General features: G+C 69.4%; 69 protein-coding genes, 2 tRNA genes and 3 pseudogenes (1 of these 74 only partly in view). 44 read left to right on the forward strand and 30 right to left on the reverse strand.

Annotation, left to right across the window (positions count from 1 at the left end; translation table 11 throughout):
• The 4 genes and pseudogenes from D581_RS0117775 to D581_RS1000000139785 form a co-directional block, all read left to right on the forward strand.
• On the forward strand, positions 1-409 hold the 3' end of the coding sequence (locus D581_RS0117775; RefSeq protein ID WP_018958564.1) for a peptidoglycan-binding protein. The gene continues 881 nt to the left of window position 1, outside the view; the window shows 409 of its 1,290 coding nt (coding positions 882-1,290); its start codon lies off the left edge, out of view; its stop codon occupies positions 407-409.
• A 29-nt stretch (positions 410-438) separates the two neighbouring features.
• Positions 439-2,514, forward strand: coding sequence for an SPFH domain-containing protein (locus tag D581_RS0117780; RefSeq protein WP_018958565.1), 2,076 nt, complete (start codon positions 439-441; stop codon positions 2,512-2,514).
• Positions 2,515-2,751: 237 nt separating this feature from the next.
• Positions 2,752-3,342 carry a lytic polysaccharide monooxygenase auxiliary activity family 9 protein gene (locus D581_RS0117785; protein WP_026290621.1) on the forward strand — a complete coding sequence of 197 codons (591 nt, stop codon included), beginning with the start codon at positions 2,752-2,754 and terminating at the stop codon, positions 3,340-3,342.
• 26 nt (positions 3,343-3,368) lie between these two features.
• Positions 3,369-3,911: pseudogene (locus tag D581_RS1000000139785) on the forward strand (AMP-binding protein); the annotation flags it as partial.
• 123 nt (positions 3,912-4,034) lie between these two features.
• Here D581_RS1000000139785 and D581_RS0117795 read toward each other — a convergent pair.
• From D581_RS0117795 to ehuB, 7 genes are all read right to left on the reverse strand, one after another.
• Positions 4,035-4,108: transfer RNA gene (locus D581_RS0117795), tRNA-Lys, on the reverse strand.
• Positions 4,109-4,208: 100 nt separating this feature from the next.
• Positions 4,209-4,784: a hypothetical protein gene (locus D581_RS0117800; RefSeq protein WP_026290623.1), complete on the reverse strand. Its 576-nt coding sequence runs from the start codon at positions 4,782-4,784 to the stop codon at positions 4,209-4,211.
• An 89-nt stretch (positions 4,785-4,873) separates the two neighbouring features.
• The gene (locus tag D581_RS0117805) at positions 4,874-5,632 is read right to left on the reverse strand and encodes an IclR family transcriptional regulator (RefSeq protein WP_018958569.1); all 759 of its coding nucleotides are present in this window, start codon (positions 5,630-5,632) and stop codon (positions 4,874-4,876) included.
• A gap of 167 nt (positions 5,633-5,799) precedes the next feature.
• Positions 5,800-6,657 carry an ectoine/hydroxyectoine ABC transporter ATP-binding protein EhuA gene (ehuA, locus tag D581_RS0117810; protein ID WP_018958570.1) on the reverse strand — a complete coding sequence of 286 codons (858 nt, stop codon included), beginning with the start codon at positions 6,655-6,657 and terminating at the stop codon, positions 5,800-5,802.
• Complete coding sequence (gene ehuD, locus D581_RS0117815) at positions 6,647-7,288, reverse strand: ectoine/hydroxyectoine ABC transporter permease subunit EhuD (protein ID WP_018958571.1); 642 nt, start codon at positions 7,286-7,288, stop codon at positions 6,647-6,649. Before ehuD ends, ehuA begins: the two co-directional genes overlap by 11 nt.
• Positions 7,285-8,016, reverse strand: a complete 732-nt coding sequence (ehuC, locus tag D581_RS0117820; RefSeq protein ID WP_018958572.1) for an ectoine/hydroxyectoine ABC transporter permease subunit EhuC — start codon at positions 8,014-8,016, stop codon at positions 7,285-7,287. The genes ehuD and ehuC overlap by 4 nt, the downstream gene beginning before the upstream one ends.
• Positions 8,017-8,034: 18 nt before the next feature.
• The gene (ehuB, locus tag D581_RS0117825; protein WP_018958573.1) at positions 8,035-8,937 is read right to left on the reverse strand and encodes an ectoine/hydroxyectoine ABC transporter substrate-binding protein EhuB; all 903 of its coding nucleotides are present in this window, start codon (positions 8,935-8,937) and stop codon (positions 8,035-8,037) included.
• Positions 8,938-9,160: 223 nt separating this feature from the next.
• Between ehuB and D581_RS0117830 the strand changes: the two genes are divergently transcribed.
• Positions 9,161-9,628 (forward strand): hypothetical protein, encoded by a 468-nt coding sequence (locus D581_RS0117830; protein ID WP_018958574.1) that lies wholly within the window; start codon positions 9,161-9,163, stop codon positions 9,626-9,628.
• On the opposite strand, the gene D581_RS0117835 is transcribed toward D581_RS0117830, so the two are convergent.
• On the reverse strand, positions 9,600-10,655 hold the full coding sequence (locus D581_RS0117835; protein ID WP_018958575.1) for a D-2-hydroxyacid dehydrogenase: 1,056 nt from the start codon (positions 10,653-10,655) through the stop codon (positions 9,600-9,602). The two genes, D581_RS0117830 and D581_RS0117835, sit on opposite strands and share 29 nt — an antisense overlap.
• Before the next feature lie 281 nt (positions 10,656-10,936).
• Here D581_RS0117835 and D581_RS0117840 point away from each other — a divergent pair, with 281 nt between their 5' ends.
• The gene (locus D581_RS0117840) at positions 10,937-11,701 is read left to right on the forward strand and encodes an aspartate racemase/maleate isomerase family protein (RefSeq protein WP_018958576.1); all 765 of its coding nucleotides are present in this window, start codon (positions 10,937-10,939) and stop codon (positions 11,699-11,701) included.
• Between the two features lie 137 nt (positions 11,702-11,838).
• Complete coding sequence (locus D581_RS0117845) at positions 11,839-13,005, forward strand: LLM class flavin-dependent oxidoreductase (RefSeq protein ID WP_018958577.1); 1,167 nt, start codon at positions 11,839-11,841, stop codon at positions 13,003-13,005.
• Positions 13,006-13,068: 63 nt separating this feature from the next.
• Here the strand turns inward: D581_RS0117845 and D581_RS0117850 are convergent, their stop codons facing one another.
• Positions 13,069-15,129, reverse strand: a complete 2,061-nt coding sequence (locus D581_RS0117850) for an EAL domain-containing protein (RefSeq protein ID WP_026290624.1) — start codon at positions 15,127-15,129, stop codon at positions 13,069-13,071.
• A 398-nt stretch (positions 15,130-15,527) separates the two neighbouring features.
• On the opposite strand from D581_RS0117850, the gene D581_RS0117855 reads away from it, so the two are divergent.
• The gene (locus D581_RS0117855; RefSeq protein WP_018958579.1) at positions 15,528-16,817 is read left to right on the forward strand and encodes a M6 family metalloprotease domain-containing protein; all 1,290 of its coding nucleotides are present in this window, start codon (positions 15,528-15,530) and stop codon (positions 16,815-16,817) included.
• A gap of 42 nt (positions 16,818-16,859) precedes the next feature.
• On the opposite strand, the gene D581_RS0117860 is transcribed toward D581_RS0117855, so the two are convergent.
• The 7 genes from D581_RS0117860 to D581_RS0117890 all read right to left on the reverse strand — a co-directional run bounded on the left by D581_RS0117860 (position 16,860) and on the right by D581_RS0117890 (position 23,504).
• Positions 16,860-16,933: transfer RNA gene (locus D581_RS0117860), tRNA-Lys, on the reverse strand.
• The gene (locus D581_RS1000000139130; RefSeq protein ID WP_026290625.1) at positions 16,924-17,619 is read right to left on the reverse strand and encodes a bifunctional DNA primase/polymerase; all 696 of its coding nucleotides are present in this window, start codon (positions 17,617-17,619) and stop codon (positions 16,924-16,926) included. The genes D581_RS0117860 and D581_RS1000000139130 overlap by 10 nt, the downstream gene beginning before the upstream one ends.
• A 237-nt stretch (positions 17,620-17,856) precedes the next feature.
• Positions 17,857-18,198: a hypothetical protein gene (locus D581_RS0117870; protein WP_018958580.1), complete on the reverse strand. Its 342-nt coding sequence runs from the start codon at positions 18,196-18,198 to the stop codon at positions 17,857-17,859.
• Between the two features lie 178 nt (positions 18,199-18,376).
• Positions 18,377-19,711 carry an AAA domain-containing protein gene (locus D581_RS0117875; RefSeq protein WP_026290626.1) on the reverse strand — a complete coding sequence of 445 codons (1,335 nt, stop codon included), beginning with the start codon at positions 19,709-19,711 and terminating at the stop codon, positions 18,377-18,379.
• Positions 19,712-19,739: 28 nt separating this feature from the next.
• Positions 19,740-21,359 carry a hypothetical protein gene (locus D581_RS0117880; RefSeq protein WP_018958582.1) on the reverse strand — a complete coding sequence of 540 codons (1,620 nt, stop codon included), beginning with the start codon at positions 21,357-21,359 and terminating at the stop codon, positions 19,740-19,742.
• Entirely contained in the window at positions 21,350-22,384 is a 1,035-nt protein-coding gene (locus tag D581_RS0117885) for a hypothetical protein (protein WP_018958583.1), read from the reverse strand. The genes D581_RS0117880 and D581_RS0117885 overlap by 10 nt, the downstream gene beginning before the upstream one ends.
• A 106-nt stretch (positions 22,385-22,490) precedes the next feature.
• Positions 22,491-23,504: a phosphatase PAP2 family protein gene (locus D581_RS0117890; protein ID WP_018958584.1), complete on the reverse strand. Its 1,014-nt coding sequence runs from the start codon at positions 23,502-23,504 to the stop codon at positions 22,491-22,493.
• Between the two features lie 245 nt (positions 23,505-23,749).
• Here D581_RS0117890 and D581_RS0117895 point away from each other — a divergent pair, with 245 nt between their 5' ends.
• Positions 23,750-24,346 carry a histidine phosphatase family protein gene (locus tag D581_RS0117895; RefSeq protein WP_018958585.1) on the forward strand — a complete coding sequence of 199 codons (597 nt, stop codon included), beginning with the start codon at positions 23,750-23,752 and terminating at the stop codon, positions 24,344-24,346.
• A gap of 368 nt (positions 24,347-24,714) precedes the next feature.
• Here the strand turns inward: D581_RS0117895 and D581_RS0117900 are convergent, their stop codons facing one another.
• Complete coding sequence (locus D581_RS0117900; protein WP_018958586.1) at positions 24,715-26,175, reverse strand: NsdA family TPR-like regulatory protein; 1,461 nt, start codon at positions 26,173-26,175, stop codon at positions 24,715-24,717.
• 294 nt (positions 26,176-26,469) lie between these two features.
• Here D581_RS0117900 and D581_RS0117905 point away from each other — a divergent pair, with 294 nt between their 5' ends.
• Together D581_RS0117905 and D581_RS0117910 are read left to right on the forward strand one after the other, a co-directional pair.
• The gene (locus tag D581_RS0117905) at positions 26,470-26,838 is read left to right on the forward strand and encodes a hypothetical protein (RefSeq protein ID WP_018958587.1); all 369 of its coding nucleotides are present in this window, start codon (positions 26,470-26,472) and stop codon (positions 26,836-26,838) included.
• 76 nt (positions 26,839-26,914) lie between these two features.
• Positions 26,915-27,898: a spermidine synthase gene (locus tag D581_RS0117910; protein ID WP_018958588.1), complete on the forward strand. Its 984-nt coding sequence runs from the start codon at positions 26,915-26,917 to the stop codon at positions 27,896-27,898.
• A gap of 21 nt (positions 27,899-27,919) precedes the next feature.
• On the opposite strand, the gene D581_RS0117915 is transcribed toward D581_RS0117910, so the two are convergent.
• The gene (locus D581_RS0117915; protein ID WP_026290628.1) at positions 27,920-28,480 is read right to left on the reverse strand and encodes a hypothetical protein; all 561 of its coding nucleotides are present in this window, start codon (positions 28,478-28,480) and stop codon (positions 27,920-27,922) included.
• Between the two features lie 131 nt (positions 28,481-28,611).
• Here D581_RS0117915 and D581_RS0117920 point away from each other — a divergent pair, with 131 nt between their 5' ends.
• Together D581_RS0117920 and D581_RS0117925 are read left to right on the forward strand one after the other, a co-directional pair.
• On the forward strand, positions 28,612-29,376 hold the full coding sequence (locus D581_RS0117920) for a response regulator transcription factor (protein ID WP_018958590.1): 765 nt from the start codon (positions 28,612-28,614) through the stop codon (positions 29,374-29,376).
• Complete coding sequence (locus D581_RS0117925; RefSeq protein ID WP_018958591.1) at positions 29,373-30,806, forward strand: HAMP domain-containing sensor histidine kinase; 1,434 nt, start codon at positions 29,373-29,375, stop codon at positions 30,804-30,806. The genes D581_RS0117920 and D581_RS0117925 overlap by 4 nt, the downstream gene beginning before the upstream one ends.
• A 278-nt stretch (positions 30,807-31,084) precedes the next feature.
• On the opposite strand, the gene D581_RS0117930 is transcribed toward D581_RS0117925, so the two are convergent.
• The 3 genes from D581_RS0117930 to aspT (D581_RS0117940) are packed head-to-tail and all read right to left on the reverse strand — an operon-like array spanning position 31,085 to position 36,139.
• Positions 31,085-32,737, reverse strand: coding sequence for a bifunctional aspartate transaminase/aspartate 4-decarboxylase (locus D581_RS0117930; protein WP_018958592.1), 1,653 nt, complete (start codon positions 32,735-32,737; stop codon positions 31,085-31,087).
• A gap of 20 nt (positions 32,738-32,757) precedes the next feature.
• Positions 32,758-34,461, reverse strand: a complete 1,704-nt coding sequence (gene aspT / locus D581_RS0117935) for an aspartate-alanine antiporter (RefSeq protein WP_018958593.1) — start codon at positions 34,459-34,461, stop codon at positions 32,758-32,760.
• Between the two features lies 1 nt (position 34,462).
• Positions 34,463-36,139, reverse strand: coding sequence for an aspartate-alanine antiporter (gene aspT / locus D581_RS0117940; protein ID WP_018958594.1), 1,677 nt, complete (start codon positions 36,137-36,139; stop codon positions 34,463-34,465).
• Positions 36,140-36,446: 307 nt separating this feature from the next.
• Here aspT (D581_RS0117940) and D581_RS0117945 point away from each other — a divergent pair, with 307 nt between their 5' ends.
• From D581_RS0117945 to D581_RS0117975, 7 genes are all read left to right on the forward strand, one after another.
• On the forward strand, positions 36,447-37,769 hold the full coding sequence (locus D581_RS0117945) for an ABC transporter substrate-binding protein (protein WP_026290630.1): 1,323 nt from the start codon (positions 36,447-36,449) through the stop codon (positions 37,767-37,769).
• A gap of 164 nt (positions 37,770-37,933) precedes the next feature.
• A complete protein-coding gene (locus tag D581_RS0117950) occupies positions 37,934-38,932 on the forward strand; it encodes a carbohydrate ABC transporter permease (protein WP_026290631.1) in 999 nt (332 codons plus the stop codon).
• A gap of 14 nt (positions 38,933-38,946) precedes the next feature.
• On the forward strand, positions 38,947-39,867 hold the full coding sequence (locus D581_RS0117955) for a carbohydrate ABC transporter permease (protein WP_018958597.1): 921 nt from the start codon (positions 38,947-38,949) through the stop codon (positions 39,865-39,867).
• Between the two features lie 66 nt (positions 39,868-39,933).
• The gene (locus D581_RS0117960) at positions 39,934-41,403 is read left to right on the forward strand and encodes a GH1 family beta-glucosidase (protein ID WP_018958598.1); all 1,470 of its coding nucleotides are present in this window, start codon (positions 39,934-39,936) and stop codon (positions 41,401-41,403) included.
• Between the two features lie 168 nt (positions 41,404-41,571).
• Complete coding sequence (locus D581_RS0117965; RefSeq protein WP_026290632.1) at positions 41,572-42,609, forward strand: LacI family DNA-binding transcriptional regulator; 1,038 nt, start codon at positions 41,572-41,574, stop codon at positions 42,607-42,609.
• A gap of 210 nt (positions 42,610-42,819) precedes the next feature.
• Complete coding sequence (locus D581_RS0117970) at positions 42,820-44,955, forward strand: TerD family protein (RefSeq protein ID WP_199787811.1); 2,136 nt, start codon at positions 42,820-42,822, stop codon at positions 44,953-44,955.
• Positions 44,956-45,127: 172 nt separating this feature from the next.
• Entirely contained in the window at positions 45,128-45,718 is a 591-nt protein-coding gene (locus tag D581_RS0117975; protein ID WP_018958601.1) for a lytic polysaccharide monooxygenase, read from the forward strand.
• A gap of 679 nt (positions 45,719-46,397) precedes the next feature.
• Here the strand turns inward: D581_RS0117975 and D581_RS1000000142145 are convergent.
• Positions 46,398-46,586: pseudogene (locus D581_RS1000000142145) on the reverse strand (hypothetical protein); the annotation flags it as partial.
• A 788-nt stretch (positions 46,587-47,374) separates the two neighbouring features.
• On the opposite strand from D581_RS1000000142145, the gene D581_RS1000000139135 reads away from it, so the two are divergent.
• The 17 genes from D581_RS1000000139135 (at position 47,375) to D581_RS0118060 (ending at position 85,440) form a co-directional block, all read left to right on the forward strand.
• Positions 47,375-48,223, forward strand: a complete 849-nt coding sequence (locus tag D581_RS1000000139135; protein ID WP_026290633.1) for a metallophosphoesterase family protein — start codon at positions 47,375-47,377, stop codon at positions 48,221-48,223.
• Positions 48,220-48,879 (forward strand): 4'-phosphopantetheinyl transferase superfamily protein, encoded by a 660-nt coding sequence (locus tag D581_RS0117985; protein WP_018958604.1) that lies wholly within the window; start codon positions 48,220-48,222, stop codon positions 48,877-48,879. Before D581_RS1000000139135 ends, D581_RS0117985 begins: the two co-directional genes overlap by 4 nt.
• A gap of 217 nt (positions 48,880-49,096) precedes the next feature.
• A complete protein-coding gene (locus D581_RS1000000141315) occupies positions 49,097-49,729 on the forward strand; it encodes a helix-turn-helix domain-containing protein (RefSeq protein ID WP_018958605.1) in 633 nt (210 codons plus the stop codon).
• Between the two features lie 79 nt (positions 49,730-49,808).
• Positions 49,809-52,895 (forward strand): non-ribosomal peptide synthetase, encoded by a 3,087-nt coding sequence (locus D581_RS0117995; protein WP_158688610.1) that lies wholly within the window; start codon positions 49,809-49,811, stop codon positions 52,893-52,895.
• Positions 52,896-53,251: 356 nt separating this feature from the next.
• The gene (locus D581_RS1000000139005; RefSeq protein ID WP_158688611.1) at positions 53,252-60,016 is read left to right on the forward strand and encodes a type I polyketide synthase; all 6,765 of its coding nucleotides are present in this window, start codon (positions 53,252-53,254) and stop codon (positions 60,014-60,016) included.
• A 95-nt stretch (positions 60,017-60,111) separates the two neighbouring features.
• On the forward strand, positions 60,112-60,324 hold the full coding sequence (locus D581_RS0118005) for an MbtH family protein (RefSeq protein ID WP_018958608.1): 213 nt from the start codon (positions 60,112-60,114) through the stop codon (positions 60,322-60,324).
• Positions 60,321-61,076, forward strand: coding sequence for a thioesterase II family protein (locus D581_RS01000000137400; RefSeq protein ID WP_018958609.1), 756 nt, complete (start codon positions 60,321-60,323; stop codon positions 61,074-61,076). Before D581_RS0118005 ends, D581_RS01000000137400 begins: the two co-directional genes overlap by 4 nt.
• 118 nt (positions 61,077-61,194) lie before the next feature.
• Positions 61,195-64,716, forward strand: coding sequence for a non-ribosomal peptide synthetase (locus tag D581_RS0118015; RefSeq protein WP_018958610.1), 3,522 nt, complete (start codon positions 61,195-61,197; stop codon positions 64,714-64,716).
• Between the two features lie 53 nt (positions 64,717-64,769).
• Complete coding sequence (locus D581_RS0118020) at positions 64,770-66,632, forward strand: CocE/NonD family hydrolase (protein WP_158688612.1); 1,863 nt, start codon at positions 64,770-64,772, stop codon at positions 66,630-66,632.
• A 42-nt stretch (positions 66,633-66,674) separates the two neighbouring features.
• Positions 66,675-67,448: a hypothetical protein gene (locus D581_RS0118025; protein WP_158688613.1), complete on the forward strand. Its 774-nt coding sequence runs from the start codon at positions 66,675-66,677 to the stop codon at positions 67,446-67,448.
• A 2-nt stretch (positions 67,449-67,450) separates the two neighbouring features.
• Positions 67,451-70,663 carry a non-ribosomal peptide synthetase gene (locus D581_RS0118030; RefSeq protein WP_018958613.1) on the forward strand — a complete coding sequence of 1,071 codons (3,213 nt, stop codon included), beginning with the start codon at positions 67,451-67,453 and terminating at the stop codon, positions 70,661-70,663.
• The gene (locus D581_RS01000000137405; RefSeq protein WP_078625869.1) at positions 70,656-75,239 is read left to right on the forward strand and encodes a type I polyketide synthase; all 4,584 of its coding nucleotides are present in this window, start codon (positions 70,656-70,658) and stop codon (positions 75,237-75,239) included. The genes D581_RS0118030 and D581_RS01000000137405 overlap by 8 nt, the downstream gene beginning before the upstream one ends.
• A gap of 91 nt (positions 75,240-75,330) precedes the next feature.
• Entirely contained in the window at positions 75,331-76,176 is an 846-nt protein-coding gene (locus tag D581_RS0118040; protein ID WP_078625873.1) for a 3-hydroxyacyl-CoA dehydrogenase NAD-binding domain-containing protein, read from the forward strand.
• 28 nt (positions 76,177-76,204) lie between these two features.
• Positions 76,205-76,456 carry an acyl carrier protein gene (locus D581_RS0118045; protein WP_018958616.1) on the forward strand — a complete coding sequence of 84 codons (252 nt, stop codon included), beginning with the start codon at positions 76,205-76,207 and terminating at the stop codon, positions 76,454-76,456.
• Between the two features lie 98 nt (positions 76,457-76,554).
• Positions 76,555-77,760, forward strand: coding sequence for a class-II aminoacyl-tRNA synthetase family protein (locus D581_RS0118050; protein ID WP_158688614.1), 1,206 nt, complete (start codon positions 76,555-76,557; stop codon positions 77,758-77,760).
• A 1-nt stretch (position 77,761) separates the two neighbouring features.
• Positions 77,762-80,911, forward strand: a complete 3,150-nt coding sequence (locus D581_RS1000000139010; protein WP_018958618.1) for a condensation domain-containing protein — start codon at positions 77,762-77,764, stop codon at positions 80,909-80,911.
• Positions 80,912-80,916: 5 nt separating this feature from the next.
• Positions 80,917-85,440, forward strand: a complete 4,524-nt coding sequence (locus D581_RS0118060) for a non-ribosomal peptide synthetase (protein WP_018958619.1) — start codon at positions 80,917-80,919, stop codon at positions 85,438-85,440.
• A gap of 256 nt (positions 85,441-85,696) precedes the next feature.
• On the opposite strand, the gene D581_RS0118065 is transcribed toward D581_RS0118060, so the two are convergent.
• From D581_RS0118065 to panD, 7 genes and pseudogenes are all read right to left on the reverse strand, one after another.
• Complete coding sequence (locus tag D581_RS0118065; RefSeq protein WP_051114597.1) at positions 85,697-86,305, reverse strand: hypothetical protein; 609 nt, start codon at positions 86,303-86,305, stop codon at positions 85,697-85,699.
• 46 nt (positions 86,306-86,351) lie between these two features.
• A complete protein-coding gene (locus D581_RS0118070; RefSeq protein ID WP_486585848.1) occupies positions 86,352-89,417 on the reverse strand; it encodes an SDR family NAD(P)-dependent oxidoreductase in 3,066 nt (1,021 codons plus the stop codon).
• A gap of 117 nt (positions 89,418-89,534) precedes the next feature.
• Positions 89,535-91,013, reverse strand: a pseudogene (locus D581_RS1000000142150) (type I polyketide synthase); the annotation flags it as partial.
• A gap of 94 nt (positions 91,014-91,107) precedes the next feature.
• A complete protein-coding gene (locus D581_RS01000000137415; RefSeq protein WP_018958622.1) occupies positions 91,108-92,271 on the reverse strand; it encodes a pyridoxal-phosphate dependent enzyme in 1,164 nt (387 codons plus the stop codon).
• Positions 92,272-92,389: 118 nt separating this feature from the next.
• Positions 92,390-94,150: an ABC transporter ATP-binding protein gene (locus D581_RS0118080; RefSeq protein ID WP_018958623.1), complete on the reverse strand. Its 1,761-nt coding sequence runs from the start codon at positions 94,148-94,150 to the stop codon at positions 92,390-92,392.
• Positions 94,147-95,763 carry an ABC transporter transmembrane domain-containing protein gene (locus D581_RS0118085; RefSeq protein WP_018958624.1) on the reverse strand — a complete coding sequence of 539 codons (1,617 nt, stop codon included), beginning with the start codon at positions 95,761-95,763 and terminating at the stop codon, positions 94,147-94,149. The genes D581_RS0118080 and D581_RS0118085 overlap by 4 nt, the downstream gene beginning before the upstream one ends.
• 1,289 nt (positions 95,764-97,052) lie before the next feature.
• Entirely contained in the window at positions 97,053-97,469 is a 417-nt protein-coding gene (gene panD, locus D581_RS0118095; protein ID WP_018958626.1) for an aspartate 1-decarboxylase, read from the reverse strand.
• Positions 97,470-98,029: 560 nt separating this feature from the next.
• Here panD and D581_RS0118100 point away from each other — a divergent pair.
• From D581_RS0118100 to D581_RS0118130, 7 genes are all read left to right on the forward strand, one after another.
• The gene (locus D581_RS0118100; RefSeq protein WP_018958627.1) at positions 98,030-98,734 is read left to right on the forward strand and encodes an alpha/beta fold hydrolase; all 705 of its coding nucleotides are present in this window, start codon (positions 98,030-98,032) and stop codon (positions 98,732-98,734) included.
• Positions 98,735-98,765: 31 nt separating this feature from the next.
• Entirely contained in the window at positions 98,766-100,805 is a 2,040-nt protein-coding gene (locus tag D581_RS0118105) for a condensation domain-containing protein (protein ID WP_020679214.1), read from the forward strand.
• 1,101 nt (positions 100,806-101,906) lie between these two features.
• Positions 101,907-103,046, forward strand: a complete 1,140-nt coding sequence (locus D581_RS0118110; protein WP_403908662.1) for a cytochrome P450 — start codon at positions 101,907-101,909, stop codon at positions 103,044-103,046.
• A gap of 68 nt (positions 103,047-103,114) precedes the next feature.
• The gene (locus tag D581_RS0118115; RefSeq protein ID WP_018958629.1) at positions 103,115-104,842 is read left to right on the forward strand and encodes a non-ribosomal peptide synthetase; all 1,728 of its coding nucleotides are present in this window, start codon (positions 103,115-103,117) and stop codon (positions 104,840-104,842) included.
• 2 nt (positions 104,843-104,844) lie between these two features.
• Complete coding sequence (locus D581_RS0118120; RefSeq protein ID WP_018958630.1) at positions 104,845-106,251, forward strand: amino acid adenylation domain-containing protein; 1,407 nt, start codon at positions 104,845-104,847, stop codon at positions 106,249-106,251.
• 15 nt (positions 106,252-106,266) lie between these two features.
• The gene (locus tag D581_RS01000000137420) at positions 106,267-107,277 is read left to right on the forward strand and encodes an alpha/beta fold hydrolase (RefSeq protein ID WP_078625870.1); all 1,011 of its coding nucleotides are present in this window, start codon (positions 106,267-106,269) and stop codon (positions 107,275-107,277) included.
• Positions 107,274-108,437 carry an acyl-CoA dehydrogenase family protein gene (locus tag D581_RS0118130; protein WP_018958632.1) on the forward strand — a complete coding sequence of 388 codons (1,164 nt, stop codon included), beginning with the start codon at positions 107,274-107,276 and terminating at the stop codon, positions 108,435-108,437. The genes D581_RS01000000137420 and D581_RS0118130 overlap by 4 nt, the downstream gene beginning before the upstream one ends.
• Before the next feature lie 631 nt (positions 108,438-109,068).
• Here the strand turns inward: D581_RS0118130 and D581_RS0118140 are convergent.
• Positions 109,069-109,340 (reverse strand): transposase (locus tag D581_RS0118140; RefSeq protein ID WP_018958634.1); only part of this gene is annotated, 272 nt, incomplete at its 5' end.

Below are 109,340 nucleotides of genomic sequence, written 5' to 3' on the forward strand. Positions count from 1 at the left end.
GCCCGTGTGGAGTGCGGCCGACCGGCGGGCGACCCAGGCGTTCCAGCGGGCGCAGGGCTGGCGGGGCGAGGAGGCGGACGGCCTCCCGGGGCCGCACACCTGGCGCCTGCTGGCCACCGGCGGCGGACGGGACATTCCGGCCCCCGGCGCGGGCGGCAGCCCGAATACAGCCGTCGCGTTCCCCGGGCGCGGCTATTTCAAGCCGGGTCAGTCCAACAGCCATGTCGACCGGCTCGGCGAACAGTTGGTGAAGAAGGGATACGGCAAGCACTACGTGTCGGGCCCCGACCCGCGCTGGACCGAGGCCGACCGCCGCAACGTCGAGGCGTTCCAGCGGGCCCAGGGCTGGCGTGGCGGGGCGGCCGACGGCTATCCGGGGCCGGAGACCTGGCGCCGGCTCTTCGCGTGACGGACGTGACGGAAAGGAAGCGGTAACCGGTGACCCCCAACGACGACCAGACTCCCCGGACCAGCCTCACCCCCCACCCCCTGGACGGCCAACTCCCGCCGTCCCTCTTCGCCCCACCGGGCGAGGGCTCCCCGCCCCCGCTCTTCGGCCCGGCCGTCGACCAGGCCCTTCCGCCGGAGGCCGACCCTCCGCCGCCCCTGGACGCCGGGCCGCCGCCTCCGCTGTCCGGCCGCGCGGGCGGGGACTCCCGGTCACCGGCGGGAGAGCTTCCGCGGCCCCTGGACGCCGGGCCGCCGTCTCCGCTGTCCGACCGCGCGGGCGGGGGCGCTGTCCCGTCGGCCGGTGGCAGCGCCCCGCTGTCGGAGGGCGGCAGCGTCCTGCCGACGGACGGCGAGCTTCCGCCGCCGTCGGGGGGCGGCGGTGTTCTTCCGGCGGGCGAAAGGCTTCCGCCACCGCTCTTCCGCCCCACCGGGGAGAAGTCCCCGCCGCCGGAAACGGACAAGACCCCGCCCACGCCGCCCCGGACGGCCGCGGAACCCCCGAGCGTGAGCCTGCACCTCGGCCCGGCCCCGGACGGCCCGACCCCGGCCACCACCCCGGACCGCCCCACCCCCGCGCCCCCCGTGCCGCTCGACGGGAACCTCTATCTCAAGCCCGTCCGGCGTTTGAGGACGGAACCCTCGGCGGAGTGGACCCCGCACCCCTCCTACGGGGCCGAGCCCGAGGGCGGAAAGAGGCTCACCGGGACGGGCCCGGTCGGACGCGGGGCCCAGGACGCCCCCGTCAGGGGACCCGTGGACGACCCGGGGCCCGACACCGAGCTGGACCTCGTCCTGGACCTGGCCTCCGGCGACCGGGCCGCCTCCGCCACGTTCTCCGTGCCCGTATCCCTTCCGGTGCCCGCGCCCCCGACCGCCGCCGCGACCCCCGTCCCCGCCGCGGCGACTCCCTCGTACCCCGGCCGCCGCCACTCCGTCATCGCCAACGAGACCACCGCCTCCATCCCCGTACACCTCCTCTTCCGCGACGACCAGGAGCGGCCGGCCGAGTCGCGCGAGCCGGGCGCCGCGGCGGCGCTGCCCGCGGCCGTCGTCCGCCGCCCCGCCACCGGCGACCGCTCGCCCGCCACCCTGCGGCCCCCCGTGCCGCGTTCGTCGCAGACGCGGGTCCAGCCGTCGACCCGGCCCGCTCCGGTCGCCGACCCCCGCCTCGCCGAACGGCCCGGCCCCGCCCTGCCCGGCTCCGCCGCCCTCCTCGTCGGCGCGGCCGGAATCGCCGGCGGACTGGCCGTCCTGTGGTGGCGCGGCGCGCTGCCCGCCGCCTGGCAGACGGCCGTCGGTCTCGCCCCCCGGGCCGACCTCGGGATCGGCTTCGGCGCCTGGGTCCTGCTCGCCGTTCTCACCACCGTGGTGCTCCTCGCGCTCGGCGGGCTCGGCCGGGGCCGGGTCGGGTACGCGTGGGTGCTGACGCTCTTCGGCGACTACCGGGGCAGCGTCCGGCGCACCGGCCTCGTCTGGGTCTCACCCCTGCTGCTGCGCCGCCGCGTCGACGTACGGCTGCGGCACTGGCGCAGCGAACCGCTGCCCGCCGTCGACGCGAACGGCACCGCGTTGCGCGTGGTCGTCCTCGTGGTGTGGCGGATCGAGGACACGGTCCGGGCCGTCCTCGGCATCGAGGACCACGAGGCGTACCTGAGCGCGCAGGTCGAGGCCGCGATGGCCCGGGTCCTCTCCCAGCTGCCCGCCGACGCGTTCCACGAGGACGCCCCGAGCCTGCGCGACGCGGAGGCGGTCGGCGACGCCCTGACCCGGATGCTGAAGGCGGACTGCGAACCCGTGGGCGTCGAGATCTACTCGGCGCAGCCGACCGGCATCGAGTACGCCCCCGAGGTCGCGGCGGCGATGCAGCGGCGGCGGATCGCCGCGATCGACTCGAAGCACCGGGACAGCGTGCTCACGTCCGTGGTGGACGCGGTCGACGACACCGTCAACCGGCTCACCACGCGCGGCATCGTCGACCTCGACGACTACGAACGCAAGGCGCTTGTCAAGGACTTGACCGTCGCCTTCTATACCGGTCGTAGCGGGGGAGGAGACGGGGCCTGAGGGCGCGGGGAGGGCCGCGCGAGGTCGGAGAGGGTCGGGGCGGCGGTCGGGGGCAGTTCGTCGACCCGCTGGAATATGACCCTCATTGGTCTGGACATGTTCACGTCGCGTCAATAATCTAAGACTTGGTCTAGACCGCAGTACCTCGCATGCACAGCACCACGTACACGCACCAAGCGCGCAGCAGTCGAGCAATGCTCATGGAACCTCCCCCACGTTCTAGAGGAGCGACAGCCCATGCGGAAAAAGGCAAGCGCGGCCGTGATCGGTCTGGCGATAGCGGGCGTCTCGGTGCTCGCGACCACGAGCGCCAGCAGCCACGGCTACACGGACTCCCCGATCAGCCGTCAGAAACTCTGTGCCAACGGCACGGTGACCGGCTGCGGCAACATCCAGTGGGAGCCGCAGAGCGTCGAGGGGCTCAAGGGCTTCCCGGCGGCAGGACCGGCGGACGGCAAGATCTGCGCCGGTGGCAACGGGCAGTTCGCCCAGCTCGACGACCCGCGTGGCGGCAACTGGCCCGCCACCCAGGTCACCGGCGGACAGGGCTACAGCTTCCGCTGGCAGTTCACCGCCCGCCACTCCACCAGCGACTTCCGCTACTACATCACCAAGGACGGCTGGGACTCCACCAAGCCGCTCACCCGGGCCGCGCTCGAATCGCAGCCCTTCATGACCGTGCCGTACGGCAACAAGCAGCCGCCGTCCACCCTGACCCACCAGGGCACGATCCCCACGCAGAAGAACGGCAAGCACATCATTCTCGCCGTCTGGAACGTCGCGGACACCCCCAACGCGTTCTACGCCTGCTCCGACGTCAAGTTCTGACGCTCCTTCAGTTACCGTGCGGCGCCATGAGAGGTACCGGCACCGTCGCGGAGCTCGTACGACGTCAATGGGGTGACCACCGGCCCGCCCTGAAGCACGGCCCCACCGTGCTCAGTCATCACCAGGTGGTCGAGGGCGCCGCCGCACGGGCGGCGCTCCTCGCGGACCTTCTTCCGTGAGGCGGTGAGCCGCACCTCGGCTTGCTGCTGGACAACACCCCCGAGTTCCCGTTGTGGCTCAGCGCGGCGGCCCTGGCCGGGGCCGCCGTCGCGGGGATCAACCCGACCCGGCGCGGCCCCGAGCCGGCCCGCGACATCCTGCACACCGAAGCTCCGGTCCTGATCGCCGAGCGCGCCCACCTGCCGCTTCTCGACGGCCTGGAGCTGATCTGCACCCAGGGCCGGCTCGCGGGAGCCGGCGCGTTCCTCGCCGGACACTTCGGGGTGCGGCCGGACGACGTCCACTACATCCGCATGCCGATGTTCCACGGCAACGCGGTCCTCGCCGACTGGCCCCCCGCCCTCGCCGCCGGAGCCGCGACAGCGCTGCGCCCCCGCCTCTCCGCCGCGCCGCTCGACGCCCGAGGGCCTGGAGGCCCCGCTCGCCCGCTACGCCGAGCCCGCCAGACCACTCTGACCAGGGAGAAAGCACAGTGGGCGGCCTCCGTGAAGGAGGCCGCCCACTGGGTGTCGTGCGCCGTCAGGGACTCGAACCCCGGACCCGCTGATTAAGAGTCAGCTGCTCTAACCAACTGAGCTAACGGCGCCTGCTGACTCGAAAATAATACCCGGTCCGGATGAGTGCTGATGACACCCCTCGTCGCCCCGCCCTCCGAGGCCCCGGGAGAGGCCGCCGCCCCGCGCCCCCTACGCCGTCCCCCGGGCGGCGACCGCGTCCGGGACCAGCGGACCGATCCAGGCGGCGAAGGCGTCCCCCAGCTCGGCCCCGGCCGTACGGACGACCGCGTTCGGGTCCTCGGCGGCCTCCAGGCCGAAGTGCTCGCGCAGCCAGGCCCGGAACGCGGGGTTCCGGGGGCAGGGGTCGTACCCGCCCTCCTCGCCCCCGCCCTCCTCCTCGTCCCCGCCCTCCTCCTCGCGCTCGTCGTAGTAGTCCACGTCGTCCCAGCCGCACATCGGGGACCAGCCGGAGGCGAGGACGCGCAGCAGCTCGGGCAGATCACGGGCGACGACATGGACGCCTCCCTCGTCCCCCAGGAGGAGCACGGGCAGCGTGGCGAGGTCGGCCCGGTCGTCCAGCAGCCAGATCGCGTACGTCGAGCCGGAGCCGGTGGCCTGGGCGAAGGGGCGGATCCGGTCGGAGAGCCGCGGGTAGCCACCGTCGTCCTCGCCGAAGGCGATCAGCTCGAAGCCGGGCGCGAAGGAGTCGTCGACGCCGTCCTCGAACTCCTTGAGGAGGTTCAGCGCGGGAATCGGTGCGTACATGGCGGTGACGCTACCGCCCGTGAGCACCGCCCCCGGCCAGTACGGCGCGCACCGGTCCGGCCACTACGGCGCGCCCCGGCCCCCGGCCGCTACAGCGCCAGCGACAGCAGAACCGGCGCCGCCCGGCGGCTGAGGATGTCGGCCGCCTCCCGCAGCCGGTGCGCGTCCTCGATCGGCAGGGACAGCGCGAGGCAGCCCGCGGCGGAGCCGGCCGTCAGCGGCACGGCCGCGCAGACGGTGCCCACCGCGTACTCCTGGAGATCCAGCACCGGGACCGTGGCGGACTGGGCGTCCAACTGGGAGAAGAGGATCTTCTCGTTGGTGATCGTCCGGGAGGTGAGCCGGGCGGTCCGGTGGCGGGAGAGGTGGTCGCGCCGCCCGTCGTGGTCGAGCTGGGACAGCAGGCACTTGCCGACCGCGCTGGCGTGCGCGGAGGAGCGGAAGTCCACCCACTCGTTGACCGCCGGTGTCAGCGGCCCGTCCGCGACCTGGGTCACGCTGACCTCGCCGTCGACATACCGGCTGAGATAGACCGCGGCGCCGACGGAGTCGCGCAGCTCGGCCAGGACGTGCTGGAGGCGGTCCTCCAGGGCCTGGCGGCGGGCCGCCCCGGAGCCGAGCAGCAGCAGCGAGGCGCCGATGACGTACGCCCCGTCGCTGATCTGCTCCACGTAACCCTCGCGGCGCAGGGTGAGGAGCAGGGAGGCGAGGTGGCCGATGGGCAGCCCCGTCTCGCGGGAGATCTGGGCATCGGTCACGCCGGTGCCGTGCTGGGAAACCGTTTCGAGCACGCGCAGGGCGTACTGCACCGAGTGGAACGGCGCGGTCGGCTCGGGCTTCAACGCCACGGTGCCCCCCTACCAGGTTGTGACCGCAAGCTTTCGCCCCACGATAGCCGCCGGAACCCCCGTACGGGGCGGCAGTTGACGAGTCAGTGGGTGCGCCCCGGAGCTGTCAGCTGGGGCGCACCCGTCTGGCATATGCCACCGTCATGGGCGGAGTCTCAACCGCGAGGTCACAGCACCGCGTTGAGGAACTCGCGCGTACGTTCGTGTGACGGATCGGAGAAGATTTTTTCCGGGGATCCGGCCTCCACGACCCGTCCCGCGTCGAACATCAGCACCTTCTCCGAGACGTCCCGGGCGAAGTTCATCTCGTGCGTCACGCAGAGCATGGTGATGTCGGTGTTCCGGGCGATGTCCCCCAGCAGCTCCAGCACGCCCGCCACCAGCTCCGGGTCGAGCGCCGACGTCACCTCGTCCAGGAGCAGGATCTCCGGCTCCATGGCCAGGGCGCGGGCGATGGCGACCCGCTGCTGCTGGCCGCCGGAGAGCTGCGAGGGGTGGGCGTCGACCTTGGCGGAGAGGCCGACCAGGTCGAGCAGCTCCCGGGCCCGGGCCTCGGCCTCCTCGCGGCTCTTGCCGAGCACGCTGACCGGGGCCTCGGTGATGTTCTCGATCACCTTCATGTTCGGGAAGAGGTTGAACTGCTGGAAGACCATCCCGATCTTCTTCCGGGACTCGCGCAGCTGCTTCTCGCCCGCGGGCTTCAGCGAACCGTCCGGGGCCCGTACGTGGGTCAGCGGCGAGCCGTTGACCCAGATCACCCCGTCGCTGACCTTCTCCAGCGTCATCAGCAGCCGCAGGATCGTGGTCTTGCCCGAGCCGCTGGGCCCGATCAGGGTGACGTGCTCACCGCGGTCCACGGTGAAGTCCAGTTCGTCCAGGACGACATGGTCGCCGTAGCGCTTCACCACCTTGTCGAACCGCACCAGCGGCTCACCCGTGCGCGCGGCGGCCGGGGCGGCGTCCTCGGGAGCTGCGGCCGGCCCCGGCGACTCCGGCTTCTTCAGGGGGAGGGGTTCAGTGGCCAAGGCGCTTCTCCAGCTTTCTCATCAACAGCGACGTGGGGTAGCTCGCGACCAGGAAGATCAGGCCGGCGAGGGTGAACACCTCGGTGTACGCGAACTGTTCGGCCCCGTACTTCCGGGCCTCGAAGACCATCTCCTGCACCGTGATCACGGCGAGGAACGGCGTCTCCTTGAACATCGAGATCGCGTAGTTCCCGAGCGCGGGCAGCACGTTGCGCACCGCCTGCGGCAGGATCACGGCCTGCCAGGTGCGCCGGGGCGACAGCGACAGCGCGCGGCACGCCTCCCACTGACCCTTCGGCACCCCGTCGATCCCGGCCCGGTAGACCTCGGAGGTGTACGCGGCGTAGTGGACGCCCAGCACGGTGATGCCGATGTACAGCGGCTCCACGGTGTTGAACAGGGCGGCCGCCCCCACCAGTTGGACCAGCAGCGGGGTGGAGCGGACGAACTCCGTGACGAGCCGCACCGGGACCGTCACGAACTTGCTGGGCGCGCGCCCTGCCATCGCGACGACCAGTCCCAGCACGGCCGCCACCAGGGTGCCGAGCACCGTGGCGAGCAGCGTGACCTTGAACCCCTCCAGGAGGAGGGGCAGGGACTCCCCGACGGCGTTCCAGTCGAAGCCGTTCACCGGGTACCTCCCACGGTGGTCGTGGACGCGCTGCGGCTCTTGAACAGGCTCTTCGCGCCGGTGTCCAGACCGAGCCGCCGCTTGGCGCTCCGCTCCAGCAGATTCATCAGCATCGTCAGCGCGTACGCCAGGACGAAGTAGGCGGCCAGCAGGGTCAGATAGGCGGTGAGGGTCTCACCGGTACGGTCGCGCAGCTGCTGGATCACCGTCATCAGATCGGCGGCGGAGATCAGCCACAGCAGCGGGGTCGCCTTCAGCAGCTGGATCAGCAGGTTGGTGAAGCTCGGGATCATCTGCACCCAGGCCTGCGGCAGGATCACCTTCCACAGCCGCCTGGACGGGCTCAGGTTGAGCGCGATCGCCGCCTCGTACTGCCCGCGCGGTACGGAGTTGATCGCGCCCCGCACCACTTCGGCGCCGTAGGCACCGAAGTTGAGGCCGAACGCGACCACGCCGCAGACGACCGGGGTCAGTTCGTAGCCGGTCAGCAGCGGCATCGCGTAGTAGAGCCAGAACAGCTGGATGTAGAGCGAGGTGCCGCGGAAGAACTCCACGACCACCCGGGAGACTCCCCGGGCAAGGAGCAGCCGGCTGCCCGCCATCAGCCCGAGCGCGAAGGCCAGCACCCCGGCCAGCAGCGCGCCCAGGACCGTGGCCTGGAGCGTCACCCACAGGCCCGAGCGGACCCGGGGGAACTCCTCGACGAGGAGGGAGAAGAAGTCACTCATGCGTGCGCGTCCGCCCCGTCAGCCCTTGCACAGATCCGCGGTCTTCAGGTCGGCGGGCGGGATCTCCGTCTCCCCGAACCCGTACGGCTCCAGCAGCTGCACATAGCGGGAGCGGTCCGACACGATCTTCTTCAGCTCGCGGTTGAAGGAGTCCCGCAGGTCCTCGTTGCCCTTGCGGAACACCGCGCCGCCGGGGGAGAACTGCTCCTTGCCGTCCAGCTGCGGCACGAACGCCTCGGTGACCTCGGTGTCCGGGTTGGTCTTCGCCAGCCAGCGGAGCGAGATGCCGGTGAGCATGAAGGCGTCGACCCGGCCGCCCTTGACGGCGTCGGCCCCGTCCTGAGGCTTCTGCAGCGTCTTGATCTTGTCCTCGGCGATGCCGGCGCCCTTGGCGTAACTGCCCTCCACCGCACCCGACATCACGCCGACGGTGATCCCCGCCTCCTTCGCGGAGGCCAGATCGGTGATCTTCTTCGGGTTGCCCTTCTTCACCATCAGGGCGGTCGGCGAGATGAACTCCGGCTCGGAGAAAATCGCGTTGCCGCAGCGCTCCGGGGTGATGGCCATGCCCGCGCTGACCACGTCGTACTTCCCGGCCTGGAGTCCGGGGATCAGCCCGTCCCACTCGGAGAGCGTCGGCTTCAGCTCGTCCACCCCGAGCGCCTTGAAGATCTCCCGGTGCAGCGTCGGGGCCTCGCCCTTGAGCTCCTTGCCCTCCAGGTACCCGTACGGGGCCTCGTTGGCGTAGGCCACCCGTACGAAGCCCTGCTTGCGGAGCTTGTCCAGGGCGCCCTCGCCCGTCGCGGAGCCGGAGTCGGTCTTGCTGCACGCGGTGAGGAGGCCGGGAACGACGAGGAGGCCGCCCACGGCCGCCGATCCGTTGAGAAAACCCCGGCGGGACAGGTTCGGGAATTCAGCCATGGTTCGCAATCTCCTGGAGGTCGAACAGTCCGGACAGAGTGACCCCCTGCCCGATCCCGTACGTCTATGCAGGAAGCCGGAGGCATGTAACCCAACAGTGGCCGGAAGGTGACCTTCCCGTGCCCGAAGGAGGCGGAGCGCGACCGGGAGTGTGCGGGGCGTGTTCCCCCGTCACGCGGGAATCATGACTTCGCATCAGCCACTTCTGTGATCAGCTGTCGCCATGGTTGCCATGTGGACAAGCGTCGTAGCGGTCGGGGGCACGCTCATGGGTGCCGTGATCACGCATCTCTTCCAGCGCCTCGCGGCCACGCGCAGTGAGCGGTTCGCGCGGTCGGAGGCGCTCCGGCAGGAGCGCACCGCCACCTACAGCTCGTTCGCCGCGGCGGTGGAGGACTATCGCCACGGTCAGGCGGGCCGCTGGTACCGCATGCGGCAGAGCCATGTGGCAGAGGCCTTCATCGAGGCGCGCGACGAGGCCCATCGCCTGCGGACGGCCACCCGACAGGTGCTGTACCGGGTCAAACTGCTCACCGACGACCAAGAAGTGATCCTCGCCGCCGAACAGGCCTACCAGAGCGCACGGGACGTGTCGACCGCTCAGGACCAGGCCGAGCACGACGCGTTGGACGCCGGGGCGAGGCAGGCGATCGAGGAGTTCGTCACCCGGGCCGCGCCCCTGACCCGTTGACGCGTGGGCCGGAGGCGTCGGGTAGGTCCGAGGCGTCGGGCGGGTCTGACGCGTCGGGCGGGTCCGGGGCGTCGGGCAGGTCCGGGGAGGGGACGTAACCGCGGTCCTTGTCGACCGTGTTCGGCAACGGTTCGCCCCGTGACCACCGCTCGTACATCGCCACGAACTGCTCGCCCAGCCGGTCCCGCCAGCCCGCGGTGTTCCCGCCCAGGGCCGGTGTCAGGACGAGCCCCGAGGCGTCCCACAACGGGCTCCCGGGGGCCGGTGTCTCCTCCTGGAAGGTGCTGAGCGCCGCCCCCGCGAGCCAGCGGCGGTTCAGCGCGTCCACCAGGTCGGCCTCGACCACCGTCGCCGCGCGCCCCGCGCCGATGAACCGCGCCGACGGCTGGAGCAGCCCGAAGAACCGGCTGTCGAACATCCCGCGCGTCGACTCCGTGAGCGGGACCGCCGCGACCACCCAGTCCGCCCGCGCCGCCAGCCGGTCCAGGTCCGCCACCCCGTGGATCGTGCGCCGGGCCGTCCGCCCCACCAGCGCCACCGTGAGCCCCAGGCCGTACAGCAGCCGGGTGACCTCCCGGCCGATCGGTCCCGCGCCCACGACCAGCGCCCGCGAACCGGCGACCCGCTGCCCCTCCCGCTCGTGCGGGCGCCGCTGCCGCCGGCACTCCAGGACGCCGGGGAGATCCGTGGCGAAGGCCAGCACCAGACCCGCCACGCACTCCGCGACCGGCCGCTCGAAGACGCCCCGCGCGTTGGTGAGGACCGTGTCGGACGCCGCCAGCTCCGGGCAGAGCACCCGGTCCACGCCCGCGCTCGCCGTGTGCACCCAGCGCGGCCGGGCCCCCGGTCCGGGCCAGGCCCGCCGCACCGCGTCGGACGCCAGGTCCCACACGAGCAGGACATCGGCGGCCGGGAGCAGCCCGGCGAGCGAGGAGGCGTCCGCGTGCCGCACGTCCACCCGGCCGGTCAGCCGGCCGAGCCGCGGGGAGGGTGCGGCGTCGAGGACGAGCAGGACGGGATCCGGCATCGCTGGTCGGCCCTCCGTGACGGAACGGACGTACGGGATCCGCCCACGCTCGCAGCAGGCTCCCCCGCCGTCAACGAGGCCCGGCCGCGCACCCCGGTGCTCGCCCGGGGGAATCGGCCGCGCGCCCCGGTGCTCGCCCGGGGGAATACTGGGAAGACGTCGGGGCACGAGTGACCGGTCGCGCGGTCACGGCCGCCGGAGCGTCCGGAGGGGCCCGCAGCGACCCCCTGGCGGGACCGCCGCACAGTGCGGCGAGCCGTCGACGTACGGGAAGGGTGGACATGACGACCGTAGGACTTCTCTACCCGGGCCACGCCGCCGAGGACGACTACCCACGGACCGAGATCCTGCTCGACACCGACATCCGGCTGCCCCTGTTCTCCACCGAAACGGGGGAGGACGCCTACCGTGCCGACGCGCTGCGCGAGCAGGGCGCCCCCGCCCGGATCGCCGAGGGCGTCGAGGAACTGCGTCTCGCCGGGGCCGAGGCGCTGCTGTGGGCCTCCAGTGCCGGCAGCTTCGGGCAGGGCTGGGAGGGCGCCCACGAGCAGATCGCCACCCTCGCCCGGAGCGCGGGCCTGCCCGCCTCCAGCACCTCGATCGGCTTCGTCCACGCGCTGCGCGAGCTGGGCGCCGGCCGGGTCGCCGTCGCCGCCTCCTACCCCGAGGACGTCACCGGGCTCTTCGCGGAGTTCCTGGCGTCGGCGGGCGTCGAGGTGGTGGCCGCGGCGTCCGGCGGGGCCGCGTCCTCGGCCGAGGCCGGGTCCTGGGTCCCGGAGCGGGTGAAGGGGCTGGCGCGGGAGGCCGACCACCCGGACGCCGAGGTGGTGCTGATCCCGGACACCTCCCTGCACACCGCCGCGTACGTCCCCGAGCTGGAGGAACTGCTCGGCAAGCCCGTGCTCACGGCGAACCAGGTCACGGTGTGGGAGGGGCTGCGCCTCACCGACCGCCGGACGTGGGCCCCCTTGCTCGGCACCCTGTTCGCCACCCGTGCGCCGGTGCTGAGGTCGCTGGAGCCGAAGGGCATCGAGGTACGGGAGTAACCCGGCGTCCGGTCGTCCGGTCGTCCGGCAGCCGGGACGCGGCGCCCGGGTGATGTGCGGGAATAAGCGGAGCCATCCTCCTGTTGTACCTCTCCGATACCCAGCCGTACGACAGCAGTACCGGGAGAGGCCCACACGTGGACGAGATCCGAGGCGACGAGACCCGCAGCGACACGAGGGGTGACGCGACCGGGGGCGCGAGCGGCGGTCCGGCAGACGCCGACGGGATCCGGGGCGCCGCAGCCGGAACGGCCGCCGTTCCGCTGTCCGTCCTCGATCTCGTCACCGTCGGGCACGGCCGTACGGCGACCCAGGCCCTGCGCACCAGCGTGGACATCGCGAAGCTCACCGAGAGCCGCGGCTTCCACCGCTTCTGGGTCGCCGAACACCACTCCATGCCCGGGGTCGCCTCGTCCTCCCCGGCCGTGATCCTGGCGCACGTCGCCGCCCACACCGAGCGCATCCGGCTCGGCTCCGGCGGGGTGATGCTGCCCAACCACGCGCCACTGGTGATCGCCGAGCAGTTCGGCACCCTGGAGGCGATGGCCCCGGGCCGGATCGACCTCGGCCTCGGCCGGGCCCCGGGCACGGACGGCGCGACGGCGGCGGCCCTGCGCCGCAGCGACCGGCTCAACGAGGGGGCCGATGATTTTCCGCAGCAGCTCATGGAGCTGATCCGGTTCCTGGACGACGACTTCCCCGACGGGCACCCCTACGCCCGGATCCACGCCGTGCCCGGCCCGGTCCAGGCGACCGCCCCCGGCGGGGTGCAGTCCGCCCACCGGCCGCCGGTCTGGCTCCTGGGCTCCTCCGGCTTCAGCGCGCGGCTGGCCGGCACGCTGGGGCTGCCGTTCGCCTTCGCGCACCACTTCTCGGCGCAGAACACCATTCCCGCGCTCGACCTGTACCGCGAGTCCTTCCGGCCCTCCGCCGTGCTGGACGCCCCGTACGCCGCGATCGGGGTCTCGGCGCTGGCCGCCGACGACGAGCGCGAGGCCCGCCGCCAGGTGCTGACCGGCGCCCTGTCCATGGTCCGGCTGCGCACCGGCCGGCCGGGGCTGATTCCCAGCCCCGAGGAGGCGGAGGCGTACGACTTCTCCCCGATGGAGCGGGAGTTCGTCGACGGCTGGCTGGCCAACGTGATCCAGGGGACCGCCGACGAGGTCCGCGGTGGCCTCGACGACCTGGCCAAGCGGACCGGCGCCGACGAGCTGATGATCACCGCCAACGCGCACGGCGGCGAGGCCCGGCTGCGCAGCTACGACCTGATCGCGGACGCGTACGGCCTGCCGACCGCTCCGTAGGCCGTGCCGGGTCCCGGCCGGTGGGCGTCAGCCTTCAAGTTGCCGGAGCCCGGCCGGTCACGCTCAGCCCTCCAGCGGCCGGGACCCGATCAGCCCGGCGATCTGCTCCGGCGCCACGGCCCGCGAGTACAGCCACCCCTGCCCGGTGTCGCAGCCGATCCGCCGCAGCCGCTCCGCCTGCCCGGCCGTCTCCACGCACTCCGCGGTGACGGTCAGGCCCAGGCGGTGCGCCAGCTGCACCATGGCCTCCACGATCGTCTCGTCGGCGGGGCTCGGATGCGTACCGTCCTCGTACCGGAAGCCCTTCACGAACGCCCCGTCCAGCTTCAGCACGGAGACGGGCAGCCGGCTGAGGTAGGCGAGGTTCGAATAGCCCGTGCCGAAGTCGTCGATGGCGATCCGCACGCCCATGTCGCTCAGCGCCTGGAGCGCCCGCAGCGGACGGCCGCCCGAACCCATCACCGCCGACTCGGTCAGCTCCAGCTGGAGCAGCCCCGGGGCCAGCCCGGTCTCGGCCAGGATCCGGTCCACGTCGGCGACGAGGTCGGAGTCCCAGACCTGCCGTACGGCGACGTTGACGCTGATGAAGAGCGGCGGCTCGTCCGGGTGGTCGAGCTGCCAGCGCCGCGCCTGCCGGCACGCGGTGCGCAGCACCCACCGGCCGAGCTGGACGATCGATCCGTCCTCCTCGGCGATCTGGACGAACCGATTCGGCGGCAGGACACCGAACTGCGGATGGTTCCAGCGCACCAGCGCCTCGACGCCGCGCAGCACCCCGTCCGCCATCCCGACCAGCGGCTGGTACTCCAGCGTGAACTCGCCGCGCTCCACGGCGGGCCGGAGCGTGGAGGAGAGGGACTGCCGGGTCATGCGGTGGGCGTTGCGCTCGGGGTCGAACAGGGTCCAGCGGGCCTTGCCGTCCGCCTTCGCCCAGTACAGCGTGGTGTCGGCGGCCTGCATCAGACCGGTGGGCGAGGTGCCCGCAGCGGTCCGTTCGACCACCCCGATCGACGCGGAGACCGAAAGCCGCTGTCCGGCGAGGTCGAACGGCTGCTGGAGCGCCGCCAGGACCGAACGGGCCAGGTCGGCGAGTTCCTCCGTGCCCGCCGAGTCCTCGACCAGGATCGCGAACTCGTCGCCGCCCAGGCGTGCCACCAGCCGGCTGCCGCCGGGATGGCGTGAGGCGTCGTTCTCGGCGCAGTCGGTGAGCCGCGCGGCGACCGCGGCCAGCAGCCGGTCCCCGGTCCGGTGCCCCAGGGTGTCGTTGATCGCCTTGAAGCCGTCCAGGTCCAGGTAGCAGAGCCCGATCCGGGCGTGCTGGCGCGGCGGCAGGGAGTCGTCCTGGTACGGCGGGGTCTCCAGCGCCGAGGCGAGGCGCTCGAAGAACAGCGTCCGGTTGGGCAGCCGGGTCACCGGGTCGTGCATCTGAAGGTGACGCAGCCGCTCCTGGAGCTCGCGCCGGTCGCTGACGTCCGCGATGGTCAGCAGGACCCGGGCCGGCTCCGCCGCCGACGTTCCGGTCATCGGTACGACGGTGATCTCGGCCCACAGGGAGCGCCCGTCGGGGTGCTTGAGGCGGCGGGTGCAGCGGAACCGGGAGCGGCGGCCCAGCAGGACCTCGCGGTAGGCGTGCCAGGTGCGGTCGTCGGACGCGAGGTCGAGCAGCTCGCTCGCCTGCCGCCCGGCGAGGACCGCCGCCGCGGCGCCCAGGAGCCCGCCGAGCGCCTCGTTGGCCCGCACGACGTGGCCCCGGCCGTCGACGACGCCCATGGGGAGCGTGGCGGCGTTGAAGGCGGCCCGGTAGTCGCGCAGTTCGGAGGCGGTGGGACCGCCGTCGGCGGGGGGCGGGGTCCCGGCGCCCGGATCCCAGGGCGCCGGGTCCGTGACCGCCGGCTCTGTGACCGCCGGCTCCGTGACCGCCGGCTCCGTGACCGCCGGGGGTGAGTCGGCTGGTCCCGTGACCGGCGGGGCCGAGACCGTTGGGTCCGTGACCGCTGGCTTCGTGATCGGTGGGTCCATGACCGTAGGGTCCATCGCCGTCGTGTGACGCTCCGTGACCGGCGCGGGGGGCACGCCGGAGGCCGTGCCTGCCGGGGCGCTCGGCCCTTCGGAGGTTCCGCTCACCGCTCGCTCCCGCTGTGAAGGTCGTCGTGAACTGGTGGGGTCGGACTGGCCACCGAGTGGCGGTCCCGTGAACGGGCCCGTTCCACGCGGGAAAGCGTGGTGAAGCATAGAGGGTGCCGCGTCGGCCCTTCCAGCTCACCATCCGGTCCGCGCCATCGCACGCGTCCGCGAGGTGACGGGAGCCGACGTTCCGCTTTGCCCGATCCTGATCATTTCTGTGTAGATCTGTTTCATCCGGTGGCTCGAATGGTCGGCGGTGACGTTCCGTGAAGGTGTGGGTGGCGATTCTGTTCCGCTCTGTCCCGCTGAACCCGTGTGGGGCAGCACAACAGGGCGTGGCGTGGTGAAGCGGCACAGGGTGGACGGGATGGACCGTGTTTCCCCACCCGGAGGTCGATGTGCCGTGCCGTCGCGGACCCGGGGGAGCGGAACGGCCGCCACTGCGCAGTCTGGCCGCCGCCGCCACCTCCCTCCTGGCGCTCGCCGCCACGTCCCTCGTCGCGGGCCCCGCCGCGGCCGCCATGGAGGACGCCACCCCCTGCGCCCTGCCCCGGACGGCGGCGCACCACTCGCTCGGCCTGGACACCTGGAACGCGGCGTACCCGCGCCCCGACCGGGGACTTGACGCGGTCATGATTTTCCTGTCCTTCCCGGACTCCGATCCCACCCTCACCCCCGAGTCGCTCACCGCCGACCACTTCCCCGCCACGACCCGCTTCTTCGAGCGCGCCAGTTATGGCCGGTTCACCCTGCGCCCCCATCCGCGGCGGAACTGGACGCAGATGCCGCGCGACTCCACCTGGTACGGCATAGAGCGTGACTGGAACGCCGAGCGGCGGACCGCCTACCTGCGCGACGCCATCGACGCCGCCGACCCGGACGTGGACTTCTCCCGGTACGACGTCGTCTACCTGGTGGCCGACCCGGACGCCCCCGGCGTCGACTCCGACGCCACCAAGGTCGTCAACTTCGACCGGCCGCTGCGCGCCGACGACAGCGACATCCGGCGCGTCGTCACCGTCTTCGAACAGCACCCGCCCGACCGCAACGTCCTCGCCCACGAGACCGGACACGTCTTCGACCTCGCCGACCTCTACCACCGGCCCACCGACGGCAAGGGCGACTGGGACACCCACGTCGGCGACTGGGACGTCATGGGCAGCCAGTTCGGCCTCGCCCCGGACCTGTTCGGCTGGCACAAGTGGAAGCTCGGCTGGCTCGGCGGACGCCAGGTCGTCTGCGTACAGGGCTCGGCCGACCTCACCCTCGAACCGGTCGCCGCCGCCCCGGTCCCCGGCGGGTCGATCGGGACCCGGCTCGCCGTCGTCCGCACCGGTGCCGACAGTGTCCTGGCCATCGAGGCCCGCAGCGCCACCGGGAACGACCGGGACACCTGCGCCGAGGGCATCCTGATCTACCGCGTCCGCAGCGAGACGGCCTCCGGCGGCGGGCCCGTCGAGGTGATCGACGCCCACCCGGACACCGGGGCCTGCTGGGACCGCTCGGTCTACCCGCCGCTGGCCGATGCCCCGCTCGCCGTCGGGGAGACCTTCACCGTGCCGGGCGACGACACCCGCGTCGAGGTCGCCGACCGCACCCCGTCCGGCTCCTGGACGGTCCGGATCACCACCGGCGTCCGGAACGGCCCTGCGGAGAGCTCCGGGGAGGACCTCGCCGCCCACGGGTGAACGAAGAAACCCCCCGCTTCCGCGGGGGGCTTCTTCCGTCTGTGCGCCGTCAGGGACTCGAACCCCGGACCCGCTGATTAAGAGTCAGCTGCTCTAACCAACTGAGCTAACGGCGCCTGGTGACGTCGTAGACATTAGCACCCTGATCCGCCCGAGGAAAAATCGAATGCGCGGCACTCGGGGACGACGCGGACCGGCTCACCCGCACACACGCCCAGAGCAGCACATCGGGGCCCGGGAGCCATGGACTGCGGGTGTCGGGGGCGACCACCCAACGCGGCCCGCCCTCGGACGACGCGCAGGTCAGCGGGGGTACGGTCACGGCGTCGCCGGTGCCGTGACAGAGCAGGGGCGGCACCGTGCCGCGCTGCTTCCCGGAGTCTCCGGCGCCCCCGGAACCTCTGGTTCCCCACTCCTCCCAGGCGAGCAGCGAGGGCAGCCGCTGGGCCGTTCCGGGGGCGGCGAACAGCAGCATCCGGCCCCGGTGCGTGGCGACCGGGCCGGAGCCGGGCCCCTCGGCCCAGAGCTGCTCCAGCATCCGCCGCCCGAACAGCGCCGGCACGTTGACGATGTCGAAAGCGGAACCGCAGGGGAGCACGCCGGGAGCCTTGGGGCGCTCCTCCCAGTGGGCGAGCGTGCTGCGCGGATAGGGGGCGGCCCCCGCCAGCCAGGCGGCGCCGGCCGCCGTGACCTGTGCGGCCTGGGGGCCGGACTGGTCCCGCAGCAGGGCGAAGATGTCGACGCCGTGGTGCGGGGCGGCACCGGCTTGCAGGGTCGTTTCGTCTTTCAGCCATGCGCTCATGAAGCAAGGTCTACCGGGAGTGACGGAAAGGATTCCGAGAGTTGCCGGAAACCGGGACAGGACGGGAGGGGGAGGGGTATCTTGCCCGCCGGAATATGCCACGGGACCTGACCCCCGGCCTGGCGTACCGACATCTGCCCCCCCGGGCCCCACTTGTCCCACTGGCCCCACCTGTCCCACGGGCCCCGTCCACCCCACTTGTCCCACCTGTCCCACGGGTCACGTGGGCCACGTGGGTCAGGCTCTGGGCGCGTCCAGCAGGGAGCGGCCGAACTCGATCATCTTCTTCGCGTAGTCCTCGGTCCACTCCGCGCGCTCCGCCACGTCCGCCGCGGTCAGCCGGTCGAACCGGCGCGGGTCGGCGAGCTGGGCCGCCGCCATCGCCTGGAACTCCACCGACCGGTCCGTCGCCGCCCGGAAGGCCTGCGTCAGCTCGGTCGCACGGGCCAACAGCTCACGGGGGTCCTCCATCGACTCCAGGTCGAAGAAGTGCTCCGGATCCGCCGTGGCCTGAGACGGCTCGAAAAGCAGCGGCGCGGGGCGCAGCCGCTGCCGTTCGTTCCGCTCGGACTGTGTCATGTGGTGTTCCTCCCTCGGACGACCTGATGACCGGAGGATCCGGACGGCCACCCTCCATTGTCCAACCCCGCGCAAGGGGGCCGGGGCGTACGGCGGGGGCGCGGGGGAGCGCCTCCCACGTGGGGCGGCAGGGCCGAGACGGGCACCGGGCCCAGGGCGGCCGGCACACGTCCCCGGCTCAGGGCCGCCACCGGACCCGTCGTTCCGAGAGGTGGGCCAGCACCGCGTGGTTCGCCTCCCAGCCGTCGGGGAACTTCACCGTGACGCCCAGCTGGACCGGCTCCGTGGACGGGTGCTCGTCCAACAGGTCCGCCACCCCCTCCCGGCACACCACGATGCAGGCATGCCGGTGCCGCGAGGCCAGCACGCACAGGCGGCCCGTCTCCAGGTGGAACGCGGTCGCGTCGGGACGCCCCGACAGCGGGTGCAGCACCACCGTGACGTCGAACTCGCGGCCCTGGAGCCGGTTGGCCGTGTCCACCGCCACCCCCGTGACGCCCAGCTCCGCGAGGGCCGCCCGCACCGCCGCCGCCTGGTCCCGGTGGGCCGTGCCGACCGCCACCCGGTTCGCCGTCACCGGCACCGGACCCTCGGCCCGCTCGCTCGTCGCGACCCCGCCCCGGTCCAGCAGCCGCCGGACCACCAGCGCCACCGCCCGTACCGCCTCGGGATCGGTGCGCGGGGTGTGCCGGGCGGGCAGCTCCAGCAGCCCCCACCCGGACTCCGCCGCCTCGTCCAGCACCCGGTCGGGCCCCGAACCGTCCGACGCCACCCCGAAGGAGAGCTTCCGGTCCCCGTGGTCCGTACCGCTGCGGAACGGCGTGTACGGGTAGAACGCGTCCGACACCAGCGGGGCCGCCGACGCGGGGAGCCGCCACGACACCGGCAGCCGGTGCTGCGGCAGCTCCGGATTGTGCGCGAGCAGCGTGGACACCGCGCTCGCGGACGGGTCGTAGCTCAGTCCCGCCCACTGGTCGGCGCCGACGATCGAGAACGGGTCCAGCTGGCCCGGGTCCCCGACGAACAGCGCCCGCTCGAACAGCCCGGCCACGGCCAGCAGCGCGTCGGAACGCATCTGGTACGCCTCGTCGACGATCGCGTGCCCCCACGGCTCCACGTTCTTCACGTGCGCCCACTTGGCGGCCGTCGAGATCACCACGTCGAGCCCGGCCAGATCCGCCGCCTTCGCCGACTTCCGTACGTTCTCCAGCCCGTCCAGGACCTTGTCGTACGGGTCGGAGTCGCTGCTGTGGAGCCGGCCCACCGGCAGCTCCGGATCCTTCTCCGCGAGCCGCACCACCAGGTCGTCGACCTGGGCGTTGGTCTGCGCGATCACCATCAGCGGATGCCCGGCGGCGGCCAGCTCCAGGGCCGCCCGGACCACCAGCGTCGACTTCCCGGCGCCGGGGGGCGAGTCCACGACGATGCCCCGGGCGCTGCCGCGGAGGGTGTCGTCGAGGATCGCGCCGGTCGCGCGTGCCGCCTCCGCGCCCGGGTCGAAGACGGTCGTCATCACAGCAGGCCCTCACAGACGGCGGTCGTCACAGCAGATCCTCCGGGGTCACGGGGTCGGGGCGCTCCGCACGCGTCGCGGCGTCCGCGCCCGGCGGGCCGCCGTGGGTCCACGGCGTCTCCTCCGGGTCGGGCAGCTTCGGACCGCCGCGCTGGTCGTGCTCGAACAGGGTCCAGGCGATCCGCTCGCCGGGCTCCGGCACCGAACCGGGCGCGGGCTCCTTGCCCCGGCCCATCCGGTCCAGGATCCGCAGCACCAGCGGGACCTCGCCGTCGTCGGCCGGGGGCCCGTCCGCGTACCGCACGAACTCCGCCGTCTGCGGCTTGCCCTCCAGCGAGCGGTAGACCTTCGTCCGCTCGGCCAGGTGCGGACGCTCGTCCGTGCGGACGGTGACCAGCGGGCGCGGGGAGGGCCGCTTGGACTCGGTGTACGCCATCTCCACCTCGGACACCGTGGCGATGAACGCCTCGCCCGCCAGCCGCCGCCCCGCCAGCACCAGCGGATCGTCCAGCGCCTCCTGCGCCTCCAGCTGGGCCTGGGCGGTCTCCCGGGAGGCCAGCTTCTGGGCCGCCGTCACCGCGTCGTCGCGGCGTGGCTGCGGCGGCTCGCCCGAACGCACCCGGTCCCGGTGCGCGGTGAACGACCACCGGTCCCGGGTCCAGCGGTCCTCGGCCCGGGACCCCTCGGGCAGCTTCCGCAGCAGGTCGAGACCACGCCAGACCGCGTCCCAGGTCGGCAGCATGACCCGCGCCAGCAGCGAGCGGATCTCCCGCTCGGCGGCGCTCAGCTCACCCAGGCGGGCATCGGCGGCGAGCCCGTCCTCGGCCGACGCGAGCGCCGTCCGCGCCCGGTCGTACCGCTCGATCGCCGGGGCGAGGAGGCGGTTGTCGAAGTCCGGGTCGGTGGCCGGACCCGCCGGCGGGCACAGCAACTGGCCCTCCCCGTCCCGGGCCAGCTCGGCCCGGAGCGCGGCCTCGGCCCCCGAGGAGCCGGCCGGCGGGTCGATCCAGGCCAGCAGCGCGCCCAGGTGCTGGTCCTCCAGGCTGCTCTGCCCGGTCGCCCAGTGTCGGTTCAGCAGATCCGTGACGGCGGGCAGCAGTGCGGAGCCGGGCACCCGGGCCCGCTCCCCGTAGTGCGTCAGCCAGCGGCCGAGGAGCGGCACCCGCGCCGGGGCCGGGTACGGGGTGTCCGGATCGTCCTCGGCGGTGCGGCGGAACCGCATGGACCGGCCCAGCAGCCGGACGAACTCGACGCCTGCCCGGCTCGGCACGATCAACTGCGCCGCGTCGGTGCACAGCTCGACCTCGACCTTGGTCTTCTTGCCGGTCGCCGGGTCCGTCTCGTTGCGCTCGGCGGGCTCGACGACATCCGCGTACGCCTCGATGTGCGGCAGGACGGCCTCGGCCAGCTCGGCCAGGAACGCGAACCGCAGGTCCCGGTCGCGGGGCTGGGCGACGGCCAGCAGCCGGGGCGCCTCCCGGTCCGTGCCGACCAGCGCCCCGAGCGGGGCCCCGGCCTCACCGGCGGTGGTCAGCGGCACCAGCACGAGGGGCCGGTCGGTGAGATGGCGGTGCCGGACGGTCGCCAGCGGCTGGGCGCGGCCGGTGTCGACGGCCTCCAACCGGGCCAGGGTGGTGATCAGCGACATGCGGCCGCACCCTCCGGCGCCTCGTCACGCGGGACGGAGCCGTCGTCCAGCGTCCCGGCGCGTGCGGCGGAGGCGCTCTCCAGTGCCTCGGCGCGCAGGGCGGCGGCCCGGCGCAGCGCGGCGACCGTCGGATCGTCGGGGTCGCCCTCCTTGCCCGCCGCGGCGGCCAGCACCCCGGCCACCGTGGTCAGCCCGCCCAGCTCACCGCGCACGCTGCGGCCCAGCGTCTCCACGGCCCCCTCGGCCCGGGACCTGGCCCGGCAGTGGAAGGCCAGCTCGCAGGCGGCCAGGCACTCAGGGGCGTAGGCCGGGGGCACCGCCGCCACGGCGGCGTCCAGCTCCTCGGGCGGGCACGCCGGATCGAACGTCGTCCCCTCCGGCAGCCCCGCCGCGATGTCCTCGACGCGCGTCAGCCGGGTCAGCTGCCGGCGGGTCACGGCGCGCTGCTTGCGTACGTCCACGACGGAGGCGGTCGGCAGGTTCGAGAAGTCCTTGGGGCAGACCAGCAGCACCCGGTGCCCGACCTCCGCACCCTCGGTGACCGCCGCGACCCGCTCCAGCGCCAGCACGTACACCGCGGCCTGCCGGGCGGCGGCGCCGACCTTCGACGGGTCGGCCGAGGCGTCGATCATGGGAAACGACTTGATCTCGACCACCGTCCACCGGCCGTCGGGGTGCACCACGACCGCGTCGGGCTCCAGATAGGCGGGGGAGCCCGCCACCTCCAGGGCCAGCATCGGGTGGTCCAGCAGCGCCCAGCCGCCCGCCGCCGTGGCCTCGCGCAGCGCGAGCGCGGTGCGCGCGGCACGGCCCTCGGGACCTGCGGCGCTCAGATCGGGGGTGGCGGCTTCCCCGGCCGGGGCCTCGGCCCCGCCGCCGAGCCGTTCGTACAGCAGGCGCAGCAGCTCCGCCCCGCCGTCGGCCTTGACCTTCGCCTCGAACGCGTTGCCCCGCATGAAGGCGAACTGGGACTGCCCGAAGGGGGCGGGGGAGCCGAGCGCGGTGGCCAGCACGCCCTTGTCCACCCCGGCGCCGTCGAGCAGGGCCCGCCGCTTGCAGCCGGGGTTGGCGGCGAGGGCGGCCAGGGCTCTCGCGTCGAGCGGGTGCGGTTGGACGGACGGGCCGCGCAGCTCAGCGAGCCGCTGCCGGAGCGTCGTCGCTCGCGGCCGCGTCGGCGTCGTCGCCGGCTGTCGTGCCGCTGACTGCCGTGCCGGGGGGATCTGCGGAGGTGGTCCGCTGGCCGGGGATTCGCTCACCCGGGGAAGTCTTGCATCCGGTACTGACATTCGGGGGCACGCCCGCGGATACGGGGCCGGCGGCGGTGCTCCGGCCGCCCCCGCCGCCGCCCGCGAACAGGACGGCGGCCGGCCCGGTGAACCGCGCCGCGCCCCACGCCTTGAACCGGTCGGCGATCCGCATGACGGGCCTGACCAGCAGGGCTCCGACGCCCATCACCGCGGCGCCCGCGACGGCGTCCAGGAAGTAGTGGTTGGCGGTGCCCATCACGATGACCGTGGTGATCAGCGGATAGACGACGCCCGCCGCCCGCAGGAGGGGATGGCGGCCGTGCCGCCACAGCAGGATCCCGCACCAGAGGGCCCACCCGACGTGCAGGCTGGGCATCGCCGCGTACTGGTTGGTCATCCCGCTCAGCCCGCGCGGGGCGCTCGCCCCCTCGCCCCACCAGCCGTACGCGCTGTACTGCGCCATCGTGTCGACGAAGCCGTGGCTCGCGTCCAGCAGCCGGGGCGGGCACGTCGGCATCAGCGTGAAGCCGACCAGCCCCAGCAGCGTGGAGTTCATCAGCCAGACCCGGGCCGCCCGGTACGCGGCCGACCTGCGCCGGAAGATCCATATGAGGACGGCCGGGGTGACCAGGTAGTGCAGGGACGCATAGGCGAAGTCGGCGGGTATCCCGAGCGACGGGGTGCTGGTGAAGAGACGGTTCAGCGGGTGCTCGGCGTTGAGGTACAGCGCCTGTTCCAGCCGCAGGATCGCCAGGCCGTGGTCGACCGCCGTCGACACGTCGCCGCGCACCAGGAGCCGGCCCACCGAGTACAGCGCGTACACCACCGCGATCAGTGGCAGCTCCGTCCACCAGCGGGGCCGATGACCGGTCGCGGGCGGCGCGGTGGCGTGCGGCATCCGGTAGCTCTCCCCATGTTCATGCGGCCGACGACGAACGTTCAACCGTACGGCGGCACCGTGCCGCCGTCTCCCCCGGGGGTCCCCTTCCGGACGTCCCGTACGCAGCGGCCCCGCCCTGGTTCGAACTCCCGGCCGGGGCGCTGCGCAGGATGGGACGCCCGCACGGCCCGGGAGGTTGCCTGCCGGGCCGGTACGGGATGATGGAAGGGCCCGACAGCACCAACGTTCCAGGGAGAGCCTTCATGGCATCGCGCATCCTGCTCGCCCGGCACGGCCAGACCCAGTGGTCGGTCCGGGGCAACCACACCGGCAGGACGGACATCCCGCTCCTGGACGACGGGCGTGAGGGCGCGAAGCTCCTCGGCGAGCGGCTGCACCGGGAGCCCTGGGCGGGGCTGCCCGGCGTCGAGGTCCGCACCAGCCCGCTCGTCCGGGCCGCCGAGACCTGCCGGCTCGCCGGGTTCGGGGAGCGGGCCGAGCCGTGGGACGCGCTGATGGAATGGGACTACGGGGCGTACGAGGGCCTGACGCCGGCCCAGATCAAGGCGGACCGGCCCGACTGGCTGATCTGGCGCGACGGGGTCCCGGACGGGGAGTCCGTCGCCGACGTCACCGCCCGCGCGGACGAGATCGTCGCCTGGGCCCGTTCGGCGGACCGGGACGTCCTGGTCTTCGCCCACGGGCACATCCTGCGGGCGCTGGGCGCGCGATGGCTGGGCGAGGACCTGTCCTTCGGCGCCCGCATCCGCCTCGACCCGACGTCGCTGTCGGTCCTGGGCTGGGCGTACGGCCTGCCGGCCGTGGAACGCTGGAACGACACGGGCCACCTGGACCGCTGACGCCCCACCCGGGCCACCTGGACCGCTGACGCCCTACCCGGGCCCACCCGACCCTGCCCGAGCCCACCCAAGCCCGTCCGGCGATTGAGGACGGAACCCTTCGTCCGGTGGGCGGGATCTTCACGGGTCCCGTGGCGCGGGAGGCCCTGATCAGCACCCTGGAACGTGCTGATCGGTTCCGTCCTCAAACGCCGGACGGGCTGGGTTTCGCACCCTGGAACGTGCTGATCGGTTCCGTCCTCAAGCGCCGGACGGGCTGGGTTTCGCACCCCGGGAGGGTTGCGCACCCCGGAACGCGCCGAGGTGGCCGCGGACAGGCCAAGCGGGGCCCGGCGGGGCGGGCTTGACCGAGACGGGCCGAGGGGTCGCTACCGGCCGGGGTGGCCGCCGCCCGCGCCGGGCAGGGTGCCGGGCGCGCCCGGGGGCGACTCCTGGTGGCGGGTCAGGAAGGCGGCCACCGGGCCCGCCCCGGCCCGCGGCTCCAGCACCCGCGCCGCCCCCGCCAACATCCCCCGGATCCGGGAGGACTGGACCCGGGTCAGCAGGTCCAGCACCTGGTGCCCCGTCGCCGCCGCCTCGTCCACCCGCCCCGCCCGGGCCAGGTCACCCGTGAGCTGGGCCCGGTACAGCGCCAGGTTCCGGGTGAAGTGCGCGTCCTGGAGCGTCGTCGCCCGCCGCCCGTGCCGCGCGGCACGGGACCAGTCGCCCAGCGCCGACCAGCACTGCGCCTCCAGCAGCTCCAGCTCCGCCTCCCGGAAGAAGCTCATCCACTCCGGATCGCCCGTCGTCGGCCCCCGGTCGAACGCCGCACGGGCCCGCCCGATCGCCCGGTCGCACCCCGTCCGGTCCCCGAGCCCCGCCCGGCCCCCCGCCTCCCGCAGCGCGAGCAGGGCAAGCAGTCGGGGCGACCCCAGCGTGCGGGCGGCCCGCTGGCCGGCCTCCGCCGCCCGTACCGCCTCCCGGGGCCGCCCCGCGTCCCGGGCCAGGAACGACGTGTTGCAGAACGCGTGCGCCTCAAGTCCCGCGTCCCCGGCCAGCCGCGCCGTGGCCAGCGCCTCCGCGTAGTGCGAGCGGGCGTCGTCGAAGCGGCCCGAGTCGTGGGCCAGCCAGCCCACCGAGATGGCCAGCTCGCCCGCGCCCGCGTGCAGCCGGTCCGAGGTGGCGCGCCGTGCGGTGGTCCCGGCGTCCAGCAGCTCGTACGCCGCGCGCAGCGGCTGGGCCGCCCGCCGGTAGAGCCCGTCCGCGCCGTGCCGGTCGTCCAGCAGCCGGATCTGCCGTACGGCCTTCTCGACGGCGTTCACCTCCGCCTCGCCGACCCGGCGCTGCGCGGGCAGAGAGACCCGGGCGGCGGAGGCGGGCGCCCCGCCGAGACCCAGGGAAGCGGCCGCCACCGTGGTGGTGCCGCTCGTCATGAACACGCGACGCAGCACGTCGCTCTCCTCGGGGATGTCGTCGGTTTCGGTGTCGCGGTGGAGAAGGGTGGGGCCGGAAGGGAGAGAGGAAGAGGAAGAGCCCGAAGCCACCGCCTCCGTCGCGGGCGGCGGTTCGGACACGACCCGGGCGCCCCGCCCCCGTACGCTCTCGCGGGCCGAGAACCCCAGGTCGGCCAGGGACGCCCCCGGGAACATGTGCAGGAACACGCGTTCGTAGGCGTAGTTGGGGCAGCGGATCTCCCCGGACTCCACGCGCCCGATGTAGCGGGCGTCGCACGCGACCTGCTCCCCGATCTCCCGGGCCGCTCTGCGGACGGCCGCCGCGAACTCCCCGGCGGACCGCTGCCCGCGCAGCTGACGGAAGGCGAGGTTGGGAACTGCCGCTGTCGCCGCCATGGCCGGCCCCTCTCTGGTGCGGCCGGGGCCCGTGGATCCCGATGCCCCGGCGGAGCAAGAACGTACCTGCTGTGACGGGACGCACACGCAGCGTTTCGTTACGAAAGGGGCATACCGCCCCCGATCTGCCATGAACTGCCACCCTTTGCGGCGGTGTGGGCCCGTAGCCCTTGACGCGCCGGGGGCGTTGGTCCATGTGGAGACGGAGCGTGGCTCCGTTCGGCGATGAGAGGAGGGGTTCCCTTGTTGCATCTCGGCAGGGAGACCGGCTCACGGACGACCTCGACGAAACCGATGGCCCCGGCGCAGGGGGACCAGTCCTTGGACCTCGTCACGGTCCCCGCCCGGCAGGGGCTGGAGGCCGTCGACATCCTCCGCCGCGGACGGGACCAGGAGCCCGTCGGCCCGGTCCTGCACGACGGTGCCTGCGACACCCTCGGATTCCTCGTTCCGCCGGGCACCGCCGACGCCTGGGACGTACCGGGCAGCGCCTGTACGCGGACCGACGGCCGTGGGCTGCGCATCCCCGCCGAGCCGCCCGGCCCCGGCTCCGGCTGGCTGCTCCCGCCCGCCGAGGACGCCCCGGTCACCGATCCGGCCGTGCTCCGCGCCGCCCTCGACCAGGCCGCCCGGCTGATCGAGGCGGCCGACAACTGCTGCTGAGCTCATAATGGCCGGACGGGCGGAACACCTCCGCGCGGCCGGCGACCCGGGCCCCCATCAGCAAGGACCAGCGAACGTGGCACGTCGAGGAGCGCCGGCCCACGGCAAGGACAAGGCCGCGGGCAAGGCCAAGGCAGCCGGCCGGAACAAGGCCGCGGGCAAGGGCGGAGCCGACGGTGCGAAGGGGCGTCAGGGCGGCGGCCGGGGATCCGGCCGGGCCGAGCGGGAGCCGGTCTCCCGGCAGGTCGGCGGCGGACTCGCCGAGCTCATACCCGACCGGGAACGCCCGGCCGCCTGGACGCTCCTGATCGACGGCGCCCCGCAGTCCCACGTGGACCTCGACGACCCCGGGCACCTCTCGTTCGCCTACCAGCGCCGCCTCGGCCACGTCATCGACCTCGCCGCACCCCCGCTCCAGCCGCTGCACGTCCTGCATCTGGGCGGCGGCGCCTTCACCCTCGCCCGGTACACCGCCGCGACCCGCCCCCGCTCGACCCAGCAGATCGTCGAGCTCGACGCGCCCCTCGTCCAGCTCGTCCGCGACCGCCTCCCGCTGGACCCCCAGGCCCGGGTCCGGGTCCGGGCCGCCGACGCCCGCGAGGGGCTCGGCAGGTTCCCGGACGGCTGGGCCGACCTGGTCATCGCGGACGTGTTCAGCGGCGCCCGTACCCCCGCGCACCTGACCTCCGTCGCATTCCTCGCGGAGGTGCGCCGGGTCCTGAAGCCCGAAGGGCGGTACGCCGCCAACCTCGCCGACGGCCCTCCGCTCGCCCATCTGCGCGGCCAGGTCGCCACCGCCGCCGCCGTCTTCCCCGAACTGGCGCTGGCCGCCGACCCGGTGGTGTGGCGGGGCCGCCGTTTCGGCAACGCGGTCCTGCTCGCCTCGGCCGTGGCGCTCCCGGTCGCGGAGTTCACCCGGCGGGTGGCGAGCGACCCGCACCCCGGCCGCGTCGAACACGGCCGCGCGCTCACCGACTTCACCGGCGGCGCGGCCGTCGTCACCGACGCGGCGGCCAAACCGTCGCCCGCGCCGCCGCCGTCCGTCTTCGAGAACCCGTGACGGCACCTGGGGCGACCCTGATCACGGTTCGACGACCTGCACCGTCGGCGGAGCCCCGTTCCAGGTGCAGAACACCGAGTACGTCGTCCCGTCCTTCCCGCCCCCGTCGCTGAAGTCCACCCGGATCCACGCGTCGTTCGTCCACACCTGCATCGACCAGCCCGGCTCCGGCGTCGCCGAGACGAGCTTCGCCGAGCGCCTGCCGAGCTCGAACACCACCCGGCCGCCGTCGGTGCGATAGCTCTTCACCTCGCCCGAGGTCGCGGGCGCGGGCGGCTTCGCCGGGGTGGCCGACGGCGTACGGGAGGGGCGCGGGGCCGACGGCGAGGGGCTCGCCCCGGCGGTGCGCGAGGAGGCGGAGGGGGAGGGGGAGGGGGAGGTCCGGTGCGTCGAGGAGACCAGCGGCTCCCCGGTGCTCTGCCCGATGCGCTGAGGCGGCCCCGAACCCACGGAGACCGGCACGGCCCGGGGCGGGTCGTAGGCCGTCCCGGTCATGACCGTGTGCACGCCCCACCAGGAGAGCGTGACCGCCGCGCCGGTGGCGAGCGTCCACGCCAGCGCGTGTACGAGTCCTCGTTGCATCGGCACATCCTGCACCACCCGGCCCGCCTCGCCGGCCCCGGAGGTCGTGAACAACCGCTCTTCTCCGGCCTTTGCGGAGGATTCCGACGGGACCGGGACCGGGCCCGTCGGCATGGCGTACGGTGCCGCCCATGGCAAGTGTGCTCGTGGTCGAGGACGACCAGTTCGTACGTTCCGCCCTCATCCGGCACCTCAGTGAGGCCTCCCACACGGTACGGAGCGTGGGCACCGCGCTCGAAGCGCTGCGCGAGGTCGCGCACTTCCGCTTCGACGTGGTCATCCTCGACCTCGGGCTGCCCGACCTGGACGGCGCCGAGGCGCTGAAGATGCTGCGGTCCATCACTGATGTGCCCGTGATCATCGCCACCGCCCGGGACGACGAGAGCGAGATCGTCCGGCTGCTCAACGACGGCGCCGACGACTACCTGACGAAGCCGTTCTCCGTGGAGCACCTCTCCGCCCGCATGGCCGCCGTGCTGCGCCGCTCGCGCGCCGCCGGCGGTGAGGTGGCGCCGCCCAGGGTCATCCGCGTCGGCGGGCTCTCCATCGACCCGCTGCGCCGCACCGCCGAGCTGGACGAGGCCGAACTCGACCTGACCCGCCGCGAATTCGACCTGCTCACCTTCCTCGCCGGACGGCCCGGTGTGGTCGTCGCCCGCAAGGAGCTGCTGGCCGAGGTCTGGCAGCAGTCCTACGGCGACGACCAGACCATCGACGTCCATCTGTCCTGGCTGCGCCGCAAGCTCGGCGAGACCGCCGCCCGGCCGCGCTATCTGCACACGCTGCGCGGCGTCGGCGTGAAGCTCCAGCCGCCGGCCGATGCCCCGGCCGGTGCCAGGACCGACGCCCCGGCCGGTACTCCGGTCGACACGCCGTTCACGGAGCCGCCCGCATGAGATGGGCCCTGGTCAAGGTCTGCCTCGCGGTCACCGCCATGGTCGTCATCGCCTTCGCCGTGCCGCTCGGACTCGTCATCCGGGAGATGGCCAGCGACCGGGCGTTCTCCGACGCCGAACGCCAGGCCGCGATGATCGCCCCGACGCTCTCCATCACCACCGACCGCGAGGAGCTGACCCGGGCCGTCCTGTCCACCGAACCGGGCGACCGGGGACGCCTCGCCGTCCATGTCCCCGCCGAGGGAGGGACCTTGGACATCGGCACCCGGCGTGCCACCCCCAAGGACGTGGCGACCGTGCGCAAGGCCGGGCGCGCCTCCATCACCGAGGTCACCGGCGGCTTCGCGCTCCTCCAGCCGACCGCGCTGGGCACCGGGGACATCGCCGTCGTCGAGGTGTTCGTCCCCGAGGGCGAGGTCTCCCACGGGGTCGCCACCGCGTGGCTGACGCTGGCGGGCGTCGGCGTCGCGCTGATCGTCGGCTCGGTCGCGGTCGCCGACCGGCTCGGCGTACGGATGGTGCAGCCCGCCCAGCACCTCGCGAGCGCCGCCCAGGACCTGGGGGAGGGCCGCCTGGGCACCCGGGTCCCCGAGGACGGCCCCACCGAACTACGTTCAGCCGCGATCGCGTTCAACTCCATGGCCGACCAGGTCGTCCAGCTCCTGGCCAACGAGCGCGAGCTGGCCGCCGATCTCTCGCACCGGCTGCGCACCCCGCTCACCGTGCTCCGGCTGAACGCCGCGTCCCTCGGCGAGGGGCCGGCGGCCGAACAGACCCGGGCGGCGGTCCAGCAGTTGGAGCGCGAGGTCGACACGATCATCCGGACGGCCCGCGAGCAGCGCCCGCAGTCCCCGGGCGGGCAGGCGGGGGCGGGCTGCGACGCCTCCGAGGTGATCCGTGAACGCATGGGCTTCTGGTCGGCGCTCGCGGAGGACGAGGGCCGCGAGGTGCGCCTCGCGGGAGTCGACCGTACGGTACGCATCCCCGTGGCCCGCCCCGAACTGGCCGCAGCCCTGGACGCGTTGCTCGGCAACGTCTTCCGCCACACCCCCGAGGGCACCGCCTTCTCCGTCGACGTCCACCACAGCGGCGACGCGGTCATCGTGCTCGTCTCCGACGCCGGCCCCGGGATCCCGGACCCGGAGGCAGCCCTCGCCCGGGGCGGCAGCGGGCGCGGCGGAGCGGGCGGGTCCGTCGGCTCCACCGGCCTCGGCCTCGACATCGTGCGCCGGGTCGCCGAGTCCACCGGCGGCGACCTGCGCATCGGCCGGTCCGTCCTCGGCGGCACGGAGGTCCGGATCTGGATCGGCCTGTTCGGCAGCCGCCCCGAGCGCGGCCGGCGCGGTCACGGCCGCCGGGTCGGCCGCCGGGCCGGCTGGCAGCGGCGCAAGGAACCCCGGACCACGACGGTCCCCGGGCCCCAGCATTAACCCGCGCCGATGGGTTCCTTAAGCCCGCCCTAAGAACATCAACTGCGGTCCGTAACGCCCTCTTTGTTCGTTCCGTTGCCGCTAGCGTGCTCCTCGTACCTCCTCGTCGGCGGTACAGACCCCCACGCCGGCCCCCGCCGCCACCGGTCGCCCCGGTGGCGGTGGGGAAACCGGCACCCAGTAGCCCGTACGTCCCCCTCGGGCCTCCGAACCGCACCATCGCCCCCCACCGCGCGTCCCGGCCGGGCCCCACCCCACCTCCGGCCGGGACGTGCACCTCACCCGGCCTGGGCCCGCCACTCCTGGGCGTACGCGTCGAAGATCGCCCGCAGATGGTGGCCGATCTTCAGGTAGTCCAGATCGTCCAGGTTGGCCAGCGATACCCGCACCGACCACTCCGGGCCGTCGAAGCCGCCGCCGTTGAGCAGCACCACCGAGGTCTGCTCGGCCAGCCGGAACAGCGGGTCGACCGGTTCGTAGTTCTTCTCCAGGAAGTCGGCGAACGGCTTCCCGTGCACGCGCTCCGCCTCGGCCAGCAGGTCCAGCTCGATGTAGTACGCCGCTCGCTTCGGGTCCTCCGAGACCTTCATGTGCGCGCCCTCCAGGAGGAGTTCGAGCCGCTGCTGGACGATCGCCCGGATCCGGTGCTTGTAGGCCTGGCCCTCGTCCAACATGTCGAACAGCGAGAAGAGCACCATCATCATCTGCTGCGGCAGTGACAGGCCCGCCGTGTGGTTCAGCGCCACCTGCCGGGAGTCCGCCACCAGCCGGTCGATGAACCGGATCTTCTCCGGCTCCAACGACAGGGTTCCGTAACGCTTGTTCAGCCGGTCCTTCTGCTCCGGGTCCTGTTCCGCCAGCATCGCGTCGATCACGTTGTCGTCGTGCAGCGCGATCACTCCGAGCCGCCACCCCGTGGCCCCGTAGTGCTTGGAGTAGGAGTAGACGAGCAGCGTGTTGCGCGGCAGATCGGCCGCGAGCGAGCGGAAGCCCTCCACGAAGGTCCCGTACACGTCGTCGGTCACGATGATCAGGTTCGGGTTCCGCTCGCCGACGATGGAGACGATCTGCTCGGAGACCCGGGTGGAGAGCGCGAGGGAGGGCGGGTTGCTCGGGTTCACGCAGCAGACCAGCTTCACCGACGGGTCCGCCAGCTTGGCGATCTCCTCCTCCGGGTAGCGCCACTGCCGCACCCCGGTCTCCGTGAACAGGCTCGCCTCCACCCGCACCACGTCGAAGTCGTACGTGTCCAGTTCCGGGATCTCCAGGTACGGGGTGAACACCGGCACCATCAGGGCGATCCGGTCGCCCTTCTCCAGGATTCCGTTCTTCATCAGCGAGTCGAAGACGTAACACATCGCCGCCGTGCCGCCCTCGGTCGCGAACAGGCTCAACGTCTGTCCCTCCGGCGGCCGGTGGTCGAACATCTCGTCCGCGATGTAGCCGCGCACGATCTGCTCGGAGTGGTGCAGGATCCGGTCCGGGACGGGGTAGTTGTCGCCGATCGAGGAGTCCGCCAGCTCGTGCACGAACGCGTCCCGGTCAAAACCGAACCGCTTCACCGCCAGGTCCACGCTCGCCTTCAGCAGCTCGATGCCCGGCAGCTCCGGGTGCGTACGGACGAAGTGCTCGAAGCGCTCCGCACACCCCGGCTCCTCCGGCATGCCGCCCAGGTTGTCGGCCGTCCACACCCGGCGGGACTCCGACAGCGCGAAGTAGCCGAGCGCGTGGTACGCCTCGCGGGGCCCCGTGGCCACCCAGTTCGGGTTGCCGCGGCCCGCGTTCAGCATCGTCCGGGTCGACTTCCCCTTCTGGCCCGGCTGATCGCTCTGCGCGGCCGTCGCGATCTGGATGAACTTGTCCTTCAGCTCGAACGGGGAGAGCTGGGCGAACGACCGGATCTCTTCCCGGCTGATGCTGGTCTTGGGCATGGTGTCCACTCCGTAGCGGGTCAGTGGTTGAGCAGGACGATCACGGCGCCCCACACCGTCAGCAGCACGTTGCCGACGGCGTACGGGATGGTGTAGCCGAGGGTGGGGATCTGGGACTTCGAGGTCTCGTTGACGGCGCCGATCGCCGCCGTGGTGGTCTGGCCGCCCGCCAGGACCCCCATCAGGACCGGGAAGCGGATCTTCTGCGCGTAGTGCCCGACCAGGAACCCGACGAGCAGCGGCACGACGGTGGCGACCGCGCCCAGGAGCAGCAGCCCCCAGCCGGCCGTGGAGAGACCGCTGGTGAAACCGGGCCCGGCGTTGATGCCGACGACGGCCACGAACAGGCAGAGCCCCAGCGTGTCCATGAACCACTGCGCGCCCGGCGGCACGTTCCCGTACGTCGGGTACTTGCCGCGGATCCAGCCGAAGACGAGCCCCATGATCAGGCCGCCGCCCGAGGTCGACAGGGAGATCGGCACCCCGCCCGCCGTCAGCGCCGGAATACCGACGCAGCCGCCGAGGAAGATGCCGAGGCCGACCCAGACCATGTCCGTCGCGAAGCTCGTCGGGACGGGCTTGCCCAGCGCCTTCCCCGCCGGGCCGACCAGGCGTTCCGGCCCGGTGAGGACGAGCGTGTCGCCGCGCTCCAGCTTCGTGGACAGCCGGTAGGGGAAGAGGGCCCCCGCCCGGTACAGCTTGTCGATGTACACGCCGACCATGAACGGCTCCCGCCGCACCTCCTCCACGGTCCGGCCCAGCTGTGCCTTCTCCGAGACGACGACGTGCAGCGTCTCGGTGCGGTAGCCCAGCAGCGTCACGTCGTCGGCCTCGGGCCCGATGTGCGTCACCGCGTCGAACGCCACCAGGTCGCCCCGGATGGCGCTGACCGCGACGGTGTCGCCGAGGCGCAGCGTGCGGGACTGGTCGTGCTCCAGGACCGTGCCGTCGCGGCGGATCCCGGTGAGGTAGACCCGGCGGCCCAGCGCCTTCTGCTGCTCCTCGAAGTCCGCCACCGAGCGGCCCACCAGGTCGGGCCGCTGGACGCTGTACGCGCGCAGCACCACCTCGTAGTAGCCCTCGCCCTCGTCGGGGCTCTCGTCCGGCGCGTCCAGCTCCGCCGCCAGCTCCGCGCTCTCCTTCGCCAGGTCACGGCGGTAGAGCCTCGGCAGCACGTTGGCCAGGAGCATCGCGCACAGGATGGTGCCGAGCGGATACGTCACCGCGTACCCGACGGCGACCAGGTTCTCCTGGGTCTTCACCTCGTCGGGGGAGAGGCCCGGCAGGGTGCCGATCGCGTCCTGGGCGACCCCGATCGCGGCCGACTGGGTCAGTGCCCCGCTCATCAGGCCGGCGCCGAGCCCGGGACCGTAACCGAGCAGGTGCGCGAAGAGCCACGACACCAGCAGCCCGGTCACACAGACGACCACCGCGTTGACGACCTGCGGCAGCCCGTCCTTCTTCAGCCCCCGGAAGAACTGCGGGCCGACCCGGTAGCCCAGGGCGAACAGGAACATGATGAAGAACAGGTTCTTCACCGTGTCGTCGATCTGGACCTCGAACTGGGCCCCGAGCAGCAGCCCGGCGACCAGACAGCCCGTCACCGCGCCCAGTGCGATCGCCCGGTAGCGGACCTTCCCGAGCAGGAAGCCGAACGCGACCACGAGGAAGACGAGCAGCTCGGGGTGGGGCTGGAAGATGTTCCGGTTCAGGAAGTCGATCACGTCACGCCCCCAGTACGCCGACGAGGATGGGCCCGGTCAGCGGCAGCAGGAAGTTGGAGAGCGTGTACGTGATCGTGTAGCCGAGAAGCGGTACGGAGCTCTGGGCCACCTGGGTGATGGAGGTGATCGCCGGGGTCGAGCACTGCTGTCCGGCGATCGCGCCGATCAGCAGCGGCTTCTCGATCTTCAGCAGCTTGCGCCCGACGACCAGGGAGATCGTCGCCGGGACCAGCACCATGGCGATGCCCGCGAACGGCAGCAGCGCCCCGTACTCCTTCAGCAGCGGCCAGGCCTGGGGCCCCGCCGCCAGCCCCGTACAGGCGATGAAGACGGCCAGCCCCATGTCCTTGAGCGTGCTCGCCGCCTGCGGCGGAAACGCCCCGAACGTCTGGCTGCGGGAGCGGAACCAGCCGAAGACCAGGCCGGAGATCAGACAGCCGCCGCCGGTGCCGAGCGACATCGGGATGTCCCCGAGCTTCACGACGATCTGGCCGAGCAGGGAGCCCGCCACGATGCCGAAGCCGAGGTAGATGAAGTCGGTGGCGTCGTTCTTCACCACCGCGCCGAGCTTCGCGACGAGCCGGTTCAGCCCGCCCCGGGCGCCGACCAGGGTGAGCACGTCGCCCCGGGCGAGGACCGTCTCCCCGCTGGCGGGCAGGTGCTGGTCGTTGCGCAGTACGTCGGTGACGTAGACGCCGTCCTTGCGGAACTCCGGATGGCGCTTCTCCAGCCGGTCGATCGTGGCGCCGATCGTCTCCTTCTCGGTGACCGCGACCTGACGGGTGGCCAGCGGGGTGTCGAGCCCCGGCACCGCCGGGGTCTCCGGGCCGATCTCCCGGCCCGCCTCGATGATGGCCGCCCGCTCCCCGACCACCTGGATCAGGTCGCTGAGCGTCAGCTCAAGGCCGGGAGAGGGCGTCAGCAGCTTGCTGCCGCGCTTGACGCCCTCGACGGTGATCCGGCCGCCCAGGGCGCTCTCCAGACCACCGACGGTCCGCCCGTCCGCCAGCGTCACCAGATAGGTGCGGCCGACCATGCCGGGCAGTGCCTCGCGCTCGTCGGACTCCAGCCCGCCCTGACCGCCGCGCATCTTCTCCCACAGCTCGCGTGAGGCGTCGGCCAGGTTGATGCGCAGCAGCATCGGCATGATCTGGCTGGTGTAGAGCACGATGGTGATCAGGCCGAACAGGTAGCAGACCGTGTACGCGGTGGCCACGTGCCCCTGGTACTGGCTGATCTGCTCGGAGGTCAGGTCCTCCAGCTTGCCGATGGCCTCGGTCGCCGTCCCCACGACGGCGGACTCGGTGGCCGCCCCGGCGAGGATTCCGGATGCCGTGCCCACGTCCAGGTCGAAGGCCTTGGCGAGCCCGTAGGCGATGCCCAGGACACAGACCACCTCGATCAGACAGAGCGTGAAGAAGCGCAGGCTCTTGCGGTTGAGGTTGGCGAAGAACTGCGGTCCGGCCATGTAGCCGAGCGAGAAGATGAACAGCGCGAAGAAGACCGTCTTGACGTCGTCGTCGACGCTGACGTGCCGGGTACCGAGCAGCAGCGACACGATCAGGGTGCCGCAGATGCCGCCGAGCGTGATCGGGCCGACGCGGAGCTTGCCGACGAGGTAGCCGGCCGCGAGGCAGAAGAAGAGGGCCAGTTCGGGATGGTCGCGCAGGACGCCCATCCCGCCTCACTCACCGGGGCTGGTGTCGGCGACCAGGATGATCAAAAGGTACATAAAGGAGAAATTAACAGGGGTGGGGTCCTCCGGCAGCTCGCCCGGCCCGGCCTGCCCCCGTTCACCTTCCGACGGGAGGGCGGCCCAACATCCCCTCGGTGACCCGCCGGACATCCCTCGGCAACGGAATCGTCTTCAACTCTTGACACCCACCCCCTTCAGGCAGCAACCTTCCGGCAACGGCGCATGGGAGCGCTCCCACTCTGGGGGAAGGTCTCGCGCGCTTCCTCTTCCCGGAACAAGGAGCAGTGGAATGCGCATCACCCGCAGCGTTGCCGGTCGACGCAGGAGAACCGCCTTCGTGGCCACCACGGGCCTCACGGTCACCGCCCTCCTCCTCACCGGATGCGGCGGCTCGTCCGATTCGGACAAGGGAGCCGACGCGGACGGGAACATCACCCTGACCCTGGCCGACTTCGGGCAGTTCGGCTACAAGGAGGCCGGGCTCTTCGAGCAATATCACAAGCTGAACCCGAAGATCACGGTCAAGGAGGACACCACCGCCGAGGAGAAGAACTACTACCCCAAGCTCCTCCAGCAGCTGAACTCCGGCAGCGGCCTCGCCGACGTCCAGGGCATCGAGGTCGGCCGGATCAAGGAGATCGTCGACACCAAGGCGGACTCCTTCGCCGACCTCTCCAAGGCGATCGGCGTGGACGAGTGGGTGTCGTGGAAGGCGAAGCAGGCCACCGCCCCCAGTGGCGCGGTCATCGGCGCGGGCACCGACATCGGCCCCATGTCCCTCTGCTACAACCGTGAGCTGTTCGAGAAGGCCGGACTGCCCACCGACCGGGCGGAGGTCGCGAAGCTGACCGAGGGCGGCTGGGAGGACTTCCTCGCGCTGGGCGAGCAGTACAAGAAGAAGGCCCCCAAGGGCACTTACTTCATGGACTCCGCGAGCGCCATGTTCAACGCCGTGGTCAGCTCCAGCCCCGAGCAGTACTACGACGCGAGCGGCAAGCCGATCTACGAGAAGAGCGCCAGCGTCGAGAAGGGCTGGAAGCTCGCCGCCGAGGCCGCGTCCAAGAAGCTGACGCAGGGCCTGGCCCAGTTCGAGGACCAGTGGCAGGCGGCCCTGCGCAAGAGCACCGTCGCCACCGTCGTCTGTCCCGCCTGGATGGCCGGCCAGATCTCCACCTACGCCGGTGACGCCAACAAGGGCAAGTGGGACATCACCGGCGCCCCCGGCGGCACCTCCGCCAACTGGGGCGGCTCCTTCCTCGCCGTCCCGAAGTCGGGGAAGAACGTCGCCGAGGCCACCAAGCTCGTCAAGTGGCTGACCGCCCCCGAGCAGCAGGCCGCCGTCTTCAAGGCGATCGGCGTCTTCCCGTCCAACCAGGGCGCCTACGAGCTGCCCGACGTGAAGAACGCGACCCTGCCGTACTTCAACAACGCCCCCATCGGCCAGATCTACGCCGACGGCGCGAAGTCCATCCCCGAGGCGGTCCTCGGCCCGAAGGACGGCGTGATCAAGGACTCCATCTCCACCCAGATCAACAACATGGAGCAGCGCGGCACCAGCCCCGACGACGCCTGGGACGCGGCCGTGCGGACGATCGACAAGGCCATCGGCTGACCTTCCGCACGTGACCGGACCGGCCCGAGCCGGTCCCGCGCCGGGGCGGGCGGGCGACACCCGCCCGCCCCGGCGGCCGCCCCTCCAAGCCGCCCGCCCCAGCCGCCCACCCCTCCAGCCGCCCCGGCCGTCCGTCGGCGCACCCAGGGAAGGACTCCCCGCCCGTGGCAACCTCGACCCCCACCCGGGATGCGTACGCGACCCCGCCCCGTGACCCGAAGAAGGAACCACCCAGCGAACGGCGTCAGTTGTGGCGCAGCCGGCTGTGGCGGTTCGACGACAAGGCGTCGCCGTACGCGTACATCGCCCCGTTCTTCCTCGTCTTCGGGGCCTTCGGGCTCTACCCCCTCCTCTACACCGGCTGGATCGCCCTGCACCGGGTGGAGATGACCGGCCTGGACTCGATGGAGTGGGTGGGCTGGGAGAACTTCGACAAGATCCTGCACGACCCCGAGTTCTGGACCTCGGTCAGCAACACGTTCCTGATCGGCGTCATCTCCACCGTCCCGCAGCTCCTGGTCGCCCTCGGCCTGGCCCACCTCCTCAACTACAGGCTGCGGGCGAGCACGTTCTGGCGCACGATCATCCTCACCCCGTACGCGACCTCGGTCGCCTCGGCCGCCCTCGTCTTCGCCCTGGTGTTCCGGGCCGACGGCGGACTGCTGAACTGGACGCTCGGCCTCGTCGGCTTCGACCCGGTCAACTGGGCCAACGGCCACTGGACGTCGAAGCTCGCCATCTCCATCATCGTGATCTGGCGCTGGACCGGCTACAACGCGCTGATCTACCTCGCCGCGATGCAGGCCGTCCCCAACGACCTCTACGAAGCGGCCTCGTTGGACGGCGCCTCGCGCTGGCAGCAGTTCCGCAAGGTCACCATCCCCTCGCTGCGGCCGACGATCCTGTTCACCATCGTCATCTCCACCATCGGCTCCATGCAGCTCTTCGGCGAGCCGCTGCTGCTGGAGGGCGGCGCGCTGGGCGCCACCGGCGGCAACGAGAACCAGTACGAGACGCTCAGCATCTACCTCTACAACTACGGCTGGAACCTCGGACATCTCGGTCCGGCCGCCGCCGTCGCCTGGGCGATGCTCGCCCTTCTCCTCCTCATCGCCGCGGCCAACTGGTTCATCGGCCGATTCGTCCGCAAGTCCGCGGTCTGACCGGGAGCGCATCCATGACCATGACCAGCCCCACGCACACCGCCCCCGTGAAGCTCGCGCCGGCCCCGGAGGGCAGTGCCCCGCGGCGCCCGAGCCGCTTCAAGATGGGCGCCGGCCAGCAGATGAAGGGCGGCCCGTTCGCGTACATCGCGCTCGCCGTCGTCGGCTTCGGCTCGCTGCTGCCGCTCTACTGGACCCTGGTCGCGGCCTCCCGCACCCAGGACGAGGTCCTCGCCTCCACCCCGCCGTTCCTCCCGGGCGGCAAGCTGCTGGAGAACGTCCAGACCGCCTGGGAACAGGCCAACCTGGGCAAGGCGATCCTCAACAGCGTCATCGTCTCGTCCTCGATCACCCTCGCGACGCTCTTCTTCTGCACGCTCGCCGGCTACGCGTTCGCCAAGATGCGGTTCCGGGGCCGCGGCTGGCTGATGACCGCGGTCATCGCCACCCTCACCATCCCGCCGCAGCTCAGCGTCGTCCCGCTGTTCATGATGATGTCCGGCCTCGGCTGGGGCGGGCAGCTCGAATCGGTGATCTTCCCGACGCTGGTGAGCGCGTTCGGCGTGTTCTTCATGCGGCAGTACCTGATCGAGGCGCTGCCGTACGAGCTGATCGAGGCGGCCAAGATCGACGGCGCGAACAACCTCCGCATCGTGGTGAGCGTGGTGCTGCCGGTGGCCCGCCCCGCGATGATGGTGCTCGGGATGCTCACCTTCGTCCAGGCGTGGAACGACTTCTTCTGGCCCTACCTCGCCCTCAACCAGCAGAACCCGACCCTTCAGGTGGCCCTCGGCCAGCTCAGCGCCTCGTACACCCCCGACCAGTCCATCGTGATGGCGGGCGCGCTGATCAGCACGCTGCCGCTGCTGGTGGTGTTCGTGGTCTTCGGCAAGAAGATCGTCGGCGGGATCATGTCCGGCGCGGTGAAGGGCTGATCCCCCTCCCACTCCCCCTTTTCTCCTCACCTCTCATCTCTCACTTCCTCCAGGGAGCGCTCCCACATGACAGCCGTCCGACCTGACACGGTCCCGCAGCAGGCCCCCGCCGCCACGGCCCCCTTCCCGACCGGTTTCCTCTGGGGGGCGGCCACCGCCGCGTACCAGGTGGAGGGCGCGGCCGCCGAGCTGGGCCGCACGCCCTCCATCTGGGACACCTTCAGCCACACGCCCGGCCGGACCCTCGGCGGGGACACCGGGGACGTGGCGGCCGACCACTTCCACCGCTACCGCGACGACGTCGCCCTGATGAAGCGCCTCGGACTCCAGGCGTACCGCTTCTCGGTCTCCTGGTCCCGCGTCCAGCCCACCGGCCGGGGGCCCGCCGTGGAACGCGGTCTCGACTTCTACCGGTCGCTCGTCGACGAGCTGCTGCTCGCCGGCATCAAGCCCGTCGCCACGCTCTACCACTGGGACCTGCCGCAGGAGCTGGAGGACGCGGGCGGCTGGCCCGAGCGCGCGACGGCCGAACGGTTCGCGGACTACGCGGCCATCATGGCCCGCGCCCTGGGCGACCGCGTGTCCATGTGGACCACGCTGAACGAGCCCTGGTGCTCGGCCTTCCTCGGTTACGGCTCCGGCGTCCACGCCCCCGGCCGCACCGAACCGGCCGCCGCGCTGCGGGCCGCCCACCACCTCAACCTCGCCCACGGCCGGGCGACCGAGGCGCTGCGCGCCAACCTCCCCGCTGCCGCGCAGACCTCGGTCACCCTCAACCTCCACCAGGTGCGCCCGCTGACCGGCAGCGAGGCGGACGCCGACGCGGCCCGCCGGATCGACGCGGTGGGCAACCGCGTCTTCACCGGCCCGATGCTGAAGGGCGCGTACCCGCAGGACCTGCTGGCCGACACCGAACGCATCGTGAACTGGTCCGAGCTGGTCCGGGAGGGCGACCTCGCCGCCATCGCCGCCCCGATCGACGTGCTCGGCGTCAACTACTACACGCCCACCATCGTGAGCGCGTCGCCCTCCGGCGCCGGGGACACCCGCAACGACGGCCACGGCAGCAGCGAGCACTCCCCGTGGCCCGGCTCGGAACACGTCGCCTTCCACCTCGCCGAGGGCCGGCCGGTCACCGCGATGAACTGGTCGGTCCAGCCGGAGGGCCTGTACGACCTCCTCATGGACGTCTCGCGCGAGCACCCGGACCTGCCGCTGATGGTCACCGAGAACGGCGCGGCCTTCGACGACGCCCCGGACGCGGACGGCCGGGTCCACGACCCGGAGCGGATCGCCTATCTGCGGGGCCACCTGGAGGCGGTACGCCGGGCGGCGGCCGACGGGGCCGACGTACGGGGCTACTTCCTCTGGTCCCTGATGGACAACTTCGAGTGGGGCTACGGCTATGCGAAGCGGTTCGGGGCGGTGTACATCGACTACGCGACCCAGCGTCGTACGCCGAAGTCCAGCGCCCACTGGTACGGCGACGTGATCGCCCGCCACGCGCTGCCCCCGGCCGAGGGCCAGGACGCCTGACCCGGTGAGAGCGGTGGGCCCGGTCGACCCCGACCGGGCCCACCGCCTTTTCGTCGCTCGCTTGGGAGCGCTCCCAATACACTGTCCGTACGCTCGTCGGGGTGATCGGTCCAGGACTTGGATTGACTGTACGGCTGTGAGAAATTGACCGGGAACGGGGAGGCGGCCATGGCGGCAGCGCGAGTACGGAGCGGCGGGCGGCCCACGCTCGAAGAGGTGGCGGCACGGGCCGGGGTCGGCCGGGGCACCGCCTCACGGGTCATCAACGGCTCGCCCCGCGTCAGCGAAGCGACCCGGCAGGCGGTCGAGGCGGCCGTGGCCGACTTGGGGTACGTCCCCAACCGGGCCGCCCGCGCCCTGGCGGGCAACCGCACCGACGCCATCGCCCTGGTGGTGCCCGAGCCGGAGACCCGCTTCTTCGCCGAGCCGTACTTCTCCGCGATCGTGCGCGGCGTCGGCGCGGCCCTGGCGGACACCGAGATGCAGCTGCTCCTCACCCTCGTCGGCAACGACCGCGAGCGCCGCCGGCTCGCCCAGTACCTCACCGCCCACCGCGTCGACGGGGTCCTCCTGGTCGCCGTGCACGCCGACGACCCGCTGCCGGAGCTCCTGGAGCAGCTGGGCATGCCGTGTGTGATCAGCGGTGCCCGGCACGCGGCCGAGACGCTGCCCTCGGTCGACTCCGACAACTTCGGGGGCGCGCGGGCCGCCGTCGAGCACCTGGTCTCGCGGGGTCGCCGCCAGGTGGCCACGATCACCGGCCGCCTGGAGGTCTACGGTGCCCAGCGCCGCCTGGACGGCTACCGCGCGGCGGTCTCCGCCGCCGGCCTGGCCCCCGACGAGCGCCTCATCGCCCCCGCCGACTTCACCGAGGAGGGCGGCGCGCGGGCCATGCGCGACCTCCTGGCCCGCCGCCCCGGCCTCGACGCGGTCTTCGTCGCCTCCGACGTGATGGCCGCCGGCGCCCGCCAGGTCCTGCGCGAGGCGGACCGCCGCATCCCCGAGGACGTGGCCCTGATCGGCTTCGACGACTCGGTGGTCGCCCGCCACATGCACCCGGCCCTCACCAGCGTCCGCCAGCCCATCGAGGAGATGGGCCGCCGGATGACGCGGCTCCTCCTCGACGAGATCGCGGGCCGGGCCCCGGGCGACGAGCGCCCTTCGCTGATGCTGCCCACAGAGCTGGTGGTCCGCGACTCGTCGTGACAGCCCTGACTCGTCGTGACCGCGGCGGGGCGGCCACCGCCGTGGCGGCGGTGGCGAGCCTTCCGGATTTCACCAGTTCTTCACGCTCCCTCACTCCGGCGGCTAATGTTCGCGGAGTACGGCGGTTGTGTGACGCACCACACACGTCACACAGCGGGCTGCCGGGGTGCGTTCCGGGCGGCTGTGCATCTGGGGGGCCTCGTGCACGAGATGGTCAAGGGCGCCAACGTCGGTCTGACGACGCTGAGCGAGGATGTCGGCTCGGTGATGGTGAGCCTGGGGTGGAGCAGCACCACGGGCGAAGGCGACGCCGACGTCTCCGTACTTCTGCTGGACGGTGACGGCAAGGTCCGCAGCGACGTCGACTTCTGCTTCTACAACAACCCCGTGGCCGGCGACGGGAGCGTGCAACTGCTCGGCAAGACGCCCACGGCCGACGGCAGCGAGGACAGGATCAGTTTCGACCTCGACGCCGTCCCGCAGGAGATCGAGAAGGTCGTCGTCGCCGCCAGCCGCTACGCCGGCTCCCGTTTCGGCGAGCTGGAGGACCTCCGCCTCACCCTCGCGGACAGCGCGGGCGACGGCCTGGTCCGGTTCGCGGTGGAGGGGGCCGACGAGGTCAGCGCGGTGATCTTCGGCGAGCTGTACCGGCGCTCGGGGGAGTGGAAGTTCCGCGCCGTCGGCCAGGGGTACGCATCGGGTCTCGCCGGGCTGGCCACCGACTACGGCGTCGACATCGACGACGACGCGGAGCGGGAAGGGCCGGCGGGGGAAGCGCCCGAGCGGGAAGGGCCGGAGCGGGAAGGGCCGGAGCGGGAAGGGCCGGAGCGGGAAGGGCCGGAGCGGGAAGGGCCGGAGCGGGAAGGGCCGGAGCGGGAAGGGTCCGGTCAGGACGCACCGGAGCCGCCCGTGCGGGTTCCCGGCCAGGCCCGAGGAGCCGGTCCGGACGACCCGGTGCACCCGGTGGTGCCTGCGGCCCCCGCCGCGACACGAGCGGCCGCCGAGCCGGAGCCCGCCGACCCCGCGCCCGTGCCGAAGCCCGCCCGCCGCCCCCGTACGGCGAAGAAGAAGGTCACGCTTCCTCGTACGGCCAAGAAGTCGCTCGCCGACAACGACACCTGGCGCACCGCCCGGCTGTTCCCGGTGTCGGCGCTCAAGAGCGACCGCGAGCGCGAGACGCGCGCCACCTCCGTCGTGCTGTCGGTGATGGCCCAGGTGCCGGAGTTCGGCCGCCGGCTCACCGCCGGGTTCGGCGCACCGGCCGGCCGGATGGAAACGTTCACCGAGGTGACCCTGCCGCACGGGGAATCGCCGCGCCGCCCGGACGGCGTGGTCCGGGTGGAGCGGGCGGGCAAGCTGTGGACCGCACTCGTCGAGACCAAGACCAACGGGAACGCGCTCAAGCCCGAACAGGTGCAGGCGTACATGGACATCGCGGCCCGTCGCGGGTACGAGGCGGTGATCACCCTGTCCAACGACGTAGCGCTCGAAGGCAGCCCGCTCGTCGACGTGCGGATCGACCGACGGCGCAAGCACAAGGTGGCGCTCTGGCACCTGTCCTGGGCCGAAGTCGTGCACCAGGCGCAGATGCTGATCCGCCACGAGGGGGTCGGCAACGCGGCGCACGCCTGGCTGCTCCAGGAACTCCTCCAGTACCTCCAGCACGAGAACTCCGGCTGCCACGGTTTCCAGAACATGGGCGCGGCCTGGGTCCCGGTGCGCCGGGGCATTGATGACGAGACCCTGTGCCGGGGCGATGCCCGGGCTCTGGAGGTCATCGAGAACTGGGAGCGGCTGGTGCGGCAGGTCTGTCTGCGGCTGGGCGGTGAGCTGGGGCAGAAGGTCCTGCCGGTCCAGCGTGCGCGGCGCGGCTCCGATCCGAGCGCCCGCCGCAGCGAGCTGGCCGACCACCTGTGCGAGCAAGGGAGGCTCGGCGCCGAGATCCGCATCGAGGGCACACCGGGCGTCCTGGCCATCACCGCCGACCTGCGCACCGGCAAGCTCCGTACGTCTATCGAGGTCCCCGCCGCGGAGCCGGGCTATCCCCTCAGCCGGGTCAAGAGGCTGGTCCGGCGGCTCTCCGAGGCCCCCGCCGATCTGCACATCGAGACGCTCGTCGACGGTGAGGGCACCGGCCCTCGGGGCACGCTGGAGCGACTGCGCCCGGAGCCCGCCGACATCCTTCCGAAGGACGGGGCGCAGATCACCGGCTTCCGGCTCTCGTTGTTCAAGGGCATGGGCAACGGCCGAGGCAGTGCCGAGACCGGTTTCATCCGCAGTGTCGACGAGGCTGTGGACCGCTTCCACGCCCAGGTCGTCGCCCACCTGGAGGCGCCGGGGCACTGACGTCGGGCCCGCGACGAGCAGGTGGCCCCGGTCCTCGGACCGGGGCCTTCAGTGGTATGGACATGACCAAAAGACAGGACTAGCCTCCGTCTTGGTCTAGACCAAGACGCGGTGAGCCGCCGCGTCGGGTCCATCTGTCCGCAAGCTCCACCCCTCACCCCAGGAGCACCACATGCGCAGAAAGATCACCTCCCTACTCCTCGGCCTCGGCGTCGCCGGGGTCTCCCTACTGGCCACCTCCGGCAGTGCGCAGAGCCACGGGTACACCGACTCGCCCATCAGCCGGCAGCAGCTCTGCGGCAACGGCACCGTCCGCGACTGCGGGCAGATCCAGTGGGAGCCGCCGAGCGTCGAGGGCCTCAAGGGCTTCCCCGCGCGCGGTCCCCGCGACGGTCTGATCTGCGCCGGGGGCAACCAGCGGTTCGCCGAACTGGACGACCCGCGCGGCGGAGCCTGGCCCGCCTCCGACGTGAGCGCCGGGGCGAGCCACACGTTCCGCTGGCGGATCACCGCCCGGCACGCCACCACCGACTTCCGGTACTACGTCACCAAGGACGGCTACGACCCGACGAAGCCCCTGACCCGGGCCGACCTGGACCCGCAGCCCTTCCTCACCGTGCCGTTCGGCGGCCGGCAGCCCGGGTCGACGGTCACGCACGCGGGCAACCTGCCGCAGAAGTCGGGCAAGCACCTGATCCTCGGCGTCTGGACCATCGCGGACACCGGCAACGCCTTCTACGCCTGCTCCGACGTCACCTTCTGAGCCGGCCGGGCGACCGGGCGGCAGACCGCCCCGCACCACATGTCGCCCCGCACCACATGAAGAAGGGCCCCGGTCCGAAGGCCGGGGCCCTTCCCTCAGGGTGAGTAACGGGACTTGAACCTGCTCTGGGTTCCGATGGTGACCTGCGGCTTTGCTGGACGGTTCCAGGGGTACCAATCCCCGGGAGCGAATCTCCTCTTCAGGACTGTCATAGGGCATGAACGCGGCCCCTCTCCTTGCCCAAGTCGACGGCCGGGCGTCGCGGCTGCATCAGTCGGAGTCAAGGGGCGCGAGGGTAGCGGCGATGTCGGCGCAGGTGACCGCAGAGGCGAAGTCGCCGTTCGTGAAATCTTCCTGTGTGAATAGGGATGCCGAACTTGGCCATGAAGCGGAGCGCCTCCGTCTCGGCTCGCTCTATTGCGTCGGCGGGGACCGGGTCGGTGAGGTGCATGTCGACCAGGCCGTACTGATAGCGGTTCATCCCCCGGAGGTGCTGGTGGATGCGTCCCCAAGGATTCCCGCTGCGCCCAGTCTTGATTCGGGGAGTGGGGCCCAGCGATCTCCAGAACGTATAGACGGTGGAGGCGGGCTCCAGTTTCGGCCGGCTCTTGCCTCATCCGTTCCAAGAGCCTGCGTTGCAGGTGACGGACGGGCGGGGGGAGCGGCATCGGGGCGCCGACCGCCAGGATCGCTCGGGCTTCCTCCTGGAGTTGACTGATCGAGGGGCGGGTCGCCACCAGGAGGGGAATGTGCACAGGAGGCGGCGGTTCTTCGCGCCATCCTCGAAGCGGCCGATTGCCTCCAGCCGGATCCGTTCCCTCGCCGTCCTCTTGGCGTCGGTCATACCGCCACCCTGCGCGTATCTCACACCACACAGCTACCGACCCGGCTCAGCCGCTGTCAGGCGAACGGCCCGACATCACCCAATCAAGCTCAGTAGTCACCACGGACCTCGGTGACCATACGGACCGCTCGTTTGCGCAGCTCAGAGGGATAGGAGGAAGGGCGTGCCATGAGTCAACCCTTTCACGGAATCGAGTCTCTACCGAACCCGGGGCGGTTCACTTAGAGACCACAATGATCAAGAAACCTATGCCTGCCCTGCTACTGCTACGCATCCCAACAACCGGTCACGCCCCGACCAACCGCATGGCCCCGGAACTTGCAACCGCCCTGCGGGGCGGCCGCACGTCACCGGTGATCTATCTCACGATGAGATCCATTGTGAGCCACTCCAGGCCTGCTTAAAGATAGCTTGCTGGGGAGTCGCCGAACACACGCTTCGCAACTCGCATCGACTTTTGCACGGGGGTTTCTGTATGAGTACAGCTGTATGGATTTATATCGAGGAATGCGGCGGAAGCGCTTCTAATCGGCCTCAAAGTACCGAAACGGGCAGGCGGCTCTCGGGATCGGGCAAGCGTCGTCCCGATCTCCATCGCCCAGCTATCTGCCGAGATGTTCATACGTCTCTGTGAGGTCTAGGCGCGGTGAGCGTCTGTGCTGAGGTGCGAGCTCAGTGAAGCTCGTTGGAGTGGCGCATCCCGGTGGCGGGGCCGCCGGAGTCGCCTATTGGGTGAGGCGGTCGTGCCGACCCGTACAGCGCCACTCGCCCGGCTGATCCTGCGGTCTGAGACTCTTAGGTGTGTACAAAAAATGGGCGATCTTTTAGCCATCAGTGATCTGCATGTGCAGCACGAAGAGAACCGGGAAATAGTCAGAAAGCTTCGACCTGGGACGGACGACGACTGGCTCGTGGTGGCCGGTGATATCGGCGACCGCAGTGACGATGTCAGATGGGGTCTCGATGTATTGAGTAGCAATTTTGCGCAAGTGGTTTGGGTCCCGGGGAACCACGAACTCTGGACCCGTCCGGACGATCCACTCGCATTGCGCGGTGAGGCCCGATACCAATCTCTCGTAGAGATGTGCCGGGGGATGGGGGTTCTCACCCCAGAGGATCCATTCGCCACCTGGGAGACGCGGGAAGGCCCGGTTGCGATAGCTCCGCTCTTCGTCCTGTATGACTATTCCTTCCGGCCGCCTGGAATTCATGATAAGGCGCAGGCGCTCGCACTGGCACAGGAATCGGGCGTGGTCTGCACAGACGAATTCATGCTCCATCCTGATCCGTACCCCAGCCGTGAGGCATGGTGCAGTGCGCGGCTCGCCGTGTCCGAAGCGCGCCTTTCTCTGCTTCCGGAAGATCTGCCGACCGTGCTCATCAATCATTTCCCGCTGGTTCGCGAGCCAACGCGCATACTGCGCCATCCGCAGTTCGAGCTGTGGTGCGGCACCTCGGCCACGGAGGACTGGCCGCGGAGGTTCCGCGCCGCCTCCGTGGTCTACGGCCACCTCCACATACCCAGATTCATGCGCATAGACGGGATACCGCACTACGAGGTTTCCCTGGGGTACCCGCGTGAATGGAGAACGCGGGCTGCGCAGCCCGGGCAGCCCGTGACCGTCCTCTCGGGTCGGCCCACTGTTGGTGCCGTGGCGTGATAGCAGAGTTGATGCCCGCCGCGGTGGCTGCGGTTCAGTCCTTCGGCGAGCCCGACGCCACGCCTCCTGTGTTCGCCCAGGAGGCCGCACTCATTGAGCGTGCTCTGCTCTCCCGCCGCGAGGAGTTCTCTACGGTGCGTGCGTGCGCCCGGGAAGCCATGAGCAGGCTGGGCTTTCCGCCAGCGCCCATTCTGCACGGGGCGCAAGGCGAGCCGTTGTGGCCCGCTGGCCTCGTGGGGAGCATGGCCCACTGTGAGGGATACCGTGTGGCGGCCCTGGCCAGAGCCGAGGATATTGCCATGGTCGGAGTCGACGCCGAACCCAACGAGCCTTGCCCGGAAGGTATCCGGGAACTGATCGCGGGGCCGGGGGAACTCGCAATGTTGGTTGAGCTGGACGCACGCCATCCGGACATCGCGTGGGACAGGCTGCTGTTCAGTGCCAAAGAGTGCGTGTACAAGGCTTGGTACCCGCTCGCCCGCCGTTGGCTGGGTTTCGAAGATGCCGCAGTGGTCTTGGGGCCGGAATCCGAGACTTTCACTGCACATTTGATGAGCTCCGGCCCCGTGGTGCATGGCGTCAGGCTGAGCGTTTTGCGGGGGCGCTGGACCGCCCAGCAAGGAATTCTCGTGACGGCGATCGCCGTCCCTGTTTAAGGTGACCGAGCCATACCGAGCCATTTTCTCTGATTACTGCTAGAAATATACAGCGAGGTAATTCTTTATGGATGATTGCCGGAACGGGGAGTGCCGCTACAGTCGCGTCCGAGTAGCTGATGGGGGGCCTGGCGGCATGACAGTCTGCGCGACATGCTTTGAACAATTCCAGCGGGATCTGAGATCGATTCCGGATCTTTACAGGGAATGCGAGAGCATGCTCGCCACCGTCCCCCGGGACGGGCAGAGAGTCTCCGGTACGCGCTCGTTCGGAATCAAGCTGAACACGGTAGCCGTCGAAGCCCGCGACACCCTGCGGGTGCGACTTCGGGCATGGTGCGACCTGGTGAACGCGGAACACGGATGTGCCCCTGTAGGGCAGTCCGTGGAAGTGATGGCGGAGTTCCTGCACCAGCATGCACGCTGGCTGTGCCACCACCCGGCAGCGGGTGACGCCATCAGCGAGATGGCCGAAACCGCCACGATGGCACAACGTGCCGTCAGCCCAAAGCGGATACGGCGCTTCCGTGTCGGAGCCTGCATCGAACTCGACTGTGAGGGATCGCTGATCGCGGCGATCCAGTCAGACGGCCAGCTGCCCAGTGAGGTTCGGTGCGACAACGACCCGGGGCACGCCTGGTCCGCGTACGAGTGGCGAGAGCTGGACCGCCGGGTGAGCCACCAGCACCAGACCGGGCTGCCATGGCTTGCTGCCAAGGACGTGGCAGAACTGTGCCGCATCTCGATGAGCAATGTCTATCGACTCGCCTCGGAGAACGGCTGGCGGCGCCGGACGAATGGGCGTCGCGTCTATTACGCCAAGGCGGACGTCCTCGCATCCGTCGGCTGACAGAACGATTGCAGTGATGCACCCACATTGCCGGCCCGGGCCCATGGTTGGGGTCACCCTTCGGATGAGCGAGCGAGACATGAGAGAATCAGAAGAATGGAATGCTCCGGCCTCACTCGTCGAAGCGTTTCAGAGCACTGCGGGCGCTTACCCGGATCGCGTCGCGGTCAAGTGTGGTACGCAGAGCCTGACTTACGCCGAGCTGGACCGACGGTCTGCGCGTCTTTCGATGGAGCTGTCGCACCTCACGCAAATCTCGGAGCGCCCTGTCGGCATTCTGCTCGATCGATCGGTCGAGATGGCGGTGGCGGCACTCGCCGTGTTGAAAGCGGGCTCGTTCTACCTCCCGTTGGATCCTGCGGCCCCAGTGGCACGGAATGGCATCATCCTCGAAGACGCCGAGCCGGTAGCGGTCTTGACGTCCGGGAGCCTGGCGAACCGAGTACCACCAGGCATCGATCGCTGCCTGGTCGACGCCCCCTTGGCCGACCGGCAGTTCGCCGCATTCCCTCCAGAGCGGATATCGCCCGAATCTCGGGCATACGTGATCTTTACTTCGGGAACGACCGGAAGGCCGAAGGGCGTTGAGGTCACCCACCGCAACGTGCTCCGATTGTTCTCAGAAGCTGCCCCCGTATTCCGGTTCACCTCCGAGGATGTTTGGACGGTCTTCCACTCGTTCGCGTTCGACTTCTCGGTCTGGGAGATGTGGGGCGCTCTGCTACACGGAGGATGCGCGGTCTTCGTGCCCGCTGATGTCGCCACGGATCCCGCATCCTTCCACCGGCTGCTCAGGCAGGAGCGGGTGACAGTGCTGAACCAGACACCCTCCGCATTTCAGCAACTGGCGAACGAGGACAGCCGGTACCAGGAACGCCTCCCGCTGCGGCTCGTCGTCTTCGGCGGAGAGGCACTGCGCTACTCGGATCTGAAGCCCTGGACGGCCAAGTACGGTGTCGACCGGCCCGTTCTTGTCAACATGTACGGAATCACCGAAACGACGGTGCACACTTCCTACCACGAGGTAAGGCGCTCGGACCTGGACGACGGCGACAGCGTCATCGGTCGGCCGTTGCCCGACGCCGACCTCATCCTTGTCGACGAGTACCTCCGCTGCGTCGAGCCCGGGGAGACCGGTGAGATCGTGGTCGTGGGCCCCGGAGTGGCCCTGGGCTACCTCGGACGGCCCGATCTGACGGCGACGCGCTTCATCACCCTCAACGACGCTGCGGGCCGGACGGTCCGGGGCTACCGTTCAGGCGATCTCGCCCGTCGGCGCCCTGACGGGCTGCTGGTTTACCTGGGCCGCGCCGACAGCCAGGTGAAGATCCGGGGCTTCCGGATCGAGCTGGGCGAAGTCGAGGCAGCGCTGGCCGGTCATCCGGCGGTGCGCCACGCGGCGGCCACCATACGTGAGTCCCGCACCGGGGCAGCCACACTGGTGGCCCACGTCGTTCCGGAAGCGGGCCCCCAGCCGGACATCGCGGAGATGCGGCAGCACCTTGCCGAAGTGCTGCCGCACTACATGATCCCTTCTGCGATCGGACTGCTGGAGGCCATGCCTCTCACAGGCAACGGCAAGCTGGACCGGGCCGCCCTGCCGGAGATCTCCGCACCCGCTGCTCGATGGGTGGAAGCCCCGCGGTCTGCAACGGAGGAAGCGCTCTGCCGGCTCTTCGCCGAGCTCCTCGAACATGAAGAGGTGGGCCCGCAGGATGATTTCTTCGAGCTGGGCGGGCATTCCCTGCTGGCCATAAATCTGCAGAACCGAGTGCGCGCCGTTCAGGGGGACCGTCGGCAGCCGCTGCCGCTTTCCCAGGTCTACAGGACGCCCACCCCCGCGGGGCTCGCGCAATGGCTTGAACGGTCGGGTCACGATCTTCCCGTTCCGGCTGTCCGGCCGGACGTTGGCCCCGTACCGCTCAACGCGCACCAGGGCGACATGCTGATGCAGTACGGCTTGGCTCCGGACGACCTCGCGCATCACTGCATGATGGGATGGCGCGTAGAGGGCGATGTGGATCCGGAGGCTCTGGTCGGTGCCGTCGAGTATGTCCATCGCAGGCACGAATCCCTGCGCTCTTCGTACCGTTTTGACGCGGAGCTAGTACCGGCCGCCGTTCCGCTCGACGTGCCCCCGCCCCGGACCGCCATGCTGTGGGCGTCGGCTTCCGAGGAGGCCCACGCACTCCTTCTCCAGGCCCTCGCCCAGCCCTTCCGGCTAAAGGAGGGCGAGATCTGGCGTGCGGTCATGGTGACGGTCGGCTCCGGCGCGTCACATCTCATAGGCGTCGTCGCTCACCGTGTAGCCCTCGACAGCCGGTCCGAGTCCATTCTGGCAGTGGAGCTCGCGGACGCTTACAACGCGCTGAGGCACGGCCGCCACCCGCAAGGAGCGCCGGCTCCGACACTACAGGTGATGGCCGCGGCTCAGCGGGCCCGTGCCGAATGCGGAACTCTGGAGCAACAACGTATCCATTGGCTCGGTGAGTTCGCCGGAGCATCCAGCCTGACGATTCCGGAGCCCCCGCCCCCTCAGTCGGTCAACGGACCGGAATGCCAGGTCTTTTCATTGTCAGAGTACGCGCTGCAACGTTTGGAAGGACGTGCGGTTGAGGCGGGCGTCACTCCCTTTGCCGTACTCCTGACGGCCTATGGCAGAGCCCTGGCGGAGGTTTCGGGAGACGATGACATCACCGTCGGCACCCTGTTCGACCTGCGTGGGGACGAGAGGGTGGACCGGGCGGTGGCGTGTCTCGTCGACGTGCTGGGCGTTCGGATGCGATTCTCCGGGGATGTGCCAGGGAAGAACGATCTGACACGTGTCGCAGACAATTTGCGCCAAGCTCTCGCGGCGCAGGGCGGCCCCTTCAGTGAAGTCGTCTGGTCGACAAATTCGGCCTGTGGCCCACGCGTGTCGCTGTTCCAGACCATGTTCACGCTGCAGAACGCCCCGGCGCAGCTGGAGCTTTCCGGGACGCGAACCGAGTTCTTCCGTCCGGCACCCTTCGGTCTGCCAACCAAACTCGTCGCCGAGGTGCGCCCGCACGAAGCCAATGGACCGCAGCTGGCCATCAGTTACCGCCCTCACCAGGTGCCTGCCTCCTTCGTCAGGGAGTTGGGTGCTCGCTTCCTGGCGGTCCTGGAAGACCTTACGGCGATCTGAAGGCTCGGCGTCCTGGCAAGTAGCCTGCCGGACTCTTCCTTCTGGTCTGCGGCAGATCCCTGGCCAGCGGAGACCGTACGAGGATCCCTCTTGACACGGTGGAGATCGACTAAGAATATGTACCTCACAGTGGTCGAACTATGCGATCCGGCCCGGGCACGACGCAAGTCCACGGTGAGTTGATCTCCCGTCCGTGCGTGGCCCCTTTTTTCTCATTTCTGATTCAGCTGGCCTTCTCCGTACTCAACCGCACGCGCTGTGCGGCTGCCCGCTGGGTGCGAGTTGCCGCTGCTTCCTCCTCGGTGAGGTGCCGGTGCGGCGAATCAGTGCGGTAGCGCGACAGATTGGGTAACCCAGTGGAAGATGCCAGCGCGATGCAGGAATTCGGCTGCGATGTAGCCATCGTCGGCATCGCGGGACGTTTCCCGGGAGCCCCTGATCTGGGCCAATTCTGGCAGAACCTACGCAATGGCGTGGAATCCATCAGCTTTTTCGACGACGACGAGCTGATCTCCGCAGGCGTCCCCATGGAGGAGTTCTCCCAGCCCGACTACGTGAAGGCCGGCGCCCGAACGGAGGGAATCGACCTCTTCGATGCGGAGTTCTTCGGATATACGCCACGGGAGGCCACGATCATGGACCCGCAGCACCGGGTCTTCCTCGAAACGGCCTGGGAGGCCCTGGAGAACGCGGGGTACAGCCCGAGCCGCCTAGGCACCGCTGTCGGCGTGTTCGGTGGGGCCGGAACCAGCGCCTACCTCTCCCACGTCTTCGCCAACCTCAACGACGGCGCCGCGATCGGCGACTCCCATGTAGGCCTGGGCAACGAGCTGGGCTTCCTGACTACCCGCGTCTCTTACAAGCTCGGCCTCCAGGGGCCGAGTATCCCCGTGCACACGGCCTGTTCCAGCTCGCTAGTCGCGGTCCATCTCGCATGCCAGAGCCTGCTCAACCACGAATCGGGCATGGCACTCGCGGGAGGAGTGGCCTTCAAGGTGAGCCCGCAGAAGGGGTACCGGTTCCAGAAGAGCGGCATCATGTCGCCGGACGGGCACTGTCGGCCCTTCGACGCTGACAGCGCAGGGACGGTCTTCAACAACGGCGTAGGCGTGGTCCTCCTGAAGCGGCTCGCTGACGCGCTCGCCGACAACGACACCGTTCACGCCGTGATCAAGGGCACGGCGGTCAACAACGACGGGTCCACGAAGGCAAGTTTTTCGGCCCCCGCAGTGGCAGGCCAGTCCTCCGTCGTTCTGGAAGCATTGGATGTCGCAGGCGTCGAAGCCGACACCATCAGCTACGTGGAGGCGCATGGCAGCGGCACGCAGATCGGTGACTCCATCGAGGTTGACGCACTGACCAGGGCGTTCTCCCAGAGTACTGATCGCACGGACTACTGCGCGATCGGCTCCGTCAAGTCCAACATCGGGCACCTCGACGCGGCTTCCGGCATGGCGGGCCTCCTGAAGACGACGCTGTCGCTGCGGCACGGCATGCTGCCCCCGACCCTGCATTTCCATGAGGCCAACCCGCAGATCGACTTCGACCGGACGCCGTTCCGCGTTCAGCAGGACCTGACCTACTGGGAATCGCACGACGGACCGCGAAGGGCAGGTGTGAGCGCATTCGGATTCGGCGGCACCAACGCGCACGTCGTCCTGGAGGAGGCCCCGCAGCGCCGACCCTCGGAGTCCGCGCGTCCCTCTCAGGTCCTTGTGCTCTCGGCTCGTACACCCGAGGCGCTGGAACGGGCGACCGACCGGTTGGCAGTGCACCTCCGCCAGGAGCCGGAGGCGCTTGTCGACGTTGCGTTCACCCTGGCAGAGGGGCGCGAGGAGTTCCGGCACCGTCGGACCGTCGTCGCTTCTTCGCCGGGGGAGGCGGCCCGGGCCCTGGAAGACCGTGACCCCACCGCACTGGCTAGCGGGGTGGCGCATCGCACCTCTATGAAGGTGGCGATGCTGTTCACTGGTCAGGGTTCCCAGCATCCCGGGATGGCGAGTGAACTTTACGCACAGGAACCGGAGTTCCGGCTCGCAGTGGACCACTGCGCGGCCGAGCTGCGGGAAGTTCTTGGTCTGGATGTGCGGGACCTGCTGCTGTATCCGCCGGATGACACAGACGCCGCCGCGCTCCTGAGCAGGACCGAGTTTGCCCAACCTGTTCTGTTCACCGTCGAGTACGCGCTGGCCATGCTGTGGGCGTCCTGGGGGGTGGCCCCGGCGGTCATGGCCGGTCACAGCCTCGGGGAGTACGTCGCAGCTTGTCTGGCAGGGGTCTTCGAACTCGGCGACGCGCTCCGACTGGTCGCCCTGCGAGGAAGGCTGATGCAGAAGCAGGCCCCTGGCACCATGCTGAGCGTGTCGGCCGAGCGCAGTACCGTCGTGGCCCAGCTGCCCGAAGGGCTGACCCTGGCGGCACACAACGGACCGGTCGACTGTGTGGTCGCGGGTGAGGCCCACGCGGTAGCGGACTTTGCCGCCGCCCTGGCGGACGAGGGCATCGGCTCCAGGTGCGTAGCGACCTCGCACGCTTTCCACACACCGCTGATGGCCCCCATGGTCGAGGAGTTCGTGCAGGCGGTCTCGAAGGTCCCCCTGTCCGCCCCGCGCTTGCCGTTCATCTCCAACGTCACCGGCGACTGGATCTCCGCCGAAGAAGCGACCGACCCCTTCTACTGGGGAACGCACATACTTTCCACCGTCGAGTTCGCCAGGGGGATCGAGACCCTGCGCGCGGACGACGGCTTGGTGTTCCTCGAGGTCGGGCCGGGCCAGACGCTGCGGAGCCTCGTCACACGGCAGCTCGCCGAAGGCGAAGCCCGCGTGGTGGTGGGGTCCCTACCCCACGCCGGCGACAGCCGTGGCCAGCTGGCGGCCGTTCAGCGGGCCCTCGGACTGCTGTGGCAGTCCGGAGTCGCACCGGACTGGTCGGCGTACCACCGCGACGAGAACCCACGACGGGTGGCCCTGCCCACCTACCCGTTCGAGCGTCGACGGTACTGGCTCGATCCCACGCCCGCGGTACCCGCCTCCCCGGCCGGTCCCGCACCCCACGCCCTGTTGGACGAGCTGCTCGTCCACACGGTCGATGAGGTCGTGTTCCGCACCGACTTCGACCTCGAACGGCACTGGGTTCTCAGCGAGCACCGGATGCTGTCGGAGGCGATCGTGCCGGGGACGACCTATCTGGAGATGGCCCGGGCGGCAGGATCCGTACTCTTCGGCGCGCCAGTGACCGTGGTCAGCGAAGTTGAGTTCCAGGTCCCGCTCTTGGTGACGGCGGACCGGCCCCGAATGGCACACACGATCGTACGGGGGGACGAGGAGGGGGCCCAGTTCCGGGTCCTCAGCCACGACCCGGACGCGGCCATCGGTCGGCAGTGGACTCTTCACGTACGGGGCCGATTGTCCGCGGCCCCGCAGACGCCGTGCGCGGGGACTGACCCTGCAGAGCTTGCCGCCCGCTGTGGGCTCGCCAGTATGGACGGCGGCTCGCTCCAGGCCGGACACCAAGTGATGGAGTTCGGCAGCCGTTGGCAGGAGAGCCTGCGCAGTGTGGACGTAGGCGTCCAGTGCGCCCTGGGATCGATGGCCTTGCCCGCCCGTTTCCAGGAGGAGACCGCCGACTATGTGCTGCATCCCGCACTCCTGGATCTTGCCACCGGATTCCACCGGTGGGCCATGTTCGACGGGGAGGACGTGCAGCAGGAGGCGAACGGAGACTTCTACCTGCCTCTGACCTACGACCGTCTGGTGGTGCACGGTCCGATGCCCGCGTCGTGCGTCAGCCTGATTGAACCGGACGCCCGCTTCCAACAGAGCGGCGAGATTCGCAAGGTCGACGTACTGGTCTGTGACACCGAGGGTGCCGTCGTCCTGGAGATCAAGGGCTTCACGGCGAAGCGGGTCAACAGCCCGCGACGAACCATCGACAGCGCCCGGGGCGCGGCCGCACACCACACGCTGAACTGGGTGCGTGCGAACCGCGAGCAGGAGGGACGACGCGACGTCCGCACGGCTCTGGTCGTCGGTGCCGGATCGGCCCTGCTCGAGGCGACGGCCAAGGGGCTGCGTGCGGCGGGTGTCACCGTCGAGACGGCACCCGTGGACACGCTCTGGGTGTCGCGGCCGGACTTTTTGCCGTCGGAGATCGTCTACGTGGCTGGCCATGGGGCAGCCGTCGGCGATGGCGTGCATGATCAGGACAGGCTCCTCGACGACGGCGTCATGGGGCTCCTCGAACTTGCCCGGGCCCTGGCGTCGGCGGGCGCCGGTGCCCATCGGATTACCGTCGTCGCAGGGCACGTGCACCATGTCACCGGGGATGAGACCCACCTCGTGCCTGCGCACTCGGCGCTGTTCGGACTCGCCAAGGTCATCGGCCAGGAACACCAGGAGATCAGCTGCCGGTGCCTGGACGTGGCCGACGACGTGGCACCCGCGGCATGGGTCGAGGAGATCCTCTGCGCTGACCCCATCGGGCAGGTAGCTCTCAGGGGAGCGGACCGGTACGCCGCGGAACTGGTGGCGGTGGAGCTGGCCGGGGCTTCCTCCATGCAGGACACGCCTCCCGGCGAAGTGCACCTGATCACCGGGGGTCTGGGCGGTATCGGCCTGGAGGTGGCCCGATCGATCAGTCGGCGGCAGCCCAAGGCCGGGATCGCGCTGGTCGGCAGAAGCGCGCTCCCTGCGCGAGCCGATTGGGACGACGTGTTGCGTGAGGGAGGCAAGAGCGCCGGCCGAATCGCGCTGATCCAGGAGATGGAAGCGAGAGGCACGCACGTCCTGTGCCTCCAGGGCGATGTCACGGACTCGCGGGACATGGACCGGGTCGTCTCAATCGTGAGGTCTGATCTCGGCGCAATCACCCATGCGATCCATGCCGCGGGAACCGCCGGCGACGGATTCCTCATGCGCAAGACGGCCGAGACCTTCCGCGCCACTCTTGCTCCCAAGGTGGACGGGGCGGTGGCGCTGCACGAGGCGACTCTTGCCGATCGACCCACGATGTTGCTGTTCAGCTCCACCACGGCGCTGTTCGGTTCTGCCGGACAGAGCGACTACACCGCGGCCAACCAGTACCTCGACGGTTTCGCCTGGTGGCGGAGCAAGGCCGGCCTGCGCACGTCCACGGTGAACTGGACCGACTGGATCGGCACGGGCATGGCGGCGGACCATGGTGTCCGGCAGGACCAGGGGTTCTTCCGGTCCATCGGTATCGAGGACGGCATCGCCACCTATGACGCGGTCCTACGCGGAACATCCACGCAGGTGATCGTCGGTGAGATCAACTACGACATGCTGAGTTCCCTCAATCCCGCCGTGCTTCGGTCCCGGATGGCGACGGCGCCCTTGCTTCTCGGCGCATCGATCCAGCGGGCGGTATCTGCCCGCTCCTCCTCGCCCGCCGGCCAGGCCGTGCCCCGGACGCCGAGCACGGCATCCGTACGGCTCACGGGGCGCACGGACGGCGAGTACACCGAGTCCGAACACACTCTCGGAAGCCTGTGGGCGGCCGAGTTCGGCATCCCCGACATCAACGTCTTCGCCAGCCTCTTCGACCTGGGCGGGGACTCGCTGCTCGCTCTGAGACTGGCCAACAGCCTGCAGAAGGCGCTTGGTGTCAAACTGACGATCGCCGACCTGTTTGCCCACCCGACCATCGCCGATCTCGCCGGGCATCTGGCTCCGGAGGAGAAAGCGCCTGCCGTGGGCGAACTACCGGAGAGTTCGACGGCCGGGAACCGGAGTGGACCGGAGGCCTCTGACGGGACATGGTTCGAACTGTGGAACGGCCAGCAGGGAATGTGGCTTCAGCACCAGCTCGGCGAGGGCCGGGCCGAGCTGAACCTGCCGGTGTGGCATCACGTTCACGAGGCGATCGATGTTGCGGCCTTCCGCGAAGCCGTCGGGTTCCTGGTCGAGCGTCACGACGCCCTTCGCCTGGCCCTCCAGGACACTGAGCAGGGACCGCGTCAGCGCGTGCTGGCCCGATTCGACCTCGACGTGCCCTTGGTGGACCTGACAGGCTCAAGCGATCCGGAGGGGGAGAACGAGCGTCTCATCCAGGCCGACAACGCCGTGCCCTTCGATGACCTCTCGGTACCGCCCGTGCGGGCGAAGCTCTACCGACTGGCGGAGGACCACTACTGCGCCTACCTGAACGTGCACCACATCGTGGCGGACGGCACCAGCATGGGGAATCTGCTCCGTGACCTGCTGGTGGCCTACCGCGCCCGAGTGGAGGGGCAGTCGCCCGAACTGGAACCGTTGCCGTTGACGTTCAGCAGCTTCGTCCGCGACCGCCAGAAGTGGCTGTCGGGGCCGGAGAGCGCGGCGATGGAGTCCTACTGGCTTGACGAACTCCAGACGCCGCTGCCCCGGCTGAGGATCGGCGATCACGACGCGCGCTCGGTGGACGTGGCGAACGAAACACTGGATTTCGGCATCGGTGCGGACATGGCGACGGCTCTGGCACAGCTGGCCAGGCGGCTCGATGCCACGCTCCACGTGGTACTTCTCAGCGCTTTCGTGGTCGCGCTGCACGACATCGGGTCCGATGAGGACATCGTGATGTGCGTTCCGTTCTCGGGCAGGGACACCAAGGAGATGGAGGGTATGGTCGGCGCGTTCCTGAACCCGCTGTCCGTGCGCATCTCACTGACCGGGTCCGACTCGTTCGGTGACGTGGTCCGGCGCGCCCAGCGCAAGAGCGTGGGTGCGTACGCGAACAGCCGGTACCCCTTCACCCGCCTCTTCGAACGCCTCGCTATTCCGGTGCGTCCGGGGCAGAACCCGGTGTTCTCAAGCGCGTTCCAGTTCACAGACTTCCTGCCTCCCGCTTACCAGACGTCGCAGCTCGATGTCTGTCTGTACGGGAAGCCGAGTGGCGACGCTCTCAGCCTGCGCTTCAACTACAACTCCGTCCGGCTGTCGAAGAGTGAAATCGTCGACATCCAGGTGAGCTTCCTCGCGGTCCTGAGCCAGGCCGTGGACGACCCGCAGGTGCGTCTGGAACTCCTCGGTGAACCGCTGCGCCAAGCGCGGAAGGCGATGCGGACGTCGTCCGGGGGAGGCCGCAGGCTGGGCGCTCTGAGGTCCTCGCGGCCGCGCCCCTGAGGCGTGTCCACGCCAGGGGGCGAGGGGCAAAACGCCTTCATGGTCCATGAGTTCGGTACCCGGTGAGAGCCGGTCGTTCCAGAAGGAAGAAACAGATGGACGAGCAGGACGGCAGCGAGTTCACCGTGCTGGTGAATGCCGAGGAGCAGTACTCGATCTGGCGGACGGGCCTGGAACTGCCCGCGGGCTGGCGCGAAGTCGGCAGGCGCGGTACGAAGGGTGAGTGCCTCGCTTATGTCGAGGAGACGTGGGCTGACCTGCGTCCCTTGACCCTGCGCCGCCAGATGGCCGACGGGTTGTCCCTGTGACTTTGCTGGTCAGGCCGCTCGTCAGCCGTCCTCACGCGAGCCTGAGGCTGTTCTGCTTCCCGTACGCCGGCGGTGGCATCTCGGTGTTCCGAGGGTGGAGCGCCGGGCTCCCTGGCGAGGTCGAGCCGTGGGCGATTCAGCTGCCCGGGCGCGAGGACCGGATCGGTACACCTCCGTTCCAGAGCATGAGCGATGTTCTCAACGCGCTGGTGCCGGCGATCATCCCGCAACTCGACCGTCCGTTCGCCTTCTTCGGGCACAGTATGGGATCCGTCGTCGCACTGGAGCTGACGCGCACCTTGCAGCGACTGGAGGCCGGATCGCCGGACCATCTCTTCGTTTCGGGCCGGGTGCCTCCCCACGCGGTGGAAGTGGTGAACTCGCCGCTGCACCAGCGGTCCGACGCGGAGCTCACCGAGGTGCTCCGCAGCTGGCAGGCCACCCCCGAGGCCGTGCTGGCGGACCGGGAACTCATGCGCCTTCTCCTTCCCGTGATCCGTGCGGATCTCTCCGTCATCGAGACCCATACGTTCACAGACGGCCCGCTGCTCGACTGTCCGATCACCGCATTCGGCGGTACCGAGGACAATGCGGACCCCTCGGTCCTGGCGCGCTGGGGGGAACTGACGAGCAGCCAGTCCGACCTGCGTATGTTTCCGGGCGGTCACTTCTTCCTGAACTCGGCGCGCGAGACCGTCGTCGCCGCAGTGTCCGCAGGGCTCCACCAAGCGCTGGTCTCGCGCATCGACTGACGTCGGCGGGGGTGCGGGCACCTCCGCACGCGGCCGAACCCTCTTCACGCATTGCCTCGGCAAGGTCCCGCAATGCGGCTTTCCGCACCTTCTGACTGATGGAACTTGGTGGAACGACATGACTCTGCAGACCGGAGCCGAACCGAACGACGGCCAGGCGCTCGCCTCTCTGATTGATGTCGTTTCGGCGACGTGGGCCGCTGTCCTGCGGGCCGGCACTCCCGGGCCGGACGCCAACTTCTTCGCGCTGGGAGGGAATTCGCTCCAGGGCGCCCGTGTGATCGGCAGACTTCGCGAGGAACTGGGCATCCAGATCCCCCTCACTGTGCTCTTCGAGAACCAGACGGTGAGTGAACTCGCCGGAGCCATCCAGGCTCTGGGGACGACGACCTCCGCCGCCGTGCCGACCATTGAACCTCTGGCACAGCGGGCTGACGGGGTTTTCCACGCCCCGACGTCATTCGTGCAGCAGCGCATGTGGGTGGAAGAGCACATCAAGGGGCCAAGCTCCCGGTACAGCAGCCCCTCGGCCATCGAGATGGAGGGCCCGCTCGATGTCGAGGCCCTAAAGGGCGCCGTACGGTTGCTGGTGGAGCGGCACGAGGTCTTCCGTACCACCATCCGTGCCCTGGACGGAGTTCCCCAACAGGTCGTGGCACCGCACTCGGACCTGGCCTTGCATATCGTCGATCTGCGCTCTGAGCCGGCGGACCTGCGAGAGGAGACTCTGGCGGACCGGCTGACCTCGTCCGCCCGTCGCCCCTTCGACATCGAGCACGGTCCACTGCTCCGGGTCGAGCTTTACCAGCTGGAGGAGGACTGGCACGTCCTTCTCATCAACCTGCACCACATCATCACGGACGTCCGCTCCTTCGAGCTCGTCGTATCCGAGCTGCTCAGGCTCTACTCACAGAAGGGCGCCACGTCCGCCGACGCGCGGCAGCCGTCCGTCCAATACGCGGACTACGCTGCATGGCAGCGCCGCACCATCGGTGATGCTGAGGTGGATGAGCAGCTGGCCTACTGGAAGGACCAGTTGAGGGCGCCCCTGCCGGTACTCGACCTGCCAACCGACATGCCGTACAGCGACCGTACCTCCGGGCAAGGGGCCTCCGTGACGGCCGAGTTGCCCCGGGCGGTCTCTCGGCGGCTCAAGGAGCTGTCCAAGGAGCATGACTGCACGCCCTTCATGACGATGCTCGCGTTGCTCAACGTCCTGATGCACAGGTACAGCGGTCAGAGCGACATCGTGATCGGCACACCTAGTGCCAACCGTGAACTGCCCGAGCTGGACGGCATGCTCGGTTGTTTCCTCAACACACTCGCGATCCGCAGCGACCTTTCCGGTGACCCAAGCCTGACCGAGGTCCTCAGCCGGGTGCGCGAGACCGCGCTGGCTGCCTACGCCCATCAGGACGTGCCGTACGAACGCGTCGTCAACGCCGTCACGACGAACCACGCTTCCCGCCAGGGGCTGTTCCGGGTCATGTTGGCCTTCCATCACGAGATCGCGCCGCCGGACCTGGCGGGCATCACGATCAGCGACGTGCAGCTCGGCCTCGAAGCGGTCAAGTTCGACCTGGTGTTTGCGGTGACGGAGGCTGAGTCCACTTATCGTGTGTCTCTCGAGTACGACACCGACCTCTTCGTCGAGGACACGGCCTGGCGACTCCTGGACCACCTGGGCGTCCTGATCGCCGACGCCGTAGACGCTCCCGAGAAGCGGGTTTCGCAGCTCACTGTCGTCCCGGAGGAGGAGCGGCGCCAGATCGAGAAGTGGTCGGCGTCGACCCACGGCCCCTATGCGACGGACCTATTCCTGCATCAGCTCTTTGAGGAGCAGGTGCTCAGGACACCGGATGCCGCTGCGCTGGAGAGCGGCGCGGACACGCTCACCTATGCCGAGCTCGACGCCCTCGCCGAGCGGCTGGCGGCCGATCTCTCGCAGCGGGGCATCGGCACCGACGACCTGGTCGGACTGTGTGCGGAGCCCTCCCTGGAGCTGATGGTCGGCATCCTCGGCATCATCAAGGCGGGTGCCGGTTACGTGCCGCTTGATCCCATCGCGCCGGCCGACCGCATGGCATTCGTCGTGGCCGACAGCGGGATGACGGTGGTGCTCACCACCCCCGCATTGCGGGAACAGCTGCCAGCCACGGTTGCCGTCGGCGTGACGCTGGTGACCGTCGACGCGAAGGCACCCGGACAGGACGTGGCTGCATGGGAGCCCCGCCGACGGCCTTCCGCCGAGGTCGATTCCTCACAGCTCGCCTACCTCATGTACACATCCGGAACCACTGGCCGGCCCAAGGGTGTTGGCCTGCCGCACCGGGCGATCACACCGTGGATCCAGTGGGCGCAGGATGTCCGGCCGATCGGCCCGGGCATCCGGGTGGTGCACAACCTCTTTTACCACTTCGACTGGTCCGTCGAGCAGATGTTCCACGCTCTGACCAGTGGTGCGGCCCTAGTGATGCTGCCTAGCGAGATCCGCGCGGATCCGGCGGCCACAGCCCGGTTCATCAACGACCGCACGATCAACATGCTCTACCTGACACCTACCCAGATGCGCGGTATCGCGGACACCGGCATATCCATGCCGTCCCTACGGCACCTCTCCATGGGTGGCGAGAACCTGGACGCCGAGCTGGTCGCGCGAACCCGCAAGGTGGTGTCCTCGGACTGCGAGATCTGGAACGAGTACGGACCGACGGAGACGGCCGGCGTCGCGGTGTCCGGCCGGATGGACGACGAGCCTCGGGAGCGCACTTCCATGCCCCTGGGCGAGCTGACCGCCAATGCCACCTGCTCCGTGGTGGACCGCTGGGGGAACCCTCAGCCGATCGGCGTACCGGGAGAGCTGTGGATCGGCGGTGACGGAGTGGCGCGGGGATACCGCAATCTGCCTGGCCTGACCGCAGAGCGCTTCACCGCCGACCCTTCGAACCCGGGGTACCGCCTGTACCGCACCGGCGACCTGGTGAGGTGGCTGCCGAACGGCGAGATGCAGTTTCTCGGCCGGATCGACAGCCAGGTGAAGATCCGAGGTGTGCGTGTCGAGCTGGAGGAGATCGAGTCAGTGCTGCGCGGCCATCCCGACGTGGCGAACGCGGTCGTCGTGCTGGAGCCCGATCAGCGGCTCGTCGCCTATGTGGAGCCTGCCCCCGGAGCAAGCGCCGACGAAGCATCGGTACGTTCCTACCTGGCTCCGAAGCTGCCCATCGTGATGCAGCCCTCTGTCTTCGTCGTGATGGCGTCGATCCCTTCCGCGGCGACTGGCAAGGTCGACCGCTCCCGGCTTCCACGTCCCACTTCGGCGGCTGCGCCGACGGAGCCGGCGGCCGTGCCACCGTCCACCGCGATGGAGCACCTAGTCGCCGCGGCCTGGACGGAGGTCCTGAAACAGGACGTTCTCAGCGTCGAGGCCAACTTCTTCGAGATCGGGGGCGATTCGTTCTCCCTGCTCTCCGTCGTCAGCTCTCTCCGCAAGGACCTCGGGCTCGATATCCCGGTGCGTGCCGTCGTCGACAGTCCGACGATCGCCGGCCTTGCTATCTACCTCGAGTCCTTGCGCTGGGCGCTGCAATCCCAGGTATCCGACGTCGACAGCAGCGGTGAGCGCGAGGTGGGCGAGCTGTGACGGGAACCGCACAGCACGTTGCAGAGGAACACGGGCCGGCGGCCCGTGGCGTGGTGGATCTCCTGTTGGAGGTGCGCTCGCTGAACATCGTCCTGTGGGCGGAGGAGGGAAAGCTGCGCTTCGACGCACCTGCCGGCGTGATGACGGACACTCTCCGTGCCGAACTGGGAGCTCGCAAGGGCGAGATCGTTGCCTTCCTGGCGGACGTTGACGTCGCGGAGCGTTCGACGGTACGGATCACGACGCGTGACGGAACCAGACTGGCTGCTGATGTGTTCCGGCCCAGGCGGCGCGGCGCCGTCATCGAGGAAGCCCTGCCGGTGCTCTGGTGCCACGAACGCTACCGGCGTGCCGAGACGGTGGACGGCGGCCTGCTTACCAAACTCGACTCCCAGCCGTGGTTGAAGGAGATGCTACGGAACGAGTATGTGGTCGTCGTTGTCGACTCGCGCGGCAGCGGCGCCTCGGAGGGGAGCCGACGGATCGAGTTCAGCCACGAAGAGGCGCAGGACGCTTTCGAGGTGACCGAATGGCTCGCGGTCCAGCCCTGGTCAAGCGGTCGTGTCGGGATGTTCGGCCTCTCCTACTCGGGGATCAACCAGCTGCTGGCGGCGGCTACGGCACCGCCTCACCTCGCGGCGATCCTGCCGCAGATGGCGATGTTCGACCTGTACGAGTTCCTCCGCCCGGGCGGTGTGTTCCGTGACGACTTCGCCCGCAACTGGAGCGATCTGGTGCGTAGGCTGGATACCCAGTCAGGAGCCGCCGGCACCGGCGACGGCCCGGTGGGTACGGCGGGCTACCTGGCGGGACACCAGGACAACGCGGACGTCTTCGGCCAGGCCGCGGCGTTGGAATTCCGCGACAGCGTCGATCTGGCAACCGGCCTCGCTCCCTATCAGGACATCAATCCGGCAGCCGCCCGCAACGCGGTGAGCGCTTCGGATATCCCGGTGTGCCACCTGGGCGGCTGGCATGACATCTGGGTCCGCGACACCACACTGTGGTTTCGTAATCTGGCCAACCCGCAGCGCCTGGTCATCGGCCCGTGGAGCCACAACAACTGGACGAACGAGGACTTGGCCCGCGAGCACCTGCGCTGGTACGACCACTGGCTGAAGGGCATCGACAACGGGGTCATGGCCGAGCCGCCAGTGCGGTACTTCACCATGGGCGCGGGGGCGGCAACCGGATGGAAATCGGCGGACACGTGGCCGCCGGCAGCGGCGTGCCCCAAGGCGCTGTCCTTCGGCGACGGATCCAGTGGCACCATCCGGTCCGTCAACGACGGAGTGCTGAGGTTGCCCGAGGCGTCGGCCGACGGAGCGGGGGCGACCGGCGGTGGACAGGATTCGTATACGGTCGACTACTCCACGACGTCAGGCCGGACGTCCCGGTGGTCGGACGGGTACGCGGGCGGGTTTCACTACGAGCTCACGGTGAACGACCGCAAGGCCCTGACCTACACGTCGGCGGTCCTTTCCGAGGACCTCGAGGTGACAGGTCACCCCCTCGTACACCTCTGGGTGACGTCGACCCATCCGGACGGTGCCTTCTTCGTCTACCTCAGCGAGGTCGACGAGCAGGGGGCGTCCCACTACGTGTCCGAGGGTGTCCTGCGGGCTTCGTGCCGCGGCGGCGCTCCCGCACCCTTCGACAGGATGGGGCTGCCCTACTACCCGGGGACAGGGGACGCGATCACGCCGCTGCCGCCGGGTGAACCCGTCGAACTGGTCGTGGATCTCCACCCGACGTCCTACGCCTTCTCGGCGGGTCGGCGGCTGAGGATCAGCATCACGTGCTGTGACAGCGACAACGCGCACGTGGAGGAGGACATCCCCGCCCCCGTCATCACCGTCCACCGTGGTGCGCGCCACGCGTCCCGGGTGGTTCTGCCCGTCGTGCCGAGGCGCTGACCGATCGTCGCTGGTGTGTCGAAGTACCAGAAAGGTAGTGCGTTGCCTGCACTTCAGTACCGGGTCGTCGGGGTCGAGTTCGGCAAGGAGACCCCACCCCGCTCCTTTGCCACGCTGCTCCCACCGCCCTGGCGGGACGGCTACCACCGCATTGACCTGCTTACCCATCCGGACATCCGCCAGAGCGTGCCGACCGTTGAGGAACAGGCCGAGTACTGGGCACGGCGACTCGGTGTAATGACAGGGCCCGTCGTGGTGCTGGGCTACTGCTCCGGAGCAGCGGTCGCATCCGAGTTGGTGTCGAGGGTCGGGGCGGACACCACCCTGGTCGTGATCGACCCGGCCGCCCCCGCGGCAGGGGACGCCCAGGAACTGCTGGTCGAGCTGGCCACGGGAATGGACGAGGATCTTCTGCCCGGGGACGTGCCGGACATTCTTGACCACGATCCGGCCGAAGCCCTGGCCCTGGTCAGTGACTTCCTGCGCTCGGTCGTCGAACGCTGCGCTCCGGACCTACCGCCCGACATCACCGACTCGCTCACCGAGCACCAGCGCGCCTGGCTGAGCTACACCCTGGCGGCAGGCGCCCACGGTGGCGTCCTGCGGGACGAACCTGACCATGTGCTCCTCAGCGAAGACGCAGGCTGGGAGTACACCGGCCGTGCCCGGGTGCACCGGTTCCCCGTCGGCGACGTGGAGTTGTTCGGCTTCGCGGAGGCCACGGCGGTGATCGCCGGCTTGCTCGACGGCAGGACCCGGCCGGACGGGCTCCGGCGCCCATCCGCCAGCCCGATCCGTTCCACGCAGAGGCGGTAACGATGGACGAACACGCACGGACGCCCGGCGAGCCGATCGGGTTCGCCGAGCCCGCACCCCTGACCACCGCCCAGCATCAGACCTGGCTCCTCGGCAGGCTTGTACCGGGCTGCCCGGCAACCCACGTGTCCGCCACCATCGGGCTGGCCGGTGAGCCGGACCGGGCGGCGCTCCTGGCGGCATTGCGCAGGGCCACCGCTGCCCACCTGTCACCCGGTGCGCGCTTCACCGTGTCCGATGGTGTGCCCGTGCGCATCTCGGCGGACCCGGTGGAACTGCCGCTGCAGTACCCCGACGTGAGTGCACTCGAAGGTGACGAACGGAACTGCCGGATACGGGATCTGGCGGCCGAAGCGCTCCGCGCCCCCTTCGGCGTGGAGAGTGGCCCGCTCGCCCGTGCCCTGCTGATTCGGAGCGGAGCCGCCGAACACCTCCTTGTCCTCGTCGCGCACCGGCTGGTCGCCGACCACGCCCTCGTCGAGCGGGTTCTGCGGGATATGACGGCCACATACCGGGCCCTGACCGGAGGGGTGACCACGGAAGAAGCCCCGACATCGGTGGTCCGGGAGGAGGAGGGAACCGGTGGACTCCCAGGAGCACAGGCAGTGGCCCTGCCTTCCGGTGAGGCGGTGGACCGCCTGGCCGCGCTACCTCCGGTTCCCGAGCTCCCCCTGGACCGGCCCCGCCCGGCCCGGCGCGACCTCGACGCCGGATGCGTGGCGTTCGAGGTCCCGGATGAGACCGCCGCTGCGCTGCGTACGCTCGGCGCACGGCAGGGTGCCGAGCTCCACCACGTACTGCTCGCGATGTACCTCGTCCTCCTGCACCGCTACAGCGGACAGGCCGCACAAGCCGTGACCGTCCCCGTGAAGGGCGTCGCGGGGGAGGCCTCCGAGACGACGGCCGTCGTCCGGTCCGAAGTCGTCCCGGGCGCCCTCCTGACGGAGCTGATCACCCGGACGCGGACGGACGTCGAGGCCGCCCTCTCCACCGCCCGGCCGTCTGCGGCAGAGCTGCTCGGCAGGCCGGCGTTCGCCTACCGGACCGCCTCCCGGATAGGTGAACTGCCCGGTGTCCGGACCTGGTTCCTGGACGCCCCGGCCGAGAGCGTGCTCGGTGACCTCACCCTGGATTTCGTCGAGGGGGACACCGGGATAACCGGACGACTGCTGTTCGCGAAGGACGTGTTCGACCGCACCACAGGCCAGCGGGCAGTACGGCACTACCTGAAGCTGCTGGACGCCGCCGTCGAGAACCCGCATCGGGCCAGCTCCGCGCCCCCTCTCCTCACGGAGAAAGAGGAACGCACGATCGCCGAACTGAACGGCGTACGGGCAGACCTTCCGGACAGGACTTTCCACCAGCTCTTCGAGGAGCAGGCGGACAAGACCCCCGACGCAGTCGCGGTCCGGTCGCACGACGGGACACTCACGTACCGGGAACTCAACGCACTGGCCAACCAGCAGGCTGACCTGCTGCGGCAGCTGGGTGTCTGCCCCGAGATCACCGTCGGCATATGCATGGACCGAGGCAGGCGGATGGTCGTGGCACTACTGGGCGTACTCAAGGCCGGAGGAGCCTATGTCCCGCTGGACCCCCGGGATCCGGCGGAGCGCAGGAAGACGATCCTCTCGGATGCTCAGGTCCGCGTCGTGGTCTGCACCGATCCCACGATGGCCGGCGGGTACGAGACGATTGTGCTGGACGCGGACTGGACGGAGCTGGCAGGCCGCCCGGTGCACAACCGGACCGCACCGCCCTCGGCGTCGGCGGACGCCGCCTACCTGCTCTATACCTCGGGCTCGACCGGCAAGCCCAAGGGCGTGGTCGTGGAGAACCGTCAACTAGTCAGCTACACAAGGGCAGTCATTGAGCGACTGGGCATCGAGACCCCGCTGAGCTGGGCGATGGTCCAGCCCCTCACCGTGGATTCCAGCGTCACGGCTCTGATGCCGCCGCTGTCCACAGGCGGCGAGGTCCATCTGCTGTCACGCGAGCACGCCCTGGACGCGACGAAGCTGGCGGACTGGATGCAGAGACACGAAGTGGACTGCTTGAAGATCGCTCCCTCGCACCTGCGGACGCTGCAGGCGTCGGCCCGGTTCGAGGAGCTTCTTCCCCGCCGTCTGCTGGTGATCGGGGGCGAGGCATCCGACTGGCGGTGGATGACCGGTATCCAGCGCTTGGTGCCGCACTGCCGGGTCTTCAACCACTACGGTCCGACCGAGGCAACGGTGGGCGTGCTCACCTTGACCGTCGCCGAGCACCTGGAGGCGCCGTGGGGCACGGCGCCGATCGGCGTTCCGCTTCCGAACTCCCAGGCACATGTGGTCGACATCGAAGGCAACCCCGTGCCCTTCGGGGTGGCTGGCGAACTGCTCGTCGGCGGCACGAATCTGGCCCGCGGCTACCACGGCCGGGACGAACTGACCGCGGAGGCCTTCGTGCCGGACAGCCTTGGCGGTTCGGAGAGCGCGCGTCTCTACCGGACCGGAGACATCGTGCGACGTCTGGCCGACGGATCTCTGGCCTTCCTGGGACGGCGCGACGACCAAATCAAGATACGGGGCTTCCGCGTGACCCTGGGAGAGGTAGAAGCCGCGCTCACCAGCCATGACGCCGTACGCGGAGCCGTGGTCGTCGTCCGTGAGGACAATCCGGGGGACCGGCGGATCGTCGGCTACGCGGAGGTGCCCGAACCGCGGGCGGTCACCGCCGGGGACCTCGAAGCCCACGTGCGGGAGCGGGTGTCCCCGCACATGGTCCCGCAGGCGACGGTGGTGCTGGACGCCCTGCCGCTGACCCCGCACGGCAAGGTCGACCGTTCCGCGCTGCCCGCCCCGGCGGTGGTGGCCGAACGGGCAGGGGCGGCCGGTTCCCTGCCCCAGGGGGAGGTCGAGCGCCAGGTCGCGCGGGCGTGGCAGGAGGTGCTGCGGCTCGATGCCGTGGGTGTCGACCAGAACTTCTTCGACATCGGAGGGCATTCCCTGCTCCTGGTCGAACTCCAGCACCGCCTCCAGGCCGTCGCGGGATGCGACATCGATCTCCTGGACCTGTTCCAGCACACGTCCGTCCGTACACAGGCCGCTTTCCTGTCCGCGGGACGGGAAGCCTCCCCGCCCGATCCCAGCCGCAAGACCAGGGGTGCCCAGCAGAACGCGCTCATGAAGCGCCGTCAGCAGCAGTTGCGAGCGAAGCGAGGCCGCCATGAATGAGCAACTCCCCAATGATTCCGGTCTGTTCGAGGACAGCCTCGACATAGCCATTGTGGGGATGGCGGGCCGGTTCCCCAAGGCCCGGACGGTCGAGGAGTTCTGGAGCAACCTCAAGGCCGGTAACTGCGCCGTTACCCAGTTCGACGAAGGGCACCTCGCCGAGCTTGGCGCGGACCCCGAAACCCTGAACGACCCGGACTTCGTGCCTGCCGGTTACCTGCTGGAGGACAGCGACAAGTTCGACGCGGCATTCTTCGGCTACTCGCCCCGTGAAGCCGAGCTGATGGACCCTCAACACCGCGTGTTCCTGGAGTGCGCCTGGTCAGCCTTGGAGAGTGCGGGGTACGACCCCGACCGCTACGAGGGCCTGACCGGCGTCTACGCCGGTGCCGGAAACAACACCTACCTACTTGTCAACGTCGCCTCCCACCCCGACGCGGTGGAGGTGATGGGCGGAAACCAGCTGGTGATCGGGAACCGGTCGGACTTCCTCAGCAGCAGGGTCTCCTACAAGCTGGACCTGCGCGGCCCCAGCATCAACGTGCAGTCCGCCTGTTCGACGTCCCTGGTCGCGGTCGCCCAGGCGTGCCAGGCGCTGCTCTCCTACCAGTGCGACACTGCCCTCGCCGGGGGGGTCGCCGTCGATGTCATGCGGCGCGACGGTTACCTCTACCGCGAGGACGGGATCTACTCGCCGGACGGATACTGCCGCACCTTCGACGCCCGGGCCCAGGGCACCGTCGGGGGCGACGGCGTCGGCGTGGTGGTGCTCAAGCGCCTTCAGGACGCCGTCAACGACAACGACCACATCCATGCCGTGATCAAGGGCAGCGCCGTGAACAACGACGGCGCCGCACGAGCGGGCTTCAGCGCTCCGAGCGCCGCTTCCCAGGCCGACGTCATCGCTACCGCGCTCGCCAACGCGGACGCGGAACCGGAGAGCATTCGCTACGTCGAGGCGCACGGGACCGCCACCCTCCTCGGCGACCCGATCGAGGTGTCGGCACTCACCTCGGCATACGGCGATGTCCCCGCTGCCCGGACTGCCCTCGGTTCCGTCAAGACCAACATCGGACACCTCGACTCCGCCGCGGGCGTGGCCGGTCTGATCAAGACTGCCCTGGTAGTGGAACGCGGGGAGATCCCTCCCACCCTGCACTTCGAGCAGCCCAACCCGCGGCTCGGTCTGGAAGACAGCCCGTTCTACGTCAACAGCGAGCTCCTGCCCTGGCCCCAGGACACGGGGCCGCGCCGCGCCGCCGTCAGTTCGTTCGGCCTCGGCGGCACCAACGCCCATCTGATCGTCGAGGAGCCCCCGGAGATCCCCAGGGCCGCCCCGCCCGGCCCGGACACGGAACAGCTGCTGGTCCTCTCGGCCAAGTCGCCCGAGGCCCTCGACGTGGCGACAGGTGACCTCCTCGACCACCTGCGCACCCACCCCGAGGTGCCACTCGAGGACGTCGCGTTCACCCTGCAACGAGGCCGCAGGGAATTCCCGTACCGGCGAGCGCTGCTGTGCGGGAGTGTCGACGACGCATCGGGCATCCTCGGCGCGCCGGACGACGGCAGACTCCTCACCGCATCTGGCCCGCAGACCTCCAACAGGCCTGTCGCCTTCGTCTTCACCGGCTTCGGCGCGCAGTACCCTGGCATGGCCGCCGGCCTCTACCAGCAGGAGCAGGTTTTCCGGGAGGCACTGGACGAATGCGCGGAGATCCTGCTGCCCCTGCTCGGACAGGATATCCGCCCCGCCATGCTCACCCCTGACGCCGACTACGCGGCTAGCGGAAGAGGGGACTCGGGAGGCATGGACCTCCGTAGCATGCTGCGCCAGCCGGAGCGCAGTGATCACCCGCTCGACAGCCCCCTCCTGGGCTACGCCGCGGTGTTCGCTCTGGAGTACTCCCTGGCCAGGCTCTGGCGCACCTGGGGCGTCGTGCCGGAAGCCATGATCGGGCACAGCCTCGGAGAGTACGTGGCAGCCTGCCTGGCCGGCGTCTTCTCACTGCCGGACGTGCTGCGCCTGGTGGTGGAGCGCGCGAGGCTCATCGAGGGGCAGGGCGAGGGCGCGATGCTCGCGGTGCCGTTGCCGGAAACAGCGGTAGCCCGCTACACGAACGACGACATCTGCCTCGCGGCCGTGAACGGACCGCAGACCTGCGTGCTCTCCGGCACGGTCGAAGGTATCGAAGCCGTGGGCCGCGACCTCATGGCGGACGGCATCGCCTCGCGCCGCCTCACTACCAGGTTCGCCTTCCACTCGCCGATGATGGACCCGGTCGTCGAGCCGTATGCGGAATTGGTCCGGACTGTTCGGCTGAACCCACCCGCCACGCCCTTCGTCTCCAACATGTCCGGCACCTGGATCACGCCCGAAGAGGCCACCAGCCCGGAGTACTGGGCCGAGCACATGCGGCAGCCGGTCCGATTCGCCGACGGTATAGGCACCCTCTGGTCTGTTCCCGACGTCATCGTGGTCGAGGTCGGTCCCGGCCAGAGCATGGTCCCCGGCGTCGTACAGCACCCCGGAGCGGCCGCCGTGGCCGACCGGGTCGTGGTGCACTCGCTCCCCGGGTTCTTCGATGGGCAGAGCGACCGTGCCACCATGCTCCGCGCCGCCGCGAGGCTGTGGCTGGCAGGACGTGCGCAACCGTTCCCGGAGCTGGAGGGAGCACGACGGACCCCGCTGCCCACCTACCCGTTCGAGCGCCGCCGCTACTGGGTGGAGCGCAGCACGGTCCAGGCCGGGGCATCTGCCGAAGCCCGCCGATACAAGGAGTCGAAGGAGTGGTTCTACGCGCCCTCCTGGCAACAGACAGCTCCGGTGCCCCCGGCCCGCACGGCCGAGCTGGCGGCGCACAGCTGGCTCGTCTTCGCGGACGAGGCCGGAGTCGGCGGTGGACTGGCGGAACGGCTCGTAGGCCTCGGTGCGACGGTGCACACCGTCCGGGCGGGCAGCGAGTGGAGCCGCAAGGGGGAGGGCGTTTACGTGCTCGACCCAGGCAGCCCTGAGCACTACGCCAAGCTGGCCGAGGCCCTGCGGGAGGACGGGGCGCCGCCGGACCGTGTGCTCCATTGCTGGAGCGTGGGCAACGACTCGGACCACAGCACAGCCCCGCAGGATGTGCGGGCTCTCCTCGACCGGGGGTTCTACTCGCTGCTGCACTGGGCCCAGGCCACCGAGCCGGAAGTGATGAGGCTGCCGCAACGCTGGGACGTCGTGTCCAGCGAGATCTACTCGGTGACCGGGGCAGAGGCGCTGTGCCCTCCCAAGGCGGCGGTCCAGGGCATCGCTCGGGTACTCCCGCAGGAGTACCCGTCGCTCACCTGCATCCAACTCGACCTCGCCGACGGGCACGCCGCACCGGAGGTCCTCGACGGTCTCCTGGCGCAGCTTTCCCGTCCCGCCAGTGAGCGGACGCTCGCGCTGCGCGGGCGGCGTTGGTGGGCTCCCACCTTCGTGGCCGCCGAGCAGCCGCGCCGTGATTCCGCCCCGGTCCGGGCCGACGGGGTCTACCTGATCACGGGTGGGCTGGGGAAGATTGGCATGCTGATGGCACGGGCCATAGCCGAGCAGGAACGGGTGCGGCTGGTCCTCCTGGGACGCACCGGGCTGCCGCCGCGGGAGACCTGGGAATCGCCGGACCATCCTGCGGCCACCCTGGACCTGATCCGGGGCGTCCGGGCCCTCGAAGAGCTGGGCTCTGAGGTCATGGTGTTTGCTGCCGACGTCTCCGACCTCGTCCGCATGCGAGAGGTGAAGGAGACGGTGGTCCAGGCGTACGGCCGGGTCGACGGGCTGCTGCACTGTGCCGGAACGACTGGTGGTGCGGCCCACCGCGTGGTGGCCGACCTCGGCGAGCGCGAGAGCGCCTGGCACTTCGACCCGAAGCTGTACGGCACGTATGTCCTCGACGACGTACTGGTGGACCAGAAGCTGGACTTCGCGATCCTCTGCTCCTCTATCGCCTCCCTCCTCGGAGGGCTTGGGTTCGCCGCCTATGCGGCCGCGAACGCGGTGCTCGACGCCTTTGCCCAGCACCGTCACGGCGCTGGGCAGCCGTGGTGCAGCGTCAACTGGGAAGCCTGGCGCTTCTCGGCGGAGCCGAGGGACGAGGCCGGTATAGGTTCGGCGATCCAAGCTCTGGCCCTGGACCCCGCCGAAGGACGCCGGGTGACGGAAGCCCTGCTTGCGGGGGTCCCGCAGGCGCAGGTCGTGGTCTCCACCTCCGATCCGGTCAGGCGGCGCGAGCAGTGGGCCGCGCCTGCCGCGGAGGTCGCCATGCCGCGGCAGCAGCATGAGCGGCCCAACCTGCGCAACCCCTACGTGGCGCCCGACACCGACACCGAACGGCAGGTCGCGGAGATCTGGCAGGAGTTGCTGGGGGTCCAGAGCGTCGGCGTACACGACAACTTCTTCGAACTCGGCGGAAGTTCCCTCCTCGGCCTGCAGGTCGTGCACCGGCTGCGCCATGAGCTGTCTCTGGCGGTGCCGCTGACGGTCGTCTATGAAGGTCCCACCGTGCGCGCCCTCGGCCGGCTCGTCGATGACCTTCGCGAGGCCGTAGGCCAGTAACGAATCAAGGTTCCGGTCCTCCTCCACCGGGCTGGGCTGACAATCCATACCCTCTATTTGCTTTGAACAACCGAAGGCGGCACGCGTGAGCATGAGCAAGATAGGTGTCATCGGAGCCGGAACGATCGGCCGCGGGGTGGCGCAATCCCTAGCACAGTCGTCGTTCGAGGTGATCCTCGTCGACAATGTGGAGCGCCAGCTCGCCGATGCCAGGAGCCAGATGGAGAGGGACCTGCGCATGCGGGGCCTGTTCCGCGCGGAGAAGCTCGCGGGCGATACAGAGACCATCCTGGGTCGCATCGTTGCGAGCACCGAACTGACAGCTCTGGCCGACGTCGACTTCGTCGTTGAGAATGTCACCGAGAACTGGGACATCAAGCGTGATGTTTACGAGAAGATCGACAAGATCTGCCGTCCGGGCGTGGTGTTCGCGGTCAACACGTCCGCCGTTCCCATTACTCGCGTGGCGTCGGTCACCGAGCGGCCCGCTGAGGTGCTGGGACTGCACTTCATGAATCCCGTGCCGCTCATGGATACCGTCGAGGTCATCCGTGGGTACTTCACGTCGGACCAGACGCTCGACATCGCCCTGCGTCTCCTCAAGGGCGTAGGGAAGGAGGGAATCGTCGTCCAGGATGCACCAGGGTTCGTGACCAACCGAGTCCTGATGCTCACCATCAACGAAGCCGTCTTCTGCGTGCAGGACCAGGTCGCCACTGCCGAGGACGTCGACCGGATGTTCAAGGGGTGCTTCGGCCACAAGATGGGCCCCCTGGAGACGGGTGACCTGATCGGTCTGGACACCATCCTGAACTCGCTCACGGTCATGTACGAGAGCTTCAAGGACTCCAAGTACCGGCCTGCCCCGCTGCTGCAGAAGATGGTCGACGCCAGGCTGCTCGGGCGCAAGACGTCCCGCGGTTTCTACACCTACTGAAATTCTTCCCAGCTATCAGGAGAACGACATGACGCACAACGAAGTGAAGGCTCGTATTCGTGCATTCCTCGCCCCCCACCTGGGTGGACAGGAAGTCGCGGACGGAGACGACATCTTCGCCCTGGGATACGTCAATTCCCTCTTCGCTATGCAGCTCGTCCTCTTTATCGAAAAGGAGTTTTCTCTGCAGCTCGGTGCGGAGGACATGGAGTTCGACAACTTCCGTACCGTTTCGGGCCTCGTTGACCTCGTCAAAGCGAAGACCGCCACGGCGGTTTGACCGCGTGGCCCCCCGGGGTCCCCGGGGGGCCGTGCATGGGGTGCCTGCGAGCAGCTCTCGGAACGTCCCGCTTACCATCCGGCCAGGAGTGAACGACCATGACCCAATTCAGTGCCCGAATTGATCTGCACACTCCAGTGCCGGACCAGCTCGCGTCCGAGATCGAGCGGCGCATCTTCTTCGTTTCCAGCGACATCGACATGTTCGAGCTCGTTGTTGACGAGGGCAAGGTGCACGGTGTGGTGATCCGGTCGTCGGAGCCCCTCGAACCTGCTGTCCTGGCCGACAAGATCAATCGCGTGGTCGACAGCGACGTACGACCGCAGAGGCCGACCGCCTCCAAACGCGTGTGGCAGTCCTCCCGCCTGCACGAGGTGGGGGAGGGGACCTTCGACCTTCTTGTCCGTGCCGGAGCGGCCAGCGAGGCCGGTGAAGGCCAGGTGGCGGTCGGTGAGCCGTTCCTTTCCCTGCTGGAGTACTTCGACCGGACGGTCAGGAAACTCCTCCGCCAGGACTTCCAGGTGAACGAGTATCGCTACCCGACGCTCATCAGCACTCGGGCGCTGGAGACGGCCGGATACTTCAAGTCCTTCCCGCAGCACCTCATGTTCGTGACGCGCCTGCACAACGACATCGACGTGTATCAGGGGTTCCAGGAGAAGTACGCGGTAGCCGGGATCGACTCCGGCGTACTCGAGTTGTGCGAAAATGTGGACTACTGCCTGCCGCCCACGATGTGCTACCACACGTTCCACCAGTACAGCGGGCGGGAGCTGAGCGCGGAGCGGCTCCACGTGGTGACCGCCCGCGGCAAGTCGTTCCGGTACGAGTCCGACTACGCCACCACGCTCGAACGGCTCTGGGACTTCACCATCCGCGAGATCGTGTTCATGGGCGCGCGCGACGAGGTGCTCTCGGCACGCGAGACGTTCATGCGGAATGTGTTCGCGCTCGTCGAGGAGCTCGGGCTGTCCGGGTTCTGCGAGGTGGGCAACGATCCCTTCTTCTGCGGCACCGACACATCCGAGCGCATCTGGTCGCAGCGGTTGCTGGAGCTCAAGTACGAACTTCACCTCGCCGTCGGACCCGACCGGACCGTCGCAGTCGGATCCTTCAACTTCCACGACGACCTCTTCGGCCGGAACTTCGGCATCCAGCACGGCACGGACGGCCCCGTCAGGAGTGCCTGTGTGGGTTTCGGCCTGGAGCGTCTCGTGTATGCGTTCCTGTGCCAGTACGGGGTGGACGCCGAGGGCTGGCCCGCCGCGGTACGCGCCGGCGTCGAAGGGCTGAGCGAGATCTGACATGAGCGACAACTTGAGCACCGGCTTCCCCCTTTCCCGGGCACAGCTCGGGATCTGGTTCGCGGACCAGGACGAGACTCACGCGGGCCGTTACCAGATAGCGGAATACTTCGACATAGCCGGACCGGTCGATGCCACAGCCTTTCGTACCGCCTGGATCCGGGCCTGGGAGGAGACTGAGGCGCTGCGAGTGACGGTCACCGACACGCCGGGAGGCCCACGCCAGTCGGTACTGCTCGCGCCGTCGCCCGACATCCGCTTCCTGGACCTCACCATCGCGCAGGACCCCGAACCCGCAGCGCTCGGCTGGATGAGGGACGATCTGGCCCGGCCTCTCGACGTGACCCGGGAACCGGTCTTCACCGTGTGCCTGCTCAAGCTCTCCGCCCGGCGATTCCTTTGGTACCAGCGCGCCCACCACCTGGCCGTGGACGGATTCGGGGCGGCGCTCTTCGCCCAGCGCGTCGCCGACCTCTACACGCAGGAGATGGGCGGCCCGCGGGCGGCCCCGTCCTCCTTTGCCTCGTTGGCCGACCTGCTTGCGGTCGAGGAGACGTACCGGGCGTCGGCGGCCTTCGAGGCGGACCGGGCTTTCTGGCATCATCAGTTCGCTGACCGGCCCCGCCCCGTGTCGCTCTCCGACCGTTCCTGGCAGCCGGCCGCGCCTGTGCTGCGTCGCAACGCACGGATCCCCGCGGACCAGGCGGACCGGCTGCGCGCCGGTCTCGGCCGGTCCCTGGCCCCGACGATGGTGGCGGCCGTGGCCGCCCAGCTGCACCTGACGACGGGAGCCGAAGACGTCGTCGTCTCGCTCCCCGTCACGGCCCGGCGAGGAGACGTCGCACGGCGCACCCCCGGCATGCTGTCCAACTCCGTGCCCCTGCGTCTTACCGTGCACGGCGGCATGACCTTCGCCGCGCTGACCCGCCAGGCAGCCCTGGCGATCAAGAAAGCACTGCCGCACCAGCGTTACCGTGCCGAGGACCTGCACCGTGACCTAGGCTACGCCCGCGGCGAGCGCGGGGTCGTCGGCCCGATGGTGAACGTCATGACGTTCCCCTACACCTTTCTCGTCGGAGGCCACGCCGCCGTCGCCCACAACCTGTCCAATGGCCCGGTCGGCGACATCGCCGTCGCGGTCTGCGGGCGCCAGGACGGGGCGGGTCTGAGCGTGGACACGGACGCGAGTTCCGCCCGGTACGGGGCCGAGGAGCTTTCCCATCACGAGCAGGTGCTGCTCGGCCTACTCCGTGCCGCGGCCGACGGGCCGCAGACCGCCATAGGATCCGTCGTGGTGTCCCCGGCCCCGCGAGCGCTCAGGGCCGGTACCCCTGACACGGTCGGGCAGGAGGCACAGCCGACGACCCGGGCGGGTGCGCCGCGCTGCGCCGCACCGGACCAGGACGCGGATGGCGGGACCGAGTCCGCACAGGAGGCGCTCGTCCAACTGTTCCGGAGCGTCCTCAAGGTCGCGGAGGTGGCCTCGGACGACGCCTTCTTCGACCTCGGCGGCGACAGCATCACCGCGATCCAGCTTGTCTCCCGAGCCCGGGAGAACGGGTGGGTCATCACCCTCAAGCAAGTCTTCGCCCGAGAGACGCCGGGAGAGCTTGCGAGGGTCGCGGTCCCCGTGTCCCAGGAGGACGGGACGGCGGAACGGCGCGCCGTGCACGACAGCGCCACCGGCGTGGTCCCGGCGAGTCCGATCCTGCGATGGCTCGAGGAGCTCGGCGGCCCGGTGGACGCGTACCAGCAGTCCCTGCTGATCCGCACCCCAGCCGGGCTCACGCCGGACATCCTGCACACGCTGCTGACCTTCCTGGTAGACCATCATGATGTTCTGCGGGCGCGGCTGGTGGATGAGGGCGACGGGTGGCGCCTGCGTATCGGCCCGGTCGGCAGCGTCGCCGTGGCGGGCCTCGTCGAGCGTGTCGACGTGGAGGACCGCTCGGCCGAGGAGGCCGGCGTGCTCGCCGCTGCTCACGTCCGGCAGGCCGCCGAGCGGCTCGACCCCTGGGCCGGCATCCTGCTCCAGGCGCGCCTCTTCGACGGCGGACCCGACCGGCGGGGCATGTTGCTGCTCGTGGTTCACCACCTCGCCGTGGACGGCGCGTCCTGGTACACGCTCCTGCGTGACCTGGCCCTCGCCTGGGATGCCCACCAGGCCGGCCGCGACATGGAACTACCCCCGGTCAGAACCTCGTTCAAGCGGTGGAGCGAGCTCCTGCGGGATTCCGCCCACGACCCTGGCAGGCTGGCGGAACTGCCGTACTGGCGCTCCGTGCTTGCCGCGGATGGCCCGTCGTTCGGGGAACGTCCTCTGGATCCGGCGGCGGACACCGCCGGCAGCAGCACGCGGAGATACGTTGTCCTCGACTCCGCGCGCAGTGCTCCCCTGCTGGCCTCGGTGCCCGCCGTCGTGCACGGCACGATTCCCGATGTCCTGCTCACCGCCCTGACCCTGGCGCTCCACACGTGGCGCAGCGAACGCGGACTCCCCGCCTCCCACGACGTGCTGGTCGACCTGGAAGGGCACGGCAGGGCGGACGGCGGCTACGAGGCCGATCTGTCCCGCACGGTCGGCTGGTTCACCAGCATGCACCCCGTGCGGCTGAACCCCGCGGACGCCACCGACAGAATCCCCCGGGACACCACAGATGCACTTGCGCGGGTCAAGGAACAGCTGCGTGCTGCCCCGGGGGACGGGCTCGGATTCGGGTTGCTGCGTCACCTCAACGTGGACACCGGACGGGAGCTGCGCGATCTGGCAAGGCCGCAGATCCTCTTCAACTACGTGGGGCGTCTCCCGGGCCGTGAGGACGCCGACTGGACCCCGGTCTCCGCCGCCGACGTCCTGAGGGACGGGCGTGACCCTCGCACCCCGGTGGACCACGGGCTCACCGTTGACGTTCTGGTCCGGGACGGGAGCGACGGGCCTCAGCTGGAGGCCGGCTGGAGCGCGCCGGCCGGATGGCTTCGCGATGGAGACCTGGACCGGCTGTGCACGCTCTGGGGAAAAGCCCTGGACTCACTCGCCGCCGATGCCGCGGGCCGACAGGTCAGCAGGCACACCCCATCCGACCTCTTTCTCACCGGGCTTGGTCAGGACGAGGTCGATGATCTGGAAGCCGAACTGGAACGGTGGGCCTAGAACCGATGCGCACATCCCGACTGGAAGACGTCTACCCGCTTACCCCCCTGCAGTCCGGGCTGTACTTCCACGCCCAGCTGGCCGGGGCGGCGGCCGACCTGTACACCGCGCAGCTGACCCTTGATCTGTCGGGTCCGCTGGACGTGGAACTCCTCGCCCGTTCGTGTACGACCGTCGTGCAGCGCCACACCTCGCTGCGCGCCGGATTCAAGGCCCGCCGCGCGGGCGGCGACCCCTTGCAGTTCGTCGTGCGCGACGCCGCACCCGCCTGGTCCACGTCCGATCTGCGTGCGGTGGAACAGGCCCGAAGGGCCACCCACCGAGACCGACTGGTCGCCGCCGACCGGTGCGCCCCCTTCGACCTCGCCCGCCCTCCGCTTGTGCGCTTCAGGCTGATTCGGACCGGCGACGGGCAGTGGACCCTGGTGATGACCAATCACCACCTGGTGCTCGACGGCTGGTCGTTCCCGGTACTGGTCCAGGAGATCTTCCGCGTTTACGCCGGGGGCGGGGATGCCTCCACCCTCCCGGAACCCGCCTCGTATCGCTCGTACCTGGAGTGGTTGGCGGACCAGGACCACCCGCAAGCGGTCGCGGCCTGGGGAGAGTCCTTGGAGGGCTTCGATCAGCCGGCCATGGTGGCATCCAGCGCGCCGGTGGCGCCTCTGCGGCATCAGGAGCTGCCCCGCACCGTCGTATCTGTGCTGCCGGAGGCCGGGACCGAGGCCCTGGGCGATCTCGCACACAGTGGTCAGGTCACGTTGAACACCGTGGTGCAGGGAGCATGGGGTCTGCTGCTCGGGTGGCTGACGGGAAGCCAGGACGTGATCCTGGGGACCGTCGTGTCAGGCCGGCCGCCGGAACTCCCCGGTGTCGAGTCCATGGTCGGACTGCTCACCAACACCGTCCCGGTCCGGGTGAGGCTCGACGCCGACGAGTCCGTGCCCGCCTATCTCGGCCGGTTGCGCGACGAGCAGGCCCGACTGACGCCCCACCACCATCTGGGGCTTCAGGACCTGCACGAACTGACCGGACTGCCCGCCCTCTTCGACACCGTGACCGCCTTCGAGAACTATCCGGTCGATGCCACCGTGGGGGACGAGCTGGCCCCGGGGATCCGGCTCACCGGCGCGGACATCGCGGACGCCACCCACTACGCCCTCTCCCTCACCGTAGTCCCCGGCGCCACGCTGGAGATACGCCTCGGCTACCAGCCCCACCTCATGACGGCCGAGGAGGCGCAGTCTTGGTCCGACCGGCTGGCCGCGCTGCTGTCGATGATGGCCGCTGGACACGGGAGCAGTGTCCGGGATCTGGTTCCCCTGCTCCCGGGCGAGCGGGAGACCCTCCTGGAGCGCTGGCACGGACCGGTGCGCGACGTTCCGGCGGGAACCCTGTCCGACCGCTTCGAAGCGCAGGCCGAGCGCACCCCCGAAGCGCACGCGGTGGTGTACGGCGAGACCGCCGTCTCGTACCGTGAACTCAACAACAGGGCCAACCGGTTGGCGCGGCTTCTCGTCGGCCGCGGGGTGGGCTCCCGGGGGCGCGTCGCCCTGATGCTCCCCCGCTCGACCGACATGGTGGTCGCGCTGCTCGCGACCCTGAAGTCCGGCGCCGCATACGTACCGGTGGACCCGCACCTTCCGGCAGAGCGTGTGCGCTTCATGCTGGGCGATGCGGCACCCGATGTCGTGCTCACCACGGAGGAACTGCTGTCCGTCGTCGGAGCGGACGTTCCGTCCCTCACGGCGGTGGAGGGCGACGACGGCTTTCGTACGCTGACGGAGGGGCTGTCCGCCGACAACCTGAAGGATGGTGACCTCCTCGCCGCACCGACGGCTGCCGACCCGGCATGGGTCGTCTACACCTCGGGATCCACCGGTCGGCCCAAGGGCGTAGTCGGCAGCCACCGCTCCATCCTGAACAGGATTGCCTGGTACGCCGCTGAGTTTCCGTACGGTCCCGACGAGACGGTGATCGCCAAGACGACCCTCAGCTTCGTCGACGGCTCCGTCGAACTGCTGGGAGCTCTGCTGAACGGCGCCCGGATCGCGCTCGCCGACGGCGAGACCGCCCGGAGCGCGGTTGCACTCGCGGCGCTGATCGAGAGTGCGGGCCCGTGCCGCATCACGGTCGTTCCGAGTCTGCTGAGAGCCCTGCTGGAAGAGGCGGGTCGGCGTGACCTGACGACCTGCGGGCTCTGGGTATCCAGTGGTGAGGCCCTCGCCCCGGAGCTGGTACAACAGTTCGCCTCCCACCTACCGGCTTCGCGCCTGATCAATTTCTACGGCTCGTCCGAGGCCGGCGCGGACAGCCTCTACGCCGAGGTTGACGACCCCGAGGTCCTTCTCGGCCGCCCTGTGTGGAACACCAGGACCTACGTGCTCGACGCCTGGCAGCGCCCGGTTCCGGTGGGCGTGGTGGGCGAACTGCACCTCGCGGGCGACTGCCTCGCCGACGAGTACCTCAATCAGGGGGAACTGACGGCAGAACGCTTTCCGCCGTGCCCCTTCGGGAACGAAGACGACGGGCGGATGTACCGCACGGGCGACCTGGTCAGGCGTCGCCCCGACGGACAGCTCGAATTCCACGGGCGCGTCGACGGACAGATCAAGATCCGGGGCTTCCGGATCGAACCCGGTGAGATTGAGGCGGCCTTGGCGGCCCACCCGGACGTGGAAACGGCGGTGGTCGTCGACCGCCCCGGTCCCGAGGGTGGGCCGCGGCTCATCGCGTACGTCGTCCCCGCGCGCCCCGGTAGTGGACTCGACGGAGCGGAACTACGCGCACACCTACTCGGGCAGCTGCCTGACTACATGGTTCCTGCTCTGGTTCTCCCGCTCTCCGAGGTGCCGCTGACCGCCAGCGGCAAGATCGACCGCAAGGCTCTGCCCGCCCCCGACTTCCAGTCGGCCTCGTCCGGCCGCACCGCGCGGACACAACGGGAAGAACTCCTGTGCAAGCTGTTCGCCCAGGTGCTGGGGCTTGACCGGGTCACGATCGACGATTCCTTCTTCCACCTGGGTGGGCACTCACTGCTGGCCACCCGGCTCATCGGCCGGATCCGGCTGGAAACGGGTGTGGAAGTACCGCTGCGGGCACTCTTCGAGACTCCGACAGTCGCCCTCCTCGCCGAAAGACTGGCGGAGCAGCCCGCGGCCACGCGTCCTGCGCTGAAGCCGATGGACCGGCCGGAGGACGTGCCGCTGGCTCCGGTGCAGCGCCGTCTCTGGTTCCAGAACAGGCTGGACGGCTCGAACGGCAACTACAACATGCCGATGGCCCTCAGACTGACCGGACCTCTCCTCCGCGGGGCCCTGCACCAGGCGATCAATGATGTCGTCGCCCGGCACGAGAGCCTGCGCACCGCCTTCCCGGACTGGGACGGCGCTCCCCAGCAGGTGGTGCTGGAACCGGACGAGGCTCGTGTCGAGCTACCGCTCTTCGACACGGCCGAGGAGGACCTGCCGGGCCGACTCGCCTCCGAGGCCAGGTACCCGTTCGACCTCACCGAGGAAACACCGGTGCAGGCACGCTTGTTCAGGATCGCGGAAGAGGAGCACGTACTCCTGCTCGTGCTGCACCACATCGTCTGTGACGGTTGGTCGCTCACGCCGCTGGCCAGGGACATCGCCCGGGGCTACGCCGCATCGGCCGCGTGCACCCGGCCTATGTGGCCCGACCTCGCCGTGCAGTACCCGGACTACACCCTGTGGTGCCACGAGGTGCTGGGCGGAGCCGACCGCCCGGAGTCCGAGTTCAACCGGCAGACCAGATTCTGGGTGCGGGAACTGGCGGAACTGCCGGACCAGTTGGTGCTTCCCGGCGCGACCGAACGGCCGCAGACCCCCTCGTACCGGGCCGGGCACCTCCTCGCCCGGCTTCCCGCGTCCGTTCAGGAACCGCTGCAGGCGCTGGCGCACGACTGCAGTGCCAGCCTGTTCATGGTGTGCCAGAGCGCAGTGGCTGCCCTGCTCACCGAGCAGGGCGCGGGCACAGACATAGCGATCGGAACACCGATCGCCGGACGCACCGACGAGGCCCTCGACGACCTCGTGGGGTTCTTCGTCAACACGCTGGTTCTGAGGACCAGGACGGACGGAAGCCCTACCTTCCGGGAGCTGCTGTCGAGGGTCCGCGCCACCGACCTCGCGGCGTACGCCAACCAGGACGTGCCGTTCGACCACATCGTTCAGGCGGTCAACCCGGCCCGCTCGGTCGGCAGGCATCCGCTCTTCCAGGTCATGCTCGCTTTCCAGAACAACGGTGTGCCGGACCTATCGCTGCCCGGCCTCGTCGTGCGACCCGAACCGCTGGGCGAACAGCCGGCACGGTTCGACTTGCGGTTCGAGCTAGCGGAGCGCCGAGCCGCGGACGGCACGCCGGACGGGATCGAGGTCCGTCTCGCCTACGCTCTCGACACCTTCACCGCCGAAGCGGCGCAGGACCTGCTCAGCCGTTACACCATCCTGCTGGAACGGGTGGCTCGGGACCCCGATACCGTCGTAGGTGCGACGGCAGGTGGCTGACGGCCCCGGAAGAATTGAGGTGACGGCCCGCCGACGCGTTCGGCGGGCCGTCACCTTTTCGATCTCGGGCGACGGGCTTCTCCGCGCCGGGTGGCGGGTACGGACCGGATTCCGACGGGCGAGAACCAGACAGCACGGATAGGCCTGGTGCCTGCCGGCCCCGGAGCCGGGACCCGGTCCGTGGCCGGACTGTCTGCGAGCCCGACGGGCACCGGGCCCGGTTCACCGGCCGACGCTTCTGGACCCTTTCCGGCCGTCACCGCCCGGGAACGGGCTCTCCGCCGTCTGCGGCCTGCGTCTCCCTTACCGGCAGGTTGTAGACCCTTCGGATGCTGGTGCCGAGTTGGCTGACGTCCGCTCCGTACACGTGAAGGGAGATGGTCCTTCCGACGGCTGTGCTGCGCACGTGGTGGATGTCGCCCGGGGGAGCGAGGGCCGTCACCGCGCCGACTCCGGTGGTGGTGGTGTCCACGGCGAGGAGGTGCCGCTTGTCCGGATCGCCAGTGAGGCGATAGACAGTCTCCTGCTCGGCACCCTCATGGATCCCGATGACGCACCAGGAGACGTGATCATGTATCGGAGTGCGCTGACCCGCCAGCCAGACGAGCGCGACGACGGAGAAGGAACCGTCCGCCGCGACGTACAGGATGTGCTGCTTGTATCCATCCCGGTCGGCTTCCTGCTGGGCGGGTGTCAGGAGGTCGTCGAGGCCGATGTGTGGGGCGAGCGCCGCGGCCACCCGCTGACTGATCTCCTCGGCCGACCCTTTCAGCCGGGTGCGCACAGCGCCGCGGACATCCGTAATGAGCCGGATCAGGCGAGGGTTGCGGGGCTGGGTGGCCACGTACTCCGGTTCCGTGCTCACAGTGGCCCCTGCATTGCGTTCACCGGCATTGCTGCCTCCTTTCGCTTCACTGCTGACGGCGGCTACGCGAGCGGACCATACGGTTCTGCTGCTGACGGCGTCGTGAACCCGCGCGGTTCCTCACTTCCTCCAGCGAGGTTCTGGCGCTCTCGACAGGATCGACGCCACCCTCGTCGACCAGCGCCGCCAAGCGGGCGATCGTCAGGGCCTCGTAGAGCTGAGCCACCGTCAGCGCGGTGTCGAGGGACTTGTTGATGGTCGAGATGAGCTGAATGGCGACAAGGGAGCTCCCGCCCAGGTCGAAGAAGCTGTCGTCGATTCCGATCTGCTCGATGCCCAACAGCTCCTGCCACATGGTGCAGAGTTGGCGCTGGACCGTGCCGTGCGGTGCCACGTAGGCGCTGGACACCTCGGGGCGCGGGTGCACGGTCTGGGGTGCGCCCAGGCCGCTCAGCCGTCCATCGGCGTTCTGCCCCTGGCCGCGCAGGGTGAATGCCTGCTCGATCAGGTGACGCGCGTCCACGGGCGTCACGATCAGCTGGGGCTCGCGCGAGGCGGACAGACCGCGCTCCAGCGCCTCGATCGCGTCGGCGGGAGCCATTCCGCGCTCGGCGACGTCCTTGCCTCGCGCGTGCGCCAGGCCGTTGCCCAGATCAGTGGTGACGGCCATGCCAACCTCCTGCCAGGGTCCCCAGTCCACCGTGACCACGCGAGGTGAGGACTCTGCGGTCGACGCACGGGAATGGGCGTAGGCGTCGAGGAAGCAGTTGGCCGCCACGTAGTCCACGAGCCCGAAGTCGCCCACGTTGGCGGCGTTGGAACCGAAGAGTGCGATGAAGTCCGGCTCTAGCGGAGTCAGTGCCCGTTCGAGATTGAGCGTTCCCGCGACCTTCGGACCCATGACCGCGGCGGCCTCCTCCAAGGTCTTGAGCTGTGCGAGCCCACCGCCGGCGACTCCCGCGGCATGGAACACGCCGTCGATCCGCCCCCACGCGTCCGTCACCCGGGTCACCGCCGCTTCGGTCTGCGCGGGATCGCAGACGTCGGCCGCGATTATCAGCACCTCGGATCCCCGCTGCTTGATCTCACGCAGTTTCCGAGCCGTCCCCGTCGCACCGGGGCCCCCGGGCCGGGTGGCGAGCAGCTCTCCGTCGCCCTCCACCGGGACGGCGGTGCGGGCCATGAGGGCGAGCTTGCGGCCCGGCCGGGACAGATGAGCCGCCAGCACGAGCCCAAGGCCTCCGGTACCACCTGTGATCAGGTAGACGCCGTCGTCGCGCAAGGCCGAAGCCCCGTCTTCCGAGGGAGGCAGCGGAGCCGGAGCATAGGTCTGGGCCCAGCGGTGCGGCCCCCGGTGTGCCACCGCGGCATGTGCCGGCGGCACGGCGAACTCGGCGACCAGCCGTGCGGCGTGCGCATCGACGGGCGAACCGTCCAGGACGATATCGATGCTGCGGAAGGCCAAGCCGGGGTGTTCCCGCGGTATGACCCGGCACGGCCCGAGCACAGTGGCCTTGAGCGGCATGAGCGGTTCGGATCCGACCACGTCATGGATCCCGTTGCTCACCACCCACACGGCGCGGTCGGCTTGGTCGAAGAGCCCGTTGAAGGCTTGGGAGAGCAACAACAGACTGTTGAAACCGAGCTGTAGCGACGTGGCGTCGTCCTGCGGCGTCTCCTGTGGCGCGGGAGCGTCAGTGACCGTCCAGCAGTGGGCGATTCGCGAGGGTACGGGTCCGTCCTCGGCAAGGGCCTGCAGGAGACGGCCGTAGTGGGACGAACTCTGCGGGTCGATCGTGAAGTGGCCGCCGGCCCACCGATTCCACGTCGGGCTCGCCGAGACCGTCATGACCGCGGCACCGGCTGCCCGCAGACGAGCCGCCACCGCCGCACCGAGACCGAGGGCATCGGTGAACACCAGCCAGCGCTCGCCCTCGCGGTCAGGCCGTGCGGGTGGCAGCGCGGTGCGCTCCCAGGACGGGACCTGGAACCAGTTCGAGACATCGGGCCGTCTCACGGGTGGTCGCTCCGTGGTCGAGGGGGCGCGCCTCTCCAGCCAGTACCGCTGCCGCTGGAACGGGTAGGTGGGCAGGCCGACGCGGCGGCGCCGCTCGTGTCCGTAGAATCCGGTCCAGTCCGGTTCGCAGCCGTGCAACCACAGTTGGCCGAGCGCACGCTGTGCGGCCTCCAGAGGATGCCGCCCGTCCCGCCGGTGGGGCAGTGTCGCGGTGACCAGCCGTGCGGTGCCACCGGGGAGGATGCGCCGGACCAGGCTGCTGAGCGTGGGCCCAGGACCAACCTCGAGATATACCAGATTCGGTTCGCCGGCCAGGGTGTTCACCCCGGCGACGAAATCGACCGGACTCAGGATCTGCCGGCCCCAGTACTCCGGGTCCTGTGCCTGTTCGGCGGTGATCCAGGTACCGGTCACATTCGACACGAAGCGCACCCGGGGCGCCTGACGGGGGACTGCCGCGACGGCCGCCACGAACTCCTCGACCATCGGTGCCATGAGGGCCGAGTGAAAAGCGTGCGACGTCGCCACCGGGTGAGTGGGGATTCCACGGACCGCGAGCTGCCCGGCGAACGCCGTCACCTTGGGCTCCGGGCCTGCCACCACACAGTCCTTCGGGCCGTTGTGGGCGGCCAGCGAAAGGCCCTCCGGGAGCAGGGCCAGGATGGACTCGCGGTCCGCCACCACGCTCAGCATGGAGCCCTGTACCTGGCGCTGCATCAGCGCTCCGCGGAGCACGACCAGACGCAAGGCGTCCGGCAGAGTGAACACACCTGCCAGGCAGGCCGCGACGAGTTCGCCGAGGCTGTGCCCGAGCAGTGCCACGGGCTCGATGCCCCACGACTCCCACATGCGGGCCAGGGCGTACTCCAGAACGAACAATGCGGGCTGCGCGGCCTCCGTCTGGTTCAGCGCGGTCGCCGATTGCGCTGAATCCCGGTCACCGAGAAGGTGGGCCCGTATGGTCACACCGGTCCGACCCTCTGCCAAAGCCTGCGTACAGGCGTCGACGGCCTGGCGGAACATCGGTTCCTCGGCGTACAGCTCGGCCGCCATACCCGGGTACTGGCCACCCTGGCCGCTGAGCAGGAAGGCCACGTCCGGCCGGGCACCCTCGTAGTGGCCACCGACGACGCGTGCCGGGTCGGCGGCGACCAGGGCCTCCGCGACGGTCGGACCGTCTGGGCCCGTGACGATGCGGCGTACCGGAAACGCGTGGCGCCCCACTGCTGCGGTGTAGGCGGCGTCGGGCAGGGGCGGCGCCTCGCCCGCGCGCAAGGCCCCCGCCATGCGTTCACTGAGCTCCTCCAACGCCTCCCTACTGCGGGCGGAGAGGACGAGCAGCTGCGAGGAGCGAGCCGAGGCCCCGGTGGCGAGTGCGGCCGGCGCTTCCTCCAGCACGATATGAGCATTGCTTCCCCCGAAGCCGAAGGCACTCACCCCGGCCAGCCGGGGCCGCTCCGAGCGAGGCCACGGGGCACGCTCGCGCTGCACGACGAACGGGCCGCCCGCGAAGTCGATTGCAGGGTTGGGGGAGTCGAAGTGCAGGGTCGGCGGCAGCGTCTCGTGCCACAGGGATAGCACCGTCTTCAGCAACCCGGCGATGCCCGCTGCCGCGTCCAGGTGGCCGATGTTCGACTTGAGGGAGCCCAGGGCCACGGTGCCGGGCAGCACCCCGTCGTACGCCTGAGTCAGGGCGCGGATCTCGATCGGGTCGCCCAAGGTCGTACCCGTGCCGTGTGCCTCGACGTAGCCGATGGCCGAAGGCGGGGTGCCTGCGTCACGCAGAGCATCACGGATCACCTCCGCCTGCCCGGTCACCGTCGGCGCGGTGAAACCGACCTTGACCGCGCCGTCGTTGTTGACGGCGGATCCCTTGATGACCGCGTAGACGGTGTCGCCCGCCGTCAGCGCGTCGCTGAGGCGTTTGAGTGTGATCACCCCCGCCCCGCTGCCGAACAGCGTTCCGGCGGCTCGTGCGTCGAACGGCCTGCAGTGGCCGTCGGGAGAGAGGAAGGAGCCCTCCTGGTGCAGGTAGCCCTGGTTCTGTTCGGCATTGATGAAAACTCCGCCGGACAGGGCCACGTCACATTCCCTATCGCGCAGTGAGCGGCAAGCGAGGTGGACGGCGACGAGCGAGGTCGAACACGCGGTGCGCAGCGACACACTCGGGCCGCGCAGATCGAGCTTGTACGAGACACGGGACGCCAGGAAGCTCAATTCGTTTCCCAGGAGGACCTGGGTTCCGCCGGTGGCGTCGACGATCTCGGGGTTGGAGTAGATATTGGCCAGGTAATTGTTGGTGCCGGCACCCCCGAAGACACCGACGCGCCCACCCGCTTGGTCGGGGACGTAGCCGGAGTGCTCCAGGGCCTCCCAAGCGGTCTCCAGGAATACGCGGTGCTGCGGGTCCATCGTCTCAGCCTCGCGCGCGGTGTACCCGAAGAATCCGGCGTCGAACCCGGTGACGTCCTCGAGACAGGCGCCCGCCGGCACGAAGTTCGGCTGGTTGATGGCCTCGCGCGACGCACCAGCCGCGATCAGCTGCTCCTCGGTGAAGAACGAGACGGATTCCACCCCGCTGCGGACGTTCGCCCAGAACTCGTCCAGATTGCGGGCGCCGGGAAAGCGCCCAGCCATTCCGACAATCGCGATGTCGCGGCCCGCATGCTGCCCGAACTCGTGGTCTGCCACTGTTTCTCCGTATCAGAACAAGAAGGGGTGTCCCGTCGTCACCGAGCCCGCCCCGGCGGCGGCCGAGAGGCGAGGGGCCCATGCGCGGGAGGGGTCAGGCGGGTCCGATCATTCGGCTGCGTCCGGTCAGGTTGACGAGTACTGTCTGGTCCGGCCGGATCCGGCCGGCCGCTGCTTCGTTGCGCACTGCCGCGATAGTGGCTGCCGAGGCATAGCACACGTCGATCTTTTCGAGCTCCGCGAGCATGTGCCGTGCCTCGACGAGCTCCTTGCGGGGGGCGGAGACGATCGAACCACCGGACTCAGTGGCGATGGCATGCAGGTATGGGTAGTAGGGCGAGCCGTCACCGAGGAGGATCGCGGTGGCCAGTCCCGTCGGCTTCTCGATCCGGTCGTCCGCGGTGAGTTCCGTATGTCCTGCGCTCCAGCCGTTGGCCGCCGGCGCGCAAGACTCCTCCTGCACCATGAGAAATTGCGGCATCCGGTTGAGCCCGGCGAGGGCCAGGTACTCCCGCATGCCCTTGTGCGCGGCAAGCATGCCCATACCGCTGCTGATCGCCTGCACCACGATGTCAGGAGTGCCGTCCATCGCGTCGAGGGCCTCCAGGTAGGCCAGCTTGAGACCTTCCCGTCGGGCCCAGTTGAAGAAGCCGGCGTCCAAGTGGAGCCCGTGCGCGGTGGCGAACCGGCGGGCCGCAGCGGAGGCCTCTACGTAGTTTCCGGGGACCACGGTCAGCGAGGTTCGCTCGTCCTCCTCCACGGAATGGTTGGGGACGAAGTCCTCGCCGCAGAAGAAGTGTCCGCGCATCGCGGGATCCATCCGCACCGCCCGGGCGAGGGCAGTCGAGCTGTTTCCCGTGCTCGACGCGACGAACTCCTTGACGCCGAACTGGCGCAGCACGGCGAGTACGAGCGAGGCGAGACGGTCCTTGGTGGTACGAGTCGGCTGCTGGGATTCGTCCTTGACCCACAAGCCGGGGACTCCGATGGCGGCTCCGAGCCGGGGCGCCGGCCGGCAGGGTGTTCTCTTGGTCACACCGCTGTCCAGGAAGTCCCTCGACATCAGCGGCAGGAGGTCGAAGTAGACCTGTTCCGGATCCACGTGGTCGTACCGGTTCAGTCGTGTCAGCGAGTACCGGGGTTCCAGCGCACCCGAGCAGTCCGGACATCGGTATATCAGAGCAGGCGCGAACGTACTCTCGCAGCGCAGACAGACCAGTACGAACTTCTCAGCTTCGTCTTCGTCATTGTGTGTCATGGCAACCGTAGACAACGCAAGGTCCTTTCAGCCCGTTGGGAGCAGCGGGCGACAAGAGCGGTACGGATGCGAGAACGCCCCCCGGACAGGCTTGGGAGGCGTTCTCGTGGGATGTAGGTCAGCCTTCGCCGTTCCATGACCGCCATAGGGACGCGTACGGCCCGTTCGCGGCCGCCAGTTCCTCGTGGGTGCCTAGCTCGACGATGCGGCCCGCCTCCATGACCGCGACGCGGTCGGCATCGTGGGCCGTCTGTAGCCGGTGCGCGATGGCAATGACCGTGCGGTCGGAGCGGACGGCGGCCATGGCTCTCTCGGCCTGACGTGCGGTCGTGGGATCCAGCAGCGCCGTTGCCTCGTCGAGGATCAGCGTGTGCGGATCTGCGAGCTGGACCCTGGCGAGCGTGAGCTGCTGGGCCTGTGCGGCCTCCAGTTCGAAGCCGCCGGCGCCCAGCAGGGTGTCGAGCCCATCGGGGAGATCCCGTACCCAGTCGGCTTCCATCATGGCGAGCGCCGCGAGGATGGCTTCGTCCTGGGCGTCCGGAGCCGCCATCGTCATGTTGTCCCGGAGGGTTCCGATGAACACGTGGTGATCCTGTGTGATCAGCACGATGCGGTTACCCAGCTTGCCCGCCGCGGCCAGGTCGGCGACCTTCACACCGCCGACCAGGATGTCACCAGCGTCCGGCAGGTCCACACCGGACATCAGCTTGCCGAGAGTGGACTTGCCGGCTCCCGAAGGGCCGACCACCGCCAGTCGCTCGCCCGGCTGTACCACGAGACCGACATCGGTCAGCACGTCCTGCGTGCCGGTGTAGGAGTACCGGACTCCGCTGACCGTGATGCGATCGTCTTCGGGCTGCTGGACTGCGGACCGTTGTGGCTCCGCCACCAGGCCGACGCCCTTGACCCGGGCGAATGACGCTCCACTGCGCTGAAGCTGCTCGACCCAGGTAAGCGCTCGGTCGAGGGGGTCGACCAACTGCCACATGTACAGGCTGCCCGTCACCACCGTGCCCAGGCTCAATGCCCCGTTCAGGTAGCTGAGCCCGCCCACCAGCAAGATCAGCGCCATGGGCAGCGAGTGCGCGAACTCGGTGCTGGGGAACAGCACGGTTCGCAGGCGCAGGGTTCGTACACCCGCGCCGTACGTCGTGTCGATGGTTCTGTCGATCGCGCGGTTCTGCCGATGGCGCAGACCGAAGGCCTCGATGGTCCGGGCACCGTGGGCGGTGGCGTTCAGGGCTTCGGCCACGCCGCCCGCGGCGGCACCCTCTGCGAGGTATGCGTCTCGTGCCCGGGCGAGGTACCAACGGCTGACGAACCACACGATGGGCAGGCCGGCTAGCGAACACAGTCCCACGAGGGGGTCGAGGAGGAAGACCGCGACGAAGATGAACAGCACCTGCACGGCCGCGATGAAGACATCGGGCGCCGCGTTGCGCAGCGTGGCAGCCACAACGCCGACGTCCAACGACGAGCGTGTCACCAGGTCGCCGGTGCTGACCTGTTCCACGACGCGCCCCGGCAGTGCGAGAGCACTGTCGATGACCTCCTCGCGGAGCCGGGCGAGAGCGCGCTCGCCGAAGCGGTGCGAGAAGTAGCGGGCGTAGCGCGTCAGTACCAACTGCGCCAGCGCGAAGGCAAGGACCGCGGCGGCTATCGCGTCGACCTGAGAGGCCGTCATGTTGCCGGCCTCGATGCGGGTAATGATGCGGCCCAGCAGCCAGGGGCCGGCCAGTCCTGCGAGAGAGGCGAGGCAGGTGAGGACCAGGACGCCCACCACGGAACGCCTGTCGTCCTTCAGCAGTTGCCAGCTGGCCCGTCGCACCGCTGCGGCGTCGGCGACCGGGAGGCTCCTGGCCTCGTTGGAATGACTCATCGGGTGTCTCCTTCCCGGGAGTGCGCCGGGCCGGCCGCCTGTGCGCTGTCGCTGTTGCCACGGAACACGAGCGCCGCGTAATTAGGCTGGGTGGCGAGCAGTTCGCCGTGACTGCCGGTGGCCGTCACCTTGCCGTCCACGAGGTAGACCACTTCGTCCGCGTGGCCGAGCAGAAGCGGAGACGTGCTGACGACGAGGGTGGTGCGGCCCTGACGGAACTCTCCGACCCGGGACGCGACCGTGGCCTCGGTGTGAGCGTCCAAGGCTGATGTGGGCTCGACGAGGACCAGTACTTCGGGGTCGGCGAGCAACGCACGCACCAGCCGGAGTCGCTGTCGCTGCCCTCCGGAGACGTTGCGGCCCTGACTGTCCAGACGGGAGTCCAGACCGTCGGGCATCAACGCGACGACGTCCCGTGCCACCGCGGCGTGCAGCGCATGTTCGATCTCCTCGGGGGAGCGGTCGTCGCGAGCGGAAAGAACGGATCTCAGCGGGCCGCTGAAGAGGTAGGAGTCGTTGTCGGACACCAGCAGTTGGCGTCGCAGAGAGGTGAGCTCCATGTCGGACAGCCTGGTGCCACCCCAGGTGGCGTCGGAGTCCTTGTACCCCCCGATGCGGTCGACCACATCGCGCATCTCATCGGGCCGCGCGCTGACGAGGGCGGTCAGCAGCCCCGGCCGCAGCATCAGGCCGGAATCAGGGTCGTGAAGCAGGGCGGGGCCACTGGGCGCCGTCACTCGTGCGCGCTGCGGCTCGAGGTCCGGCGTGAGTGCGAGGATGTCGACCACGCGCCGCGCGGACACAAGGCCCCGGGGGAGGTCGTCTGCTCCCTCGATGAAGAAGGACACCGGGACCAGGAGCGCCGCCACGTAACCGTACACCGCCACCAGCTCACCAACCGTGATGGAACCGTCGGCCGCCATGCGTGCACCGATCCATGTCACGAGTGCCAGGAAGAGGAGTGGCAGGCAGGCGCCGAGCGCCTGGACCCAGCTGGTGAGCGAGGCCACCCGGTACCCCAGGGGGACCAGGGCCTGTGAGCGCTCGCGGTAGCGCCGGGCGAAGAGCGACTTGCCGCCGATGCCGTTCAGCACGCTCAGTCCGGTGACCATGTCGCTGGCCAGGGCGGTGAGCGTCCCCTGCTGTTCCCGGTAATTGCCTTCGGCTCCGTGCAGCCTTTCCAGGACTGGGCCGACTGTGACCGCGAGGAGCGGGACACCGAGCAGGACCATGCCCGCCAAGATGGCTGAGATGTTGAACAGCAGTACGGCGGTGGCGATGTAGGCGACGGCTGCGCCGACTCCGGGGCCCGTAATGGTCAGGGTCTGTGCGATTCGGCTGATGTCCCCGGCCTGGAGCTGGGTCAGCTCACCCGCCGACACCTGGCGCGGCAGGGTGGAGCCGAGTTTGGTGACGTGCCGGGCGGTGACCTGAACTGTCCGGTAGGCCGCGTCCACCCGTATGAAGGTCATGGTGCGATGGCGCAGGATCCCGAGACACGCGATGGTGGCCCCGGCGGCGAGAACCGCCCCGACCCAGCCGACCAGCGCGCCGGTGTCCCGCGCGCGCAGCCCTTCGTCGATCGTCCTGGACATGAGGTAAGGCGGCAGCATCAGGGCACACATCCAGGTGCTGCCCCACAAGGAGCCGAGAAGGACCCGTTTGCGCTGCCTCACTACCAGCCACCACAGGAAACGCAGCGGGCTCCGGTGGTCTGGCTCCCCGGGATCGCTGTAGGGGACTCGGCGCGCCAATGGGGATGGGTCTGGTCCGTCGGTCATCTCGGTCGTCCTTGTTTCGGTTCAAATCGGCGGATACCACTGTGTCGGCACTCGTTGCGGGATCGAATCTGTCTGGGCGGCGGTCCTTCCCTACGCCGGAGAGAACGGAGACTGGCAGCGACTGCTGAGAAATGGCAGGGGAATATGAGGACGTCCCCGGTCGCCTCATCCCGGGTGAAGACGATGAGGCCGACGGAGTCTCAATTACGTCTTCAAGCCGCCCGCGCTACGGGCAGTTCGGGGTGAAGACCCGGCTGTCGCGCAGGAGCGCCCGCAACACGCCGGCCCCTTGCCGTGCCAGGGCGACGACGACTTGAACGTGCTGGGAACCCTCGCCACGCTTCTTGAGGTGGAAGTTCGGGTTCGGGCCTCGTGGATGATGTTGGTCTGGGCGGATATGCAGCACACTTGCCGCAGGCGGCGGCTGCAATGCTGAGCCGGTGCAGCGCCCGGAGTCGCGTGGGACAGGCTATCCGCTTACTGGTTTTACCAGGTGTGCGCCGACATAGGCCCTAGGGCGGCCGTCGAGGCCAGGTGGCCGGCGCTCTGACCCCGACGTCCCACCGGTCTCATCGACCATCGAGGCCCAGTGACGCCCCTCGCCCGCGTCGATGCTCGGGCCTCACGCTCGCTCACGCACTCGCCCTCCTTGCCCCGCAGAGCGTGCGGTGGGCCTGAGGAACACCCCGCTGTCATCTTCGTGAAAATCAAGCAGCAGCCAAGGCGCCCCAGAGAACCGGACGGCGGCTCCTTCGGAGCTACTGATCGCAGAGACCCATATGCCAAACCCGGCTCTCCCCGGCCGCCTAACGACTCACGGAGACCAGGAGAGGCGCGGGTAATGCCCGGTGGAAGGAGGCCGCCCCGACAGCGCGGATCAACAGAGCCCTGGACTGCTGGAGATGCGGTCAGAAGGGGCGGAGTGCCCTTGCGCTACGCACAATGCGCCATCGTGCGATCTATATTCTTAGGGCAACCCGGGCTTGTCAATGTCTGATTCCCTTGCGGGCCGAGAGTCGGGTGCGAAGCAGTCAATGGCAGGGCCCGCGCTGTCACCGCGCGGGCCCTGCCACGAGGTCCTGGACTGTTCGCTGTTCGCCGCGTGGCTCGGACGAGGAGGGTCACCCCCGAGGGAAGTCACCACGCAGCAGCCCGCTCCCTTCAGGTGCTTCCGCAGGATCGTGCCCGGTCAAGGACACCTGGTTCCGCTCATCGACGAAGACGACCCGCGGCTTGAGTCCACGAGCGTCCTTTTCAGACATCTGGGCGTAGGCGATGATAATGACGAGGTCTCCGGGGCTGATGAGCCGTGCTGCGGCACCATTGATACCGATTATTCCGGAGTTCCGCGGCCCTTCGATGACATAAGTGGACAGCCGGGCACCGTTATTGATGTCGACGATGTCAACCTTTTCGCCGGGTAGCAGGTCGGCTTCCTCCATCAAGTCGGCGCTGATGGTCAGGGACCCCACATAGTGGAGGTCGGCCTGCGTGACGGTCGCCCGGTGGATTTTGGACTTCATCATGGTGCGATACATGCTGGTCAACCCTCGAATCGTAGCTGGGATGAATGAGTCGGCGTGCTAGATGGCGACGGCGTGAAAGACGCAGCACGCCCCCAATAGAGAACTCATGGGATGTGCCGCTGAGTGGAATTGCGCTGCCTCTAGGTATGCGCGCCGATTATCAGGCCGCCGTTGAACTCGGCACCGAGACTCAGTAAATGACGGCAAGACGATCGTGGACGACCATAGAGGCACGGGCCGACTATAACCGGAGGCGTCACTCGGCTCGCTGCCCCGCGTGCGTCCGGTCTGCCTTGGTGGCTCGATCAGAGTGCTGAACTCCTTGACAAGGCGCGGGACTGCCTAAGAGGATGCAGGTCAAAGTGGCTGAAGTGTGCCGCCGTTCAGTGGCACCCAGCATGGATAGTCCCACTCGCGGAGTGCTATTGGGTCGGAGAGTGGGCCCGTCGGGAGCCTCCGACCCCTGCACTGGCTTTGGTCCTCCTGCCGCAGTTGCGGCTGCCCGTGAGTCCGGGAGATCGGCATGGATTTCTCATGGGCCGAAAGCTCTCTAATGACCAGGAAGTTCCACAGTGTCCAAGTTGTCTCTTATCTGTGTCCCTTTCGCAGGCGCCAGCGCTTCCTACTTCCATTCGTGGCGGGTTCACGCGGCGCCCGATATTGAGTTGGTACCGGTGCAGATGCCAGGGCGTGGGCGGCTGATCGACCATGAGCCGGTGCGGAGCGTCCGCGAGGCGGTGGCCACCGTCCTCCCTCAACTGCTGCCGAGCGTCGGGGGAACGAGAGTGGCACTCTTCGGGCACAGCAGTGGGGGCGTGCTGGCTTTGGCTCTGGCTCAGGAGCTCGCTACTCGGACCAACGTCGAGGTGATCCGGCTCTTCGTGAGCGGAGCGCCGGGGCCCGGCAGCCGGCGAAACCAGCGCGCGACAGGTCTTCCGGACAGGGAGTTCATCGAGCGCATCGAGGACTTCGCGGGATACCGGCATGTGGCTCTGGAAAACCCCGAGATGCGAGAGCTGATCCTGCCCGCGCTTCGCGCCGATGTGGAGATGTACGAAGGGTTCGTCCACGATCCTGCTGTCGAGCTGCCTGTGCCGATCACGTCGCTACGTGGCCGGGAAGACGACCACGTGAGCCTCGCCGAGGCGCAAGACTGGTCGGAAGTCACCAGCGGCGACTTCGAGTTCGTGGAGATGGAGGGCGGTCACATGTATCTGAACGAGTCGGCGTCCGAGGTGCTGCGCGTCGTTCGCCAGGCCACCCGGACGTCACCGTGAAGACTTGCTACTAAGGAAGCCAGGCGGGAAAATGAAAGAACTGCAATCCTGGAACGCGGCGCACTTGGCTTCCCTGGTGGATGTTTTTTTGAGCTCCGTTGCCAAATGTCCGGGCCAGGTCGCGGTCAAGTGCAACAACCAAGAGTTCACCTATGCCGAACTGGACCGAGAGTCTTCGGTCATGGCCTTGGGGCTGCAGAACCCGACGCTGTCGCCAGGGCAGCCCATCGGCGTCCTCCTGAGGCGCTCCGCGGGCCTGGTGGTCGCCGCGGCGGCCGTCCGCAAGGCTGGATTCTTCCCGCTTCACCTCGACCCTTCCTCTACGGCAGCCTGGTCCCAGTCCCTCCTCGGCGAGGAAGGACCGTCCGTCGTGGTGACCTCCGCCCAACTGGCGGACCGCGTATCGTCGGGCGTCGAGCGGTTCTTGGTAGAGGACGGTCGTCCGTCCGAGCTGGCCGTGGAAGTCTCCCACCAAGGCATTCTCCCAGGAATGTGGGGCGGCCTCCTTAGTGGTGACTGTGAACTCATTGCCCCCGGCAGCGTCGCCCAGACGACGACGGAGTCGGCACTGTGTTCCATCTTCGCCGAGGTGCTGGAGCGCGAGTCGGTCGGCGTCGACGACGACTTCTTCCTCATGGGCGGTCACTCGCTTCTTGCCACTGACCTGCTGCAAAGGGTTCGAGCTGCCTTCAAGGAACCTCAGTACCGCAAGCTGCCGTTCTCCCAGATATACCGCACCTCCACCGTGGCAGAGCTCGCGCAGTGGTTGGAGGGTGCCGCGGCCGAGACCGCTCCGGCACCCGGGTGGTCGGGGGAGGGGCCCGTACCGCTGAATCCACAACAGGCCGACATGCTCGTGCAGTACGTCTTCGACCCTCAGGGGCTCAACCAACATTGCATGATGGGCTGGAGGGTCGAGGGCGAACTGAACCACGACGCGATGCGAGGTGCCGTCCGCCATGTCCACCAGCGGCACGAATCCCTGCGCGCCTCTTACCGGCTCGAGGAGGAGGCGGTGGCCGAACCGCTCAACGCGCCCGCACCGGACGTGACCATGCTGGCGGCGCAGACGCCCGCCGACGCCGACGCCCTCCTCCGCGCCACCCTGGCCGAGCCCTTCTGCCTGGAGAACGGCGAGATTTGGCGGGTGGTGACCATTGCGGTCGGCGGGACTACGTCCCATCTGATCGGCATCGCCGCGCACCACGTCGCGGTGGACGGCTGGTCCGAGTCGATCCTCGCAAGGGATCTCAGCCGGGCCTACCACGCGGTTCTCACCAACGCCCTCGTGCTGGACGAGCCTGCGCCGACCATGGCTCAGGTGGCCTCGGCGAGCCTGGCGTCGGTGGATGCCGCCGAGCTTGAGAGGCAACGCGCTTACTGGCAAGACGAGTTGGTTGGCATTCCCTTGCTGGAGTACCCGGGAGCGCCGGCCGGGCACGTCACCTGTGCCCCGGAGGTGCTGGAAATCCCGTTGCCGACGGGCTGCCTCGATCGGGTCGAACGGCATGCCGAGGCGCTGGGCGTCACGCCGTACATCGTCCTGTTGACCGCCTACGGCCGGGCACTGGCGCAGGTGACAGGGCAGAGGGACTTTGGTGTCGGTACTCCCGTCGCTCTGCGCGGTGACAGCGTGCTTGACGGTGCGGTGTCGTGCCTGATCGACGTTGTATGCATCCGATTGCGTGTTACGGGCGGGACGTCGTACACAGAGGAGATCGGGCAGGTTGCCGCTACGGTCCGCCGCGCGTTTGCCGCGCAAGACGTGCCGTTGGCCGAGGTGGTGCAAGAGGTAAACCCGCCCCGCGGCCAGCGTCCGCCGCTGTTCCAGAACATGTTCGCGTTGCAGAACACCGCCCCGGCGGTGCTGGACCTGCCCGGGGCGCGGTCGGAGCCCTTCCGCCCCGCGCCCCTCGGACTGCCTACCGAACTCGTTGCCGAACTATGGCCGTTCCGGGTTGACGGCCCGCACTTGGTCGTCAGCTATCGGCCCAACCGCGTGTCGGCCGACTGTGCCCGTCTCCTGGGATCGAGGATGCTGGCCCAGCTCGACCACCTGGAGACGTTCTGAGCAGGCAGCTTGCCTATTCACGGGCTGACGGTGAGGTTGCTTCTGGCTCTTGACAATGGCTGGGCGGGCTAAGAATATGTAGCCCACAGTAGTTGCGGTGTGTCGCCGCATAGTTGTATTACGTAACTCTGGGACATCCCGCATTGGCCAGAGAAGCACTCCTCCACACTTCTGGGGGAGCTGATGTCGAACACGTCCCACACGGGCGTCGATTGTTGGTGGAACGCGCAGCCCGTCAGCGCCCCGGGCGAACTTTGGATCGTCCGGGACGGTCTTGCCTCTGATTACCACAACCGGCTGTCGACTGACCGCCGATCGTTTGCCCACCGACCTCATCAAACCGGGCCGTCACCTAGACCGCACTGGGGAGCACGTGCGCGGTTGCTGAATTCCGGCTCGGGGCCGACAGCCACCTCAAGAATCGCCTGGATGCGCGCGGCTGCTCGGGCGTGACCACTGCCGTGGCGATGCTGCGACTCGGGTCGGCGTCCCTACGACGTGGCGGCTCTTGGCAGCGGGATCGGCACCGCAGGGCGGGCAGTCCTACTTGTCGAGATATACCACCCGTGGTCATGTTGCGTACCGTCTCCATAGGGCCCGGCGCTATCCCGCCGTCGGCGACGGGAAAGGTCAACCGCCCAAGAACTCCCAAGCCCGCACCGGTACCTGTCGCCGCGGTAGACGCATTTCGACGCTGAGCTGGGCCGATGCCCTGCGATGCCGACTGGGGTACTCGGTTACTGCTCCGGGGCCGGCCTCGCGGATGCCCACGGCGGCAGCATGCTCACGAATCCGACGTGCGTACTGCTTAGCGACGAGGGCGAATGGGATGACGCGCGGGCTGGCGAGTTGTATCGCTTCCCGCGGACCCTGTGGCGGGTTCCGAGGTCGTGGAATCCGTTGCCGGGCGTTGCCGGCTGCCTCCTTCTGACCGGACGGTACGCGTCGTCCGGCCCCTACCGGATGGAACCGGCTGACCGGCTGGCCGGTAGACCGGCGAGCCGCAGCCCGCCCTCACCACTCATGAAAGAGGCGTCAACACATATGGAACCCACCTGTCCGTACCGGCGGAACAACGGGATGGTGCCGGTGGACCCTTGCATGGACTACCTCGCGCTCCAAGAGACCGAGCCTATCCGGCGGGACGACGACCTCGGCGTCTGGATCGTCACGGGGTTCGAACAGGTGAGAAAGCTGCTGCGGAATCCCGCGCTCTCCTCGGCATGGCCGGAGAACGGCACCACGCATCTTCACGACCAGCAGGAGAGCAGAGACGGCGTTCGACGCACCTCCGACATTGTTCGGCGCTGGTTCATGTTCAATGATGCCCCGAGGCATCAACGGCTGCGTGGCCTGATCGCACCGCTGTTCTCCACTTCCAGGCTTGCCGAACTCCAGCCCTTTGTTGAGGAGTCGGTGGATCAGCTGCTCCACGGTGTCGCCGGGCAGATCGACGTCATGCTGGACCTGGCGGTGCCTCTGGCGAGCCGGGTCGTATGCCGGCAGATCGGGCTACCGCCAGAGGTGGCCCCGCGCATCGCGGCCTGGGCCTCGGAGATCGACGCGCTGCTGGTTGCCGACTACCTGCCCGAGGTTGTGGAGCGGGGAACCAGAGCGCTGGAGGAGATCGAGCAGGCGGTGGCCACAGCCAGGGCCGGATCGGAAGTACCCGCGGGGTCCGCGCTGGAGATCCTGTCGCATGCGTTCGGAACAGGACTGATCGAGGAGCTGGACATCGCTGCCACGGCGAGCCTGTTGATCTTCGCCGGGTTCGACACCACTTCCACGTTCATCGGCAAGGCCGTCCGCGCACTCATGCACACCGAACAGTGGAGTGCTGCGGCATCCGAGCGGATTACTTCGCTCGTGGAGGAACTCTTGCGGTTCGACACCTCGGTGCAGCAGGTGGCGCGCATCGCGGTCGAGCCCGTCGAGATCGAGGGGCACCGAATCGAACGCGGCGAGTTGGTTCTGATGATGCTCGGTGTGGCGAACCGCGATACCGACGCCTTTACGAATTCGGACGTGCTGGACCCCGGGCGGCAGTCCAGCAGACACCTGGCCTTCGGCTACGGCGCGCACTACTGCCTGGGCGCTGGGCTGGCTCGGATGGAGGTCAGCGCGGCGTTGAACGGCCTCGTGAAGCGATTCAGCCACGCAGAACTGGCCGAACCCCCGGTGCTGCGGCCCCACAACGGTGTCACTGTCCTTGAGCACCTGAGGCTGAGCATCCGCAACTGAGATGAGCAGCCGCAGCTTGCCGAAACGCAGTTCCAAGAACCTCAAAGAGGCTTCAGACAGGAGTGGTTGTGACTACGGAGACCGCGCAGGGCACTGTGCCGCAGATGGTGGAGGAGAGAGCGCGCCTTACCCCTGACACAGTGGCCGTGGTCCTCGGGGGGCCGAGCGCCGATTCTGTCCGGCTGACCTACCGGGAGCTCTGGGACGCCGCCGGATCCGTCGCGGATCGACTGACACCGCTACCGGGCTTCTCCACCGGCGCGCTTATCGCGACCCTGTTCCCGCGCGGGATCCAGGGAGTGATCAGCCAACTTGGCGCATGGCGTGCGGGCGCCGCTTATCTGCCGCTGGACGGATCGCTGCCCGAGGCTCGACGCAACGCCATCCTGAGCGATGCTCGGCCCTTCGCCGTGCTGTCCCCCGGAGCCGGGCCAGCAGGGGTGCTGGTGGAAACGGCCGCAGAGCCGGGCTCCATCGAGAAGGCCGACGCCGAGGTCGCGTATGTCATCTACACTTCGGGCTCGACCGGCACCCCCAAGGGGATCGAGGTTGGCCACGCGAGTCTCGGCAACCTCGCACGCTGGCACCGGGACACTTATCCGACTGGACCCGGCGTGCGGATCGCGGCTTTCGCTGGACTGGGATTTGACGCTTCCGTGTGGGAGGTGTGGTCGACGCTCGCGAGCGGCGCCACGTTGGTGCTGCCCGTCGGCGTTGGTACGGCGGATATCCTCGCCGTGTGCCGCTTCATGGATGACTGGTCGATAGAGCAGAGCTTTCTGAGCACCCCGCTGGCGGAGCAGATGTTCGGGGTGGACGAGCCGCCCCGGTCACTCAAGATCCTTACCACCGGTGGGGACAAGCTCCGGGTCGCTCCCCCCATCGGATTCCCGGCTGCCGTGTACAACCACTACGGCCCCACGGAGGCGACCGTCGTGACGACGGCCAGCGACGACCTGCGTAAGTGGGCGGACCATGAGGCGCCTGCCATCGGGCGCCCCATATCAGGCGCCGAGGTCCGGCTGATCAACGACGACGGGGCAACAGTCACCGTGCCGGGCGAAGCGGGAGAGCTGCTCATCGGGGGCAGCATCCTCGCCATCGGCTACAGGCGTGACGAACCGTTGACCCGGAAGCAGTTCGTACGGGAGACGGATGGCAGCAGGTGGTACTCCTCGGGGGACATCTGCCGCTGGACCACGGACGGAGAGCTGGAGTTCGTCGGCCGCCGAGACTCGCAGGTCAGCCTGCGTGGATACCGGATCGAGCTCACGGAAATCGAGCAGGCATTCCTGCGCATCGCCGGCGTCCAGCAGGCTGCGGTAGCGGCGCGCTCGGACGCGGACGGCGGAGAGCTGGTGGGCTTCTACTCGGGCGAGAAGGCGGAGGACGCAGTACGCCGCGAACTCACGCTCGTACTGCCGGGATACATGGTGCCGAACACTCTGCTCAAGCTGGAGGAGATCCCTCTGAACGCCAGCGGCAAGATCAACCGTCCCGCCCTGCTCGCACTGTTGGCTGAGCCCTCCAGGACGCCGGACCCGGAAGGTCCTCCGGCCGACGACGCCGTTCAGGTGAAGCTGTCGGAAATCTGGAGCGGGGTCCTCGGCCGCGTGCCCGCCCCCAAGGACAACTTCTTCGAGATCGGCGGCCATTCGCTGAAAGCCGCCCGCATGCTGGGCTCGACTCGCAAGGCCTTCGGCATCCCGCTGCCGTTCGACGTGATATTCAGCAGCCCGGTTTTTGAGGACTTCGTCGCGCAGGTCGGCGAGCAGGTCCGGATCAAGGGGCTCTGACCGTGGAGACAATCTGGGACCTGGTCCTCGAACAGGCGTCGCGTACGCCCGATGCTCCCGCCGCAGTCGGCGAACAGGATTACTCCTACCGGGACATCGTGCAGCGAGCCGATGCCCTCGCGGCACTGATCCGGCAGTCGGCCGAAGCGGGGTCCCTGCTGGCACTTGAGACATCCAGCCCGGTGAGCGGGGCACTGGCACTGTTGGCGGGCGCGCGATCCGGCTGTGCGATCCTGCCGCTCAACCTCGACTCCCCGCCGACGCATCGAGAGCGCATCCTTGCGGACGCCCGCCCCGTCGCAGTGATCCGAGCGGTGAAGGAGGCCGTGTTCACGGTCGCCAACCCCGGGACGGAGGCGGTGAACGAGGGAGGCGGGCGGGAACTCCGTGACGTGGCCTACGTCATGTACACCTCGGGCTCGACTGGCAAGCCCAAGGGCGTGATGGTTCCGCATGACTCTCTCGCGTCGCGAATCCGTGCGCTGGCGGAGGTACCCGGGCTGCGGGCGGGGGAGACCATCCTCGCCATGACGGCGCTGTCCTTTGACATCTCTCTGGCCGAGATGTTGGTGCCGCTGGTAGTGGGAGGCAAGTTCGTCGCGGTGCCGGGCGAGGCCCGGCGGGACCCCGAGGTCTTCGCGGAGTTCGTGGCACGGCATGCGCCGGACGTCATCCAGGCGACCCCGAGTTTCTGGCGGCTATTGCTTGCCGGTAGTGACGACGAGGCCATGTACCCGCACCGCATCTGGTGCGGCGGAGAGCCGCTCACCTCAACCCTCGCCGCCGACCTGCTCAGTCGTGGCGGCGAACTGTGGAACCTCTACGGGCCCACCGAAGCGACGATCTGGGCCACCGCGGCGCACATCGAGCGCCCGGACGCCATCTCGCTGGGCGACCCATTGCCGGGCTGTGGGCTCTTCTTGAACGAGGAGGAGGAGATATTCCTCTACGGCGAGGGCCTGGCCTCCGGATACTTGGGACAGGAGGAGGTCACCGCCGAGCGGTTCTCCGTACAGAACACCCCGCGAGGCCCGGAGCTCGCCTACCGCACTGGTGACCGGGGCCGGTGGGCTGCTGACGGATCGCTGACATACCTGGGGCGCGTCGATGGGCAGATCAAACTGCGCGGCCACCGAATTGAACTTGGCGAAGTGGAATGCGTGATCGAGGAACACCCCTCGGTGACAGAGGCGGTGGTGCTCGTCCGGGACGCGGATCGCGCGGAGCGTGCATTTATGGCCGCTTTCGTCGTCACCGACGAAGGAGTGACTGCTGACGAGATGAACGCCTGGATACGTACCCGGCTGCCGGTCAGCCACTGCCCGAGCCGAATCCGTTTCGTGCGGTCGCTCCCCCGGAACACCTCGGGGAAGATCGACCGTGCCGGTCTGGCCCATGCTGACCTGTAGCGAAAGCGCCTGTGAATGAACTCTGAAACAGAATCCCTACGCGGTACGGTAGTGCGAGCCTGGCAGGAGACCCTGGAAGCCGAACCTGCGTCGGACGACGAGGATTTCTTCGCGGCGGGGGGAAATTCCATTCTAGTTGTCCAGCTACAGCGCAGGCTCGCCAAAGCGCTCGGCCGTCCGGTCTCGCTGCGGCAGATTCACGACGACCCGACGGTCGGCGGGCTGCTCGGGCTCGGGACCTCGCTCCTGTCTCCGGCGGAGCCTGAGACCGAGGTCCTGCCACCGGGCCTGACACTCTATTGCCTGCCGTACGCCGGGGCATCGGCCCGAATGTACGACCATTGGAAGGACCTGCTGCCCGCCTCGGTGAAGGTGGTGCCGCTGGAACTTCCGGGACGAGGCTCCCGCTGGTCCGAGCCGGCGCTGACCGAGCTTGCCCCGCTGCTCGATGACCTGATAGGCGCCATGGACGAGGCGCGTCACGCGCCCTACGCCGTGCTTGGCCACAGCTTCGGTGGCGTACTGGCCTTCGAGCTCGTCCGGCACCTGATGAGTCAGGGTTTTCCGACGCCGCAGCGGCTGTTCGTCTCCGCGTGTCTGGCCCCGCACGAGGCCACTCCGACCGAAACCAACTACGACCTTTCAGACGCCGATTTCATCGAAAGCCTTCGGAGGGTGCGCGGCACACCAGAGGAACTACTGGAGAACGAGGAGCTCATGGAGCTCTACATTCCCACGATTCGCGCGGATTACACGGTCCTGGACCTATACGAGGCGCCCCCGATCGCCCCATTGGGATGTCCGGTATCTGTCTTCTACGGCGTTGATGACCAGGATGCGGCCAGGGAATCGATGGACGCATGGGGTAGCTACAGCGATGACGAGGTCGTCGTCGAGGGGATTTTTGGCGACCACTTTTTCCTGCGTGACTCCGAGGAAGAGTTCCTGGAGAAGTTGTGCTTTCATCTCGGGGCGAGTCGACCGAAGAGCAGTAAACTACTCGATAGTAAGGAACTGTCCGGATGACCACTCAGCTCACGACCCAGCAGCGACAGTCCTGGGCATCCTTTCGTAAGTTCGCCGATGCGTTCATTGCGCCGGAAGCCCAAGCCGCGGATGTGCAGGAAGGCATGCGGCGCGGACTCATCAAGGAACTCGGCAGCGCAGGCTGGATATCCTCGCTCCTCCCTGAGGAGTGGGGCGGTTCCTCGCTGGACATGGTGAGCTACGGCCTGATGGCGGAGGAGATGGGGCGTACCTGCCAAAACGTTCGCAACTTCGTGGCCTGCGCGGACATGGTCTCGTACTCTGTGTGGAAGTGGGGCGCCCCGGAGCTGAAGGACCGGTGGCTCAAGAGCATCGCCTCGGGTGAGACCATCGCGGCGTTCGCGCTGACTGAGCCGAAGGTCGGCAGCGACGCCAAGAGCGTGGAAACGGTGGCGGTGGCCGACGGCTCCGACATCGTCCTGACGGGCGGTAAGAAGTGGATCAGCTTTGGTGAGATCGCCGACGTGTACCTGGTCTTCGCTCAGTACGAAGAGAAGCACACGGCCTTCCTTGTCGAACGTGATACGCCCGGCCTCAGCGTCGAGCCGCTGCGGGGTCTGCTGGGGCTGCGAGGCTCGTCGCTCGGCGAGATCGCCCTCGACGGCTGCCGCGTACCGGCGAGCGCCATGGTGGGAATGCCCGGCGGTGGGCTCATGTTCGTTGCGTCCGCCGCGCTCGACATCGGCCGCTACAGTACGGCCTGGGGTTGTGTCGGGCTCGCTCAGGCCTGCCTCGAAACGGCGTCCCAGTATGCACAGGACCGCATGCAGTTCGGCACAGCGATCATCGACCACCAGTTGGTCCAGCGGATGCTTGCCGACATGCTGACTAGTACCACCGCGGCCCGGCTGCTGTGCCTGGAGGCCGGAGCCGTCAAGGCCGAGGGCGGCATGAGCGCCGTGAACCAGACCCTCATGGCGAAGTATTTCGCCTCGACCACGGCGAACCGGGTGGCGGCGGACGCCGTCCAGGTCCTCGGGGCGTACGGCATCGGTACTGATTCGCCGGTCGGGCGGCTGTTCAGGGACGCGAAGGTGATGGAGATCATCGAAGGAACCACCCAGCTCCAGCAGGCAATGCTAGGCAACTGGAGTGCCAGCGTGAAGCATCCTACGGACGGTGTCACATCAGCCTCCTGAGCAGTTGCGCCCGCCTGCTGGGCGGCGGACGACGTGAACCTCGGGATGTTCGGCTGGGCCTTGGTGCCGCGGGCGGTGATGGGTGACCGTTGCCGACTGGATCCGCGCTGGACGGGTCGCCTGACAGCCGCGTAGCACAGGTGGTTGTAAAGTCGTCGACATTCTCGACTCCCGGGCACGTCTACGTGGTGTGCAGCGTCTTGCGGGCGGTCACTGTCTGCGGCGCGGTGTCGCGATCGTCGGACTGGCCGATGGGCTGGGGCCGTACCACTTCGGGCCGTCATCCTGCTCGCCGTTTGGACAACGTGGGGCGGGCCGCGCTGTTCAAGTTCACCGCGTGACATGTCGATGCCGGCCACGGTGCCCGGCTCAACGGCCTGCTCAACGTGGCGCCCCTTGCGTTTGCCGTCGCGGACGTGCCGTCCCACCAGATCGCCGCCGTCTTCGTGGCCGGGACTGGCAACCTCAACAGCGTCGCCTGGCTGATCACGACGTTGCAGGAGCAGGCAGGGGCCGAGGAGGCAAGATGGCCTCGCTCCGGGTTTCGTCGATCGGCGTCGGCACTGTTGCCCTCGTGCCTCTGGTCGGCACACGGCAGCAATCTCCCTTGGTGGGTTCCTTAGAGGACGTCTCACGTGGTGACTTTCGCAAGTCTTTTGTAGCAGGTCAGGGCTGCGGCGAGGCCGAGGAAGGCAAGGAAGTGGCTGCCCTTTCGTTCGTACCGGACGGTGAGTCGGCGGTAGCCGAAGAGCCAGGAGATCGACCGCTCGATCTTCCAGCGGTGCCGACCGAGCTGCTCGCCGGACTCGATACCGGGACGGGCGATCCGCGCGATGAGGTTCCGGCTGCGGAGCCAGCGGAGGTGCTCCGCGGAGTAGTACGCCTTGTCCGCCCGTACCTTCA

Source organism: Streptomyces sp. CNB091 (assembly GCF_000377965.1).

Coding starts and splice junctions, on each gene's coding strand:
- D581_RS0117785 (WP_026290621.1), top strand. CDS start 2,752: ATGCGGAAAAAGGCAAGCGCGGCCGTGATCGGTCTGGCGATAGCGGGC.
- D581_RS0117800 (WP_026290623.1), bottom strand. CDS start 4,784: ATGTACGCACCGATTCCCGCGCTGAACCTCCTCAAGGAGTTCGAGGAC.
- ehuC (WP_018958572.1), bottom strand. CDS start 8,016: ATGAGTGACTTCTTCTCCCTCCTCGTCGAGGAGTTCCCCCGGGTCCGC.
- ehuB (WP_018958573.1), bottom strand. CDS start 8,937: ATGGCTGAATTCCCGAACCTGTCCCGCCGGGGTTTTCTCAACGGATCG.
- D581_RS0117830 (WP_018958574.1), top strand. CDS start 9,161: ATGGTTGCCATGTGGACAAGCGTCGTAGCGGTCGGGGGCACGCTCATG.
- D581_RS0117835 (WP_018958575.1), bottom strand. CDS start 10,655: ATGCCGGATCCCGTCCTGCTCGTCCTCGACGCCGCACCCTCCCCGCGG.
- D581_RS0117840 (WP_018958576.1), top strand. CDS start 10,937: ATGACGACCGTAGGACTTCTCTACCCGGGCCACGCCGCCGAGGACGAC.
- D581_RS1000000139130 (WP_026290625.1), bottom strand. CDS start 17,619: ATGAGCGCATGGCTGAAAGACGAAACGACCCTGCAAGCCGGTGCCGCC.
- D581_RS0117870 (WP_018958580.1), bottom strand. CDS start 18,198: ATGACACAGTCCGAGCGGAACGAACGGCAGCGGCTGCGCCCCGCGCCG.
- D581_RS0117875 (WP_026290626.1), bottom strand. CDS start 19,711: ATGACGACCGTCTTCGACCCGGGCGCGGAGGCGGCACGCGCGACCGGC.
- D581_RS0117880 (WP_018958582.1), bottom strand. CDS start 21,359: ATGTCGCTGATCACCACCCTGGCCCGGTTGGAGGCCGTCGACACCGGC.
- D581_RS0117890 (WP_018958584.1), bottom strand. CDS start 23,504: ATGCCGCACGCCACCGCGCCGCCCGCGACCGGTCATCGGCCCCGCTGG.
- D581_RS0117895 (WP_018958585.1), top strand. CDS start 23,750: ATGGCATCGCGCATCCTGCTCGCCCGGCACGGCCAGACCCAGTGGTCG.
- D581_RS0117900 (WP_018958586.1), bottom strand. CDS start 26,175: ATGGCGGCGACAGCGGCAGTTCCCAACCTCGCCTTCCGTCAGCTGCGC.
- D581_RS0117905 (WP_018958587.1), top strand. CDS start 26,470: ATGGCCCCGGCGCAGGGGGACCAGTCCTTGGACCTCGTCACGGTCCCC.
- D581_RS0117915 (WP_026290628.1), bottom strand. CDS start 28,480: ATGCAACGAGGACTCGTACACGCGCTGGCGTGGACGCTCGCCACCGGC.
- D581_RS0117920 (WP_018958590.1), top strand. CDS start 28,612: ATGGCAAGTGTGCTCGTGGTCGAGGACGACCAGTTCGTACGTTCCGCC.
- D581_RS0117925 (WP_018958591.1), top strand. CDS start 29,373: ATGAGATGGGCCCTGGTCAAGGTCTGCCTCGCGGTCACCGCCATGGTC.
- D581_RS0117930 (WP_018958592.1), bottom strand. CDS start 32,737: ATGCCCAAGACCAGCATCAGCCGGGAAGAGATCCGGTCGTTCGCCCAG.
- aspT (WP_018958594.1), bottom strand. CDS start 36,139: ATGGGCGTCCTGCGCGACCATCCCGAACTGGCCCTCTTCTTCTGCCTC.
- D581_RS0117945 (WP_026290630.1), top strand. CDS start 36,447: ATGCGCATCACCCGCAGCGTTGCCGGTCGACGCAGGAGAACCGCCTTC.
- D581_RS0117955 (WP_018958597.1), top strand. CDS start 38,947: ATGACCATGACCAGCCCCACGCACACCGCCCCCGTGAAGCTCGCGCCG.
- D581_RS0117960 (WP_018958598.1), top strand. CDS start 39,934: ATGACAGCCGTCCGACCTGACACGGTCCCGCAGCAGGCCCCCGCCGCC.
- D581_RS0117965 (WP_026290632.1), top strand. CDS start 41,572: ATGGCGGCAGCGCGAGTACGGAGCGGCGGGCGGCCCACGCTCGAAGAG.
- D581_RS0117970 (WP_199787811.1), top strand. CDS start 42,820: ATGGTCAAGGGCGCCAACGTCGGTCTGACGACGCTGAGCGAGGATGTC.
- D581_RS0117975 (WP_018958601.1), top strand. CDS start 45,128: ATGCGCAGAAAGATCACCTCCCTACTCCTCGGCCTCGGCGTCGCCGGG.
- D581_RS1000000139135 (WP_026290633.1), top strand. CDS start 47,375: ATGGGCGATCTTTTAGCCATCAGTGATCTGCATGTGCAGCACGAAGAG.
- D581_RS1000000141315 (WP_018958605.1), top strand. CDS start 49,097: ATGCTCGCCACCGTCCCCCGGGACGGGCAGAGAGTCTCCGGTACGCGC.
- D581_RS0117995 (WP_158688610.1), top strand. CDS start 49,809: ATGAGAGAATCAGAAGAATGGAATGCTCCGGCCTCACTCGTCGAAGCG.
- D581_RS0118005 (WP_018958608.1), top strand. CDS start 60,112: ATGGACGAGCAGGACGGCAGCGAGTTCACCGTGCTGGTGAATGCCGAG.
- D581_RS0118015 (WP_018958610.1), top strand. CDS start 61,195: ATGACTCTGCAGACCGGAGCCGAACCGAACGACGGCCAGGCGCTCGCC.
- D581_RS0118030 (WP_018958613.1), top strand. CDS start 67,451: ATGGACGAACACGCACGGACGCCCGGCGAGCCGATCGGGTTCGCCGAG.
- D581_RS01000000137405 (WP_078625869.1), top strand. CDS start 70,656: ATGAATGAGCAACTCCCCAATGATTCCGGTCTGTTCGAGGACAGCCTC.
- D581_RS0118040 (WP_078625873.1), top strand. CDS start 75,331: ATGAGCAAGATAGGTGTCATCGGAGCCGGAACGATCGGCCGCGGGGTG.
- D581_RS0118045 (WP_018958616.1), top strand. CDS start 76,205: ATGACGCACAACGAAGTGAAGGCTCGTATTCGTGCATTCCTCGCCCCC.
- D581_RS0118050 (WP_158688614.1), top strand. CDS start 76,555: ATGACCCAATTCAGTGCCCGAATTGATCTGCACACTCCAGTGCCGGAC.
- D581_RS1000000139010 (WP_018958618.1), top strand. CDS start 77,762: ATGAGCGACAACTTGAGCACCGGCTTCCCCCTTTCCCGGGCACAGCTC.
- D581_RS0118060 (WP_018958619.1), top strand. CDS start 80,917: ATGCGCACATCCCGACTGGAAGACGTCTACCCGCTTACCCCCCTGCAG.
- D581_RS01000000137415 (WP_018958622.1), bottom strand. CDS start 92,271: ATGACACACAATGACGAAGACGAAGCTGAGAAGTTCGTACTGGTCTGT.
- D581_RS0118080 (WP_018958623.1), bottom strand. CDS start 94,150: ATGAGTCATTCCAACGAGGCCAGGAGCCTCCCGGTCGCCGACGCCGCA.
- D581_RS0118085 (WP_018958624.1), bottom strand. CDS start 95,763: ATGCTGCCGCCTTACCTCATGTCCAGGACGATCGACGAAGGGCTGCGC.
- panD (WP_018958626.1), bottom strand. CDS start 97,469: ATGTATCGCACCATGATGAAGTCCAAAATCCACCGGGCGACCGTCACG.
- D581_RS0118105 (WP_020679214.1), top strand. CDS start 98,766: ATGAAAGAACTGCAATCCTGGAACGCGGCGCACTTGGCTTCCCTGGTG.
- D581_RS0118110 (WP_403908662.1), top strand. CDS start 101,907: ATGGACTACCTCGCGCTCCAAGAGACCGAGCCTATCCGGCGGGACGAC.
- D581_RS01000000137420 (WP_078625870.1), top strand. CDS start 106,267: ATGAACTCTGAAACAGAATCCCTACGCGGTACGGTAGTGCGAGCCTGG.
- D581_RS0118130 (WP_018958632.1), top strand. CDS start 107,274: ATGACCACTCAGCTCACGACCCAGCAGCGACAGTCCTGGGCATCCTTT.